Raw genomic sequence first — 110,233 nt, 5'->3', positions numbered from 1 at the left:
GGTACACGGGCTCGGTCCATATCGCCCGCGCGGCCGGCCTACAGGAAGCGCTCGAAGACGGCCGTGACCTCACCGGACGGCAGTTGCTCGTCGGTTCGTACGGCAGCGGTGCACAGGCCGAGATCCACGCCGAGGCCATCCAGCCCGGCTGGGAGGACGAAATCAGTCAGCTGAATATCGACGAACAGGTCGAGAACCGCCGGGACATCACGTTCGACGAGTACGAGCAGATTCACGACGTACACAACCACGACGAGTCAATCGAGATGGACCCCCTGACGACGCCCGACGGCGAATTCGTCTTCGACGGCTGGGGTCGAATGGGCGAACGCAAATACAGCTACGTCGAGTAACGCCCCTCAGTCGGCGGTGGTTTTCCAGGTCGACCGCTCATCACACGGCCTCTTCGACTGGTCGGCATCGTCGCTGGTCCCTATGCAGCCTAAGCCCCACTTGACGAGTTTGAGGCCGGCGACACCGACCACCATGCCGAAGACGATTTCCGGTGTGGCCATGAGCGCGACCAGGGCTGGCACTCCAAGTACGGTCACGAGCAACGCACCACGCACCCAGTTCTCGCGGTCGTCTATCTGTCTGTTCGCAGTTCCAGTCACTGGTGGTAGCTGTCTCATTGTATCTAAACAAACGGGGTGTATACGGATAAGTATAATCTGAATTATAGTTTTGTAAGACCGGTTACTGAAATATTTTTTAGTCTGTTAGCGTCGATAAGCGGCCGCATATAACGACTTTCGGCTAAGACAGAGCACGGCTACTCGTGCCAGAATGTACAATCAATCCGATACTCACCGAGGGCCAGCGTCTCGTCTCCGTCGAGGCCGACACGACAGGGGGTAACTGTACTGGTCACGGGTGGCTGTTCAGTTGCCAGACGGAAGCTGTGGCTCGTACTGGTCGTGCTGTCCTCTCGTTCGCCGCCTTTTCGTGGCGAAACTGACCACGTGGGGGTACAGTCCTTCACAGAGTTTGAGAGCGACAACGCCGACCGTCCCACCAGTCATAACCGCAGGTGCGACCATGAACGCGACCAGCAGCGGCAGGGTTAGCACCGCCGCAACGAGGCTTTTCATCGTCTCACAGTACTCTCTCGTCCCGACTGCCGTCTCGGCTGATTGTGGTTGTCTCATCGTATCTGTACCGATGGACCATATGCACATAAGTGTAATCAGAATGAACTTTCTGTAATGAACGTTACTGAAGAGCGCTTCTGTTCGAGGGTCGGCGACCGGTGACTGTTTTTATCCCGCACTCGAACGGCCTGTGATGGCAGCACACAACGGGAGCGACACGTTCGATATCGGCGGAGAGCTGACTGTCCACCGGTTGGGGTACGGTGCCATGCGTATCACCGGCGACGACGTTATTGGCACGCCCGACGACGAGGCCGGGGCAGTCGACATCGTCAGGGAAGCCGTCGAGATGGGCGTCGATTTCATCGATACGGCGGACTCGTACGGTCCTGGCGTGAGCGAGCGACTGCTGGGCGAGGCGCTTTCGCCTGCCGATGATGTCGTCGTCGCGACGAAGGCGGGGCTGCTCCGCAACAGTGAGGGTGAGTGGCTTCCCCATGGCGACCCCGACTACATCCGCAATCAGGTGCTCGTCAGCCGCGACCGCCTCGGGGTCGATACTATCGACCTCTACCAGTTCCATCGGCCCGACCCCGACACGCCGTTTGAAGACTCTGTGATGGCGTTTGCGGAGCTGAAAGACGATGGCTTTGTCGATCACGTCGGCCTCTCGAATGTCTCCGTCGAGCAACTCGAAACTGCCCGCGACCACGTCGAAGTTGCCACCGTCCAAAACCGCTACAACGTCGCCCACCGCGACGACGAGGACGTACTTCAGGCCTGTGAGGAGTACGGTATCGGGTTTATTCCGTGGTATCCGATGGCTGCCGGTGACCTGGGCGAAGTTGGTGACGACCTGCGTGCCGTTGCCGACAGCCACGACGCGACCCGCCACCAGATTGCCCTCGCCTGGTTATTAGAACACTCCGACGTGACGCTGCCGATTCCCGGCACGTCGAGTCTCGACCACCTCGAAGAGAACGTCGCTGCCGCGGGTATCGAACTCACCGACCAGGAGTACGAACGCCTCTGTTAACGCGACCGCGACGGGACTTTGTAGCTGGCGCGCTAACAGGGTGTATGAGTCACCAAGCCACTGCTGAGCTTACCGTCTACGCCGACTACGTCTGCCCGTTCTGTTATCTCGGATACGTCTCGCTCGATAGCTATCGAACGGAGCGCGACGGGCCGTTGGCTGTCCATTGGCAGCCTTTCGACCTCCGGGCGAGCCAGCGCCGACCCGACGGCACCATCGACCACGACGTCGATACCGGCAAAGACGAGGAGTACTACGAGGAAGCACGCAAGAACGTCGAGCGACTGGCCGACCAGTACGGGGTCGACATGGTACAGAACCTCTCGAAGGACATCGACTCATACGACGCACAGCGTGTCGGGCTCCGGGCTTCGGAACAGTACCCCGACAGGTTCGATACGTTCCACCGCGGCGTGTTCGATGCGCTCTGGGAGGACGGGCGTGATATCGGCGAACAGTCGGTACTCGCCTCGGTCGCCGAACAGGCAGACCTCCCCGACGGCTTCGTCGCCGAAACGCTCGCCGACGACGCGAGCGCGGATCAACTCGATGAGGCCTTTGCCGCCGCACAGAGCCGTCGTATTACGGGGGTGCCGACGTTCGTCTTCGGTGAGCATGCCGCCCGCGGTGCGGTCCCGCCAGAACACCTCCGCAGGCTCGTCGAAGGGGCCTGAACGGACGCCGGAACCTATAGTCGGGGGGTACGTTGGTCCGGGCAGGGATGGGGGACGTTTTACTCGTCGACGATGCGACGTTCATGTAGAATCTCTATCGCGCACTCCTCGACGAGACCGCTGGGACTGTCGTCCCAGAGGCGACAAACGGCGTCGAGGGCATCGAGGCATACAAGGAATACGACCCAGATGTCGTCGTGATGAACGTGCGGATGCCAGTGCTCGACGGCATCGGCGCGAGTGAGGACATCATCGAGTACGACGCAGATGCGACGACCGTCATCTGCTCGGGCAACAGGCAAGACGAGAAACTGAAAGCCGCGGTGGCTGCTGGCGCCGTCGATTATCTGACCAAGCCGTTCCAGCGAGCGGGATTTCTCGAAGTGGTTACCAGTCACCTGAAGTGAACTGACTGTCTCGCCCGCGACCCCGCTCTGGCGGAAACGAAACCACAATGTGGCGGGAGTTGATTAATTCGACAATGAACCCGGTCAAAGACAGCGTCCACGACTATATCAGACTCGACCCTGTGGCCGCTGAGTTGGTCGATACACCCACCTTTCAGCGTCTGCGCCACATCAAACAGCTCTCGACAGTCCGGCTCGTCTACCCCGCGGCGAACCACACCCGATTCGAACACAGTCTCGGTGTCTACCACCTCGCCAGCAACGCCGTCGACCACCTCGGCGTCGACGCCGATACGGCCAAACACACCCGCGCTGCAGCGCTGTTACACGACATCGGCCACGGGCCTTACGGACACCAGACAGAAGACCTCATCCGCCGGCGGACGGGCACCGACCACGACGAGGTCGGCTGGCTACTCACGGACGCCGACCGAGAGGTCTGTCATGTGCTCGAATCACACGGTCTCGACCCCGAGCGCGTTACTGACCTCATCGCCGGGAAGGGACGGCTCGGCCCGCTCGTCGCCGGCGAACTCGACGTCGACCGGATGGATTACCTTGTCAGAGACGCCCACCACACGGGAGTTCCGTACGGAACTGTCGACCACGGGCGACTCATCCGCGAACTCCGGCTGGAGGGAGACCGGCTCACCCTCGCGGCGGGGAACGTCCCGACCGCGGAGTCGCTGTTACTGGCCCGCTCGCTGATGAACACCGTCGTTTACCGCCACCACGTGTCGCGAATCGCCGGCGCGATGCTCGACCGAGCCTGTGAACGATACCTGGCGGCGACGGAGACACCCGTTGCCGAGTTCCGCCGGATGGCCGACCACGACCTGCTGGTCGCGCTCCAGGAGACCGAGCTTGGTCGGCGAATCGAGCGGCGAAATCTCTACAAACGGGCAGTCTGGGCGGGACTGGACCGCGTTCCCTCCGAGATTCTTGACGTGACATACGCAGATGCCCGTGACGCCGAGCACGAGATTGCAACGGCCGCCGGCGTCGACCCCGAGGCAGTCATCGTCGACGTACCGAGCAGACCGGGGCTCAAAGAACTTGGCACAAACGTCGTCGTCGACGGAATCGTCCGACGGCTCGAAGATACGTCCGAACTCGCAGCCAGCATCCGCGCGGCCGAGCGAACGCGCTGGCGGCTGGGCGTCTACTGTCCGGACCAACACATCGAACAGGTGAGCGGGGCTGCCCGCGAGATTCTCGGACTCCGCCCAACGGCGTGACCGATTACTTCAGCTCGAGATAGTCTCGAACACCCTGTGTCGTCCCCGGCACTGCCTCTGGCTCGGTCCCTGCCTCGACGGCGGCTTCGGGGTCTTTGAGGAGATGTCCAGTAGTGAGGCAGACGACCTGCTCGTCGGCAGTCACGACGCCCTCCTCGCGAAGTGAACGAAGGCCTGCAATCGACGCTGCAGATGCCGGCTCGACGCCGACGCCTTCTCTGGCAAGCTCGCGCTGTGCGGCTTTAATCTCGCCGTCGGTGACCGCGACGGCAGTCCCGCCGGTTTCGCGGATACCGGGGAGTGCCTTCGGGGCGTTGACGGGGTTGCCGATGCGGATTGCCGTCGCACTCGTCTCGACAGAGTCCCAGCGACGCGTCTCCGCTCTCCCGTCTTCGATTGCCTCGACCATCGGAGCGGCCCCCTCTGCCTGGACACCGGTCAGCTTCGGCATATCGGCGTCTCCGAGTGCACTGCTTGCCACGAGTTCACGAAGGCACTTGTAGAGTGCGGCGGTGTTGCCAGCGTTGCCGACCGGAAGCACGATTCGGTCCGGATAGGATTCCTCTTCGTCCCGGAACTGTTCGAGTATCTCCAGCCCGATTGTCTTCTGTCCCTCCAGCCGGAACGGATTGAGCGAGTTCAACAGATAGACATCGCCACGCTCAGCGAGGTCGCCGACGATATCGAGACAGGTATCGAAGTTGCCGTCGACTTCCAAGATGCGTGCACCATGAAGACTCGCCTGCGCGACCTTGCCGGCGGCGACTTTTCCCTGTGGAAGAAGCACGAGCGTTTCGAGGCCGGCACGCGAGCCATACGCCGAGAGCGCAGCGCTCGTGTTCCCCGTTGAGGCACACGCCAACCGCTCGACTCCCATCTGTTCTGCGACGCGGACGCCGACGGTCATCCCTCTATCTTTGAAGCTTCCGGTCGGGTTCATACCCTCGTGTTTGACTCGCAACCGGTCGACGCCAATCGAGGACTCCAGACGTGGCACGTCGTGTAGTGGCGTCGCCCCTTCTGGAAGCGAGACGCCCGTCTCGAAGGGGAGGGCCGCGTCGTACCGCCAGACGCCACGGCCGTCGAAGTCCTCCCAGGTTGGCAGGTCGGCGTATCTGACTTCGAGCAGTCCGTCGCAGTCGTCACAGACGTACCGGACCGTCTCGAAGGGCGCGAACTCCTCGCCGCAGGCGATACACGAAAGCCAGACTCCCTCAGTCGCGCAGGTGGGTTCCTCGCCGCTCAGGTCGAAGTGGGACTGACTGGTCATTACCGACACGTCGGTCGGGACCGATAAAAATCAGGTGCCTCTCAGTCGTCCCCGAACTCCTCGATGCGGTCGTGGACGTAGCCCGCCCACGCGTCAAGCGTCTCGTGCATCAACTCTCGGGCGTCCGGGAGCGGCGTCGGGCTGTACTGGTAGACGTGACCGCCGCCGTCGAGGAGCCGGCGCTCGCGGTCTGCTAGTTCTTTCTCCCGCAACGTCGACAGTGAACGGTTGACGTTGCTCCGGTCGCGGTCGAGTTCAGTTGCGAGCTCCTCGACGGTGCTGCCCGGATTGTCGAGTAATGCCTCGTAGGTGCGGGCTTCGTGGCGCTGAATCCCAAACACGCAGGTCAACACTTCTTCGAGACCCGGCTCCTCTTCGAGCATGAGGTCGCGGAAATCCTGGGGCGAAGGGTCGGCTTCCATACCCTGGATACGGAGCGCCGACAGAATAAATCCCCTCGTTTGGCACGACAGGCGCTGTCTGTTGGTCTGAGTCACACCTGGCAACCCGTCCACGCTGCGGTGGCCGCACCGCTTTGCCGTCTGGCCCGCCGGGTGCTACTTGCTGTCGTTGACGACGGCCGTCTCGAACCCGTCGTCGGTTACCTCGACACCTGCTGCACACACAGCGTGTTCGAACTCGTGGCCATACAGCTCTCGGGCAGCGCCGGCGGCGCTGTCGGCCGTCAGGTCGAACGATTCCGGGCTGTCGCGTTCGTAGGTGGCAACCAGGGTCGGTTCGTCGACTGCTTCAACGACGAGGCCATCCCGGCGGACTATCCCGACGTAGCCGGCCGGAACTTCTGTCGCCGTCGGGTCGTCGCTCACGCCGACGATACCCGCTACTCGCGGTGTGTCGTAGTCGTCTTTCTCGAAATCGAGAGCGAGCAGTGGCTCAGCCAGCGCATCACGCGCGGGATAGCCAAGCGCGAGCTTCTCGGCGATTGGGTCGACGTGGGACCCGTTTCCGATAACTGCGCCCCGGTCGGTGACCTGAACGCAGTTGTACGCGATATAGGGATTGTCGGTTTCTGGCGCGTCCGGTGTGGGGCCAACGGTGATGGTGTCGTCCCGCTTTGTTGCCGCTCTGTTCGGGAACGACCGCGACGAGACACGGTACGCGCCGACAGTCGGGCCGACGACGACGAATCGTCCAACGTACATGCTCTATCGTTCTCTAGCCCCGGAGCATGTAGGTGTCGATATGTTGTGACGCCACGCGGCCTCACAGTACTGTTCCGTCGTCCGGATGGCGAACAGCCGACACGACCTACAGACGCGAAGCGATGTGTCGGACTCCCGCGTGTCGCTTCGCGGTGCGGACTCAGAGCATGGGGTTCGTGGTTGTGTTCTGGCATATAAATCTCGGTCTGGACCCGCCGCTGGTGGTACGAGAAACCGGGACAATCGCTCGGCTGCTTCGACACGCATAAATACACCCGTGAATTATCCAAAGTTGGAGTCCCGTGGGGTAGTGGCCAATCCTGTCAGCTTCTGGGGCTGACGACGGAAGTTCGAATCTTCCCGGGACTACTTCTCTGCGTAATACGTGCGACAGTACCGTGTCTATTCGGCGTGCCAGCCCACCCACTGGCGTTCGCTTCACCGACGGCAAACGTCTCTGCTCAACTGTGAGGCTCGGTCGCGGGGACCGGTCGCACCGACTTGACATTCTCGTCGTCACCCAGCGCCACGAGAGAATCGACCGCGACCCAGGCCGTGACTGATCCCTCGAGTTCGGTTATCACCGTACTGATGTTATCTTCGGGAAGCTCGCCACCGGGTTCGAGCTGTACCAGAACGCGAACCTCACCGTCTCGATACTCGATGTCGTGTGCGTCGGCGACCGCTTCCGGATTGTCAGCGGCAGCTACCTGTGCGACACCGTTCGAGAGTGGACTTCGCTCTGGCATACTGTCTGTCGGGTCAGCCTCGCCTGTGTTGCCGTCGGCTGCGGTCGATTCGGTCTTGTTTTCTGACGACGAACCGTCCGTACCGCCGTCAGCGGCGCTCGAACTCCTGTTTGCCGCGTCCTCCGGCTGGTCGTCGACACAGCCTCCAAAGAGGACGAGACTCACACACCCACAGCCCGCCCGAAGCACTCCCCGTCTGTCTCGGGCCACGTCCACAGTTTCGTCCATGACAGATATAGGCGTTCCGTGCACTGCAACGGCTGTTTCAGTGATGCGACGCTGCTTGTGGCGAGTCAATCCGCGGTCAGACCGTCGTATGCGGCGCTGGCGTCGACTTGTCCGAACCCGATTTTCGTGTTGGCCGGCTCGCCGACGTCGTCGTCTGCGATAGCAGTCCCCGTCTCGAAGAGGCTACTCCGCACATCGCCTCGGCTCCTGTCTCTGGATATGTCGAACGTGACACCGAACGCCGCCGGACGACGACCTGTGTTCGTCACAGTCACCGCCATGTCGAACGGGTCGCCCGGGTTGACGACGGCGGCGGGGCCCTGACCGTCGATGTCTAACTCAGAGAGGAGTGCGACTGCGTCTCCGGCCTCTGTGTCGACGTCGGCGACAATCGTGACCTCGCCGTCGACGAGCGGTCCGCTCTGGTTGGCGTCGACCGTCTGTGCGTTCGTGTAGTCACTACCAGCACCTGTATCGACGAGTAATCCGACGTTAATACACTCGCCCAACTCGAGGGCCGCAGGCGCGAACCCACTGACGCCGTCTGCGTCGGTGATGGAACTGATTGTGTCGTCGCCGCCATCGAGGGCCGACCCGACGTAGAAGACGACCTCGGCACCGCCGGTTTCGAGTCCGTCGGCGTCGATGAAAAACGCAGCGTCCTCTGTGCCCTGGTTGCAGACCGTGAGGAGATTATCGAAAAACGTCAGGGAGTCCGAATTGACACCCGAACCGCCGATTGGGTTTTCGGCTTCGGGAATCTCCCCGATGTCGATTTCGATGTGGCCGCTTTCGTCTTCCGCGACGTAGTTGTCTCCGTTCAGGGAGCCTCCCGGCTGGAGACCGAGGTACGCGTTTGCGTCGTTCGTGACCTGCACGCTCACGTCTCTGTGCGATTCGACGCGGCTAAACGCGCCCGAACTCACGAGCGCGGCGCCGCCGATAGCTGTACTGCCAGCGCCTATCAGGAAGGTACGTCGTTTCATTGGTGGGTCCCGGCGTCGCTGACCGCTGACACCTGTATCACTCACAAAGGGGAGGCCCCGTTTCTGTAATCGCCGACTGCAAACCGACAACGAGAGCCTACGCTTGGACAACGGGTCTATACGACGCTGGCGGCGCGTTATCTGACCTGCCGTCGACGAAGTTGCGCCGTACTGTATCTCAGTCAGCTATCAGCACTCACTGACGGTGATATCGGAGAAACGACCCGCAGTAATCAGTATGAACCGGTATCTGTGCAAAGCGACGCGGAGACAATACGGCACATACCGGCCGCACCCGTCTCTGAATGCACGGATTGAATCGACACAATCGGCAGTTAGTTAACCAACTGGCAGATGTGCACTTTGGCAACGATGAGCGAAGACAATGCTCGTTCCTCGATCGGTGTTTCAGTTGAACGAAAAATACCTAGCGAAGACGCCTTCACCGTCCAGACTAGTGAGCAAATCCGTCTGCAGATTCACACAGTGCCCGGCCAACGCGACGAGGCAGTCGAGGCCGTCGAGAAGGCCGGTGGGGATGTGGTACACAGCTACGACACGCTAGTCGTCGCCGATATTGCGACCGACCGTGTTAGAGAGGTGGCGGAGTCGAGTGCGATACGGCTGGTCAACGAGTTCGTGTCCCCGGAACCACACGGCAATCCCAGACCGAACGTGAGACATCTCGACCTTCCCGACGGCATCGAGGTACCGCGAGAACCGGTCGAGGACTGGCAGGACGTTCTGGCCGAGTACGGGATTACCGAGGCCGACCTCCCGGACCCAATCGACCTCCCCAGCGAGGCAGACGACACAGAGACGGCCAACACCACAGCCCTCCCGAAGACAGAGGGGCGAGAGATACTCGGTGCAGACGACCTACACGCCCAGGGAATCACCGCAGAGGACACGACAGTCGCGGTACTCGACGTCGCCCCGTTCGATGTCGACAACGAACAGTACGCCGACCAGGTTATCGCAACGCTCGGAGCCGACCCCGAGGACAGCGACTTCGACACATTCTACCGGGAATCGGGCGGCCACGGGGACGCATGCGCGGACATCGTCTCGGTCATCGCGCCCGACGCGGACCTCGTTCTCGGCGACCTCAGGGCCCTAGACCCGCCCAACCTGCCCACCGCTCTTGACACACTCGAAGCAAAGTTCCCAGAGGTAGACGTTGTGAGTTTCTCGGTTGGCTTTCTTCCGGACTTTCGTATCGATGGGTTCGACCCGATAAGTCTCCGTATCGCAGAGTTCACAGAGAACACGGACTCCGTTTTCGTCAACTCCGCTGGCAACTCCGCCGCGGTCGAGGTGGCCTGGATGTTCGACGAGACGCTTGGTGCGATTCCGCTCCCACAGGAAAACGGCGATGCGTACGACTCGCAAGGAGACGGCGTCTTCGACGGGGACGGCCTGCTGAATTTCGACGCGAACTTCGACGCGGACCTGCCGGTATCCACGCGACTCCCAATCCAGACCCCGGTCGACGTGACGGCATACGCGTGGGACGGGATGTTTAGCCCGCTCTCGAACGACATCGGCTGGACGGTAACACACTGGGATGCTGACCCGGTCGTCGACGACCAGGTGTACGAGGCCCGACTGTATCCAACCCCCGAGGCCGACGACCCGGTCGAAGCGTCCGAGACCAACAACCCCTGGGAGACAATCGTCGTGCTCGCGGAGTGGTTCGAAGGTGAGACGACGGTCACGGTGGACGTTGCAAACGGCGCGTGGGTCGTTAACGACGTTACGGGAGACGCCGAGGGGAGCGTCGTGGCGTCTTCTGGTCCCAATCCCGACCTTCAGTTCCCAGAGGGGCAACGCATTACGATTGAGAACGAGGCCTGGGACGCCAACCCAATCGAGTTCCGGGCCGATGACGGCACGCCGCTGTTGAGTCAGGACCCCAACGTCGACGGAGAGTGGGAGACGAATCCTGTCGTCGACTGGAAGCAAAATGGGAGCGAGGTGACGTTCAACGTCACGAACGACCCGGGAGCCGTGGCTGTCGGCGTCCCCGGGTTTTCGGACCTGCTTTCGAGCTACGTCTCCACGGCAGACGAGACCGTCACAGGAGCCGTTCAGTCCACGCAGGCGCTTCCAATCTACCTCGAAGTCGAGGAGATAGACGCCGACGACGACCACCACTTCGATGTCTGGGGACAGTTCGGCGATGTCAACATCCCTACTCCGTGGGCGACGGACGCACGGTCTATCGGGATTCCGGCGCTGAGCCGCGACTCGAACCTGCTGTCGGTCGCCGCGGTCCAGGCGGTCGACCTCGGTGGCGGCGACGGTGAGACGGGACTGGCATTCGAGCGAAACAAGGGCGATCTGAAAGGCTACTCCTCGCAGGGCCCGACCCAGGACGGACGACGGGGCATCGACATCGCCGGACCGTCACACGTCTCGACGGCTGCCCGCGGTCCAATCGAAGACGTGTTCGGGTTCAACGGCACCTCCGCCGCTGCACCCCACGTCGCGGGGGCCGTCGCACTCATGTATCAGGCCGCCTCCGAGACGCTGTTCGAACAGCAGCAATCGAGCGAGTCACTCGCCCCAAGCGAGGAGGACCGGGTGACGGCGACGGTCAGTGACGACGAGGTGCCAGCTCTGGGCGAGTACGTCGTCAGCGCAATCACCGACGACGGCGATATTCAAGGGACGCTGACTGTCGACGACTAATCGGCCACGATTTCGGTTGCCGCGACGCGCTCGGTCACTGCGTGGCAACCTCGGCACACAGTCGCTGCTGTCGCTTGGTGTTGTGAGTGTGTGAAAATGCCCGGGGAGGGCTCCGAACCCTCGATCTCCGCATGTCCCAGGTACGAGGCAAGCCCCGCGGGAATGCCGGAGTGTGCCGCGTCGATTGAAACCCTATGAGTGCGGCGCTATGACCAGCTAAGCCACCCGGGCGCACTCGGTGATAATGGGGTGGTCGTCTTTAACGTTCTCATCCGCAGTCGCCATCGGCAACAATCCCCACGGCGTCATTGCGGCGATTCGGGTATCGATATCGGTGTGTCATGAGACGAGACACATCTCAGAGAGCGCTGGCGGTAACGACTCGGTATCAGGCAAGCACGAGCGGCAGGCCGAAAATGACCGCAAGCCCGACGACCGAGACGAGACATCCAATCGTGACCTGAGTTCCGGTGAACGCGCTCTGTGGTGCTGTCTGTCTGTACGGCGGTTCGCGCTCTGGGGGCGTCGGTTCGCTCGGGTCGTACGCCGGCCGGTCGTCGTGGTCGTCTGCCATACGCCGCCTTTCGAGGGCCGGTTATTTCGTTGTGTCGGAGTCGGTTCCGCTGGCGTGGCTGTGGCCGCTACAGACCCGACGGCGACCGTACGGTGGGCGAACGTTTTAACACTGAGAGGGATAACCGTCTGGTATGCAACTGCTGGCGGAGGTGTCAGGGCGATGAGCGAGGACGGGGCCTCCGACGACGAGGACTGGTTCGAGCAGGGCCTCCGTGACTCGGACGAGGACAGCACCGACAGCGAGGACTGGGGCTCGGCAGACGACAGCGACACAGCGGCGACAGATGCCGAGGCAGGCTGGACTGATGAGGCTGGCACAGACGACGGCGAGGCGGAGTCGTCAGCCGACTGGACACAGTCGGTCGGTTCCGACGATGACAGTCAGTCCTTCGGCGACGATTTCGGCGCAGATGACGGCGCGGGCGGTGCCTTCGGCGGCGCCGAAAATGCTGGCAGTAGTGAAGACGACGGCCTGTTCGACGAGGGGTTCGGTGACGCGTTCGGTGGTGCCGGCGACGACGGCGATTTCGCCGAAGAGGACTTCGAGTCGGAGATTCCACGCCTCGATTTGGGTATCGAGGGGCTCGACCAGATGATACAGGGCGGGGTTCCGGAGAAACACCTCATCGTCGTCATCGGCAGTGCCGGGACCGGCAAGACGACCTTCGGGCTCCAGTTCCTGAACCACGGTCTCAAGAACGGTGAGAATGCGGTGTTCATGACACTCGAACAGAGCCGCGAGGCTATCACTGCCACTGCAAACGAGTGGGGCTGGGACTTCGAGCGATACGAGCGAGAGGGCCAACTCGCCGTCGTCGACCTCGACCCCGTCGAGATGGCAAACAGCCTGGACAACATCCAGGCGGAGCTCCCAGAACTCATCAAGGATTTCGGCGCGGACAGACTCGTTCTCGACTCCGTCTCGCTGCTCGAGATGATGTACGACGACCAGGCAAAACGGCGCACCGAGGTGTTCGACTTCACCCGGTCGCTGAAAAAGGCCGGCGTGACGACGTTTCTCACGAGCGAAGCCAGCGAGTCGAACGCGTATGCCTCTCGACACGGCATCATCGAGTATCTCACCGATGCGGTGTTCGTCCTCCAGTACGTCCGCGGCGAGACACAGGAGACGCGACTGGCGGTCGAAATCCAGAAGATTCGGAACGCCAACCACTCCCGCGAGCAGAAACCCTACGAGATGACCGACGAGGGAATCTCGGTCTATCAGCAGGCGAATATCTTCTGACTACCGGTCGGGGTAGCCTTCGAGGGCGTGTTCGAGGGTCTCGCGCTCCGTGCGTGCCGCCGACAGTTCCGCTTCGATATCGTCGCTTCGGATGCGCTCGCGTTCCTCCTCGCTGAGGTCTTCGCGGACAACCGCGGCGTCGCGAATCCGCTCGTAGTCGGTCGTCCGGGGGAGGGCTGCAACCTCGCGAAGCTGCTCGACCACGTCCGGTGCGAAGCGGTTGACTGCGGCGGTCAGCTCGCGACAGCGATACTGGAGTTCCTCGGCCGCTGGCGGCGGCCACGAGACTGTCAGCGGCCCACCGTCCAGCCCGTCGAGATACGTCTGTTTCCGGCCGACGACGCGGGTGAGCGTGTTCGGCTCGTCGACGTAGTGTGAGAGCTTCGACTCCGAGTAGTCTGCGTACTCGAGCAGCGTCGGAATCGACTCCTCGCCCGGGGGATGTTCTCGGACGTATTCGAGAAGCTCCGCGTCGGGCTTCTCGAAAGGGACCAGCGGGTAGTCGGTCATCGCGTCCAGAAAGTCGAACACCTCCCGCGTCGACGCCTCTCGCGTGAACGAGTCGAAGGCGTCGGTGACGGCGTCGTTGTACGTCTCGATTGGCTCGCGTAACGTCTCTGTGGGCGCATCGAGGTCCGCGTCGGCGAGGCGGGCCAGCCGTTCGAGGTCTGTGATGTGCTCGTCGAGTTCGCGAATCCGATACCGGATGTCCCGCCGCGTCTTGCGGTAGGAGTCGAGTATCTCGTCGCGCTCTTCGAGGCGTGAGACGAGGTCTGCGACCGGTTCGAGCTGTTCGCGCACCTCCCTGATGTCGGACTCGTGGAACCACCGCTGCTGGAGCATCTCGTCGCACTCCTCGAAGACCTCGGCGAGCAGCATCTCCTCCGAGACCTCTTCGACGACCTCGGCGATGGCGCTCTGGAACTGGATGTTCGTCTCGATGTCTCCGCCGTCGTCGGTGACGTCCTCCTCGAACCGGTCGAGTACGTCGGTAAACTGCCCGTAGACATCCGCCAGCTCTCGCAGGTCGGCCTCACCGAACTCCTCGACGCGCTCGACGGCCTGCTCGTACCGGCTGTCGAGGTCGTCGAGCTCTGCGACGAGGTCGGGCTCTGTCGGGCGGTTACTCGTAGACATCGTCCGGGTCGAAGAGACGGTCGGCGACGACATCACCGTCGAGTGTCCGGTAGAAACACGATTCATAGCCCGTGTGGCAGGCGCCACCGTCCTGGTCGACGAGATAGAGGAGTGCATCGCCGTCGCAGTCGACCCGGACCTCCTCGACGTGCTGGACGTTCCCACTCGTCTCGCCTTTCTGCCAGAGTTCGTCACGGCTCCGGGAGTAGTAGTGTGCCAGCCCGGTTTCGGTGGTCCGTTCGAGCGCCTCCTGGGAGACGTACGCGAGCATCAACACTTCACCGGAGTCGGCGTCCTGGGCGATAGCCGGCAGTAACTCCTGCTCGTCGAAGGCAGGGTCCGGCGGTTTGGTACTCATACACGAGAGGTAGATGCTCATCTGCATAGGTCTTGGGATGGCTCTCCCGACTGGAGACGGCTCCGTCGAAATACACAAGCCACCGCCGCGAGTGTGTCCGGTATGCCACGATTTCTCCAGAGCGGCCGCCGCCGAGATATCTGTGTGTTGCTCGCCGACGAGCCACGGCAGGCACAGGCGCTCAAATCTCGACTTGAATCGCTGTACGACACACGCATCGACCCGAAGTCGTTTTACGGCGCTCTCGATGCCCTCGAAGATGCCGGCTTCGTCGAGACACGTACAGAGGGCATCCACGACGTGTACGCGCTGACGACAGCGGGAGAGCAGCGCCTCCACGACCACGTCGAGTGGATGCTCGACCACGTCGACGTGACACCGGAATAGACGACTGCATGGACCACCCCCGGGTCTCGCCTAGTCCTCGAGTGTGAGTTCGTGCTCAGAGATAGTCGCTTCCGGCCGCAGGAACTCCCGATAATCGAACTCGGTCAGTTCGTCGCCGTCGGCGACTCGCTGTGGCCAGTCGGGGTTTGCGAGTGCGCCCGTCGCGAGCGTCAGGAGGTCTGCACCGTCTTCGAGTGCACTGCGCGCGGCCGCCGGGGTTCCCAGTCCACCGTTTGCGATGACGACCGTGTCGTCGGTGACGTACTCGACAGCCGCTTTTGCGAGCGTGAGGCCGTCCTCGCCGAACGAGGCGACCGTCGCGTCCGGCTCTGTCGTGTGGATAAACTCCGCCCCGGCGGCCGACAGTTCCTCGAAGAACACTGCCGCGGCGTCTTCGCCCTCGTCCCACTGGTGGTCGGTGTCGGTCACCATCGTCTGTGAGACCCGGATGCCGACGACGAAATCCTCGGGGACGGCCTCGGCGATTGCGGAGACGACTTCGGCCGGATACCGGACGCGCGCCTCCGGGTCACCGCCGTACTCGTCGTCACGCTGGTTCATCGTCGAGGAGAGGAACTCGTTGAGGAAGTAGCCGTTTGCGCCGTGTATCTCGACGCCGTCGAAGCCGGCCTCGGCGGCATTCGTGGCCGCCGAGACGAACCCCTCACGCGCCGTTTCGAGGTCGTCGTGGGTGGCCTGCTCGGGCACGGGATAGGACCCACTCCCGCCGTAGGCCTCGGACTTCTCGGCCTCCGGCTGGACTGGTGACGGCGCGATAGTCTCCTGGGGTTCTGACGGCGGCATCCCCTGGTTCTGTGCGCCACAGTGCATCAGCTGTGCGAAGATGGGCGAGCCGGCGTCGTGGACGGCGTCGACAACCTGTTCCCACGCGTCGACTTGGTCGTCTGTGACCAGCCCCGGCTGGTTCAGATAGCCCTTGCTGTAGGCGCTGTCGGTGTAGACTCCCTCTGTGACGAGAAACGCGAACCCGCCGTCGGCGAACTTCGCGTAGTACTGCGCCATCTCGTCGGTCGCACATCCGTCGGCCGTCGCACTTACCCGCGTCATCGGCGCCAGACCGACACGGTTGTCGAGCGTCAACCCCTGCAGCGACGTTGAATCGAACAACATTTCGAGGGGAGGTATGTGTTTCAGCGGAATAGGCCACTCGTTCTGTCTCCGGCAAAAGGGTTAGAACCCAGTCGGCCGAACAGCGGATATGTCAGCACCTGCAGACCTGTCGACGGAGCTGCCAGCCAGCGAGTACGACGACCGCCTGAAGGCGGTTCGGGAACGACTCGCCGAGACCGACGCCGACGCCGCCGGTTGGTTCGGCGCGACGAGTATTGGCTACCTGACCGGATTCGGTCACATCCAGACCGAACGGCCCGCCATGCTGGCGGTGACCGAGGAGACAGTCGCTATCACCGTTCCCCGACTCGAACGCGAGCGCATCGCCGACAACGACCACATCGACCGAGTCCACACCTACTTCGATTATCCACAGGGGCGTCCAATCGAGACGATAGCGGGGATGCTCTCGGAACTGGACGTGACGACGGTCCTCGCCGACGGCGAGGGCGCACCTGGCGTCATGGGGTACGAGGGACCGCCGTTGACAGAGTACGTCGACGTAGACACGCAGTCGTGGGTCGACCGGATGCGCTGGGCCAAATCCGACGCCGAAATCGACCTCATCCGCGAGTCAGCGCGCTGGGGGAACCTCGCCCACCGGTATCTGGCCGACGAGACAGAACCGGGCACACACCCGGCGACAGTCAGTCAGCGGGCCTCGCTGCGTGCCTCGCGGGCTATACTCGATACGCTCGGAGACCGGTACGTGGCGACGGTCCGCGGCGACGGACCTGCCCACGCTGGGTTCATCTCCGGGCCACAGACGCGTCTCCCCCACGGCCACACCGCAAATCGGCGTCTGGAGCAAGGCGACGTGCTGATTACCGGTGCCTCGGCGAACGTCGACGGCTACTTCTCGGAACTCGAACGGACGATGTTCGTCGGTGAGGTCAGCGACGAGGACGAACACTACTTCGAACTGATGCTCGAAGCCCAGCGCATCGCTATCGAGGAGATGGGGCCGGGAGTCGAACTCGCCGCCGTCGACGACGCCGTCTGGTCGTACTTCGAGGAACAGGGCATCACCGACCTCGCACAGCACCACGTCGGCCACAACATCGGGATGGGTGCCCACGAACCGCCCTATATCGACCGCGGGTGGGGAACCCACTGCGAGGAACGCGACAGCCGAGACGCGGCCGACGCCGTCATGGAGCCCGGCCACGTCTACACCATCGAGCCCGGCATCTACACCGACAACGCGGGGTATCGTCACTCCGATACGGTCGCAGTGACCGAGGACGGCACCGAGCAGTTGACCTATTTCCCACGAAATCTGGAGGCGAACGTCATTCGGTAGCCGGCGCTACTGGTCCTGTGATATCTCCTCGTACTCTGGCTCCTGTATCGGCTCGATGTCGAAGACGTTCGTCTGGAGCGTAGAGAGCCCATAGACCAGCCCGACAACCATCCCGATACCGAGAAGCAAGAGTAGCCACGGCGTCACTCCGGTAAAGCCCCAGATGAGCATCAGCACGATGACGACCAGCGCCACGGTGACGGCGTAGTACAGCTGTGTCCTAACGTGGTCGATGAGGTCGGCCCCGCTGAACGTCGCAGAGAGGACAGTCGTATCCGAAATCGGCGAGCTGTGGTCACCGAAGATTGCGCCGGAGAATATCATCCCGACCATCACCGCAACGAGTTCGTGACTGGCCGCGATATCCCAGGCAACCGGTATCGCAATCGGCGTAAGAATCGACATCGTGCCCCACGAGGAGCCAGTCGAGAAGGCCGTGAACGCGGCTGCGAGGAAGACGATTACCGGCAACAGATTCTCGCCGACGAGGCCGTCGATTTGCTCGGAGACGAACCGTCCCGTCTCGAGGGCAGAGACCGTCTCGCCCAGCGACCACGCCAACACCAGAATCGTCACTGCCGTCAGCATGATGCCGAAGCCGTCGATGGTCGTGTCGACGCTCTCGCCCAGCGAGAGGATGCCGTAGGCGTACCCGAGGACGTACGACGAGGCGACCATGCCGAACGAGCCGAGCAACAACGCGAGCGTGAAGTCGGCGTTGTCGCTGAACTCCTCGACCCCAGCGCCCTGGAAGACGTTCCCGGTCCAGGCCGCGACGCCGAGTACGCCGACGACGAGGACGAGTATCGGGACGACGAACGTCGCGATTTTCGGGTCGTCGACGTTCGGCTTCCCGAGGTCACCCTCCACGTCCTGCATCGGCCGCGCGCCGTCGCGGTTGACTTTCCCGGTGGTCGCCGAGCGACGCTCGGCAAACAGCATTTCGCCGAAATCCCGCTGTGTGACGACGATGACGAAGACCATCACAATCGCCAGAATCGAGTACATGTTGAACGGCCACGCCTCGAGAAAGACGCTGAATCCGCCAGGAATCTCTTCTTCGGGCAGGCCGGTCTCCTCGTAGCCCAGCTCGATCATCGATATCTGGAAGGCGACCCACGAGGAGATGCCGAGTGTCGCCGCCGGCGCTGCGGTCGAGTCGATGAGATAGGAGAGTTTTTCCCGCGAGATACGGAGGTTGTCGGAAATCTCTTTCATCGTGCTCCCGACGATAGCTGTGTTGGCGTAGTCGTCGAAAAAGAAGCCGGTCCCGAGACCCCAGGCCATCAGCCCGGCCGTGCGCTGGGAGTCAATTCGGGTCATCGCCCAGTTTCGTATCGCAACTGCACCACCGAGGCGCCATATCATCGCGACGCCAGACCCGAGCAACAGCGTAAAGAGGATAATACGGACGTGGAACCCCTCGTCTGCGAGTATCGCGGCGACTATCCAGTCGAACGTCTGAATAATACCGACGTTACCGGTGTACAGAACTGCGCCAGACCAGATGCCGAGGAACAGCGACAGTATTGCCTTCCGCGTGATGATTGCCAGCCCAATCGCAACAAGCGGCGGCACGACCGACCAGACCGTTGCTTCAACCATATTGTAGACGCACAGCAGTATTCGATATAAAAGTGTGTGTATTTATATAAGCAAAGCGGGTATTTCTCTGAATGTGTGGTGTTATGTCACGAATACTGGTTCCGTTCGATGGGTCTGACAACGCTCGCGACGCGCTGTCGTTTGCCTGCGAGACGTTCGCCGACGAGGAGTTGCTCGTCTTGTTCGTGGTCGATACGTCGGTCACGTACCAGCCCGAGCGGACGGTCGGAATGAAGTTGGGTGATATCTACGAGAAGCGCGAAGAGGAGGGCCGAACACATCTGTCCGAGGCCGAGGAGTTGGCGGCCGAACACGGCACCGAGGTGGTGACTACTCTCGAACACGGGAAACCATCGCGGGTGATTCTCGAACAGATTGACGACGATATCGACCACGTGGTCCTCGGGAGTCACAGCCAGTCCGCTTTGGAGCGGTTCTTTCTGGGAAGTGTCGCCGAGCGAGTGGTCGAACGCTCACCCGCGTCTGTCACGGTTATCCGGTGACTTGCCACGGCCGCGAAACAGGGCAACATCGTTTTCTACGAGGGCCGCCTCACCGGAGACAAGCGCCGTCGGAGGTCTATACACGCGATGAATCCGACCACCTCGTACTGTCCGAACTGCGGCAGGGATGTCGACGAGAGCGACCGCTACTGCGGCCAGTGCGGTCACGACCTCACCGGTTCGTCACGGGCAGACCGGAGCCACCAGCAGTTTCGGGCGCGGGTCAGCGACCACCTCGCCAACGGTTGGGCCGTGCAGTACGACGGCGGCGACGAGGTCGCGCTCGTGAACCGCACCTACGGCTCAGTGCCCGTCCACATCCTCCTGTTGCTGTTTACCGGTGGTGTTGGTAACCTCCTGTATGGCTGGTATCACTACGAACACACCGCCGAGCGGAAAGTACTCCGCGCTCACGGCGAAGACAGTCGACCGGGTCAGCCTGCACGGACAGCGGCGACTGGGGGCAAAAACCGGGACACCGACGACCAGGACGGCACCGTCTCGGGCTACGCGAAAGGGCTGCTGTCGGTGGCTCTCGGAATCGCTATCCTCACCTCCTTTGGCACGTCGCCGGTCGGCATCACACTCGCAGTGACCTGCCTGATTCTGGCGACGCTTCTGTTACCGCCGACCCGCCGACGCATCGAGAACCGTCATCCGCCGACGACGTTCGGCCCGACGACCACCGTCGACGAGCAGTTCGTCAGGAACACCGACAAGCCGTGTTCGGTCTGTTTCGACCGCGTCGACCGTGGCCTCAAACGAGAGTACGAGCAGTCCTACGTCGTCGCGGGCGTCCCGCTGTACACCATCGAACGCGGCGAGAACTGGTACTGTGAGGAGTGTCGGACGGCACGCGTCGGCGAGACCGACACGCTCGATGCTGAGCTGGCGGCGATGGACGAACAGACAGCCCCCGGTGTCTCCGGAGCGACCGAGGGACCGACACAGGACACCGACGAGGAGTCGACGCTGACAGAAGACACCTAGAGGACGCCCATCTCGGTCAGGCGCTCGGGGAGGTAGGTGTCGGTCACGAAATCCAGGCCGCGAGCCGCGAGTGACTGCTGTTCTGATTTCTTCTCGATGTCGAGCTGGAGTTCTATCTGCTCGGTCCAGAACTCGGTCTGGAAGCGGGGGTCTTCGAGCTCGGATTCGAGGGCGTTCACGTCAGAGTCAGACAGCGGGTCCGTCGGCAGGTCGTACTCGACGATGTCCTCGGGCCGGATGCCGACGTATTGCGCCTCCGGGGTCGCGAGGTACTCAGAGAGGTGTGCGCTCTTGATAGAGCCGTACGCGACCGAGCCGTAGATGCGGTAACTCCAGGGGTCACCGTCAGTGAAGACCACGACCGGCAAGTCGAGTTCGTCGTGCAGGCGCTTGGTGAGCCGACGGGTCGCCCGCGCGGGCTGGCCCTTCAGGTGGACGACCAGGGCGTTGTACTCCTCGTCGAAGCCGTTCTCGACAAGGCGGTCGCGCATGCCGCCGGTCTCGACGGCCAGCACGAAGTCGGCGTCGTTGTCGAGAAACTCGATGGTATCGGGGTTGTTCGGAATCTGGTAGCCGCCCTCGCCCACGTCTTCCTGGCAGTGAATCTCACGCTCGCCACGGCGTGTCTGTTCGCGAATCTCCAGTGGTCCCATCACCGTCGCGCCCGACTCCTCGGGACGCATGTGGAAGTCCTCGCGGGTGACTCCCGAGACGATTTCTAAGTCCTCGATGAGCTGGTTCGACTCGTCCTGGCTGGAGAACTGGGCCTCGTCGAGGTCCCACGACTCGGAGAGGTAGTAGAGTTCACGCAGTGTCGAGGAGCGGCCCTCTTCGAGTTGGCGGGCGAGGAAGTCGATGGCGTAGGTCGCCTTCAGGAGCTTCTGGGCACCGCGCACGGAGTTGGCACTCCGGGTCGACGTTCGGTCGCCGTAGACCCAGACACCGCTGTCTTCGTCGTACTCGATGTTGGTCTTCGTCCGGGTCGGTACCTCCATGCTGGGGACGGTCCCGTCCTCGAACTGCTCGTAGAACTGGTTAGCGAGACTCAGCAACTGTTCGCGGGCGTCGGATGTATCGTCAGTGCTCATGGGTTCAGGCGTCCACTGTCAGTTTCTCGTCCTCGATACCGTCGACTGCGACCTCGGGGTCGGCGTCTGTAGCGAGCGTGTATTCGAGCGTGGCCTGTTCGCCCGCCGAGACGGTCGGGCTCCACTTGAGGAACCACTCGCCGTCCATCTCGACGACGTTCGCGCCGTTTACCTCGGCCGGCTCCGCGTCGACGATTTCGGTAATTTCCGGGTCGGCATTGGTGTCGTCGTTGTTCTCGACGACGAGTCGGACTGTCTCGCCGTCGCGCTCGCGGGCCACTAACACGTCGTTCATGATGCGAGCCATCGTGTTGTCTATCTCCAAGTCCTCGCGCTCGGTCACGCCGGACAGCTTCTGTGCCATTTCGGGGAGGATGGTCGCCAGCTTGTTTTGTTTCTCGCGGCGCTGGCGCATCGACCGTCGCTTGTTGAGAAAGCTCTTCAATTCGCGGGCGGCCTCCCGGATTGCGAGTTCGATTTCGTCTTCGATTTCTGGAACGTTGGCGATGGCGTCTTTGGACTCGCTAGTGAAGGGGACGTTCGTGGAGGCAACGTGGACCATGATGACCGCCGGCCCGTTCGGGACGCCGCTCCCACCCGGCTGGTCGAGGCCGTAGTTGCGCCAGTTGATGTTCTTGACCACGTCGGTCGTCGCACAGGCCCCGCGCTGGTAGACCAGCGGGACTCGGTTGGCAAACCGGAGCACCTCCGCCGAGCCGTCGGACTCGACGTCGCCGCCGTAGGCGATGCCGGCCTCGACGATGAAGGGGTCACCGCCGTGAACCGAGGCGTCTCGGGTCGCCGCTGCGAAGAAGTCGGCGTCGTACTCCTTGCCGAGACCCTTCTCGACGAGGTCTTCGGTGATTGGGGCCAGACAGCCCGTCGGTGGGGACATGATGTCGACCGCGCGCATCGCGTCGAGTAGCTCCGAGGCGGTGTCGCGCTCGGCGGCCACGTCGTGAATCTTCGGCGGGTCGTCCGGAACGAGGGCGGCAGTCTCCCAGAGCGCGTCGACGATGTTCTCACGGGCGGTGTCGCCGAACGTGGCGTCGTCGCGTTCTTCGGTCATGTCGGCCGCACGGTCGACAAACGACCGGAGGTCGTCCCGGGTGACTCGGTGGCGCTCGCCCTGTTCGAACTTGGCCGCCAGGCGCTCGGTAATCGCCTCGACGACGGCGTCGTCTTTGCGTGTCGTCGTCGCCTCGTCGACCAGCGCGTAGATGTCCGACTCGCGTGTGGCAGTAATCGCCCCCCAGGCGGCCTCGACGGCGTTCTCTCGCACCGTCGAGCCGAAGGTGGTACCGTACTCCGCCTGGACCTCGTCGCCGACGGCTTCGACCGCTTCGAGGACCTGGTGGTGCGCGACCCGGTCGTGGCTGGTCAGCGTATCAGCAACGCCGTCGGCGAAGTCTGCCGTCGCCTCCTGGCCTTTGTTCACGACGGCTTCGGTGACTGTCTCCTCGATGGCGACGTCTTCGTGAGCCTGGGGGGTCTGCCATGTCATCTCCCGGCCGAAGTGGCGGTCACGGAAGCTGTCGATGATTGCGTCGGCGGTCTTCTGGCCGACCCTGGTGAACTCCTCTTGAACGAATCCCGAAATGGAGTACGAGTCGGTCTCTTCTCCCATCTTGATGAGGGTCCCAAGTTCGACGCCGTGAGGATGTGGCCGAATCTCCTCGGTCTCGGCCGGAAGCTGGTCGGTCGCCCGCTCGTATTTGAACTCCGCTTTCGGCTCTTTGAGCTCGATTCGGGCGTGGGGATTGACGACCGCCGTATGGGTGATGTAGTCGTGGAGCTGCTGGCGGGCGCGCATGTTCGCCTCCATCTCCAGTTCGATGCGCGTGCCGTGTGGCCGCTCCCAGGTCGTCGTCTCCTCGACGCTGATTTCGGGTTCGTTTTCTTCGGTGTCGACGATAACCTCGAAGTACTGTGCCTCGTCTCTTGACTGGGTTCGGGAGGTGACTTTCGCGGGCTTGCCGGAGGTGAGCTGGGAGTAAAGAACTGCCGCAGAAATCCCGATTCCCTGCTGACCTCGGGCCTGTTCGCGCTTGTGGAACCGGGAGCCATAGAGCAACTTCCCGAAGATTTTGGGAATCTGCTCTTTCGTGATGCCGGGACCGTTGTCCTCGACGATGAGGCGGTAGTAATCGCCCTCGTCCTGGAGTTCGACGTAGATATCCGGCAGGATACCGGCCTCCTCGCAGGCGTCGAGGCTGTTGTCGACAGCCTCTTTGACGGCGGTCACGAGGCCCCGGGCTCCGGAGTCGAACCCGAGCATATGCTTGTTCTTCTCGAAGAACTCCGCAATCGAGATGGCGCGCTGGCCCTCGGCCAGCTCCTCGGCAATCCCGTCCCCGCTGCCGAGACGCGACTGATACGATGTCATCGTGTACCCGTATGTATCACACCCGGGGTTAAATGTTGTCGGCAACCAGAGCGAAAGTAAACGCCCGACGAGCGACCGATAAACCGCCCGACATAGAGACCGAACTCACGCGCACGCGTGCGTGACCTTTAAGAACCGTGGCTGATTACCTACGGGTACGATTTTATGTCCCAGGATAGTGAGTACGGTGCAGACCAGATTCAGGTGCTCGAGGGGTTGCAGGCCGTCCGGAAACGGCCCGCGATGTATATCGGCTCGACAGACGCCAGAGGGCTCCATCACCTGGTGTATGAGGTCGTCGACAACTCTATCGACGAGGCGCTCGCCGGATACTGCGACGAGATTACGGTCACGATTCACGAAGACAACTCTGTCTCTGTGAGTGACGACGGGCGTGGGATTCCCGTCGACACGAACGAGAAACACGACCGCCCGGCGGTGGAGGTCATCATGACCGTCCTGCACGCCGGCGGGAAGTTCGATAACAAGTCCTACCAGGTCTCTGGGGGACTCCACGGCGTCGGCGTCTCGGTGGTGAACGCGCTGTCGGTCTCGCTCGAGGTCGAGGTCAAACGCGACGGCGCGGTCTGGCAACAGTCGTTCACCAAGGGGGCACCGGACCAGGAACTCGAACGTGTCCGTGACCTGGGCCCCGACGAGGACACCGGGACGACGATTCGCTTCTGGCCGGACAGCGACATCTTCGAGACCGCTGATTTCTCGTTTTCGACGCTCGAATCGCGACTCCGCGAACTCGCATTCCTCAACAGCGGCGTCGAAATCGTCCTCGCCGACGAACGAGACGGCGAAGAGACGACCTTCGTCTACGAGGGTGGCATCAAGGAGTTCGTCGAGTTCCTCGACGAGACAAAGACCGTCATCCACGACGAGGTCATCTACTTCGAGGCCGAGGGCGACATCGACGAGCACGGCGACGGCGTCGTCCACGTCGAGGTGGCAATGCAGGCGACCGACGAACTCCAGGGGTCGCTGCACGCTTTCGCCAACAACATCAACACACGCGAGGGCGGCACCCACATGACCGGATTCAAGACCGCCCTCACCCGCGTGGTCAACGACTACGCGAGCGAACACGGCCTACTCAAAGACCTAGACGAGAACCTCAAAGGCGAGGACATCCGCGAGGGGCTGACGGCGGTGCTCTCGGTCAAACACCCGGACCCGCAGTTCGAGGGCCAGACGAAGACGAAACTCGGCAACAGCGAGGTCCGTGGCATCGTCGAGTCGGCGATGCACGAGCATCTGGGCACCTTCTTCGAGGAGAACCCGGACACGGCCGAGACAATCGTCACGAAGGCCGTCGAGGCAGCCAAAGCCCGCAAGGCTGCACAGAAAGCAGAGGAGCTGACCCGGCGCAAGAGCGCGCTCGATTCGACGGCGCTGCCGGGCAAGCTCGCGGACTGCCAGACGCGTGACCCGACCGAGGCAGAGCTGTTCATCGCGGAGGGTGACTCTGCCGGCGGCAGCGCCAAACAGGCCAGAAATCCCGAGTTCCAGGCCGTGTTGCCGATTCGTGGCAAGGTGTTGAACGTCGAGAAACACCGGCTCGACCGGATTCTCGAAAACGACCAGATTCGCAACATCATCACGGCCATCGGCGCTGGTATCGGCGACGAGTTCGACCTCGAGGACGTGCGCTACGAGAAGATTATCATGGCGACCGACGCCGACGTCGACGGCGCACACATCCGGACGCTGTTGTTGACCTTTTTCTACCGGCATATGCGGCCACTGCTGGAAAACGGCTACGTCTACGCGACCCAGCCGCCGCTGTACCGGATTCGGTACCGCGGCGAGACCTACGACGCGATGACCGACGCCGAGCGCGACGAGATTGTGGCCGAGAAATGCGACGGCAACCCGAGCCAGGTCCAGCGGTTCAAGGGCCTGGGCGAGATGAACCCCCAGCAGCTCTGGGACACGACGATGAACCCCGAGAACCGCATCCTGAAACGCATCTCTATCGAGGACGCCGCCGCGGCCGACCGGATGTTCTCGGTGCTGATGGGCGACGCAGTCGAACCGCGCAAGGAGTTCATCAAAGAACACGCTCCCGAGGCGGAGTGGGTCGACATCTGAGGTGAGAGAGTATGAGTTCAGACACGCCTGAAGACGTGGAGGTACCGGCAGCGAACGTCGAGCGCGTTCGCATCGAAGACGAGATGGAACAGAGCTACATCGATTACGCGATGAGCGTCATCGCGGGTCGAGCCCTGCCCGACGTGCGCGACGGGCTCAAACCCGTCCACCGGCGCGTCCTCTATGCCATGCACGAGATGGGCGTCACGTCGGGGTCGGGACACCGCAAGTGCTCCTCGATTGTCGGGGAGACGATGGGTGACTACCATCCCCACGGTGACAAGGCCATCTACGACACGCTCGTGCGGATGGCACAGGATTTCTCGCTTCGCTATCCGCTCGTCGACGGTCAGGGGAATTTCGGCTCGATGGACGGCGACCCGCCCGCCGCGATGCGGTACACCGAGGCCCGGATGGCCACGGTCGCCGAGGAACTGCTCGAAGACTTAGAGAAAGACACCGTCGACTTCCAGTCGAACTACGACGACCGGCTCCAGGAGCCCGCGGTGTTGCCCGCAAAGTTGCCGAACCTGCTGCTCAACGGCTCCTCGGGTATCGCCGTCGGGATGTCGACGAACATCCCGCCGCACAACCTGAACGAGGTGGTCGACGCGACGATACACCTCATCGACAACCCCGACTGCGAGGTCGAGGACCTGATGGACCACATCAAGGGGCCGGACTTCCCGACCGGCGGCAACATCGTCGGCAAAGACGCAATCTACTCGGCGTATGCGACCGGCCGCGGCCGGCTCCGGATGCGCGCCGAGTACGACATCCAGCGCAACGAGACCGGCGGCGACCGCATCGTCATCACCGAACTCCCCTACCAGGAGAACAAAGCGCGGATGGTCGAGCGCATCGCCGACGACGTGAACGAGGGCGTCATCGAGGGCGTCTCTGACCTGCGCGACGAGTCCGACCGCGACGGCGTCCGGGTCGTCATCGACCTCAAGCGCGGCGCGAACGTCGACGTCGTCGAGAACCAACTGCTCGATCATCACCTCGAATCGACATTCGGCGTCATCAACCTCGCGCTGGTCGACGACCAGCCCCAGGTGTTGACCCTGAAGGAGACGCTCGAACACTATCTCGACCACCGCAAAGAGGTCGTCCGGCGACGTGCCCGACACGACCTCGACGAGGCCAAAGACCGCGCGCATATCCTCGAAGGTCGGCTCGAAGCTGTCGACACCGCGGAGGCCATCGTCAACCTCGTCACCGAGTCCGCCGACCGCGACGAGGCCCAGGCAGTCCTCGAAGGCGAGGTTGACCCGACGACACTCGATGTCGAGCTCGAATACCCCGACGTGCAGTCGGACTTTGCGTTCTCCAAAGAGCAGGCAGAACACATCCTGCGGATGCAGATCGGCTCGCTGACCTCGATGGAGGCCGGCGAAATCGAGGCCGAGTACGCCGAGATTCAGGAGGAAATCGAGTACCTCGAACGCGTCCTCGCGAGCGAGGAGAAACTCCTCTCGGTCATCAAAGACGAACTCCGCGAAGTCGCCGAGGAGTACGGCGACGAACGGAAAACGTCGATTCTCGAAGACGAGGGGCAGGTCACCCACGAGGACCTCATCCCCGAGGAGGACTCGCTCGTGGTCATCACCGAACAGGACTACATCAAGCGGATGCCGGTCGACGCCTTCGACCCGCAGGGCCGTGGCGGGAAGGGCATCATCGGCGCAGACCCCAAGGAGGGTGACCGAGTCTCGAAGGTGTTCCGGGCGAACACCCACGACTACCTCTGTTGTTTCACCAACCAGGGGCAGGTCTACCGGCTCAAGACCTACGAGATACCCGAGATGTCCCGAACCGCTCGCGGGAAGTCTGCGGTCAACCTCATCGACCTCGACGACGGCGAGGAGTTGACCGCGGTCGTCTGCACCGACGACTTCGGCGAGGACGAGTGTATCACGATGGTGACCCGTGACGGCTACGTCAAACGTACCTGTGTGACGGAGTTCGAGAACATCCTCTCGACCGGTATCATCGCCGCCTCTCTGGAGGACGGCGACGAACTGGTCGACGTGGAGGTGACCGACGGCACGGGCGATCTAGTGGTCGCAACCGAGCAGGGAATGACAATCCGATTCGCCGAGGACGAGGTCAGACAGATGGGCCGGAATGCCCGCGGCGTCCGCGGTATCGACCTCCAGGACGGCGACCACGTCGCCGGCATGGTCGCGACCGACGACGCCGACGAACGCGCACTGTTGACGGTCACGCACAACGGCTACGGCAAACGGACGCTCCTCTCGGAGTACCGACGCCAGTCTCGCTACGGGAAAGGCCTCGTTGACATCAAAACCGACGAGCGAAACGGCCAGGTGGCGACAGTCAAGGCCGTCGCCGCCGAGGACGACATCGTCGCCATGACCGACCGGGGCCAGATTATGCGCTGTCCGGTCGACGAGATATCGACCCAGGGGCGGAACACGATGGGCGTCACCGTGATGACGACCGAGAATGGCGACCAGGTGTCGACGGTCACCGTGGTTCCGGGCGAGGAATAGCGGCCTGTAACGCTTTTCCCGATTACACTCGTCGCTGTCGAGACGCCGAAGATGCGTCTCCAATCAGAGAGAAACGCTGGTGTGCGCGACAGCTCATACGCCACGCGCATAGATGATTCCGCGTACGTCTGCCCGTTTTTCGATACGACGGACGTTCATTGGACGCTGAGCTTGGTGGGAGCGAACCAGCCGATGTACCAGTACCAGCCGACGGTGACAGCGGTGATAGCGACACACGCGACACCAACGGGCAAAACGCCGAGCCCTTCGATGACGACCAGATACGCCGCTGCGAGGCTGTTGAGCGCGAGGCCGGTGGCCACGCTCGTCCACGAGTACCGCTGTGTCTGCATCTGTAGGTCTGCACCCGAGGCGTACCGGACGCTGATTGTCCCTGCGGTCAGGACCGCCCACGTCAACACCGGCAGCCCGAACACCGTCGAGACCGATGCATCCAGCCACGCGAGACCGTCGACGACAGTCGCCCAGCCGACCAGTCCCAGCCCAATCCACGCGACACTCCGCAGGAGTTCTTCCCGAAGGATACGGTCTAACCGCGCGTTCATACTCGATAATTAGGCTGTCACGACGTAATACTGATTGCCAGTTTCAGAGCCAGCAACGCTGGGGGAGACACAGCTGCCACCGGACAGCGGCGATTGGACACGACCTTCGCCTGCTCGGGGCCAGCCTGACAGAATAAACCATTTAGTCGTCGCCGAGATGGATTCACGTATGCGCGCCGTTTACGCCGACGGCTGGCGGTCGCTGTGGGAGAGTCGACTCGGCAGGCTCGCGTGCGTGACCGGTGCCGTCGCGCTGGCGCTGGTACTCGGCGAAGCGGTCGTCTGGCTCGTCGGCCGGGTTGTCGCTGTCGGCGACGCCGGAACGCTCTCGAACCTGCTCGTCGGCGTGGCTGCGCTTCAGGTGGTCGGCTTCGGCGGGGTCGTCGCTCTCGCAGTCCGGCGACACCGGGAGTCGTGGCGGTCTGTCCTCGGGGTCGAGGCCGTAACCGAGTGGACGGTGTTCTACGGGACGGCAACTGGCCTCGCCATGATGGTCGTCGCCTCGCTCGCGACCGGCGTGTTCGCGGTACTCGACGTAGAGGCTGCCGAATCGAGCGCCGGAGCTGCCGACGACCCGCTGTTTTATATGGTTCTCTTTGTGGTCTCGACGCTCGTGGTCGTGCCACTCGAAGAGGCGTTCTTTCGTGGGTTCGTTCAGGGCCAACTCGAAGAACAGTTTCACAGCGCCGTCGCCATCGTCGTCGCGAGTGGCTGTTTCGTCGTCGTCCACGCGAACGTCTCCGTCGGCTCTGGTGGCGAGCCCGTCGTCGTTGGGCTGTTTTTCTCACTGGGGGTCGTTCTCGGCGTCAGCTACACGATGACGAAGCATTTGGCGGTCCCGATTATCGGCCATGCCGTGTTCAACGGCGCACAGATTCTCGTCCAGACGCTCGAGGTTCTCGTGTAACCCGGCTCACTCGGACAACTGGGCGTCTATCTCGTCGGTGATGCTCGAAACGGTGTTCTCGACGTGGGTATCGCCCACGAACACCGCAGGGGTCGCCTGGACGCCCCAGTCTCGCCCCATCTCGCGGTCGCTCTCGACGGTGTCGCGGTACTCGTCTGCCTGTGCGGCGTTTCGCGCAGCCGCGCCGACGCCGGCAACGTCGTTGGCGACGGTCTCGATAGCGTCGTAAGAGTACCGGCCCTGTTGTCGGTAGATGTTCGACGCGAACGACCAGAAGGCGTCGTGGCCAGCCTCCTCGAAGACTGCTCGGGCCGCACTGGCGACGGGGTACGACCACGTTTCGCTGACCGGAATCGGGAAATCAGCGTGGAAGTACGCCACATCACCCGTGGCGACGTACTCTTCGACAATTTCGGGGGCCGCCTGCAGGGCGAACCGCGCACAGTGTGGACAGGAGAAATCCGAGAAGACGACCATCCGGACGGACGCGTCCTCGTCGCCCCGTACCGGCCGGTCGTCGCCCGAAAGCGAACCGATATCCGACGATCCACCGCTGCCGATACAGCCCGCAAGCGCAGTTGTCAGTCCGCCACCAGCGGCCGCGAGAAACCGCCGGCGACTCGTAAATGTCATACACAGACTAACGGCCACGAACAGTAAGAATCCACCGCTCGATGCCGACGCCTACAGCAGGTCTTCGACGCTGTCGGCGACTTCTTCGGGCGTGTCACCGACTGGCACGCCAGCGGCTTCGAGCGCGGAAATTTTGCTCTCCGCGGTGCCGGTGCCGGAGCCAGAGACGATTGCGCCGGCGTGGCCCATGCGCTTGCCCGGCGGGGCGGTCCGGCCGGCGATGAAGCCAGCCACGGGCGTGTCCATGTGCTCGCCGATGTAGGCGGCGGCCTCCTCCTCGTCTTCGCCGCCGATTTCGCCGCACATGACGACAGCGTCGGTGTCGTCGTCTGCCTCGAACAGCGAGAGTGCGTCGATGAAGTCGGTCCCGATGATGGGGTCGCCGCCGATACCGACGGCCGTCGACTGGCCGAGTCCGCGGTTCGTGAGGTTGTCGACAATCTGGTAGGTGAGCGTTCCGGACCGGGAGATGAGCCCGACGTTGCCGGAGCTGAAGATGTTACCCGGCAGGATGCCGAGTTTCGCCTCGCCCGGCGTGATGATACCCGGACAGTTCGGACCGATGAGGTGGGTGTCCGTCTCCTGAAGGCGGCGGTAGACGCGGCTCATATCCTGGGTGGGAATGCCTTCGGTAATCGCAACCACGAGGTCAAGCGGGGCGTCGAGCGCCTCGAACAGCGCGTCACCGGCAAAGGCCGGCGGGACGAAGACGACCGACGCGTCGGCGTCTTCCTCGCGGGCGGCCTGCGTGACGGTATCGTAGACGGGGACGCCAGCGACCTCCTGGCCGCCCTTACCGGGGACGGCACCGGCAACGACGTTCGTGCCGTAATCGAGCATCTGTTCGGTGTGGAATTTGCCCTCGCCGCCGGTGATACCCTGCACGACGACGCGGGTGTCGTCGTCGACGAGGACACTCATGCTTTCACCTCCTCGGCCGCGTCGACAGCAGCCTGAACGGCGTCTTCGAGGGTCGATTCCACCTGCACGAGGTCAGTGTTGAGTATCTCCATGCCTTCCTCTGCGTTCGTGCCCGCGAGGCGGACGATGACCGGAACCGGAATCTCGTCGAACTCGTCGAGTGCTTCGTTGATACCGTTTGCCACCTCGTCGCCGCGGGTGATACCGCCGAAAATGTTGAACACGACGGAGTCGACATCTTCATCGGAGAAGACCAAATCGAGCGCGTTCGCCACCCGTTCGGCCTTTGCGCCGCCCCCGATATCGAGGAAGTTGGCGGGCGAGCCACCGTAGTAATCGACGAGGTCGAGCGTTCCCATCACGAGGCCAGCGCCGTTGCCGATGATGCCGACGTTGCCATCGAGTTGCACGTAGTTCGACCCCTCGAAGCCGTACTCCTGTGCCTTGGCTTCGAGTTCGTTGTCGGCTGCCTTCTCCTCCATCTCGGCGAGTTCGGGCTGGCGGAACAGCGCGTCGCCATCGACGTTGAAAACGGCGTCGGCGGCGATGACATCGTCGTCTTCAGTTACCATCAGCGGGTTGATTTCGATGTCAGAACCGTCGCGCTCGTCCCACATCTCGTACAGCGTCGTCAGAATCGAGGCGACCTCTCCGGCAACTGCACCGTCGATGCCGGCGTCGTAGACGACCTTGCGCGCCTGGAACGGGTGCATGCCGAAGGCGGGGTCGATGTGCTCGCGGGCGATGGCCTCGGGCTCTTCCTCGGCGACTTCCTCGATGTTGACGCCGCCGCGTTTCGAGACCATCGCGACGGGACGGCCCTCGCCGCGGTCCATCGTGACGCCGACGTAGAGTTCGTTGGTGAAGTCGACGGCCTCTTCGACCAGTACCGTCTCGACGTCGTACCCCTTGAGGTCCATCCCGATGATATCCTCGGCTGCCTCGCGGGCCTCCTCGGCGTCGTCGACCAGCTTGATACCGCCGGCCTTGCCGCGGCCGCCGACGTGTACCTGTGCCTTGATAGCGACCGGGTAGCCAATCTCCTCGGCGGCCTCGACCGCCTCGTCGACGGTCCGGGCCAGCTCCGATGCCGGAGTCGGGATGCCGGCCTCCGCGAAGACGCCTTTCGCCTGATATTCGTGCAGTCTCATGTAGTTCACGAGCTATTTTCACCGTCGGCGTGTTAGGAGTATCGAAACAACCCCGGCTCGGCACGGTTCGGTACGTTTAAGCGCTCGTCGGCACCCGGTAGACGTATGAGCGAGACCGGGAACCGACCGCTTGACGTGCTGGAAGCGTCTGTCGGGGACGACGTGACCGTCCGACTCAAAGATGGTGAGGAATTCACTGGCGTTCTCACGGGCTACGACCAGCACATGAATCTGGTGGTCGAAGCGGGCCAAGACACAACGATTATACGCGGCGATAACGTCGTTTCGATACAACCATGACCAAAGGAACGTCCACGCAGGGTGAGCGAAACCAGAAGGTCCACGTTACGTGTCGACGCTGCGGTGAAGCGTCCTATCACGTAAAAAAGAAAGTATGTTCGTCCTGTGGCTTCGGCAAATCGTCGAAACGCCGAGACTATGCCTGGCAAAGCAAAGCTGGCGAATAAGCTCCGAGAGAAGTGCGGGGTTGTCGGTATCTCGTTGAGCGACCGCGACGCAGCGCGTCCGCTCTACTACTCGCTGTACGCGCTCCAGCACCGCGGCCAAGAGTCGGCCGGTATCGTCACCCACGACGGGTTCCAGCAACACGAACACGTCGAGATGGGGTTAGTCGGAGACGCCTTCGACGAAGACGATATCGCCCAGCTTCCGGGACCACAGGGAATCGGTCACGTCCGGTATCCGACCGCTGGCGGCGTCAACGAGTGCTGTGCCCAGCCGTTTTCTGTTTCCTTCCAGAGCGGCTCGCTCGGGCTTGCCCACAACGGCAACCTCGTCAACGCCGACGAGGTCCGCACCCAGCTCGAAGCACAGGGCCATGCCTTCACCTCGAACGGCGACACCGAGGTCATCGCACACGACCTCGCGCGCAATCTGCTCGATGATGGCCTCGTCAGCGCCGTCCGCGAGACCGTCGAGCGAATCCATGGCTCGTACTCGCTGACCATTACCTACGGCGGGAAGGTGCTTGGCCTCCGTGACCCGCAGGGTAACCGCCCGCTCGTTCTCGGTGAAATCGACGACGGCTACATCCTCGCCTCCGAGTCGTCGGCTATCGACACGCTCGGTGGCGAGCGGATTCGCGACGTCGAGCCCGGCGAACTCGTCATCCTCGAACCGGACGGCGAGGGGTACGAGAGCTATCACGTTGCCGACGCTCCACAGACGGCACACTGTTTCTTCGAGCACGTCTACTTCGCCAGACCGGACTCGGTGCTCGACGACCGGCTGGTCTACGAGGTGCGGCGCGAACTCGGCAGACAGCTCTGGGAGGAGTCCGGCATCGAGACGGACGTGGTGATGCCCGTCCCCGACTCGGGACGGGCCTTCGCGACGGGTTATGCAGAGGCCGCCGGCGAAGACGGCGCGAAGACCGAGTTCGCCGAGGGGCTGATGAAAAACCGCTACGTCGGCCGCACCTTCATCATGCCCACGCAGGGCGAACGCGAGCAGGCGGTTCGGCTGAAGCTCAACCCCATCAAATCGACCATCGACGGCAAGACTGTCACGCTCATCGACGACTCCATCGTCCGTGGCACTACCTCGACACAGCTCATCGAGTTGCTCTACGAGGCCGGTGCCGAGGAGGTTCACGTCCGTATCGGGTCGCCGCCTATCATCGCTCCCTGTTACATGGGTATCGACATGAAAACCCGTGAGGAACTCATCGCGGCAGACCAATCTATCGCAGATATCCGCGACGAGATTGGGGCAGACTCGCTACAGTACATCTCTATCGACGCCATCACCGAGGCGCTGGGTCGCTCAGAGACAGACCTCTGTCTGGGCTGTGTCACCGGGGAGTACCCCTACGACATCGAGGGCGAGGAGCGCGACCGCGACATCTCGCGTCCCGACCTCGACGTGCCCGAAGGAGCTGCTGACTGACCGGCCGTCGCGTTCGTGTCTTGTTCTCGAAACCCGGAGCTTTGAGTCCCCCCGCCGCGAAGGTGACGGTGATGACACTGGTGGCCTTCGACTTCGACGGGACGCTTTCAGACTCCGAGATGACGGTCCTGCTCGGCGAGCAGTGCGGGGCTGCCGACCGGATGGACGAGATAACGAGGGAGGCAATGAACGACGAAATCGAGTACGCTGAGAGCCTACGACGGCGGTGTGAACTGCTCGCGGGCCTGCCCGATACGCGGGCAGTCGATGCCTTCGAGCAGGTCCGACTCAGAGCGGGCACGAGCGACTTGCTCGGCGCGCTCGACCAGGCGGGTGTCGACACGGCGATTCTGACCGGCGGCTTCGAGCGCGGGGTCGAGGCTGCCCTCGAAACGGCCGACACAGCCATCGACACCGTCGTGGCGAACCGCCTGCCGGTCGCCGACGGCGAACTCACCGGCGAGGTGGAGGGACCACTCATCGAGGGGACCAAAGACGACGCGCTCGACGTGTTGTGTGCCGCCCTCGGTGTCGACCGGGCCGAGACGGTCGCCGTCGGTGACGGGGCAAACGACCTCCCGATGCTGACGGCGGCGGACCTCGCCGTTGGCTTCTCGCCAAAGCCCGCCGTCGAGCCGGCGTGTGATGTCGTCGTCGACTCGATGGCGGAACTCCGCGACGTCTTCGAGAGCGAAGGGATTGTTTAAACCAATCGCGCTCGTCGCACCGGAAAATGAGCGAGCACACGGACGAGAACCAGACTGTCGACCGTAAAGACGACCACATCCGGATTGTCGAAGAGGAAGACGTCGAGACCGGTGGCACCGGATTCCAGGACGTTCGGCTGATTCACGAGGCACTGCCGGAACTCGATTACGCCGACATCGACACGAGCGTCGACGTTTTCGGTAGAGAGCTTGCGGCCCCAATCGTCATCGAGAGCATGACCGGCGGCCACCCCAACACGACGAAACTGAACCGTGCGCTGGCGGCCGCGGCCGAAGAGACTGGCATCGCGATGGGCGTCGGCAGCCAGCGCGCCGCTCTCGACGACCCAGACGAGGGAGTCGCCGAGTCCTATACGGTGACCCGCGAGGTCGCACCGAACGCATTTCTCTATGGCAACATCGGCGCGGCACAGCTCGCGGAGTACGGTGTCGGCGGCGTTGAGCGTGCCGTCGAGATGATAGACGCGGACGCGATGGCGATTCACCTCAACTTCCTGCAAGAGGCCGCCCAGCCGGAGGGTGATGTCGACGCAAGAAGCTGTCTCTCTGCCATCGAAACCGTCGCCGACGAGCTCTCGGTGCCGGTCATCGTCAAGGAGACGGGTAACGGCATCTCACGAGAGACGGCGACGCGACTCGCCGACGCGGGCGTCGACTGCATCGACGTGGCTGGCAAGGGCGGAACGACCTGGTCGGGCGTCGAGGCTCACCGGGCCGCCGCCGCCAACGACCGCCGACACGAGAAGGTGGGGACTAGGTTCCGAAACTGGGGACTGCCGACGGCGGTGAGTACGCTCGAAGCCAGCGAGGTTCACGACTGTGTCTTCGCAAGCGGCGGCGTGCGCTCGGGGCTCGATATCGCGAAAGCGGTCGCCCTCGGCGCGCGTGCGGGCGGGCTAGCGAAGCCGTTCCTGACACCCGCGGGCCAGGGAACTGACGCCGTGGTTGAACTCGTCGAAGACCTAGTCGCAGAACTCAAAACAGCGATGTTCGTCACTGGCTCTGGGACTATCGCTGCGCTTCGGGACGCCGACCACGTCGTCCTCGGCCAAACACAGACGTTTCTCGACCAGCGATAGCCCGTCGGTGCTGGTCGCTGGTGGACTGAAACAGCAAAGAGAACAGCGGCCGCGTCTGCGTCGTTACGCGCTCGCGGCTTCGCCGAACATGTCGTCGTACTCGCCGTCGTCGATTTTCGCCTTGAACTCGCGCGGATTCTCGCCTTCGATGGTGACACCGAGCGAGGTACAGGTGCCGACGACTTCCTTTGCGGCGTTTTTCAGGTCGTAGGCGAGCAGGTCCGGGTGTTTCTGCTCGGCAATCTGTTTGACTTGGTCGACCGAGAGGTCGGCGACGAACTCCTCGTGGGGTTCGCCGCTGCCGGTGTCGAACCCAGCCTCGTCTTTGATGAGTTCCGCCGTCGGCGGCACACCGACTTCGATGTCGAACGAGCCGTCCTCCTCGTAGGAGATGGTGACGGGAACCTCAGTCCCGTCGAAGGCGGCGGTCTGGTCGTTGATTTCCTGAACGACAGCCTGCACGTCGACCGGGGTCGGGCCGAGTTCGGGGCCGAGCGGCGGCCCAGGGTCGGCCTGACCTCCGGGAACGAGTGCCTCGATAGTGTCAGCCATATCCGATACTCTGTCGGCACAGGTTTAAGAATTCCTTTTCCACCCCGCGAGTGAGAAGCGGTCCCAGGCTACGCGACGGTGACGCCGTTGCGAGCGAGAAAGTCGCTGACGCTTTTTATCTCGACTGGACTGCCGATGATACGGACGTTGCCGCCCTCACACCGGACTGTGACGGTAAATTCCGCTTCGATGTCCGCACGGAGGTCGGCGAGTGCATCCCGCGGCAGGAGAATCTGCGTGCTATCACGCAATCGGGCGGCCTCGCTCATTATATGCTAGTCCTGTCGCTCATCATATTAGGTTGTCGAAATGTCGCCTGTATCGTTGTCCACGGGGCTCAGGCGATACCGATGGCGCCAAGCAGCGTAAACAGCAGGTCACCGTAGGTGAACGCGACCACCAGGCCGAAAAACATCGGCACGATAAACGGAATTCCGGGTGAAATCCAGACGACATCTTCCTCTGCCAGCGTCTCCAGCCCGTCACGGAGCATCTCGGGCGTGGTCCCGTAGGCGTTGCCATCGATGTCGTCGAGAAAGGCCTCGGCTCCCCACGGGTCGTCGTACTCTTTTGGCTCCGAAGTCAGCGTGCCGCCGTCAGTCTCCACGGCGGTGTCTGTGGGTGCAACGTCGCTGTCGGCTACCGACCCCGAACCAGGCGAGTTCGACTCCTCGGGCAGCGACTCCGGGTCACGGTAGCGCCCAGGGTCGGCCCGGACCGACGCGAGGTCGAGCCCGCGCCATTGGAGGTACATCCGAAGCGCATCCAGGTCGAGACGCCGCCAGGAGAAATGCGAGCGCAGCGCCGACGGCGAGCGTGCGTCACGCAGTCGCCCCTCGGCGAACTCGAGCAAGACGCCGTACCTCTGGGTCGCCGCCGCGGCGTCGATAGGTGTCGCGACAAACATCGCCGGCGATACATAGCCCGTCACGGCGTTTTTGCCCGCGAGCGCGACCGGATACAGCGCCCCCACCAACACCGTGTTCGCCAGTATCGTCATCGAGAAGACGCCTACGTCTGTCGCGACGAGCGGGAGCGTCGCAAACTCGCCCTCGATACCGACCGCCCAGAGGTGATAGTCGGGATATGTCGGGAACAGCAACGCGATGAGCATGAACGCCTTGGTGTCGGCACCGCCGAACCCGCCCAGCAGCCAGAACCCGTAGGCAAGCGGCACGAGCACGAGCACCGAGATGCTTACGCGCGTGAGAAAGAGCCGCTGGTCGAGTGCGGCCGCGTCGCCGGTAAAGACCATGTAGCCGTCCCAGACGAGCAAGACGAGCGCGAGCGCCCCGAGCGGGTACCAGGTCCGGTGTGGAATCCGCCTCGTCTTGATGTCGCGCCAGGCGAGATAGCCAAAGACCGGCAGGACGACCAGACGGAGGATATCGGGAATGGTGGCGAAATCGAACACAGTACTCGGTGTGTCGCCATCGTAATTAAGCGTTTGTGACGAGTCGACGGCAGCGAGCGCGATAGAGCCGCCGAGCACACCGGCCTGACGCGAGTTACGCGTCCAGTTCTGCTGTGACCTCTTCGGGGTCGAACAGCGCGGGGTCGAGTATCAGGTCCGTCTGTGGGAGCGCGAAGTCAGACAGCGACTCCTCGGTGTAGACGACGACCTTCAGCTCCGGATTGAGGTCTTTTGCGACCGGAATCGACGTGGCCTGTGCGGCTTCGGTCAGGACGTAGATGTCGGCCTCGGCGATGTCGACCGATTCGAGCGCCGACCGGTTGCCAACGTCGACGACGCTGAGGGCAAAGCCAGCGTCCTCGATTGGCCCGGCGATGTCGTGTGTGTCTGTGCCTGCGACGACGACGCGTGTCTCAGTCATGTTACTCGTACTCGATTGTTGCGGGGGGCTTGTGGGTCACGTCGTAGACCACCCGTGCGACGCTCTCGTTCTCGCCGGTGATGCGAGACTGGATGCGCTGGAGTGTTTCCCAGTCGATTTCCTGTGCGCGGGCGGTCATGCCGTCGCGTGATTCGACGGAGCGGACGGCGACGACCCAGCCGTGGACGCGGTTGTCGCCTTTGACGCCGGTGGCCTTTCCGATGACCGCAGCGAGCGCTTGCCAGGGGTCGTACTCTTCGAGTTCTTCCTCGACGACGTGGTTGGCCTCGCGGGCCACGTCGAGTTTCTCTTCGGTCACCTCGCCAAGGATTCGCACCGCCAGCCCCGGACCCGGGAAGGGCATGCGCTCGGAGACGACTTCTTCGAGGTCGAGCGCGCGAGCGACTTCGCGGACCTCGTCTTTGTAGAGGTCTCGCATCGGCTCGACGATTTCATCGAAGTCGATGCGTTCGGGGAGCCCTCCGACGTTGTGGTGGGATTTGATTGTCCCCTCGCTCTCGATGCGGTCGGGGTAGATGGTCCCTTGGACGAGCGAGTCGGCGTCGGTCTCTTCGGCGACGCGCTCGAACTCGCGGATGAACTGCTCGCCGATTGCGTGGCGCTTTTCCTCGGGGTCTGTGACTCCCTCCAGTACGTCGAGAAAGCGGTCTTTCGCGTCGACGACGCGAAGCGAGTCCATATACGAGAACGTCTCCCGGATGCCCTCGGTCTCGCCTTTACGCATCAGCCCCGTATCGACGTAGACAGGCGTGAGCTGGTCGCCGACGGCCTCGTAGGCGAGCGCGGCGGCCGTCGACGAGTCGACGCCGCCAGAGAGCGCGATAATCGCGTTCGAGTCGCCGATTTCCGTGCCGATTTCCTCGATTTTCTCCTCGATGAACGCGTCAACGTCGACCATCAGTACGCACCTCCGTCGGCCGCACTGATAGCGTCGACGAATCCGACAAAGGGTGGACTCGCTCGCGTCGGCCGCGACCGGAACTCCGGATGGAACTGCGTCCCCAAGAAGTAGGGGTGGTCTGGCAGCTCCAGAATCTCCATCCGCCGTCCAGAGGCACCCGAAAACACGAGACCGTTGTCTTCGAGGTCATCGATATACTCGGGGTTGACCTCGTAGCGGTGGCGGTGTCGCTCCTGACAGGTCGTGTCATCGTAGAGGTCTGCCGCGAGCGTCCCCGCTGTGATTTCGGTGACGTGTGTTCCCAGGCGCATCGTCCCACCCATGTCGTCGAAGTCCTCCTGTTCGGGCAACAGGTCGATGACCGGGTACGGCGTTTCCTCTTCGAGTTCTGCCGAGTGTGCGCCCTCCAGTCCGAGGACGTTTCGGGCGAACTCGACGACGGCCATCTGGAAGCCGAGACAGAGCCCGAGGAAGGGCACGTCGTTCTCGCGGGCATAACGGATTGCTTCGATTTTGCCCTCTGTGCCACGCGAACCAAAGCCGCCCGGCACGACGATGCCGTCGATACCGTCGAGTTCGCTGTCCTCGCCGTCGGCGAGGTTCTCCGAGTGAATCCACTCGCGCTCGACCTCGACGTTACACTCTAGACCGGCGTGTTTGAGTGCCTCGTGAATCGAGATATATGCGTCTTCGAGGCCGTACTTGCCGACCAGTGCGACCTTGACGGTCTCCTCGGTCGCCCGGGTCACGCGGTCACGCCACTCGGTGTCTCGCTGGCCGACTGGGGCCGCCTCGTCTTCGAGGCCGAGGTAGTCCATGACGTAGTCGTCGAGTTCCTCTTCCTGGAGGCGAAGCGGAACGTGATAGATGTCTTCGACATCCGGGTTCGAGAACACCGCCTCGTGGGGTACGTCACAGAACAGCGCAATCTTCTCGCGGGTCTGTGCATCGAGTGGGTCCGGACACCGGCCGACGAGAACGTCCGGCTGGAGGCCGATGCTCCGGAGTTCCTTGACGCTGTGTTGTGTGGGTTTGGTCTTCTGTTCGCCGTTTTTCGAGTAGGGGACGAGTGTCACGTGTGCAAAGAGGATATCGTCGTCGTCTTCCTCGTGGGCGAACTGTCGAAGCGCCTCCAGATACGGCATCCCCTCGATGTCGCCGACGGTCCCGCCGACCTCGATGATACACACGTCGCTGCCGGCCGCGGCCTCGCGGACCCGGCGCTTGATGTCGTCGGTGATGTGTGGGATAATCTGGACGGTCTTGCCGAGGTAGTCCCCGGCTCGCTCCTTTTCGATGACCTGGCGGTAGACCTTCCCGGTGGTGACGTTGTGGTCCGAGGTCATATCGATATCGAGGAATCGCTCGTAGTTCCCCAAATCGAGGTCGACCTCGCCGCCGTCTTTCAAGACGTACACCTCGCCGTGTTGGAACGGGTTCATCGTCCCCGCATCGACGTTGAGATACGGGTCAATCTTGACGGCGGTCACGTCGAAGCCGGCATTTGCCAGCAGTCGCCCGGTACTCGCCGCGGTAATGCCCTTGCCGAGTCCGGACATGACCCCGCCTGTGACAAAAATGAACTTCCGACCCAGACTCGGATCGTACTCTGTATCTGTCGGCATATCGACCGTGTGCTGGCAACGGGCAAAACCGTTTCGGACCGCGTCCCCCGCGTGAGCTGTTCACTCGGGCCGGGTGGGACTCGTCTATGCGCTTTTTACGTGTTCGAGGATACGCTCGGCCAGGCGGGCGTACTGTTCGGTCGAGCCGCGTTTTCGGACGTGACCGTCGAGCTGTTCGGCGTCGATGTCGGTCATCTCGGGAGACGCTTTCTGTGTAAACAACACGAACGGGACAGTCTCGTCGACCCGCCGGACCGCGGTAAAGAACGCTGGGCCGTTCATCTCTGGCATCTCGTAGTCGCTGAGGACACAGTCGACCCGTTGCTGTTCGATAGCCTCGAGAGCGGCCGCTGGCTCTGCCTCAGAGCGTACCGTAATCCGGTCGTCTTCGTCCTCGAGTAACGTCGCCGTTAGCGAGAGCATGTCCGGATTGTCATCGACGTGAAGGACACAAATGTCTGCCCCGGTGTCGGCTGTCCTGCTGTGAGTGACTCCCATTTGTTCACTCGCGGACGTTCTTGACCTGCGTTTCCACGTCGTCGACTATCGTGCCGAACATCTCGTTCGACGCCGCGATGGTGTCCATCTCTTCGGCGATTTCGGTGATGTTTTTCGACACCTCGTCGATTGTCGAAGCAATCTCTTCGCTCCCGGAGGCCAGGTCTTCGGTCGCCATAGCAACCTCGTCGATGCCGGTCGACACCTCCTCGTTTGCCTCGCTAATCTCGCCCAGCGCGTTCATCATCTCCTCGACCTGGTCGTTTGCGGCCTCGATTTCTTCGCTTACCTCGTTCAGACTCGAAATCGTATCTGTCGTCTCGGACTTTATCTCGCCGACCTGCTCCTCGATGTTCTCGACTTCGGTCTTTGACTCCTCGGCGAGTGCCTTCACTTCGTTTGCGACGACGGCGAACCCTTCACCCGCTTCGCCGGCGCGAGCGGCCTCGATAGAGGCGTTCAACGCCAGCATGTTAATCTGGTCTGCGATGTCGGTGATGGCTTCGACAATCTCGTCGATGCGCTCGATTTTCTCGGCCAACACCTCGAAGTCGTCCTCGACCTGTGACCGGGCCTGCTCGACGTCTTCCATCCGCTGGTTCGTCGCTTCGCCTGTTTCGTACCCCTCGGACGCGAGCGTCTCCGCGCGCGTACTCGTCTTGTTGACCTGTTCCGAGTTCGCGGCAACCTCCTCGATTGTGGCGCTGAAGGTGCTGATTTCCTCGGAAATCTGTCTAACCTGGCGCTGCTGGCCGTCGAGCAGGTCGTTTACCGTGTTCGTCCGGTCGGAGACATCTTCGCTCGACAGCCGCAGGTCATCGACTGCCTGCTGGACGTCGTCGAGGCGCTCTTCGTTTTCGGCAGATAGGTCGTCGTCGTGCGACTCTTGGCTCGCGCCTGCAGCGGCGATGTCACTCAGCGCACCCCGAACGAGCGCCGTCACCTGGTCTGCGGTCTCCTCGTTGTCGCCTTCGGCCAGGAGTTCGCCGATAGACTCCTCCAGAAATGACGCATAGAGGTCGACGAACTCCGGGAACGAGCTCCCGGTCTCTTGGTGGACCTCCCAGCCGTCGGTGCGCACAGCCCCGTCCGACGATAGCACGCCCTCGAACTGGGTTCGTAACTCCGACTGTACCTGCTCCGGTGCCCTCCCGTTGAAGTCCGTCCGTTGTACGTACTGTTCGAGCGCACGGTCGCCGCTGTCGACGACGATACGCTCCAGTTCGGGGTCGGAGTCGAACTCGGCCGGTCGAATCTGCTCGATTGTCTTTCGTGTCGATTCATCGGCTTCGGATACAGATGCCATGTCAGTCATCTCAGTTCACTCTACGGGTGTCGCTCGGAATGCAATAGTGCCCCAGAACTGCGATTCGGCACCGAAACTGCCCCTTCTCTGAGGCCGATAGGTCTGTCAACACGCCTACGGGTTATTCACATTGCGGTGTTCGATTATAGTTTATGCATGAATATTCAACCAAATCGAGCGGACCGCCCGTCGGTTCGTCGCTGAGATGACCTAACAGTCAGCCCCTCACCACTCGAGAACCCAGGCGGCCTGTTCGTCGAGATTCGGTTCAGTATCCTCTAGTCTGGTTCGATTGCTCGTGTCGCTGAGCTCCTGTACAATCCCTTTCGAACAACCCTTGGCGAACTCGGCACTGAGGTTGTACCCTTCGGTGATACCGATACGTACCTTGCGGTCGCCGAGGTGCTCGACAGTGTATCTGCCCGCGGGGAAATCGAGGTCGCTGTCGCGGTAGGCGGCCTCGTGGAACGTGTTCCAGATGTTGAAGCCGTCCATGACCGTCTCGACCTCGTTGGGCCAGTCGATTGCCTTGCCGCTTTCGACGCCGCCTTCCATCATGGTCTTCTCGCCGACCTCCTCGAGCACCTCGTCGAAGGCCTTCTCGACGTTTGCGTTGAGATACCAGGAGTCCTCTTCGAGGGTGCCCATGTGATTCTCGAAAATCTCGCGGACCTTTCGCTCGAAGACGGGGGAGACTTTCCCTGCGCTCTCGATGAACGCAACCATATACTTTCCAGTCGCTTCCGCGTCCGGGTCGTAATCAGACATACTCTGAGAAAGGCCGGACGCGGTAAAGTGGCTACTGCGTGAATATACATGCATACATGAGTGTTTCCATTACCTATCCCTGCCAGAGTGGTCAGTTCGGAGTCACTCGAAGTAATCGGTGACTCCGTTTTCGGCGAGTGTCTTCATTCCCCGACGGATGCGTTCCGAAGCCGCCTGGTCGCTGATGCCGACACGGTCGGAGACATCCGACAGCGAGGCCCGGCGCGGGACCTCGAAGTAGCCCGACTTGATGGCCTCGGCGAGGACTTCCTGTTGTTTCCTGGTCAGTCCGAACGCCTCCTCCGAGAGGAAGAACTGGCGGTCCCGGACGACCGTTGGCTGGATGTCCATGCCGTACTCCTCAGAGCGAGACTGAAATGCCCGGAACGCGTGTTTGTCGGGAAAGTTCATCTTGACGTACCAGCCGTGGTCAGTGTTGCGGGCGTTGAGGTACAGGCCGTCGAGTTCGACCGCCGTCTCGTAGACTTTCTGGTCGACTGTCTCCGGGACCAGCGTCAGGCGGACGAGGCCGCCGTTTCCCTCGTCAGAGAGCGTGACAACCTTTTCGACCATCTTGTCGTGGGCCGCCGTTTCGACGAAATCTGCCAGATTCGTCCCTCTGACGACACAGATGAGTCTGAGGCTCGTGTTCGCGCTCGTCGCCAGGTCTCGGATATCGACTCGCGTCTCTGGAAACGACTTGAGTGTTTCCTGCAAAACATCACTAGTGTTGTAAAACTCGACGTACATGTGGTTACCCCGTACGGTGGAATCGCTGCCTGCCTAACCGTGGACGTGTCCCGGGTCCGCGTCGCCGCCTGTCGTCGGCCGTAACTCCCGGGTCAGCCCGCATCGTCGCTACCGACTGGTTTGTGTCCGTGAATAAATGTTATTCGGTCTATCTGTTGGCCAAGTACAATATAGCGTGAGACGGATTCAGTTACCGAGAGCGTCGGTAAGGAAGTCGACAATCGTCTCCGCGACCTTGGATTGTTGGCCGACGAAGAAGTGGTCGGCGGGGAACGACGCGACCTCGAACCCTCGTTCACGCGCGCGCTCGATGACCGGTTCCCAGCGCGCGGTGTCGTCGCGTTCGCCGTAGACGACCTGTGCCGGGCAGTTGACACCGTCGACCGCCCCGACCACGTCGTCGTCTGACGTGACCTGTGCGGCAGGAGCCAGCACGGACAGTACGTCTGGCGTGGCGGCTTCGTTGCTCGCACTGGCGAGCAGCGACATCGACGCGCCGAAACTGAACCCAAAGAGCCCGACGCCGTCGTAGCGCTCGCGCGCCCAGGAGAGGGCCTGACTCACGTCTCGTCGCTCGGCGTGCCCGTCGTCCCAGGGGCCGTAATCGAATCGGAGGCAGTCGATATCTTCTGCCAGCAGGCCGTCGCTGACGGCAGTCAGGCGGCTATCGTGTCTGTCGCCGCCGAACTGGGGGTGTGGCGGGCACGCGACGACAACGGTGTCACTGTCGGTCGTGTCGAGTGTTGCATCGAGCGAACGCGGGCCGGGAATCGAGAGGCGTTTGTTCATGTGTTGCGTACAGATGTAAGAATTTTAAGTTTCGCGGGTTCGTGTTGTATGGCATGGGGATACTATCGCGCACGTCGTATATCATCCGCTCGAAGGTCAACTCCCTGCTCAACAGGGCGGAGGACCCGGGCGAAACCCTGGATTACTCCTACGAGCAACTGCAGGACGAACTCCAGAACGTCAAACAGGGTATCGCGGACCTGACGACCCAGAAAAAGCGCCTGGAGATACAGAAACGCCGGCTCGAAGAGAACGTCGAGAAACACAACGAACAGGCGAGACAGGCCGTCGAGCAGGACCGCGACGACCTCGCCCGCCGTGCCCTCGAGAAGAAAAAGCAGAAGATGAACCAAATCGAGGGGCTCGAACAGCAGATTGCCGACCTCGAAAAGAAACAGGACGGCCTCATCGAGCAGAAAAACCAGCTCCAACAGCAGATAGAGGAGTTCCGCACGCGCAAGGAGACGATGAAAGCCCGCTACGAGGCCGCCGAAGCCAGCGCCCGCGTCAACGAGGCGATGACCGGTGCCGGCGAGGAGATGGAAGACATCAGCCGGACCATCGAGCGCGCCGAGGAACAGACCGAGGAGATGGAGGCCCGTGCCTCGGCACTCGACGAACTCCGCGAAAGCGGCGCACTCGACAACGCCGTCTCCGACCAGAGCGACCTCGACCGCGAACTCGAGCAGCTCTCGACCGACAGCGCCGTCGACCGCGAACTCGACACGCTCAAATCCGAGATGGGCGACGGAGAGTCCGAAGAGACGACAGAGTCGACTGACTCTGTTGACGAACCAGCCGACGGAGACATGAGCCTCGACGACCTCGAAGCCGAGGTTGCCGAGTCCGAGGTCGACTCAGAACTCGAAGAACTCAAAGAAGAAGACAACTGAGCCCACCTGAGCGCTCGCCAGAGGTTGGGTCACACCTTGTCTGTTGATTGGCTGCTGTCGCTGATTTCTTCGACGACGACCGGCGAATCGTTGCCCGGGTCGTTGACCGCTGTCGAGACGGGGTACGCACGCATCTTTTCGGCAGAACAGGGCTCCAGTAACTCAGAGGCCTCGGGGACCGACTCCTCGAGCCAGCGTCGTTCGGAGCCGTCGGGAAGGATGACAGCCATCCGGTGGTGCAGGTCGGCCACGAGGTCGTTCGGTTCGGTGGTGACGACGGTGAACGTCTCGACGACATCCGGGTCGTCGTCGGGTGTGCCGTCAGCGAAGGCGTCGAGCCCGGTCTGTGTCGTCGGCGGTTCCCAGCGCGCCCACAGCCCCGCCATCGCGAAGGGTGCGTCGTCGGTCCGGGTGACGCGGTAGGGCTGTTTCCCGCCGTCGGTCTCGACCCACTCGTAGAAGCCGTCGGCGGGGACCAGACACCGCCCGGCGTCGACGGTCTCGGCGGCGAACGCGTTCCGGAAGGTCGGCGCTTCGGTCAGTCGCTCGGACCGGGCGTTGATGTGTCCGCCGTCGTCTCTGCTGTCGGCCCACGGCGGCACGAATCCCCACTCCAGTGAGCGGAGGCGCTCGCTGTTCTCGTCAGTGATTACCGGAAGTGACTGTCCCGGCGCAGCGTTGTACCGCGGCTCGTAGGCCGCGGTGTCGACCTCGAACCGGTCGGCCAGCTCCGCGGGCGGGACGAACAGGCTGTATCGGCCACACATACCTGATTACAAGGACGAGAACGCAATAAACCCACAGCTGCCGGCAGACCGAGACCGTAGACAATTAACTACCGGCCGACCGTTAGAGCATCTATGAGCGACAAAACAGTACTCATCACGGGCTGTTCGTCTGGTATCGGCCGGGCGACCGCCGAGCAGTTTCTCGACGAGGGCTGGACGGTGTACGCGACCAGCCGAGACGACACAGACGTTGCCGACCTCGCCGAACAGGGCTGTCGAACCGACACGCTCGATGTGACCGAGAACGAGGATGTGGCGCGCGTCGCCGACCGCATCGACGACGAACAGGGCGAACTCGACTGCCTCGTCAACAACGCGGGATACGGGCTGTATGGCCCTCTCGAAGACATTCCGGCCGAGAAACTCCACGACCAGTTCGACGTGAACGTTTACGGCCCCCACCGTCTCACGCGTGCCGCGTTGCCGCTGTTGCGCGAGGCCGAGGGCACTATCTGTAACGTCTCCAGTGTCCAAGGGCGACTCTCAGTGCCTGGTGGCGGTGCCTACAGCGCCTCGAAGTTCGCACTGGAGGCGATGAGCGACGCGCTCCGGGCAGAGGTCGACCCCTTCGACGTCGAGGTCGTTCTGGTCGAACCCGGTCCGGTCGAGACGAACTTCCAGGACCGTGCGGCCGCTGAGTCGGACTCGCTCGTCCCCGGAACGGAGTACGATTGGGTGTACGACTCGATAGCGGACGCGACCACAGTGTCTGGTTCGCTCCCGATTGCCGTGACTCCTGAGGAGGTCGCCACGACCATTCACGACGCCGCGTCGGTTGCCGAGCCCGACTCCCGGTATCCAGTCGAGCGATTCGCAAAGCTCGCAGTTGCGACGCGGTTTCTCCCCGACAGCGTCCGAGACGGCATCTTCCGGCTCGTGCGACGCTTTGCCTGACAGTCACCGGTGGTGCGTTTCCGGTCAGTGCCGGCTTTCGAGTTGGTCGCTCTCATCTGCGTGACTTCGGTCAGTATCGACCGTCTCGGGGTCGACTTTACGCTCCGAGTCTGACAGCGCGTCGAGTTCTTTTTCGAACTCGGCGTCACCGAGTTCTCCGGCAGCGTATCCCGCCGTGAGCGTCTCGTGTTGGTCCGCCTCCCGCCGGTACTCCGCAGTCGGCGCCAGCGTCTCCAGGCCCACGCACTGCAACATCCAAACACCAGAGCCGAGATGACGGCTGCAAAGCCCCACGAGACGACCCCTTCTGCAGAGAGCGCCACAACGAGTACCATCAAATCGGGGCCAAATGCGACGACGGCACCGACCATCCGTGCCGTGATGACAGACTGCTCTTTGGGTTCTTGTGAAGGCAGCGCGGTTGTCTTCCTTGTCGTGTCGACGGCTTAAATGTAGCTCCTACAGTTCGAGGCGGTAGCGAGTCGTCGCCTCACCTTCGAAGCGCGGACCAGGACCGACCTCTTCGAACCCGGCTTCGAGTGCCGCCTCGCGGAGGTCTGCCTCGCTGTCGAGCGCAAACAACTCGATATCCATCCCCTCGGCACGGGCGAACCGGAGCGGCTCTTCGAGCAGTTCGGGATACACGTCGGGAGTCCCCTCTATCTGTGTGACGTACACCGTTTGCTGGCGGGCGTCGAAGCTGACGAATCCCGTGATGTCCTCGTCCCCGGCGACGCGAACTGTCCGGTCGTGGACGAGGTTACGCATCACGTCCTGTGGCGCGTCTGTCAGCGACGCCAGCCGCTCGGCGTCTGCCTCGACGGCGTCCCGTAGTTCCATACTGTGTGATTCCTTCCCAGCCACATTAAATCCTCGTGTGGCCGTGGCCCACACGTATACCTCTCGACGCCCAAGACGGGGTATGGTGCGACGCGCTGTCGCTGGCCTCGTTGTACTCTGTGGGGGTGCTGTCGCCCTCGTGCTCGCTGGCGACACGGTGCCTGCCCGACTCGTCGACGTGTTCTGGACGGTGGTCTTCTGGCTGCTCGTTGCTGCTGTCCTCGTTGCTCTCGCCTGGTCGGTATTTCCGACACGCTCTCGCTGACACGGAAGAACCATTTTGCCCCTGCCGGTCGGACTTGCCGTATGGTCCGTGTTACTGTCTGTGAACTTCCCGACTTCGAGTCGCCTGGCTTCGAGACAGCATTCGAAAATCTGGTCGAACACACAGCGGCTCACGACAGCGACCTCGCCGTGGTGCCGGAGATGCCGTTTTCGCGCTGGCTCGCCGCGAGTGAACCCGGCGACGACGTAGCGACAGCCTGGGAGGACGCTGTTGCGAGCCACGAAACGTGGCTGGGGAGACTCGACGCTATCGACGCAACTGTCGTCGGCTCTCGACCCACAGTCGACGGTGAGCGACGGCTGAACGAGGGGTTTCTCCACGCCGGCGAGGAGACACGTGGCGTCCATCACAAACAGTACCTTCCCGACGAACCGGGCTTCTGGGAGTCCTCGTGGTACACGGCGGGCGAAAGACCGTTCGAACCGGTCGAGTGCGCTGGCCTCGACACTGGGATGCTCGTCTGTACGGACCTCTGGGCGAGCCACGAAGTCCGCGCATACGGCCACAGAGGGGTCGACCTGTTAATCAATCCGCGCGTGACCGAACGGCGAACGACCGAGAAGTGGCTCGCCGGCAGCCGGACGATGGGCGTTCTGGCCGGCGCGTATCTTGCATCCTCGAACCGCGCCGGTGAGGGCGGTGATGTCGTCTTCGGCGGGAGCGGCTGGATACTCGGTCCCGACGGCCAGGTCCTCGCTCGGACCGACAGCGACCACCCGTTTGCGACGGTCGATATCGACCCGACCGTTGCCGCCGACGCCAAGTCGACGTACCCCCGTGACGCCCTCGGTAGGGCCGAAGAGTAACCGACTTTACCGCTAGTCACCAAGTGAAAGTATGCAGAAAACGTTCACCGTCACAGGCATGTCGTGTGGAGGCTGCGAATCGAACGTCGAAGACAGCGTCGGCGCGCTCGAGGGTGTCGAGTCGGTCGATGCCGACCACGAGAAAGACAGCGTCGCGGTCGAGGCCGATGGTATCTCGACGGACGACGTTACCGCTGCAATCGAAGACGCTGGCTACCAGGTCGACGGCTAACTCACTCGTTTTCGGTGGCATCTGTGACCTCGACACCCGCGTCGTGGCGAGTCGAGAGCGTCTGCTGTGGATACGGAATCTGGATGTTCGCGTCTGTACAGGCGGCTTTGAGCGCCCGAATCAGGTCGTCCTCGACGCGCATGACACGTCGCGCGGTCGGACTGTCGACCCAGACTGCGACTTCGAGCACGACAGCCGAATCGTCGAGTCCCTGTGCCAGCACCTCCGGGGCGGGTGTCTCGCGCGCGAACTCGTACCGTGAGACGACTGTCTCGGCCGTCTCGGTCATGACATCCTGTGCGCGCTCGATGTCCGTCTCGTAATCGACACCCACCTCTACCGGCACCCGGTACTGTCCCTGGCGCGAGCGGTTTGAGACTGTCTTGTTCGTCACCACGTCGTTTGGGACGACGATGTACTCGCCGTCGAACCCCTGAATGCGGGTACTCATCAGTGTAATGTCAGAGACGACGCCGCTCTGTTTGTCGATGAAAATCCAATCGCCAACCTCGAAGGGCCGCGAGAACATGAGGACAAATCCGCCAAGCAGCGAGCCCAGCGTCTTTCGCGCGGCGAAGCCCACGACGATACCCAGGAAGCCAGCACCGACCAACAACCCGGTGAGGTCGACGCTCCAGACGCCCAAGACGACGATACCGGCGAGACTCCAGAGCGTAATCTGTGTCACCCGAAGGCCGACCTCTCCCTGATGTTGTGTGAGTGCGTTCTGTTTTGTCGCCAAGTCGTTGAGCAACCGCGCGGCGATACCTGACAGAACCTGGGTCACGACCACGACACACAGCGAAACGATTATCTCTGGGGCACGCTCGTCGAGGCGGAACACACCGACCTCTTCGAGTATCGTCGACCTGTGGCCCCAGAGGTCCGCGAGTGCGAGCGTCGCGGCCACCAGTGTTCCTACCACGAGCAGTGAGCTGACGAGGTCGACCAGTGTCGGGGCGTATCGTTCGGCGAGTTGTCGGCGAAGCCGCCGGACGAGTACGACCGTCACGAAGGCAACTCCGGCCAGCACGGCCGACCCCAGCAGTTGTACCTCGACTGTCGGCGCGAACCCCTCCAGTCCGAGCAGGCCCAGCATCGCTATCTCTCTCCCGTTTGCCCTGTTAGTGGCAAAAAAGAACCGCTGTTCGGACAACGTGTATCGGCGACCCGCCCGGTTTCTGGCGGTATGAGCGTCTTGAGCCCCGTCTCTTCGTTATTCTTTTAATGTGTTAGTTGTTAGCACATGTCTTATATTTCGCCATCTCCAAGCCACTGCATGCACGAAGAAACTGAAAGACGAGAAGTACAGTCCGGCAAAACAGTGTACGACGAAGATGGGAATACGCTCGGAGTAGTGCGAGGGTTCGACCAACACGGCTTCTACGTGACAGCTGACGCCGACGTCGACGTACTCCCGGAGAGTCCGAGTCAGAGCGAGCGGACCGACGCGGTGATGTGGCGGTGCTGGGAGTGTGGAGAGATGGGGCGGATTGCTGACATCCCGGAGTCGTGTCCGTCGTGTGGCGCGCCGCGAGAAGATATCTATTACTGGCAGGAAGACTGACCGTCCGGTAATGGATATCTGCGTGTTCGGTGCGGGTAGCCTCGGCAGTCTCATCGGCGGCCTGCTCGCCGACACCCACGAGGTGACCCTCGTCGGGCGTGACCCCCACGTCGGAGTTGTCGATACCAAAGGGCTCTGTCTCTCCGGCGCGGTCGACAGACACGTCAGCCCCACCGGGCGGACGGCTGTGCCACAGGCGGCCGACCTCGGCGTCGTGACCGTCAAGAGTTTTGACACCTCTGTCGCGGCCAGAGAGTTGGCGACCGCCGACCTGGACGCCGTACTGTCGCTCCAAAACGGCATGGGTAACGAGGCGGCACTTGCCACACGACTGGACTCGCCGGTACTCGCGGGGACGTGCACGTACGGGGCTCGCCTCCGTGACCCAGGCCACGTCGAGTGTAGCGGTCTGGGAGAGGTCGTCTTGGGCGCTCGCGAGGGTGGGGAGTCAGCCCTCGCCGACCGGGTGGGAACGGCGTTCGACGACGGCGGACTGGCAACGACTGTGAGCACCGAGATGCCACGCCGTCTCTGGGAAAAGCTGACCGTCAACGCCGGTATCAACGCGGCGACTGCACTCGCGCGCGTTCCCAACGGCGCACTCACAGACGACCCCGGCGCGAGCGTGACACGCCGGGCTGCTCGCGAGGCTGCTCGCGTCGCACGCACGCAGGGAGTGTCCGTTGACGCCGACGAGGCGGCCAAACAGGCCGTTGCTGTCGCGGACGCGACGGCCCGCAACCGCTCGTCGATGCTACAGGATATCGAGGCCGGACGACGCACCGAGATTGCCGCAATCAACGGCTACGTCGTCGAACACGCATCTCAGCCGGTCCCGGTCAACGAGACGCTGACCGCGCTGGTCCGGACGTGGGAGGCCGAACACGGGCATCTAGAGTCGTGACTACGCCGGGGAGAAACGAGAGGCCCCGAAAGAACTAGAAGGGGGCCTGTGGACCTTCGTCTTCCTCGCTGTCCTCGGTGGTGTCACCGGGGAAGGAAGGACTCATGCCGCTGTCACCGCCAGCACCGCCGGCCATTCCCTCTTGGCCGCCCATGCCTGTCGAGGCGTGAACGGTCTCGATTTCGGGAATCTCTTTCGTCATGCGGGTCTTGATTGCCTGAATCGTCATCGGCGAAATACCACAGCCGGAACAGGCACCGCCGAGCTGGACGGTGACCGACCCCTCTTCGAGGTTGAGATTCTGGATGGCTGCGCTTCCACCGTGCATCTGAATCTGCGGGAAGTTTCGCCGCAGGAAGTTCGTGATGCGCTCACGAAGCTCGTCCTCTGGACTCTGTTCGTTGGTGTCCGTGCTCATCACCTGCCTGTACGCGGTCAGCGTGCTTAGGCTTTGGGTATTTGCCGGTATTGTAGCGTATTGTCATACCTAAGGAGACGAGGGCGGCACTGCTGTTGGCGTGGGATGCAGGCAGCAGCGAGTACATCTGTGAAAATGCCGGTTACCGACAGCGGGGAGATAGTGTGTGGAATGGTGCGACCCACTGGCGGTTGTGTGCTCTGTGCAAGAGCGTACCCGGCATCGGTGGTACTACAGTCCCCAATATAAATCTTCTGAGGATCTTTGGCAACTGACACTGGTGGCTGTAAATACCTGAAGATTCGATACGAGAGTCGAGTGTCTGTAATTCAGTCTCTCGAATACCTGCGAGTGAAAAAATCACAGCCATTAGACGGGTGAGCATCTCGCTCCGCACCGAAAGACTCCGTAGTGTCTGTCTGTAGACACGCTCTTGGCGACCCGAGACAGCCACCCTCTCCTCGCGCGAACGGCAAGACGCCGCGGTCATCAGTGGGCATAACATGGCCGAGCGAAACACACAGCTATGACCTACGAGCTTCGCGAGTCGCTCCCCGACCCCGAGACGTTCGTCGCACTCCGAGACGCGGCCGGAATGACGCCGCGCTCGGTGAAGGCGGTACGCCGTGGCCTTCCGAATACTATCTATGGTGTGACGGTTGTCGAGGCTGACTCAGAGGAGACTATCGGCATGGCGCGAATCGTCGGCGACGGTGCCTGTGTCTATCACATCTCTGATATGGTCGTTCACCCCGACCACCAGCGACGGGGACTTGGGTCTCGCATGATGGATGCGTTGATGGCCTACATCGACGACAACGCCCCCGAAACGGCCTACGTAAATCTCATGGCGGATGTCGACGGCTTCTACGAACAGTGGGGCTTCGAGCGTACCGTGCCCGCGTCGAAGGGGATGTATCTTCCCCAGTAGGTTCAGCTCACTGCAGATTGCCGTTTTTCGGCCGACCGTGTGGCTCCTCTGCATCCGTAGGCTTCTCCGGCTTGAAACCACGCCGGTTTTCTGGGGTTGTGCCCAGCGGTCGACTGCTTGATGAGCCGAATGGAATAGAACGAATGGACTCGCCGGGATTTGAACCCGGGGCCTCTTCCTTGCGAAGGAAGCGATCTGCCACTGATCTACGAGCCCGCGAAGTGCCCCTGCGCGTGTGGGGCGTTCAGTCCTCGAGGACGATCTCGATGGACACGTCGTTGGGTACCTGAATGCGCATCAGCTGTCGAAGCGCCCGTTCGTCCGCATCGATGTCGATGAGGCGCTTGTGAACGCGCATCTCCCAGTGCTCCCAGGTCGCCGTCCCCTCACCGTCGGGGGACTTGCGCGAGGGAACTTCCAGCGTCTTCGTCGGTAGCGGAACCGGCCCCGAGAGCTTAACACCAGTCTTGTCGGCGATGTCTTTGACCTCGCCGCAGATACTGTCGAGGTCTTCGGGGCTGGTACCGGCCAGCCGAACGCGTGCTTGCTGCATGTTATCGCTCGTTGACCGACAGGACCTGTCCGGCGGCGACCGTCTGGCCCATGTCGCGGATTGCGAACGAGCCGAGCTCGCTGATTTCCGAGGACGGCTCGAGGCTCAGGGGCTTTTGCGGTCGGACGGTCACTTTCGCGGCGTCACCGGACTGGATGAAGTCGGGGTCTTCCTCGGCAACTTCGCCGGTCGACGGGTCGATTTTCGCGTCGATGGACTCGATGGTACAGGCGACCTGTGCCGTGTGAGCGTGGAAGACCGGCGTGTAGCCAGCCGTGATGACGCTCGGGTGCTGCATCACGACGATCTGCGCTTCGAAGGTCTCGGCGACCGACGGCGGTTCGTCGGCGGGACCACAGACGTCGCCACGGCGGATGTCGTCTTTGCCGATGCCGCGGACGTTGAATCCGACGTTGTCACCGGGCTCTGCTTTGGGCACCTCTTCGTGGTGCATCTCGATGGTCTTGACCTCGCCACCGACGTCACTGGGCTGGAAGACGACATCGTCGCCCGTGTTCATCGTCCCGGTCTCGATACGTCCAACAGGGACGGTACCGATACCGGAGATGGTGTACACGTCCTGAATCGGAAGGCGCAGCGGCGCGTCCGTCGGCGGCGCTGGCTCCGGCAGGGCGTTGAGTGCCTCGAGCAGGGTCTCGCCGTCGTACCAGGGCGTGTTGTCCGAGTGCTCGGCGACGTTGTCGCCTTCGAACGCCGAGGTCGGGATGAACTTCGCCTTGTCGCCGTCGAAGGCGACCTGCTTGAGGAGCTGTTTGACCTCTTCGATGACCTGATTGTAGTCGGTCTCGTCGTAGTCGACCAGGTCCATCTTGTTGACAGCGACGATGAGCTCGTCGATACCCAGCGTCTTCGAGAGGAAGACGTGCTCTTGGGTCTGTGGCTGCACACCGTCGTCGGCGGCAACGACCAGAACCGCGTTGTCGGCCTGGCTCGCGCCGGTAATCATATTCTTGACGAAGTCGCGGTGGCCCGGACAGTCGACGATAGTGAAGTAGTATTCGTCGGTGTCGAACTCCTTGTGGGCAATGTCGATGGTGACACCGCGCTCACGCTCTTCGGCGAGGTTGTCCATCACGTAGGCGAACTCGAATCCGCCCTTGCCTTTCTCTTCGGCTTCTTCCTTGTGCTGTTCGATGACGTGCTCCGGTACGTTCTCTGTCTCGTACAGGAGTCGTCCAACCATCGTACTCTTCCCGTGGTCTACGTGGCCGATGACGGCCAAGTTCTGGTGTGGTTTGTCTTCGCTCATGATGTCTCACGCGCAGAGGCGCTCTATCGGTGATGTAACCCTGTGACTCATAAAACCATTTCGATACAGTCTGTAGAACGTCCGGGTGCCGTCTTGCGATTCTGTGAGGTAATACCACGACAACGGGACTCAGTATTCGAGTTGCCGGAGGTCGCTCATGATCGCGGTCGCAGTCTCGTGGCCGCCTGCCCCTCGGCCGGAGATGTTAACTCGGCCGGCGTGGGTCGTCTCGACCTGGACGATGTTTTGTGTGCCACTCACCGCGAGCGTCCCGTGTTCGTCGACGAGCCGTGGGCGGACGCGGACACCACTCTCGTCTACCTCACCGATGAGACGAATCGTCGACCCGCCCTGCTGTGCTAGCTCCAGTGCACTCGCAGGAATGTCTCGTATCCCCATCATCTCGACAGCGTCAAGCGTATAGGTCGTGTCTGTAAGGACGTTTGCGAGGATAGCACACTTCAGTGCGGCGTCGGTTCCATCTACGTCGAAGGTCGGGTCTGCCTCGGCGACGCCGATATCCTGTGCCTCGGCCAAGGCGTGCTCGTAGGCGACGCCTTCGGCTGTCATCCGCGAGAGGATGAAGTTCGCAGTCCCGTTCAACACGCCACGGACGGCGGTGACGTTCTCTGCTCCGATGTCTTCTATCGTCGAGAACACCGGGATTGCGCCGCCGACGGTAGCCTCAAACCGGACTGCCCCGTCGCTGTCGCGTTCCATCCCACGCACGTCATCGTATCGCTGCGCGACCGGCCCCTTGTTCGCGAGAACGACGTCCCGGTCGCGCCCGAGCGCTGTCCGGACGTGCTCGAAGGCCGGCTGTGCGTCTCCGACCGTCGTCGGCGTCGCCTCGACGAGAGCGTCGTACTCGCTGTCGAGAACTGCATCGAGCGTCTGTGGTCCGACTGTTCCTTCTGTGCGCTTGCGGTCGAGCACCGCCTCGGCGTCGAGCCCGTCGGCGTCGACGACGCCTGCGCTCGAATCTGCCACTGCAGTCACGGTGTGGCCGTAGGGCTCGGCTAGCTCGACGACGGCCTGTCCCACCGCACCTGCGCCGACGACTGCAATTCTCATGAACCCTCACCCGCGGCCAGCGGTTCGACGACAGCAAGCCCTCGTTGGGACGCAATCTCTCGTAGCGTCGCGAGCGTCTCCGTGGTCGTGTCCGGCTCTGTCGCGAGGTGGATCCGGGCACTCGCCGTGCCGCCGGCCCCCTCTGTCGCGGCCAGTGTCACGTCCCGGACGGTCGCCGCCGTCGACGCCTCGATGCTCGACAGCGTCTCCGAGAGGTCGGTGTCCAGGCCCTGCCCGAACAGAATCGCTGTCAGCTCTTCTGTGTAGCGCTGTGTGCCGGCTTTGATGACGGTGATATCGTCCGCACGCAGGGCCGACACGATTGCATCGAGCTGTTCCGAGCTGGCTGCTACGTCGACCTCGACGGGGATGTCGCCACGCGGTGTCCGGTTTCCTCGCTCGTGAAACACCGACCGGAGGTTACCGCCGTGGGTCGCTATCGGCTCGAGCGCCCGGCGCAACTCCCCGGGTCTGTCTCGCAGTTCCAGACGGACGGTGTATATCTGTTTGTCGACGGACTCAGTCATCGGTGTGCCAGCCCCCGTAGTCGTTCGAGTGCGCTCTCGTCCGCATGCACGTTCGGTACGACCATGGCAACCAATAAGTCTCCGGTCGTCGCGGTGGGTATTGACCGGGACGAAAGGGCTTTTTGCCTGTCTCCATGGGACACAAGCCACAATACCCTGGCCGCCGAACTCTGACCGTGGCCGGGCCCATCCGCTTTCGTCACTCGCAGTCGTCTTGGAGTCACAGCCGAGTCGACACAGCGCTTTACTCACCGCTCGACGAGAAATTCGGTGCGACCAAGCGCGAGCCGCTGGTCGAGCCGCCCCCAGAGTACGACGCCTGTCGCTTCGAGATGGACAACGGCGATTTGGCGCTGTTTGCCTGGACCGACTCCGATGCCTACTGGCTCGGGAACACGGAGACGCCGCAGGCGCTGTGGCGAACAGAGAAGTACACGTTCGACGAAGTTACCTACCCGCTCGCGCGCTGGGCCCAGCGCGAGCTGCTGGAGGACCTTGCAGATAGCGACCCTTGGCTCGCCGCCTACGACCACGTGACCTGGTTCTTTCTGCCGGTGTTTTTCTCGAAAGACGGTCGCGAGACGACCCGCACGTTCTTCCGCGACCACGCGGCTGGCTTCCCGGATGCCGACCGCGAGGCCGGGCTGGCCTTCTACGAAGACCTGCTCTCGACGGGCATACTCGACGACTACCGGTACACGATGGCGACGAAACTCGGCACCAGCGAGCAACTCGACCTCGTCAGGATGCGGGCGGCGATGGCGGAACTCCACGCCGCAAAGCTGCTCGACGATACCGGCCACGGGTTTACCCCAGAGGTCCCGCTCGATTCGGGGTACGCCCTCGATTTTCGGGCCGACTCCGGCACCCTCATCGAGGTGACGCGGCCGGAGCCACCGGCACGACGACGCGCCGGGACGCCGGCGAGCGCGCTCCGTGAGACCGTCGACGGCAAGACTGGGACACAGCTCGACGCGCATCCGGGGACGGTGTTGTTCGTCGACTGCACCTCGTTCCGTGACGACGAGTGGTTCACAGTCCGTGATGCACAGCCTGGCGTCGGCTACACTCCTGCCGTGGTGTACCGGATGCGCCCCGACAAGCCGCCGGCTGGATACGTCGTCGGTGACCCCGGCCTCGGCGTGGCGAGACACCTCGACTAGAAACCGGACACCTAGACCCGTGTCTGTGGGCATCAACCGTACCAGGGAACGGTTCTTGCTCAGAAACTAATCATCAACGTTATGTAGCATTCGGCGGCTTAGTTAACCAATCAGAGACACAATGAGTGGGGGCCAGAACGGGGCAAACGAGACTGTCCGACGCCGGGCAGTACTTACGTCTTTCGCTGCCGGGGCCGTCGGGGCTGCGGGCTGTCTCGGACGATTTCGGACGGCGCGCAGCCAGAAACTCCCGGGCCAACTCGCGCTCGAAGTCGTCACGCTGCCAGGCGACGCCGACCCCGTCGCGACACAGATTGGCCGGCGACTCGCGGAGAACCTCGAAACCGTCGGTGTCGAGGTCGACCTGACGCTCTATCCCGAAGACGAACTTCGGCGGACGGTTCTCATCGACCAGGAGTACGATCTGTTCGTCTGTGCACACCCGAACATCGAGAGTCCAGACGCCCTCCGACCGCTGTTGCACTCCGAGTTCGTCCGCGAGCCCGGGTGGCAAAATCCCTTCGAGATGACCGACATCACCATCGACGAACTGCTCGAAGCCCAGCGCTCACAGACTGGCCCACAGCGACGGGAGACCGTCACTGAACTCCAGCGTGAGATCGTCAAAAACCAGCCGTTCGTTCCGGTCGCCGTCCCCGATGCGATTCAGGTCTCACGCGGCGAGCGATTCACCGGGTGGGAAACGATGACTACCGACCTGGCGCGGACACTCGCGACTCTCGAACGGACCGACGCGTCGGGGGACACGCTCGGACTGGTTTCGACGGACGGCCGCCTCACACAGAACCTGAATCCCATCGCTATCGAGTACCCGAGCGGACACCAGATAATCGACCTCCTCTATGACTCGCTGGGACGGTACGACAGACAGACGGTGCGGCCGTGGGCGGCCGCAAACTGGGATGTCTCGACGGCCAACGGCGACACCGTTATCACTGCGTCCCTGCGACCCGGCGTCGAGTTCCACGACGGGACGCCGCTCACGGCCGAGGATGTTGTGTTCGCCGTCGAGTTCCTCTCGGATACGAGCCTCAGCGAGTTCGAGGTCCCGGTCCCCGCTCCCCGGTTCCGCGGTCGAACGTCTCTCATCGAGGACGTGACCGCGATAGACGACCGGACCGTCGAGTTGCGGTTCTCCGATGCGAACCCTCAGACGGCCGTTCGAGCCCTCACACTGCCGATACTCCCGAGACAGGAGTGGGAGTCGGCGTCGAAAGCAGTCGATATCGCGGGCGTCGACATCTCTGAGTCGGTCACCGACGCGCTGGTTCGAGAGAACCTCGACCCGGTCGGGAGTGGGCCGCTCCAGTTCGATTCTCTCGCCGAGGACGAGGAACTCGTTTTGACACGAAACGACAGCCATCCCGTACACCAGACCCCAGAGGCGTTTCCCGATGCCTTCGGCGCCTTCGACTTCGAACGGGTGCGGATACGGATTGTCCGCTCAGACGACGCTGCGCTCGGACTCTTGACCGACCGCGAGGTCGACGCCACGTTGTCGAATCTGAACCCATCGGTCGTCCCCCGTGCAGGGCGCGAGCCTGCGGTCGACCTCAACGTCGAACAGTCCTCGGCGCTGTATATGGTCGGCTGTAACACGGCCCGCTCGCCGCTTGGAAACCCACACTTCAGGCGGCTCGTTGCGCGACTCATCGACAAAGAGGCCGTTCGAAGCGAGATACTCGGCGGGTTCGCTCGTCCGGCGGTGAGTCCACTGGCGGGGACCGGCTGGGTCCCCTCGGACCTGCAGTGGGACGACGGCGACCCTGAGGTCCCCTTCTTTGGGACCGACGGCGACCTCGATACGGCGGCCATCCAGACGTACCTGCGAGACGCCGGCTTCGAGTTCTCTGACAGCGGCGAGTTACTCGAACAATGAGCCTCCTCGTTCACTACCTCCAACTTGCGGCGGTCGTCACTGTCTGTCTCGGTATCGGCATCTACACTGTCGTGGGGCGAGAGCGCGTCCAGCGCGTCCGCGAGGAGTACCGCAGCCGCGTTCGGGATAGCCTGCCACATCTGATGGTTCTCGGCTTCGTGTTCGGATTCGGCATGTATTGGCGACCTATCGGCGGTGAACTCTCTTGGACCGTCGGCTACAACATCACACACACGCTCTACAGTATCGAGGGCACGCTCGTTCCGACGATACAGACGCTCGCGACGACGGAGCTAACCTGGATTCTCTCGCTCGTGTACGTCTTCGGGTACGTGTTCCTGCTGTTGTTCCCGCTCGTCGCGTACGCGTTTCTGGATACACTTCGCCCGTTGCGCGTTGCGGTGCTCGCGTACGTTATCAACTACACTACCGGCCTCTGTAGCTACACGCTCTTTGTCGCCTACGGGCCGCGAAACTACATGCCGGGACAGGTCCGAGGGCTCATGTACGAGGTCTGGCCGGAGATAGAACAGTTGACGACACACATCAATACGAACGCGAACGTCTTCCCGTCGCTTCACACGTCGCTTGCGGTTACGGTCGCGCTACTCGCGTGGTACACCCGCGATAGCTACCCCCGCTGGTTCTACGTGGCCGCGACCATGGCCGTGACTATTGCCTTCTCGACGATGTATCTCGGACTTCACTGGGGTGTCGACGTGTTCGCGGGGACACTCCTCGGCATCGGGAGCGTCTGGACTGGGGCATACCTCGCCCCAGAGTCCGACGAGCAGAGCCTGATAACACAGAAAGGCAGAGCACTCTTTGCCGCTGCCGGTCGGTACACTGACCGCCTCTCCTCATGAACCTGTGCGGCCACGAGACGGCCTGAGACAACTATCCGTGTCAGATATGGTTTTTAACCAGCAGCCAATGGCATGGTATTTACTACAGCAGAGAATACGGCCGATATGGTATTTGACGCAGGCGACTACAGGGACCACGAACAGGTAACGTTTTTCAGCGACGACGAAACCGGCTTAGAGGCCATTATCTCGATTCACGACACCACACTCGGCCCGAGCCTTGGCGGGACGCGCATCCTGGATTACGACACAGAAGCGGATGCACTGACAGACGTACTCCGACTCTCGCGAGCGATGACATACAAGTCGGCGGCGGCCGACCTCAATCTGGGCGGTGGCAAAGCAGTCATCATCGGTGACCCCGACGATATCAAGACCGAAGACCTGATGCGGGCGTACGCCCGGGCTGTCGACTGCCTCGACGGCCGATACATCACCTCGGTCGACGTGAACTCCGGCGTCGAGGACATGGAAATCATCAGCGAGCACACCGATTACGTCGTGGGCACGCGCGACGGGCTGGGAGACCCCTCGCCCGTGACCGCACACGGCGTCCTCCACGGCCTCAAGGCCTGTGTCGAGCACGTCTACGGGACGGATACGGTCTCGGATGTCGACGTGGCGGTCCAGGGGCTCGGCAAGGTCGGCCACGGACTCGCCGAGCGACTGGCCGAACGCGGGGCCTCCGTGACGGTCACCGACATCGACGAGGAGAAAGTCGAGGCGTTCACCGACGAACACGACGCCGACTCGGTCGCGCCGGACGACATCTACGACGTCGACTGTGACGTGTTCGCGCCCTGTGCCTTCGGCGGCGCTATCAACGACGAGACGATTCCCCACCTCTCGTGTGACATCGTGGCCGGTGCCGCGAACAATATCCTCGAAGACGAACAGCGCCACGCCGGGATGCTCGACGACGAGGACATCCTCTATGCACCCGACTACGTCATCAACGCTGGCGGCATCATCACGGTCTATCACGAGTACCACGACGGAACCGAACAGCAGGCCTTCGAGGACGCCGAAGCTATCGGTGACCGTCTCCTGACGATGATAGAACGCGCCGAAGACGAAGGGACGACCGTCCTGGACGCAGCCAACGCCTACGCGGAGGAGCGCATCGAAAACGAGGACCGGACGACGCCGGCCCGGTCCTGGTAGCGACTCGTCTCTCGCTCACCTTTTTATTTGCCGCCTCGAAAGAGGGGGTATGACACTCGACCCCGTCCACGTGGACGGCATCGCGCAACTGGCCCGCCGGGTCACACAGCAGGTCGACGACAGCGACCACACCGACCTCGCCGAACGGGCGTTCGCAGAGTTCCTCGATCCACTCCGAGACGCCGAAGGGAACGTGATTCTGGAGCCACTGGACGAACCGCGACGCCGCGAGGTGGCTGTCGACGATGTCGCGCTCACGGAGTCGCCGTTTCCGACCCAGCACGGCCTCGACGCCGGGACTATCAACCCGACGACGTTCAAAAACGGCCTCGTCATTGACGTTTCACAAGCCGCGATGGCCGCAGTCCCCTCCGATATCGAACTCCATCGCGCTCGGACTATCGTGATGACCGTCCATACGAACGACGACACGGTCGACGTACAGGACCCCGACTGGCGGGTCGACGACGAAGGGTACGCCCAGCGCCGGGTGTTACACGCCCCGCGGGTCGACCGGTACGAACAGACGGTCGTCCACGCCCTGGCGCTGTACCGTGCCGAGAGCGAGCACGCGCTCACACAGGCCGAATCGGTCGAGGACCTGCTGATTCTCGACGGCCCCATCTATCCGACGGGACTGTTGAAGTGGGTGGAACGGGACCCCGAACTCAAACGCCTCGTCATCGAGCGCTCGGAGTTCACCGAAGTCATCGAGAACTACCTCGAACTCGTCGAGACCTTCGCCGAGCGAGAGATTCCACTCGTCGGTTTCGTCAAAAACAGCGCGTCGAAGGCGTTGACCCGCCAGCTTCGGCGCAACCTTGGCGCTCCCTGGGTCGACGACGACGCCTTCTTCCGGCGCGTTCTCGAACGGACCGACGAGAACGGCGAGACCCGGACAGACGCGCTCACGTTCACCAACTGGTTCCGGTCACACGCTGGTACCGACGGCGTCCTCGTCGACGGGACACTCCCACTCGACCACGAGCGAGCACTCGAGCCGTCGGCCTACGAGGTGACGTTTTTCGTCGTCTACGACCCGCGGGAAGACCTCGTCTACCGGGCCGAAGCTCCCTACTGTGTGACCCGTGACGAGGACCGACGCGAGCAGGTGACGACACAGATACTCGCCGACGTTGCCCGCGAGCGCGGCCCGCCGCTGGCGGTCGGCAAAGCCGACGACCTCGCCAGTATCGATCGCGAGGGAAAGCGGACGCTCCGCCAGCGCATCGAGACGACATTCGAGACGAGCCGCCAACGCAGCTACAACGACAAACGCTGGGGCGTCGCGTGGGCCGCCTCGGAGTGAGTCAGGACTCGAACGCCGCGGTGACGAGTGCCGTCTCGGCGTTACGAAGCCGCTGTGAGACCGCCGACTTCGAGACACCGAGCCGGTCGGCGAGTGTCCCAAGCGCGACCTCGCGGGGCTGTTCGTAGTACCCTTTTGCGAGGGCGAGTTCGACCGTCGTGCGTTGTTTTTCTGTGAGGACACTGAGGTCGATGTTCACTGTTGGCTGTCTGGCCGGCGCGACAGTGACAGCTCTCGCTCCGACATCTGCGTCCTGTACCGTCCGGAGCAACGTCGTCCACGAGTCGTGGTCGGCGACCTCGAAGGTAGCCTGGAACGGCTGTTCGCGTTCGTCTGTGGAAGGTGTTGTCATGGGTCTGGAGGACGGTAGCTGGTTGTCTGTGGCCGCCGGACCCGACCTGCGAGGGGAGTCACCCGAGCAGGAGCCACAGCCAGGAACTGTTCTGGACGATGTCTGTCTCCTCGAGCCTGGCGTCGAGCCCGACGACCCGGCCGGCACCCCACGCGCCGAGACCGAACAACAGGAGGAGGTAGACGAACGTGCTGTCGACGACGTAGCCGTGTTCGACGGGCAGGCCGGCCAGCAGACCATCCTGCCAGGCTGCCGTCCAGAAAAACAGCATCTGGAGGCCGCCCATGAGCGCGGCGAACCGGACGAGGACGCCACACAGCAACGCTATCCCGATGAGTATCTGGCCGGTGACCACCAGTGGGTCGACGATTCCCGGATAGTTCGCGAACCACGTGAACAGCCCGTGTAACGGGTTTGCACCCGCCACGGCGTTTTCCAGAAAGCCCTGCGATGACCACGCGAACGGGTCACCCCAGCCGCCCTCTGACCACTTTTCGAGTCCTGCCTGCAGGAACACCCACGCCATCACGATTCGTAGACTGAGCAGGGAGTACCCTACCCAGGTCTCCGAGTAGTTGAACGAGATGTTCCGTCCGAGCAGTTCCGCATCGAGCTGTTTTTCTGCTGGTCTGGTTGCCATTGTGGTTCACCCACTAGCTAGGTACACCAGAAACTATATATAATAATTTACCTGTATATTTTTGGCATTTAATTCACCAGTGATAGGAACAGCGTCGACGCAGTAGCCCACCAGCGCCGAGATACCGGGTCAAATGCGTTGTGACCGCTGTTACACCGTGGGAACGGTGATGAGATTTTTGACTGTGTACGCGAACAGTTACGTATGAGCTACATTGTTGCGGCCGACGGGTCCGAGGAGAGCAACGATGCAGTGCGATACGCGGCGACCCACGCGGCAACGTTCGGGGAGTCACTGGAGATTGTCCACGTCATCACGCTCGACACGGAACTGGTCGACGGCGACGTTGTCATGCAGGGCCGTGAGACCGCCACCGACGAGGGCCACGACACGCTGGAAGACGCACAGGCGGTCGCGAGAGACGCCGTCCCGTCGGCGGACCTCGATATCGAGACACAGCTGTTGACCGGCCGGCCGGCGACGGCAGTCGCCGACCGCGCGACCGCGGCCGACGCGGAGGCCATCTTCGTTGGTCACAGGGGACTGTCGACCGAACAGGAAGCTGTCGTCGGCAGCGTCGCGAAAGAGATTGTCAGCAAGGCGACTGTCCCGGTCACTGTCGTCCGCTAGGACGGCCCGGTCCCCTGTTATCGGTTTACCGTGTGGCCGTGTCGTCCGTCGCGACACCGACTTTCTGACTCGATTCCGTTCGCCTGATACTTCCGGAGCAGCGATGGCCCTGTCACCACGGCGACACTCTCCTATGTAACTACGCGAGTGGCAACTCGACGACGAACGCCGCGCCACAGAGTTCGTGTGACGCGTCGCCGGCCTCGACGACGCCGTCGGCATCTTCGACCCAGACGTCGCCGTCGACGCTGTCGACCAGTGACTCGACCAGATAGAGGCCGATACCGGTGCCGTCGCTGTCGAGACCGCTCTCGCCGCGCCCGAATATCTCGGATTTCCGGCTGTCAGGGACACCGGGACCGTTGTCGGCGACGCGGACGGTGACGGTATCCCCGTCTGTCTGCCCTGAGACGGCGACGGCAGGAACTTCTTTGTCGTTGTGCTGGATGGCGTTTTTCAGCAGGTTTCGGAACACGGAGTCGAGCATGTCGTTGCCAACGACCTCGACCGACGGAACACCACCGCGGACGGTCACGACGGCGTCGGAGTAGGACTCTCGAATCTCTTCGAGTTGCGGGATGAGGACGGCGTCGAGGCGGACGTGCTGGTGGTCGACCGTCGTCGAGAGCATCACTTCCGCGAGTTCGCGGGCAGTCGTCGTCAGGTCGACCGCGTTCTCGACGCCCTCCTTGAGCTTCTGGAGGTGAGAGCGGCCGTCGTCGTCGACGTGGTCTTCGAGCAGGTCCGCGTAGAGGTCGACCAGCTGGAGGTCGTTGCGGATGTCGTGGCGAACGACCTGATTCAACGTCTCAAGGTTGTCACGCTGGGTTTCGAGGCGGTCCTCGTACTGTCGTCGTTCGGTGTCGTCCCGTGCGATGGCGACAAACCGCTCTTGTCCGCCAGCCTCGACCCTGTTGACCCACGTCTCGACAGGGTGAGCCGTTCCGTCGGCGTGTCTGTGCTCGCCTTCGATAGTTATCGTCTCGTCCGGCGGTAGCGAGTCGAGACGCCCCAGCAGGTCGTCGGGGTCGACGCCGACCTGGATATCACTGACGTGCATCGATGTCAGTTCCTCGCGCGTGTACCCCAGCTTCTTGACCGCGGTCCCGTTCGCGTTGAGTATCTTCCCCGTCTCGTCGTGGACGAGAATCGAGTCGGGCGCCTCTTCGAAGAGACGCGCGAGGTGGGTCTCGTCGTCGCCCGTCTCGTCTGCCCGGGAAATGGTGAACGTCTGCTGTGTTGCCGTCACTGTTTTGAGACACTGTGCAGCGAGCGCCGGGCGCTCGGTCAGGTCGGCCTGATACAGGAAATCCGACACCGACGCGTGGTTGGCGACGGTCGCGTCCCGGTCTGCAAACACCACGACGATGGGTGGGGCCGACTCGCCGACGTGGTCGGCGATGTAGTCGTCGAAGGCGGCCACAGAGACGAGCAGACAGTCCTCGTCCCAGTGGGTCCCCCGTTTCAGGACGGCCTCTGGGTCACGACCGTGTTTGACGGCGATACCCGACTCGCGAAACGTCTCAATCCCCTCCCGAGAGAGTGACACGTCAACAGCAAGAACGGTACACTGGCACCCCGAGCCAGCCTCTGTCTCCCCTACCGAGTTCATTGGCAACCGTTATCGGAGACTAGACAATAAAGTATTCGCTTGCTCGTTCGGGTGTGAAATGGCCCTCTGTCGCCGTTTACCGCCCGACGACGGCCCTGTGGTTACGCTTCGACGTTGACTGTCAGCACCGGCGCGGGACAGTTCGTCACCACTTTCTGGGCCGTGCTCCCGAGCATGTTCTCGGTGTAGTCGTCGCCGCGGGTCCCCATCGTGACGAGGTCGATACCCGCTTCCTCGACGTAGGCGATAATCTCGTCTGCGGGCTTGCCTTCGCGAATCGCGGTCGAGACGTCGAAACCCGTCTCCTCGGCTGACTCGCGTGCGTCGTGGACGGCCGTCGACCCCTCTTCGCGCAGGTCAACGAGCACGTCGTCTTTCATCTCGTCGGCGAGAGTGAGAAACACCTGGTCGTCGACGACATAGAGCACGTGGACGGTCCCATCCTTCCCTGTCACTTCGGCGGTGTGGTCGAGAACTGTCTCCATGGCCTCGCTTCCGTCTGTCGGAACCAGCACGTCGCTGTACATCGTATGTCAGCTATCACTGGTACCTACACACTCCTTTCGGTTTCCCGGCGTCGGACCGCCCCGCGAGCGTTACTCGAACTCGGAGGTCGTATCGGTCGAGGAGACCATTCCGACGTAATCGCTCTGATTGTCGACGACTGGCAGGTGTTTGATGCCGTAGGTCGTCATCATCTCCGCGGCCTCGTTCAGTTCGACCTCGGTGGTGACCCGCTCGACGGGTGCGGTCATCACGTCCCCGACAGTGACTTTGGCAGGGTCGTCTCCGGCCGCGACCACGTCGACGATGTCGGTCGTGGTGACGATACCGGCATCTGGCCCCGGGACGAAGAGACCGCTGATGTCGTGGTCGCGCATCCGTTCTGCGGCCGTCTGCACGGATTCGGTCGCTGGAATCGTCTCTAACGGCGTGGACATGACCTCTCTGACGAGGACTGTCTCATCTGGTGCCATACCACCTATTGTGGCCCCGACAGTATGGGCTTTCCTCTCGGTTCAGCGCTCGTCGTCTGTCTCGTGGCCGGGGTCGTGCTCCCGGAACCACTCGGTGAGCGATTCGAGCCGGTGAATCGCCCGGTCGGGGGTGCTGATGTTGTGGTGTTCGTCGGGGTAGATGACGAGCTTCGCGGGCACGTCTTGCTTGCGGACGCTCACGTAGAGCTGTTCGGCCTGTGTCGGGGGACAGCGCCAGTCGTTCTCGCCGGCGCTGACCAGAAGCGGCGTCTCTATCTGGTCTACGTCGGTTATCGAGGAGATGTCCTCGTACAGCTCCGGCTCCTCCCACGGGAGGCCGAACTCCCACTCGTGCCAGAGGTGGTTGTCGTCGGTGCCAAACGTCGACCGGAAGTCATAGACTCCGTGTTCGGCCGCCCCGGCGGCGAAGCGGTCGCTTCGGGTGACGACGTTTGCGGTCGTGATGCCGCCGTAGGAAAAGCCGGTCACCAGGCTTCGCTCGTCGTCGACCCAGCCCCGCTCGGTGAGTTCCTCCAGCACCGAGAGGACGTCGTCGGTTTCGAGGTCGCCCCGGGTCCCCATGAGCGACTCCGCGAACTCCTGTCCGTAGGAGGTCGACCCGCGGTAGTTCGGCCGATAGACCACGTAGCCCTGACTCGCCCAGTAAGCGAAGCCAAACCGGAAGACCGGGGCGTCGTAGGACATCGGGCCCCCGTGGATGGAAGCGATGACCGGCCGTGGCTCGTCTTCCTCGGGGTCGAAATCCGGCGGCAGATAGGCTATCGCCTCGATGTCGACGCCGTCGCCGTTCTCGGCGGTCACGCGCCGACAGTCGGGCATCGCCGCGCCGTCGAGCAGGTCGGCGTTCAGGTCACTCAGCCGGGTCAGCGACTCGGGCGCCTCGTCGTCGAGGTCTGTCGCGTCGAGCGCGAACACGTCGCTCCCCTCCTGTGGGTCCGAGACGACAGCCGCGACGGTCCCGCCAGCCCCAGCAGCGAAGCCGAGGGACCGGTCGCGCGTCAGTGCCGGGAAGGTCCGCTCTGGGTCGTCCTCGTCGGCATGGGCACGCACTAACCGGGTGTGGCCCTCGTCTCCGACGGCGGTGACGAGAGTGTCGTCGTCGAGCCACGACGGAGTGGCCACCATCGCGACCGTCCGGTCTAGCGAGGCCGTCACCGAGCGCATCGGCGGGTCGTCGGTGCCGTCGGGCTCTGTGACCCAGATTTCCGACGGCTCGTACCAGTTCTCGGGGTCACCGGAGACGAACGCGAGGCGCTCGCCGTCGGGACTCCACTCGTAGGCCGAACTCCGCCGCGTCGAATCGGTCAGCTTCCGCAGGTCGCTCCCGTCGGGAGCAATTGTATAGAGGTCCATCACGCCCGAATCGTCGGGAGTTTCGGTTCGGTTGCTGGCGAACGCGATGCGGCCGCTCGGCCCCCACGCGGGCTGAAGCCCAAAGAGTGGCTCGCGGGCTCCCTGCCCGAAGGCGTCGTCCAGTCTGGTCTCGTCGCCGCTCTCGATGTCGACGACAAAGAGGTAGCTGGTCACGTCGTCGAGCCAGCCCTGGCCGTCGGCCTTGTGCTGGAGGCGCTCGATTTCGATTGGGCCGTCGTCGCGGCGCTGGTCGAGGTACTCCTGTTGGTCTTCCGTGGGGTCTCGGGCCGAGACGACCAGCCGGTCGCCCTCGGGTCCCCAGTCGAACTCTCTGACGCCCTCCTCGCGGTCGGTGAGCTGGACGGCGTCGCCGCCCAGTTCCATGTCGAACGCCCAGACCTGGGGTTTCGGGCCGTCGTCGGTTCCTGTTGGCTCCTCGGCATCGTCCTCTTCGTCTGTGTCACCTCCCTCGTCGTCTTCGTCGCGGCCGACGCGTCGCTCTATGTCCGGGTCGCGTGCGGCGATAAAGCCGAGATAGCGACCGTCTGGCGACCAGGCGGGGGCTCCGGCATCTGAGGCGCGGGTCAGCCGGTGTGGGTCGCGCGAGCCATCTGCGGGGGCGACAAACAGCGAGGTTCGACGTTCGTCTTCCTCGGGGTCGAACTCCTGTGTGAGAAACGCAACGCGGGTTCCGTCGGGCGAGACGGCGACCTGCTGTGGCGTCGACAGGTCGTAGAGGTCGTCGAGTTCTAGCTGTGACATACGGGGACGTAAGGCAGGATTTTGATAGTGTCTTCGGTTCGCAACCGCGGACGGAACTCCGAAAAGGAATTACGGCCGAGCGCCGACTCCCACGTAATGACAGTGCTCTCGATTGCCCGGCAGGCGCTCGCGTCCGGGCCGGTCTGTAACAATTGTCTCGGCCGGCTCGTTGCCGACCGGAGCTTCGGACTGGGCAACGACGAGCGCGGACGCGGCCTGCGGGTCGCGCTCGCGCTGGAAGACGACGCGGATTTCGAGGCGTACGACGGCGGCTGTTGGGTCTGTGAACAGGAGTGTGAACGGTTCGACTGGTGGGCCGAACAGGCCGCTACCGCGACCCGTGGCTACGAGTTCGACACCTACCAGGTAGGGACGAAGGTGCCGCCGTTGCTCGAAGAGAACGACCGACTCCTGCGAGAGGACGCCGGTCTGGACCCCGAGGCCGGCGAGCCGATGAAAAAGGAATTCAACCGCGAGGTCGGCAAGCGAGTCGGCGACATGACTGGGACGGAAGTCGACCTCGGGCGGCCAGACGTCCAGATTCTCTGTGACCTGGCGACCGACGAGGTCGAGGTGACGGTCCACTCGGCGTTTGTCTACGGCCGCTACCGGAAGCTCGAACGAGATATCCCACAGACGCGCTGGCCCTGTACCGACTGCAACGGGACTGGCCGCGTCCAGGGCAAACCCTGTGACGGCTGTGACGGCACGGGGTATCGGTACGACGAGAGCGTCGAACAACTCACCGCGCCGGTCGTGCGGGAGGCGATGGACGGCGAGTCGGCCACCTTCCACGGCGCGGGCCGCGAGGACGTGGACGCCCTGATGCTCGACTCCGGCCGCCCCTTCGTCATCGAGGTCGACACGCCCCGAATCCGCCGGGTCGACACCGACGCCCTCGAAGCTGAGATTAACGAGTTTGCCGACGGCAAGGCCGAGGTCGAGGGGGTCCGACTGGCCACCTACGACATGGTCGAGCGCGTCAAGGAACTCGACGCGAGCAAGACCTACCGGATGACCGTCGAGTTCGCAGAGACCGTCACCGAGGGCGACTTTCAGACCGCACTCGATGCACTCGACGGCGCGACGATTGCACAGGAGACGCCCCAGCGCGTCTCCCACCGCCGAGCGGCGAAAACGCGGACTCGCGAGGTGTACGGCATCTCGGGCACGCTCGACGACGAGTGTCACGCCACCGTCGAAATCGACGGTGAGGGTGGTCTCTACGTCAAGGAACTCATCAGTAGCGATGGCGGCCGCACAGAGCCGAGCCTCGCGGGTGAACTCGGCGTCGAGGCGACGGTGACCGCGCTCGACGTACTCGACGTGACGGGCGAAGACGAGCCCTTCGAGGACCCTGAGTTCTTCCTCGAGTAATCAGTACGGGCCTGGCCCGTCTCCGAAACCGTCCTCGCGGGACTGACACTCGCCGTTCTTGTCGATGACGATACGACCTGTGTAGCCACACTGGCCGTTGTTGTTGTATTTACAGCGCGTACAGCGACATTCGACTTGTTTACTGGCTCCACCTGCTGCCATACCTGTCTTTCTCGCTCCACGTCCTTGTATCTGTATGCGAGTTGTCGCCGTTTCCCACCGGCAACGACGCGCTCGTACTCCGGGCGTTGTCACGACGATGACCTACGTGGACTGTGGTCCCGGTGACTGTGTTGGCTCGCTGTTGATGGCTGTGTCTCTGTCCGACGAGAGGTCGGCGGCCAGTGTACGCAGTTCTCGCGCGACGGTTCCGAGTTGGTCAGCCCGGTCGGTGACATCGTCGATGGGTTCGGCCTGGTCGGTCGCAATCGTGGCGACGGTGTCTGTCTTCGTCGCTGTCTCCTGGCTGATTGTCGCGACACGGTCGACGATATCGTCAACATCTCGGACTGCCGAGGCCTGCTGGTCGACGCGCTGGCTGATTTGTTGCACACCGGTGTCGGTCTCCTCGACGCTTTGTTGAATCGCCGCGAGCGTCTCGACGGTCTCCTCGACCGTCGACGTGCCGGCCGCGATGTCTGACTGCATCTGTTGCATCGTCGAACCGACAGTCTCGGACTGTGCGGTCACCCGGTCGACCACGTCTCGAATCTCGTCTGTCGACTCCTTGGTCTCGGCAGCCAGTTGTTTGACCTCGTCGGCGACGACAGCGAACCCGTCGCCGCTCGCGTCGGCCCGGGCAGCCTCGATAGAGGCGTTCAGCGCCAGCATGTTCGTCTCTTGTGCGATACCGTCGATGACATCGACAATCTCGACGATGTCCTCGATTTCTCCTCGAAGGCTCTCTATCTCTCCGACGAGGGTGTCGACTTGCGCCCTGATATCCTCCATCGAGTCGACCGCTGTCTGGGCGCGGCGATTCCCCTTCTCGGCGAGGTCTCGACTCTCCTGTGACTGGTCGGCCACGTCGTCAGCCAACGCTGCGATTTGACCGACAACATCGAGTAGCGTCTCTGTCTCTTCGGTCGCGTCCTGTAACAGGGCGCTCTGTTCGTCCGCACCGGCCGAAATATCGTCAGCGGCATCGACGACGCGCTCGTTTGCCTCCGCGACATCGGTGACGGCGCTGTGAACTGCCTCGCTCGTCTCGACGACCTGTGTGGCGAACGCGTCGATTTCTGTGAGCGTCGTCGAGAGCTGTTCTTTCTGTGTGGCCTCGTCGAAGGCGACGCGTGCGTTGTTGGCAAGAATCTCCGCAAACTTGATATCCAGTGTCGAGAGCGTCCCCTCGGTCAGGCCGATGCTGATTGTGCCGTACTCTCCGATTGGAACGTACATACACTGCGTGAACACCTCCCGGTCGAACGCGTCATCCTCGACGCCCCGGAGGTCGTCGATGACCGGTTCACCTCGTCTGAACGCCTTCCCGTGTGGCGAGTCGTCGACCGGATACGGCGGCCGGTCGGTCTCCTCGCCCACCTGTGCGCCAATCTGGATGACTTCGAGGGCGTGGTTCTCCGGATTGTACCGCCGAACCGATGTCGCCGGGAATCCGAGCACGTCATTTGCGTACTCGTTTGTGACGACAGCAACCTCGTGAGTGGTATCCGCCGCGATGAGTTCGCGGGTCACCTCGTTCAGTGCCTCAAGCGTTGCTTCGGTGTCGTCGTGAAACCCAGTGGCGCGCTCTGTGGCCGCCTCGATGCGGTCCGGAAGCACCGAGAGCCACCTACCTTCGTCGTCTCGCGGGACGAAATCCGTCACCCCGTGTTCGAGCGCCGTCACGCCGAGGTCGGTCTGTCCGCCTACAAAAACCGACGCACATCCCGGATGCGTCTCGCCGAGTACCGACTGCAACGCCAGTGTGTCGATGCCGTCGTCGGGTCGTGTGACGCACACGAGACAGTCCAGTGACCCGGTCGTCCGGAGTTGCTCTCGTGACTGTTCGAACCCGCTCACGGCCTCGGCCTCTGCGCCGTCGATTTGCTCGGTAATCTCTCCGGCGACGCTCTCGGCCCCACCCGTGTCGGCGTCGACCACGAGCACCTTCATCGCTTTACACCCGTGGACGCTTGTCCGGGCCTCCGCGTCCGACGGCATGCCCGACACCGGGACACTCGGCGCATCCTTTCTGCTGTGTGCGTCCGTTCGATAGCGTCCGAAACACCTCTTTTCTCTACGCGACTGACTCGGGTGGGCTGAATCAACACGGTACTTTCTGGGATAGTAACGCGACCACCGGAGAACATTGATATATACATTCGAGAAGAAATATTTAAAATCGGCGATTATATTGTCTGGATGCGCGGTTTTTCGACTGTCGATGCCCACCGGTCGCTGTGGGAGTGTTTCGTCAGTCGAACTCCTGCCAGTCCGTCACGGCCACTGCACCGGCGAGGAAGACAACCGCGAGCGCAGCGAGCATCGCAGCCGTCGCCGCCACGCCCGTCGTCGAGTCGAGAATCATCAGCTCCCGGAGGCTCCGGTGGAAGTGTGTCACCGGGCTGAACTCGGCGACTCGCTGGAGCGTCGGCGGCATGAGGTCGAGTTCCCAGAAGACTCCCGAGATAAACAGCAGCGGGAGCGCGATGGCACCGCCGAGGCTGACCGCCGAGCCCGGGTCCCGGATTGTGCCGCCGACAACCATGCCAAGCGCCGTGAACGCGACCGCGCCGAGCACGAGCAGACAGAGCGCGAGCGGGCCGGGGACTGCCGTCACCCCGAACAACAGCCACGCGACGGCGACCATCACCAGCGCAATCGCCACCGCGAGGATGGACTGCTGGATGACGTTCGCCAGAATCCACTCCCGCTTTCTGAGCGGGGTCGCCGCCAGCCGCTTGAGCGTGCCGTCGCGCTTGAAATCTGCGACCGCCGAGGGGACCGTCATCACACCGTTTATCAGCACCATCGCCACGATGAACGCGGGGAGAAAGTAATCGACAGCGCCCAGTGCCGCGTCACCTCGCTCCTCGGTTGTGACGGTTGCGGTCGGCTCCTCGATGCCGATGGCGCGGTTGTTGAACGTCGCCACAACGCTATCCAGAATACTCCCGACCGCACCGGACCCCTCATCGTCGGGGACGGTCAACAGCCTGAGCCGGGCCGGACCGGCTGTTCCGTTTTCGGGACCGAGTGCGTCCAGTCCTGCAATCGCCTCTGCCTGCTGGGCCTCGGAGACGTTGAATCGGGCGAGCGTGCCACGGATGACTGTCGCTCGAACACGCCCACTCTCGTTGCGAACCCGCTGGCCAAAGCCTGCTGGAACGACGAGAACCCGTTTGTACCCCGTCACCTCCTCGATGTCTTCTCTCTCCAGGGAGACGTTCGCGTCGACATGGTGGACCGCGAGCGGGTCGACTTCCTCGACTGCGTCGACCAGCTCGGCCGACAGCGCTGTCGGTTCGCCCTCTGTGTCGATGTCGTTGTTCTGGACGGCAACGTCGAACTCCGTGGAGCCGCCGGCGAAGACGAGACTGAAGATGACAAGCAGGATGAGCGGGAACAACAGCGCAAAAAAGACCGCCTCCCTGTTGCGCGTCCAGTCTCGGAGGAGCGTGACCGTCAGCCTGTAGAGCCGCCTCACCGTAACTCACCCCCGGGAGCGAGCGACGCGCCAGCGAGTTCTAAGAACACGTCTTCCATCCCCGGACTGACGAGGTCGATAGAGTGGGTACCGATATCCTGCAGCGCGCTGTAGGCCTCCTGAGCGCGCTGTCGGTCGTCGAAGACGCCGACAAGTGCCCCCTCGCGCCGGTGGACTGCCTGTGCTCGGGACTCGAGCGTCGATTCGAGTTCGGCCTCGGGCTCGCCGCCGGCGAGGTGGACCACGACCGTCACCTCACCCGCGTAGGCGTCGACGAGTGCGGGCACTGAGTCGACCGCTTCGACGTGGCCGTCGACCAGTAGGGCCACCCGGTCCGCGAGATACTCCACCTCGTCCATGTAGTGGGTCGTCAACACGACCGTCGTGCCAAGTTCGGGCAGGCCCTCGATGTGCTCCCAGGTGGCCCGCCTGGCGGCGGGGTCGAGCCCCGCCGTTGGTTCGTCGAGAAACAGGATATCGGGCTCGCTCACCAGCGCCATGGCGATACCGGTCCGGCGCTTGTACCCTCCCGACAGCGAGCCAAAGCGCTCGCCTGCCCACTCGGTGAGGTCTAACTCTGCGAGCACCTCGCACACGTCCGAGGAAGCCGAGTGGAGGTCACCGATAAGCGCGACATTCTCGCGGACGGTCAGGCGCTCGAAGGTATGAAACGACTGGGGGACGACGCCGAGTCTGTCCTTGAGCGCCCGCAGGTGGTTCTGGAGGTCCTGCCCGAACAGCGTCACCTCTCCGCTCGTCGGCTCGCGCAACCCCTGTATCAGTTCGACTGCGGTGGTCTTGCCGGCACCGTTCGGCCCGAGCAACGCGAATATCTCCCCGTCGTAGATTTCGAGTGACACGTCGTCGACCGCGACGGTCGAGCCGTACTCCTTGCGGAGGTCGCGCGTCTGCACGACCGCCGAGCGGTCGGAAGTCATCGAGTTGCTACTACCCGCCAGGCCGAGCGCAAAAAAGGTTTCTCGCCTTATCGTTCCTCGACGTGTCGAACAGAGCTTGCGATGCCGCGGCTACTCTCGACCATCTCGGGGCCGGACATGTGCGCCCGGCCAACGGCGAACGCCTTCGGTCCCTCGATGACGATCTCGTCGCCCGGGCGAATCTCCGGCGAGGCGTCGCGCACGCCGGGAGCGAGCACGGAGCCGTGTGGAACGAAGCTGTCGATTTCGACCCGTTTGGTCGCCACGTCGCTGTCGACCCACCGACGCGCGCCCGCGAGTGTCAGCGAGAGAACGCCGTACTGGGCGACGAGCATCGCCAGCTGTTCGCCGTCCGTGCTGTTGACGCGGAGTTTGGGATACCGCGCGCCGGTCCGGAACTCGCCGAACAGCTCGTCGCCGGCACCCTCGCCGAACTGGTAGTCTGCGACCGCGCGGATGGTGTTGTGCTGACGCTCGCGTTTCGAGTACTTCAGCGCGTCCGAGACCGTCGAGGCGAGATTCGAGAGGGAGTCGGTGGCGGTCGGATGGTCGACGACGGTGTACTCGAAGTCAAGCCCAAGCGCCTCCTCGACGCGCTCACAGATGTCGCGATACCCGCCGTCGGGGACGTGGGCGACGATGCGGGGGTACTCGTTGCGGTCGAGGTAGGCTTCGAGCACGCTGGCGACGAACTCCCGTTCTGTGGGCGTCCACTCGCCGGTGACGACGGTGTCGTAATGCTGTGCCGGATAGGTGAGTTCGAGCTCCTGGGGGACGACGCCGATTGGCGAGGTCATCGAGACGGTGTGGGCCCGGAACTGGATGGCGTCGTGGAACTGGCTGTGACTCTGTGACTCGCTGTAAGGTTTCCGGGCCGAACAGGGAACCAGCACCAGCGGATTGTCGAACCGGTTCCGGTAGCGCGTGGTGACGCGTTCGGCGAAGCGCTGAATCTCGACGCGGTTGAGCGTGTCGTCGGTCGCGGCCGTCAACTCTGCCTGCCGGACGACCGGCGTTCGCTGTTCCAGATAGCCGTACTGCTGGTCGAGGCGGCGCATGACCGCGGTGTGCCACTGTTCGTGGCGGGCCTGTCCCTCGACGTAATCGCGGAGTCTCCCCTCTCGGATTCTCGCTCGGACCCGGCGCAGCTCTGTCCGGAGTGCGTGTTCGTTGTGCGCGGCACAGTCCTCGCGGTCGAACTCCTCGCGGGGACCCTGACAGGCCGGACACGAGCAGGGAAGCTCGTCCAGGTCTTCCAGAAAGCGCTCGCCGTCGGTCGTGAGGTACTTTCCTCGGGTACCTTTCACGACCGCGCGGTCGGCGTCCACGAGGTCGACGCCGGCGTAGGCCAGAATCGAGACGTTGCCCGGGGTCGCGACCCCGGAGAGATAGAGCGCGGCGTCGGCCGGAACCGCCGCGCGCGTCTCGACGAGACCGTCGACGAAGGCCGACGCGTGTTCGGTGAGTTCCTGTGCGTTCGAGAGGACGTAGGCGTCTGCCCCGTGGTCGTCGGCGGTTTCGGGCGAGACGACGGCCCCACTCGGCCCGTCGATAGTCGGATAGTCGACGGCGAACGCCTCCTGTACCTCGTCGGGAGTCCCGCCGGGGAACGCGCGATGTGGCAGGATTGTCAGCGCCGATTCGTCGCCTTTCGGAAGGTCGCGTTCGCTGGCCCAGAGGCTCCCTGCGTCCGTTCGCACGTCGTCGACGAGGGCGGGCGTCTCTCTGGACTCCGAGAGGCGCAACTCGGCGAGACGGGCGGCCCCGTCCCGCTCGTGGACTTCGAAGTATTCAGTCATCGGCTCTCCCCCGCAGAAACCTGGCTCGCAGCTACGAAGATACTCATGTACAGGTGTCTGGCTGGGGTAGATAACAGTTCGTCGGTTCTCACTCCGCCAGACGACCACCGACGTAGCCGCCGAGCGCGCCGAGCGTCGCGTTGATGCCTGTGTAAATCAACACTGCGAGCGCCATCCCGATTGCAGCGACGGCGAGTGGACCAGTCTGGCCGATATCGCGCAACCCGGCGAACAGTCCGATGAGCGTGAACACGGCGATGACCAGTGCCGGGAGCGCCGAGAGGAGGCCGGCAACTCCGCCCACGCTGACCGACTGGTCGGAGTCGCCGCCTTCGAGATAGCCCGCGAGTCCGCCCCCGAGGACCGCCGAGAAGCCGACGAACGAGAAAAACACCGTGACCACAGAGCCACGGACCGCGTTCGCGTAGTACGAACTCGTCGCCTCGCCGCGCTCGCTGCGCCGGGTGTCACGGCGGCGGACGAACACGTAGGCAAGCGCGAACAACACCAGTGCGCCGCCAGTCACCAACAACCCGACACCGACCCAGGACACGACGGCCTCACTGACATCGATAGCCTCTGCCCGCGTGAGTTCTGTCGACCCGACCGTTAGCGTGTCTCCCTCGTCGATAGCCTCTACGAGTTCGTTTCGACCGACGACTGTGGTGAGTACTGTCCCGGCAAACAGCAACAGGAGTCCGCCCAGCGCAATCAGCCCGCCCAGCAACCAGTCGACAGCTTCCGGAATCGCGTTGCTGTCTGTCGGCTCGCCGCCGGTATCAGCGGCGTCGAATTCTGTTTGACTCATTGATAGAAACAGAGACGTGGTCCCGGCTTAAGTTCTGCTCTTGGGTTCTCTCGGCGATACCGGAGAGACCGGTCCGCTCCGAAACCCATACACCAGCGGGGGTCGAATCCGTCCTGTGCTCACAGGGACATCCCGTAACGCCGTGTTGTTCGTGGTGTTATCGGCAATCTGGGGCTCGGCGTTTATGGCGATTAACCTCGGGCTGGAGTTCTTCCCGGCGGTCACGTTCGCGGCGATTCGGTACGACGTGGCGGGAGTCATCATGCTCGCCTACGCCCTGTGGGTTGCTGATAACCCAGTCCCATCCACGCGCGGCGAGTGGGGGCTGGTCGCCATCGGTGCGGTGTTTCTGATTGCGCTCTATCACGCCTTCCTGTTCGTCGGCCAGACCGACCCGGCGGTAACGAGTGCCGTCGCCGCGGTCATCGTCAGCCTCAATCCGGTGTTGACGACCGGCTTCGCCCGCGCCCTCCTGCCCGCAGAGCGGCTGACGCTGCTGGGTGTCGCCGGGCTCTGTCTCGGGTTGGTCGGCGTGGTCGTCCTCGCAGACCCCGCCCCCTCGAACCTGACCGGCGAGGGGACAGTCCCGAAACTGCTCGTCCTCGCCGCGGCGGCGGCCTTTGCCTTCGGGAGTGTCCTCACCCGGCGCGTCGAGGCGACGCTCGAAATCGAGACACTCGAGGGGTGGGCGATGCTGCTCGGTGGACTGTTGATGCACGGTATCGCGCTCGGCCTCGGCGAGTCTCCCGGCGCTATCGAGTGGACGACCGAGGCGGTGCTGGCGCTCGTCTATCTCTCGGTCGTGGCGAGTGCGTTTGGCTTTCTCATCTACTTCGACCTGCTCGAACGCCTCGGCCCAATCGAGATTAATCTCGTCTCGTATGTCGCGCCCGCCTTCGCGGCGATTTCGGGGTGGCTGTTCCTCTCGGAGGGCATCTCGCCGGCCACTGTCGCCGGGTTCTCGCTAATTTTCCTTGGCTTTTTGCTCATCAAGCGCCGCGCTATCCGGGACGAAATTCGCCGCCAGCGTCGCCCGCCGACCGCCGACTGAGCCGACTACTGGCGACTGTCGACGAAGTCGACGAACGCGGACGCCGGAATCTCACACCGGATAGCCGGCTTGAACCCTCCGAGGTAGGTGGTGTTCGGGTCGAGTTTCTCGGCTACCTCCTCGGCCATGTAGTAGTTGCCGCGGTCGACGGGGCCGCTGAGCCGGACCGCCCGGTCGAGTAGCCCGCCGGGTTCGCAGCCGTCGGCGAGTACGACCCGGCTGGCTCCCTGTGGCTGGTCGGGGTCGAGCGCGTAGAGTTCGCCTCGTTCTGCAAAGCGCTTTGCGTGGGCGTTTTCGTGATGTTCCTCTAACACGGCGGCCCTCGTCTCTGCCGGTGTCTCGGCGTCGAGTACGACCGGGTCTGTCGCCAGCGTAAAATAACCGAAGAGATAGCGGTGTAGCCGACCTGCTGTCTCCAGTCCCGTGTAGAAGCCGAGCACGTCGCCCGCTTCGAGGTGGTCGACGATAGCGTTGATATTGCTGTCTTTGCCGCCCTCGCCGTAGGTCAGCGCCTCGAAGTTCGGGTCGTGATGGACCGGATGGGTCCGGATTCGCTCCTCGTCCCGAATCCATTCCCCCTCACTGCCCGGCCTGATGCCGTCGACTAACGCCGACAGCGGGCCGTCGCCGTGTCGCTGTTGCATCGACCCCAGCGTCTTCGTTTCGGTCGTCTCCGTTGATTTCTCTGGGATGGGGACATACTCGAAGCGTCGTCCGTCGAGCAACGCTGGCACGGGGTCGACGTTTCCGCTGTCTGCCCCGACACCGACGAGAACGACTGCCATACGCTGCTGTTTGGGGCTCGCGGTGTTAGTCCTGTTCTTCCTGTGGCGTGTACCCCTCGACGGCAACGCGGTCGGGGACCACATCGAGTGCCGACTCCGGCCAGCCGTCGTGGACGACCGTGAACGTCGTCTCGGGGTTTGCTTCGACCAGTCGGGCGATGCCGTCGGCGGCCGCCACGTACGCCGACCGGTCAAGGCGGTCGGGCGTCTCTGCGGTCAGGGGATACACGTCCGAGAGGCTTCGTGGCACCGGACCGAAGGGGACGACCAGTCGCCAGCTCTCCTCGTAACGGTCACTCGGCTGGCCGGTCGTCAACAGGACTTCCTCGGGGGCATCGAGGCGAGCGAGGCGGTCGTGGTGACGTGTCACCTCGGGACGGCGGGCACTGTCGGCAGAGAGATAGAAAAACGACTCCTTGGCGACGGGGTCCGTGGTTTCGAGCTGTTCGACGCAATCGAGCAACGCCCGGTAGCCGTCGACCAGCGTCGGATGGCCGCGAACCCGCGTCTCGACGAGTTCGAACAGCGTCCCGCGGCGGATGGCTTCCTTGATTCGGCGAATCTCGCCGAACGAGACCGCGAGATTGTGCTCGGCGAGCAGCCGATGGCGGTCGTCGTCGTCCATCTCGGCCACCTCGTCTGGAGTGTGTTCTGAACAGACCGGACATTCACAGGGGAAATAGGACAGTTCGCCGAGATGCTCGGTCCCCCGAACCGTGAGATAGCGGTCGTCGCGGGCGTACAGCGCATACGCCGCAGAGTCAAACAGGTCACAGCCAAGCGCCGCCGCGAGCGCGAACATCATCGGGTGGCCCGCCCCGAACAGGTGGACGGGGACGTTCGCAGGGAGGCCACGCTTTGTCGCCGCGACGACTTCGACCAGGTCACCGAACCGGTACTCGTTCATCAGTGGGACGACCGCACCGACCGGAGCGAGGTCAAGACCTGTCGCAGCGGCCTCTTCGGCCGCCCGTTCGCGCAGGTCTGGGTGTGTCGACCCCTGGACCGGGGCAGTGACGAGCATCTCACCCGTGTCGACCGATTCGGCGACGCCGAGACGTTCGAGCGTCGTCTCCCACTCCTCACGGGCCTGTTCTCTGGAGACGTCCGGCGGGGTCGGAATGTCGACAGGCGTCCCGATGTCGGACCCGATTTGCTGTTGAAACTCCAGGATTTCCGGCGTCGTCACGTCGATATCGCCGTACTCTGCGAGCTGGAAAGAGCCCGAATCGGTCATGATGGCACCCGAGAAGTCGAGTACCTCGTGCAAGCCGTCTGCCAGCGCAGGCTCGCGCAGCGTGTCACTGCCGTAGATAATGTAGCTGTTCGTGATGAGAATCTCCGCGCCGAACTGGGATTCGAGCTGTGCGGGAGAGATGGTCTGGACGTGGGGGTTGACGACCGGTAACAGCGCCGGCGTCTCGACGGTGACAGACGACCGCGGTACCGTCAGCTTGCCGAGCCGTCCTGCCCCGTCGTATCTCCGGACTTCGAAGTTGTCCCGCATTACATCGGCTTCTGACGGCGGTGGCGGTAAGGATTGCGTTCCACAGCGATACGTCAGTCTGACACACGACCGTGCCTCTCGAACTCCGGATATGTGCGAAAGAGGCAGACATACTTTGAGAGCACATCTCGACGGCTTAGAGGAAATAACCGCGACCGAAAAAGGGGCGGCATATATCTCTATAACTTATCTGAAAATCACAAAAAATTACGAACGTAGGTATACGTCCATTCAGATAACGTCACTGAGAAAAATTTTATATTGGATCGTAATCTATTATCCAATAGGAGGGGTACAGAGATGGCAGTTAGTGACAACACACGGAATCGGCAGGAACAGGCACGAAACCGACTGCTAAGTCAGTTGTCTAGATACGACCTGCTACTAGCTGTCATCCCGGTTCTTTTCATGGCCGCCGTACTCGCCTATCTGTTCACCCCACTCTCGTTGCATCTGGCGATGGGCGCGAGCGCGGTCACGAGCGGACTGCTCGTCGCCGACGCGGTGTACTTCCATCCGCCGACAGACGCACGCGACGTGGCCGACGCGGAATCAGTCGTCGAGCGGTCTGCTCACGACGGGGAGTGACAGCTTACTTTTCTTGTGCGTCCACGACGGCGACGCCGGCGAGGTTGACAATATCCTTGACCTCGTCGCCGCGCTGGAGGACGTGGACTGGCTTGTCCATCCCGACGAGCATCGGGCCGATAGCCTCTGCGCCGCCGAGGCGCTGGAGGAGCTTGTAGCCGATGTTGCCGGCTTCGAGGTTGGGGAAGACTAGCACGTTCGCCGGCTCGTCGAGCTGTGAGAAGTCGTAGGTCCCGGTGAGCGTCTCCTCGACGACTGCGGTGTCGGCCTGCATCTCGCCGTCGACGGGGAAATCGACCGTCGGGTCGCTTCGCAGCTCCGAGGCGGCCTGTCGAACTTTCTGCGTGCCCTCGTTGTCGACGCTGCCGAAATCAGAGTAGGACAACAGCGCGGCCCGCGGCTCGACGTTGAACCGGCGGGCGAGGTCGGCCGTGTGACGCGTGACCTCCGCGAGTACGTCTTCGTCGGGGTCTTGATTGACCGTGGTGTCGGCACAGAAGACGACCCGGTTTTTGAACGTCAGCATGTAGACGCCGGCCGCGTAGTTGGCGTCGTCGGCTGTTCCGATAAGCCGAAGCGGCGGCCGGAGCGCCTCGGGGTAATGATGCATCAGGCCCGTCAGCATGGCGTCGGCGTCGCCCACCTCGACCATCACGCTGCCGAGGTAGTTGCCGTCGGTGATGAGTTCCTCTGCCTCCCGACGGGTAACTCCCTCTCGCTGCCGGAGTTCGTAGAGCCGCTCGGCATACGAGTCGAGGTTGTCCTGACTCGGGTCGACAATTTCTGGCTCGAAGCTCAGGCCCAGGTCCTCCATCGTCGCCCAGATGCTCTGGCGGTCGCCGATGAGAACCGGCTCACCGATGCCCTGCTCGGCAATCTGGTAGGCTGCCCGAACCATCTTCTCGTCGTTGCCCTCGGCCAAGACGAGCCGCTTGGGGTCGCTCTTTGCCTTGTTCAAGACGACACGCATCATCTCGCGGGATTTGCCCAGCCGCGCTTCGAGCCGTTCGCGGTGCTCCGCTGGGTCGAGGTCGATACGGGCACAGCCGCTGTCGGTCGCCGCCTGCGCGACGGCCGGTGCCACTTCGAACAGGACACGCGGGTCCAGCGGTTTCGGGATGATGTAGTCTGGACCGAACTGGAGGGGTTCGTCGCCGTAGGCTTTGACGACCGCGTCGGGCACGTCCTCGCGCGCCAGGTCGGCCAGCGCCCGCGCGGCGGCGACTTTCATCTCCTCGTTTATCTCGGTGGCCCGGGCGTCGAGTGCGCCACGGAAGATAAACGGGAATCCGAGTACGTTGTTCACCTGATTCGGGTAATCCGAGCGGCCGGTGGCGACGATGACGGTGTCCTCGCGCGCCTCCTTGGCCTCGGTGTAGCCAATTTCCGGGTCGGGATTGGCCATCGCGAAGATAATCGGATTGTCGGCCATCGACCGGACCATCTCCTCGTCGACGATACCACCGATGGAGAGACCGACGAACACGTCGGCGTCTTCCATCGCATCGGCCAAATCGCCCTCGGGCACGTCGCGGGCGAACTCGCGTTTGTACTCGTTGACGCCGTCGGCTTCGGCGCGTTCTTCGGTTATAATGCCACTTGAGTCACACATCGTGATGCGGTCTCTGCTCGCGCCCAGCGAGACGTAGAACTCTGCGGTCGCGATGGCGCTTGCGCCTGCGCCGGAGAAGACGATATCGAGCTCCGAGAAGTCCTTGTCGACGATGTCGACGGCGTTCAGCAGTGCAGCACCGGAGATGATGGCTGTCCCGTGCTGGTCGTCGTGAAACACCGGAATATCCGTCTCCTCACGCAGAGCCTCCTCGATTTCGAAGCAGGCCGGTGCGGCGATGTCTTCGAGGTTGATACCCCCAAAGGTAGGCTCCATCGCCCGGATTGACGCAATCATATCCTCGGTCGATTCGTGGTCGAGTTCCACGTCGAAGACATCGATGTCGGCAAACCGCTTGAAGAGGACACCTTTGCCCTCCATGACGGGCTTACAGGCCTGCGGGCCGATGTCACCCAGGCCGAGGGTGGCGCTGCCGTCGGAGACGACGCCGACCAGATTCCCTTTGGCGGTGTAGCTGTAGGCGTCGGCGGAGTCCTCGTCTATCGCGCGACAGGGCGCGGCAACGCCCGGCGAGTACGCCAGACTCAGGTCCCGCTGTGTGTTCGTCGGCTTTGTCGTCGACATCTCCAGTTTCCCGGGTGGCTCCGAACTATGATAGTCGAGTGCGTCCTCGTCAAGTCCCATGCTCGGAAGCCACCGAGGCTGTGACAAAAAGTGCATCGAATACTCGTTCGTCAACTGTCGAATTCTGGTCTCCGCCGCCAGAACGGAGCCAACCGGGGACTATCGACGAGGCCTGGCTTCTCAGCCAGCGGGAAGAATGAAGGCTTTGAAATAGATGCACACCAAAACCCACGTATGCGCGTACCCCTTCGACACTACCTGGCGACCACGACCGCTGGAACCTTCTTCCTGATACTGCTGGGCGTGTACACAGGCAAAATCGGCGCGGGCCTGTCGTGTGAAGCGCGCTGGCCGCTCTGTGACGGCTGGATGGGGCTGTTTCCGGCGAACTGGCCGAGTTTCGTCGAATGGTTCCACCGTCTGGTCGCGTTCGTCGTCGGGTTCATGATTCTCGGCGCGGCAATCATGGCGTGGCGGCGCAACCGCGGCAAGTCGCTCAGATACACGACCGGTCTTGCGGTCGTGATGCTCCCCGTCCAGATTTTCTTCGGGGCGAACACCGTGCTCAACTTCGGCGTCACAGCGTCGATGATGCACCAGTTCGCCGCGCAGGCAATCTTCGGGTCGCTGGTCGTCGCGACGACCGTCGCCTACGTCACGGCTAACATCGGTTCGGGCCAGCACTCCTCGACTCCGAACATGCAACACGCGGACGACTAACCCGGTGCCTTCCTTTAGGGCGCGACACCGACAGTCAGCAGCGTGCCCTGGGTGCGATATCGGTCGACCATCGCCTCGCGACTCTCCCAGTTCTCTGTCGGAAACGCGTCGGCAGGTGGAATCTCTATCTCGCGGTCCGGGATGGTATCCTGTGCTGCGACGACCAGTCCCGCCTCACGGAACGCCTCGCGGTACTGTTCGCGGCTCCATAGCTGCATGTCGATGTCGATACGCTCTTGCCACTCGTGGGTGTGTATCGACTCCTCGAAGAAGTTCACGGCACAGTAGAAGGTTCCCCCAGAGCGGAGCACGCGCCGAATCTCTTCTAACACCTCGACTGGCCGCTGGCTGTAGTAAAATGCCTCCATCGACCAGACGTGGTCGACGGCATCCTCGGCCAGTGGCAGATGGTGGAAGTCGCCGCCGACGAACCCGACGTTCTCGTCGTCGGTGTACTCACGGGCGTTGTTGACCATCTCGATAGAGCCATCGAGGCCAAGACATGGCCCGGCCTCGCGGGTGTCCCGGAGCGCACGCAGGGCGTATCCCGACCCCGTGCCGAGGTCAAGCACCGTGTCGCCGGGTTCGACTGGCATCCGCGCGAGCGCGTGCTTGGCAGTGTGCCAGTGTCGCTCTTCCATTCCTCTGTCTTTCCCTGCCTTGGCCCACTGGTCGAACTCCTGTTGGACGCTCATTGTCGGACACAGCGACCGCGCGCTGTTAAATCACTCCGTTCTCACCTGGGCACCGAAAAATAGAACGTTGTTCCGTCGTCGGCCGATTCTACCCAGATGTTGCCGCCGTGTCGCGAGAGGATGCGGTCACAGATTGCGAGTCCCATGCCTGTCCCGTCGCCGTCGCGGTGGCCGCGCTCGAAGAGGTCGAAGATTCGGTCCTGTTGTGACTCCGGGATGCCGGGACCGTCGTCGCTGACCGAGAAGACGACCTCGTTGTCGCGCTCCTCACAGTCGATGTGGATTGTCGGCTGGTCGACGTGGTCGATTGCGTTCTCGATGAGGTTCTGGAAGACCTGTCCGAGTTGATTCCGGTCCGCCTCGACGGTCGGCAGCTCCGCCGCGGTAACCGTCGCGTCGACCTCCTCGATGCGGAGTTCGAGGCTCTGTCGCGTCTCTTCGAGTACCGCCGTCGCATCGGCTTCGGTGAATTCCTTTCCCTCGGTCTCGACACGGGAGTACGCGAGCAGTTCGTCGACCATCTTCTGCATCCGGTCGGCACCGTTTGCCGCGAAGTCGATGTACTCCTTGGCCTCCTCGTCGAGCTCGTCTCTGTACTCGTCTTCGAGCAGGCTCATGTAACTGGAGACCATCCGGAGTGGCTCCTGAAGGTCGTGTGAGGCGATGTAGGCGAACTGCTGGAGGCGGTCGTTCGACTCGGCGAGTTGTTCCATCTGTGCTTCGAGTTGCTCCTGTGTCTGGCGCAGCTCGGTGACATCAGTGTAGATGGCGAAAGCACGCCGGGCGTCGGTCCCGATGCCGTACGGCACGACCCGGAGCTTGAGGAACAGTCGACTGTCACCGACCCTCGACACGACCGCCGTGCTGTACACCTCTCGCTCCCGGATTGCCTTGCCGATCGCGTCCTCGACGGCCTCGTCGTCGTGGTCGACGACGGCTACGAGAGCTTCTCCCTCCGCCGAGTCGTCGACGAACAGGTCACGGAACTCCTCGTTTGCCCGCTCGATGGTGAGTTCACCACCGTCGTATCGGAGGTCGGCAATTCCGGCGGGGTCGTTCTCAAATAGCGACTCCCAGCGGTCTCTCTCGGTCGCTATCTCGTCACGAGACTGGTGGAGGCGCGCCGAGACGTAGCCGATGCCGGCACCGGCGACCGTCCCGCCGATAGCCGTGTGGGCACCCATAATCACCGGTTTGAACGTCTCCTGGTAGCTCTGGGAGCCGATTACCCACAGGAGAATGAACATGATTCCAATCAGCCCGAAAACGGCCCACCGCAACACGAGGGCCAGATACTGCCGCTCTCTGTTGTGATACAGCCAGTAACTGAAGCCGACAAATACCACCAGCAACGCGAGCGGGACGCTGTTTTCGAGCAGCGTCAGCCACAGCGCTTCACCCTGTTGGGTTGCATCCTCGTAGACATCGAACACGACGACCGCAGCCAGCGCGGCTGCGAGCGCGACGGCCAGCGCGAGGTGACTCCGCTCGGCTCCCGGCAACGTCTGGCGTCCTGTCTCGTCCAGCGACATATCTCACCCGATGTGCTGGTGTGCATATAAGTGACACGCCACAAAACATTCTAATACCGACAGAAAATATTAAGAAGCCATATTCACAATCAGCAGAAAGTACAATGTCCCCAGAGGAAGGGAAACCAATCGAAATACTGCTCGCCGAGGACAACCCCGGCGACGTGAAACTCACGGAGAAAGCGCTCGAACACGGGGACATACTCAATAATCTCCACGCCGTCGAGAACGGCGTCGAGGCGATGAAATTCCTCGAACAGGAGGGAGAATACAGCGACGCGCCGATGCCGGACCTGTTTCTGTTAGACCTGAACATGCCGAAAAAAGACGGGAGAGACGTGCTCGCGGAGATGGACGACGACCCGGAGCTGCGGCGCATTCCGGTGGTCGTCTTGACCAGTTCGGACGCAGAGGAGGACGTGGTCAAATCCTACGAGCTAAGCGCGAACGCCTATCTCACGAAGCCGGTCGACTTCGACGGCTTCGTCGATATCGTCAATCGGCTCGAGGACTTCTGGTTCAAGGTCGTCAAGATGCCACCGAAGTGAGATGACAGACGACACCGAGACGCTCGAAGTGTTACTCATCGAAGACAACCCGGGAGACGCGCGGCTCATCGAACACCACCTCCGCGGAGAGTCGGCCCAGGCGTTCGCCGAGGCGGTCGAACTCACCCACGTCGAGTCGCTCGAAGCCGGCCTAGAAGCCCTCGACGAGGGGACCTATTCGCTGCTCTTTCTCGACCTCGGACTGCCGGAATCGAGCGGCATCGAGACGCTCGAACGGGTCGATGACGCGGTGGATGCGACGCCGATTGTGGTGTTGACGGGACTCGACGACACCGAGACGGCGCTCGCGGCCATTCAGCACGGCGCACAGGACTACCTCCCGAAAGACGAGGTCGACTCCCGGCGGCTGTGGCGCTCGCTGCGGTACGCCGTCGAGCGCCACCGTCAAGAGCAGGCGCTCCGTCGCCGGACCGAACAGCTCGAGTTTTTCAGTGGTATCCTCCGCCACGACGTCAACAACGGCATCGACGTTATCGGGCGAAACGCCTCGCTGCTCGAAGCAGAACTGACCGGCGAACACGCCGACCGTGCCGACACCATTCTCGACTGGAGTGACAACATCGCGGACCTGACTGCGAAGGTTCAGGGGATGATTCAGGGAATTACCCGCGGCGAACAGCGCGACCTCGAATCAGTCGACATCTCTGGGGTGATTGCCGACCAGGTCGACACTGTCGAAGGGATGGACGAAGGCGTAACCATCGACACCTCGGTCCCGTTCGGTCTGTTGGTCCAGGCTGACGAGATGCTCACGGAGGTCATCCACAACCTCCTCACCAACGCCGTCGAACACAACGATGCCGACGAACCACGGGTTTCAGTCGAAGTGACTGCAGACGGCGGCACCGTCCGCGTCGATATCCGCGACAACGGACCGGGACTTCCCGAAACCGAGCGTGACTACCTCTGTGGCCGGGACCAACAGACAGAGGAGTCCAGTGGCTTCGGGCTCCATTTTGTCCGGACGATGGTGAGCGGTTACGGCGGGAGTATCTCGGTTGCTGATAACGACCCCAGAGGGACGGTCATCACGCTCGAACTCCTCGAGGCGTGAGCTAACTATCGTCGTCCCACTCGTCGTCGATATCTTCCTCCGGTGAACGTGCCAGCGGCGTGTCGTCGGCCCGGGACTTGTGAATCTGAAACGGCCCGTCGACGAACATCTCCTCGCGGTCCCTGGCGTCTGTCGTTCGGTCGTCGCGCTCGAATATGTATGCGAAAAAGCCGAAAAACGGGACCAGCGCCGCCAGCGCCGCCCACTTACGCGGACTCATGCCGTGTTTCGGCGCATCTCGGTAGACGTACCAGCCGGCACCGAGCAACGCGAGTACCGGAAAGCCCACGAGGATGCTAACTAGCAGCCACTCCATACCCGACATAACGGCCGGAACGACCTAAACGTGATGCTGTCGCTGGCCGGACGATGAGAAACTGAAAAGCGCAAGCCCGATTAGACGTCGAGTTCGTCGAGTCCGTAGTCGGCGATGTCGACGCCGTCAGAGGTGACCGTCGCCACGTAGATACCGTTGCCGGAGCCGGTGTCACGCTCGGCGGCCGCTTTGATGCCTGCGCCGGCCGCTTTCTGTGCCTCCTCGATGGACATGTCGGGCTCGTAGCGGTCTTCGAGGGTCCCGTATGCGACGGTGAGCCCGGAGCCGGTAATCGTGTAATCGTCTTTCATGACGCCACCGGCCGGGTCGATGCTGTAGACGTGACTGCCCTCGTCGTCGACGCCGCCGAGGATGGGATTGATAGCCAGGAACGGACCGCCGCGGGCGAAGTTGCCCGCGAGCGTCGAGAGCGCCTGCATGCTCATGTGTTCGCCGCGACGCGCTTCGTAGAGCTTTACTTCTGAGCGCAGCGTTCGGATGAACGACTGAGCACCGCCGACGCTTCCGACCAGCGTCAGGGCGGCCGTCGGGTGGATCTGTTCGACCTTCTGGACGTTCTTGTTCGAGACGAATCGGCCGCCGAGGCTGGCGCGCATGTCTGTGGCGATGACGACGCCGTCCTCAGTCGAGATGCCGATTGTCGTCGTACCGGTCTTGTTGACCGCCTCCTCGTCGCGCTCGCCGTTGGGGAGCGTTCCGAGTTCCGGCTCGTACGGGTCGGTCCCGTAGCGACCGGCCTGGTGCTGGTGGGGTTCGATGTTCGAACCGAACGAGTTGTCCTGCATATCCCGTGATAACGGCCGGTCACGTAATAAGGTTCTCGTTCGGGAAAATGCGACTGGAACCGGGCGGTCAGTTGCCTGTACTGCGACGCATCTCGTATGCCTCCTTGATGCCGAGGACTGCACGGTCGACCGGCAGCCGGACGCCAACCCGCCGAGTGAGCAACGCGAGTGGCAATAGCGCGATACCGCACAGCAGCGTCACCTGGTACAGGGCAAACAGCGTAGCGTGGTACAGACGTTCCATCGTGATGTACTCGACAACCAGCGATTTCACACGTATATACTTTGGGGCAAAATAGCCGACGATTGTTCATGCACAAAATCGACTGACCCCGCTCACGTATTGGGGTTTTCTCTAACTCGACGTGAAACGGGCGGCGTATGGGCCTTCGTGTCGGTATGCAGGTATAGACGTGCTTGGAGTGGTGCCAATTCGTCATAAGTTATGCAAATAGTAGCCGTGACGTGCGCCCGTTCGCGTGAGCGACCGAAATCAAAAAGGACGAGTATGTGCCCCGATATAGTTGTAATATGAACTATCGTGTTGTGTTGGAAGCGGCTTGGCTGGTTCACGATGTCGACGACATCGACGACGCCATCGGTGTGGCGGTGAGCGAAGCGGGGAAACGGCTCAATCAGGAGGATATGGACTACGTTGAAGTCGAGGTCGGCTTCACCGAGTGTCCGGCCTGTGGCGAACCCTTCGACTCGGCGTTTATCGCCGCCGACACCTCGCTGGTCGGTCTCATGCTCGAAATGAAAGTGTTCAACGCCGAAAGCGACGAACACGCACAGCGCATCGCGAAAAGCGACATCGGCGGCGCGTTGCGGGATGTCCCGCTGAAGGTGGTCAACACCTTCGAAATCGAGGACGAAGACGAGGAGTCGGCCTGAAACGGACCGACAGCCGATAGCTTTATATATTACTCCAAGTTATCACGGAGTATGGAGCTTCCGACGCCGGAAGAGTTGCGCGAGCGTCGGCTCGAACTCGGGCTGACCCAGAGCGAACTGGCCGAAAACGCAGAGGTGTCACAGCCACTTATCGCTCGCATCGAGGGCGGCGATGTCGACCCGCGACTCTCGACGCTCAGACGTATCGTCAATGCACTGGAAGAGGTAGAGGGAAGTCTGCTTCGAGCTCGTGACCTGATGCACACACCGGTGACGAGTGTCGCGCCCGACGAGAGCGTTCACGAGACCACGCAGCTGATGAACGAGCGCGGCTTCTCACAGGTCCCCGTGGTCCGCGAGGGAACCCCAGAGGGCTTGATAGGGATGTCTGATATCCGTCAGCGCTCTGTCGAAAACGTCGGCGAGCTACCGGTAGCCGAGGTGATGCACGAGTCGATAAGTACCGTCGAGCCCGACGCCCTGCTCGATACGGTCGACGCCCATCTCGACCACAACGACGCTGTGCTCGTCGTCGAGGGCGGTGAGACGGTCGGTATCATCACCGAGGCGGATATCGCTCGCCAACTCTCCTGATACTTACTCCCGGAGTACGGGCAACGAGAAGACGTGTTCGTCGACGCCGCCGTCTGGTGTCCTGCCAACGGCGCGTATCGAGTCCGGCGTCTCGACGACGACGGCCTCGCCGCCGTCACTCCGGCGGTTCTCCCGGATGACGTTCTCACAGAGGACGTTTCCGCGCCGGGTCGGCGCGTCCTGCCGGCTGTGTCCGACGACCTGTGGCGGTGCGTCCTCGGGCATGTGTTCGAAATCGAGCCAGGTGATACCGGCACCCGGGCCGCGACTGCTCTCGTTGCCGTAGCCGAACACCTGTGGGTACTCGTCGACGATGGCGGCCTCTCTGTCGATTGCATCGGGCTCACCGAGCCCTTCGAAGAGCGCGGTTGCGCCCTCGACGAGGGTCTCGTTCACCGTTGACACCTCGTAGGGGTCGGGCTGCCCGGCGTGTGCGTAGGTGACGTTGTAGCCCTCGTAGGCCGCGACGACGTGACCGTCTCGAATCTGCTCGATGAACGACCGCCGCTCGCGCTCGCTGCGCGTACCCGCATACCAGTTCGACCAGCCGTACAGCGCCGGCGTCAACACGCCCATCTCGTGGTTGCCGACAGTGACACGGACGTGACCGGGCGGTGCCTCGTCGACGAGTCGGTCGACCATCTCGACGACCCGGTGGCTCTGTGGGCCGCGGTCGATGAGGTCGCCGTTGAACACCAAGACGTACTCATCACCACCGGCCCAGTGGAGTCGCCGCGCGGCGTCTGACTCGACGACGGGGTCGTACTCCGGGTGGTCTGTGAGTGTGAGAAGCGCACTGCGCGCTTCACCGAGGAACCCGTGGATATCGCTGATACTGACGACAGTCGGCCTCTGAGAGAGGGCAGCGACGCTGTCGCGGACGGGCGGGGAAATCGGGCCGGTTTCGTGGGCAGCAAACACGCTAGTTCACCTGTTCGTCAGTAGCTACAGGACGCCACGGTACAAGAAGCATCTGCTTTGCACCGATTGGGGGTCGGTACCGTTGTTCACTCTATATGGAGGCCGCGGATGTCGACACCGCTCGTATCGTCGGTGACAGTGCCGATAATTCGGCCGTCGGTGGCCGCGACGACGCGCTCGGCGTCGGCTTCGGGCATGGCCGCGACGAATCCGGTGCCCATGTTGAACGTCCGGTGCATCTCCTCGTCGTCGACGCCACCTTCCTGTTGGACAAACGAGAAGACCGGCTGCGCGTCGAAGGGGTCGGTGATTTCGTAGCGAAACTCTCCCATCCGCGTGAGGTTCGTCCAGCCCCCACCGGTCACGTGGGCGGCCGCGTGTGTCTCGTTTTTCCGGAGGGCTCCCACTAGGTCCGTGTACAGCCGGGTCGGTTCGAGCAGTTCCTCGGCTATTGTCCGGTCGGGCGCAGGCGGGAACGGGTCCGTGTACGCGTGCTCGCGGGTGATTGCCTCTCGTGCCAGCGTTAGCCCGTTCGAGTGGATGCCACTGGACGGCCAGCCGACGACGACGTCGCCTGGTTCTGCCTCGCCGGGAAACAGCGCTCCCTTCGGGGCGAGGCCGGCACACGCGCCGGCGATATCGAGACCCTTGATAACGTCAGGCATGACAGCCGTCTCGCCGCCGACCAGCGCGACAGACGCCTGCTCGGCTCCGTGCCGGAGCCCTTCACCGATGGCCTCTGCGGTGTCGTCGTCTGGCTGTTCGACCGCGAGATAGTCGACGAACGCGACCGGCTCGACGCCCTGTGCGACGAGGTCGTTCGCGTTCATCGCGATGCAGTCGATGCCAATCGTCGAGTAGTCGTCGACGGCCTCGGCGACGAGGAGCTTCGTGCCGACGCCGTCAGTCGCCAGCGCGAGATACTGGTCGCCGATGTCGACCAGACCCGCGTAATCGCCCTCGAACTCGCCGGCCGCGCCGATGAGCGCGCTCGTCGCCGCCTCGCTCGCGTCGATATCGACGCCCGTCTCGGCGTAGGTGAGCCCTTCTTCGTCTGTCTCTCCGGAGTCCGTGTCCTCGCTCATGGTCGTGAGAGCGGCGGGCGCGGGCAAAAGCCCACCGCTTGCCGGTGCCAGGCACCGGACCGACGTCATCCGTGAGGACGGTCCTGCTGTGTCACAGGATGAACACGACCACGAACCCGACGAGTGACATCACTGCGAGAGCAAAGACGGCAGCGAAGACGCCTCTGTGCCACTGAGCGACGGTCTTGCCGTCGAGGGGACCGGCAGGGACCATATTGAATGCGGCCAGGAAGATGTTGATGAGTACGCCCATCTGGCCAACTTCGGCGACGAACCCGCCTCCGAGGCTGAACGGGACGAAAAACGCCGCCGCCAACACGAGATTTATCACGGGACCGGCGACTGCGACCAGGCCGTTCTGTCGTGTCGTAATCGCACCGCGGTGATAGACCGCGCCGGGTGCGGCAAAGAGAAAGCCGGCGACACCCGAGGCGACCGTGATAGCGAGCATGTTGTACTCCGCACGGAAAGCCGCTATCTGCCCGAACTGGACGGCGACAATCTTGTGTGCAAGCTCGTGCAGGAGAAAGCCCGCCCCGACGGTCGCCATGCTCAACAGGAAGACCCGGAACAGCTCTGTGACGTTCGGGGCGTAAATCGGCTGTCCTCTGAGAAAGTCACCTTCGAGAAAGAACGTAAAGGCGACGCTGAGCGCGAGCCAGGCGACCGCGAGGTCGCGCAGTTCTTCCCGGTAGAATCGAATGTCGGCGATTTCGTACATTATGTTACTGTCTCCCAGATGAGGCGTGCGCTCTCGCTCGCGCCGTCGAGCATCTGCTGGCCTAACTCGGTCACGCCGCCGATATCCGAGGCGAGATACGGCAACAGCACCGCCGCGAAGAAGACGCTGGCGAGGAAGCTCCCGATGTTAGTCATCGCGACGATGAGGATGAGCCGGAACGTCGGCACCTCGTCGCGCATGTCCTTGACGAGGCTGAGCATCGGCCGCTCATCGTCGCTGAGCATATCGTTGAGCTTACTGATATCTGCGACGTTGACGCTGGTATAGCGTAATTCGACATAGCCCGCGAACCACCCCGGCGCGAGCAGGGGATTGACGCTCGTGAGCCAGGCCACCGCGCCGCCGACGGTCGCACTACTCCAGTGTGCGCCGGCCAGCTTCGCCAGCGCGCCAGCCGCGAGGCCGTTGACGACGAACCAGACGACGAACACCCGCAGCAGAAACGTGCCCCGGACACCAGCCACCGCCAGCAACACGAAAAAGGCCAGAAAGCCGAGCGTGAACGCGTAGCCGATTGTCTTGTACGCGACAGTCCGGAGCCGACTCGTGCTCGGCTCCCCGACCAGTGACTCGCCCGGCGGCAGCTCCTCGGGGTGGTCGAGATACCGCTCGATGCCAGCCCGGTGTCCCGCGCCGACGACGGCGACGACATCGTATCCTGCCTCGCGCAGGGCGACGAGTCGGTGCGCGATGTAGGCGTCGCGCTCGTCGATGAGCGCCTCTGCGCCGCCCGGAGAGAACCGCCGGAACTCCTCTATCATCGCAGTCACCACGTCGGCGTCGGTCAGCCTGTCGAGGTCGATTTCGGCCTCGTCCATCCCGCGTGTCGACCGGACGAGCAACAGCGCGATGGGCGTCCCGACCGCGACGGCGACGGCGGTCGCAACGGCGAGCCCATCCAGTAACCCCAGCACCGAGCTGAGGAGACCCCCGACAAGGGGCACTCCAACGTCAATACCAGACGGAACGAGATACGGCCCGCCGAGTGCGCTCGCGACGATAGCGACGAGCGTCCCAAGGAAAAAACCGACCGTCAGGCCGGCGGTCCACGCGCCACCCATCTCGACGAGGAGGGCGGCGACGATAGCGAGCTTCTCTCGCAAGCGCATGCGCGACCAGAGCCGACGCACGGTCAGTTGGATGTCGCGGTCGACCAAGGCGACGCCGCTGCCGTGTTCCTCTGCGGCGTCGATTGCGGCCATCATGTCTGCGCCGGGTTCGATATCGAACCGGTCGCCGAGCCGCGCCTGAACGTATGAGAGCATCCAGTAGGCGAGAAACTGATAGACAGTCTTTCCCGAAATAACGTCTCCGGCGTCGATGTCGTCGGGGGCCTCACCCTGCATCCGCTTGTACCGCGTCTCGTCGAGTTCGACTGCGACGACATCTGGCTGTTGCTCTGCAATCGTCTGTTCGACTTCTTCGACGCTGTCGTGAGAGACGTGCGCCGTTCCGACGACAGTCACCGACCCGCCACCGCGTGACTGCGGGGCGACTGCCGTCTCGTCGGCGTCCAGCACGTCGCCGGACCCTCCATCGGTCATCATTCGGGCTTGTGGGTCACGTGGTTTACCATTGACGACTTTCGCCGGTGGGTCACTCTGTGACACCGGCAAAGCCCTGTGCCCGTACCCGGTCGAGTACGTCCGTTGCAGTATCTGACACCTCGCCGTCGTCGGGCGCCGGCTCGTAGCCGTCGAACACCTCATGAACCATGCCAACGCTGCTCGACAGCGTATCGAGACCGTACCCGCCTTCGAGGACGAACCCAAGACCGGCACCGATATCCTCCGAGAGCGCGCGTATCTGCTGGGCGAGCAGTCCGTACCCCTCCGTCGAGACCCGCATGCGAGAGATAGGGTCGTGCTCGTGAGCGTCGAAGCCGGCACTGACGAGTATCAAACCCGGGTCGAAGGCCTCGAAGGCGGGACCGATGACCGCAGAGAGCGCGGCGAGGTAGCCGCTCTGGGTCGTCCCGGGTGGAAACGGAATGTTCATCGTCGTCCCTTCAGCCTCGCCCGCTCCCGTCTCGTCGATGCTCCCCGTCGCGGGGTACAGGCCGTCCTCGTGAATCGAGACGTAGAAGATATCCTCGTTGTCGTAGCAGATGTCCTGAATCCCGTTGCCGTGATGGACATCCCAGTCGAAAATGGCAACGCGGTCGACGAGGCCCCGGTCGATGACCGACTGCGCCGCGACCGAAGCGTTGTTGAAAAAACAAAACCCCATGGCGTCGTCTTCGACCGCGTGGTGGCCCGGCGGCCGTCCGAGCGCAAACGGCGTATCTCGGCCGTCTGCGCCGTCGAGTGCGGCCGTAGCGGCCCACTCGGCGATACCGGCACTGGTGAGGGCAGCGTCCCAGGTGTCTTCACTGGCGACGGTGTCTGCGTCCCAGTCGCCGCCCCCGTCCTGGCAGAACTCCTCGAACTCGTCGACGTACGTTTCGTCGTGGACTGCGAGGACTCGCTCGATATCGATCGGGTCGGCAACGGCGTACTCCACGCTGTGTTTCTCCGCGAGCGCCTGCCGAATCGCACGGAGTCGGTCGGGACTCTCCGGGTGCCGCGGGCCGGTGTCGTGGTCGAGACAGCGCTCGCAGTAGCCAAATTTCATTCGAAGTACTGCTTGAGTTCGAAGTACATCTCGATGTCTTCGCCCTTGACTGTTCGCCTGTCGGCGTGGCGTGCAAGCATCGCCGCCGCGGTGGCGATCTCGTCTGCCCAGTCTTCGAGTTCGGCGGTCAGGGCAATTCGGGCGTCCATCGAGACCCGGAACCGGTCGTCGATGTCGAGCCGTGCAACCCGGTCGACCGGCGCAATCGGCAGCGCCAGCGCATCTTTGTCTGGAACCGTGTCGACGGCGAAATCCGCTGCCATCAGTGTTTTTCGCTCGTCGTCGTCGGCACGTTCTGCCGCGACGGTCGCTCGTTCGGTCCCCTCCCCCTGGATTCGGTGGGCGAGTTCCTCTGCCGCGCCGGCACTGACACGGAGGCCGCCTGCGTTCCGCCGGATGATAGTGTCAACCGGGGCGAACGGTAGCTCGACGCTCATACGCCAAATCGAGAGTGTGGCAATCTTAAGCGTTGTGTAACGCTCGGGGCGCGAGCGCCATCAGAGTATCTCGTTGGCGTCGAGTACCTCCTCGTCGACCGTTCCTCTGGCTGTTATTTCCTCGCCGAGTCGCAGTGTCTCCGTCGTGTCGACACTCATCGTCTCCGTTCCGTCATCCAGAATGACTGGGTTGCCGGTCTGAACGACTGTCCCCGTGAACTCGACGGTCTCGCCGTCGGTTTCCTCGCTCGTCGCCTCGGGCGTCTCGCCGTCAGCGAACGCATCGAGGCCGGTGTCTCCGCCGTCCGAAACTGCTGTGTCACCGTCACTGGCACCGCTCGACGGCGACGCACCAACTTCTGTCGTGGCGTCTTCGAGGACGACAACTGTCGACTGCCACCCTGCTGAGGCTTCGAGGTCGTCCTGCCAGCCGTCCTGTATCTCCGCATCGGCCACCAGCAGTTCGTCTCCCGGCCCAATGTCGATATCAGCCGTTTCGCCCCACAGTGCGACTCGAATATCCCCGGAGTCGTCTTGCAGCCGGACGTTTCGGACTTGCCCCTCCGAGCCGTCGTCGCGGTCGAAGGTCCGCTTTGGGTCCGTCGAGCGCACCACGCCCGCGATATCGACCGTCTGGTCTATTTCGACGCCGTCTATGGGCGTCGTATCTGGCTCGTAGTCGACGGGCTCGTCGACTTCGTCGACGGCTCCCCTGTCGCCCACGTGGAGTTCGAGGTCGCCCTCTCGTTCTCTGACGTAGCCGTCGACGACCTCGACTGCGGTCCCAGGGTCGAGTTCTTCGGCGCGGTCGGCGCGGTCGTCCCACAGTGTCACCCGAATTCGACCGGTCTCGTCGCCGAGCGTGAGATTCGCGACGCGGCCTTCCGAGCCGTCGTCGCGGTCGAAGGTTCGTACGGCGTCGGTCCCAAGCACCAGCCCTCGCAGTGTCACGTCGGACTGGCCGAGCGTGAGCGCGTCGATGCTGTCGCTCTCTAGTGCGACCTCGATATCGACCTCGTCGTCGGGCTCGGCTTCGGTGACGCTCACTTCGAGTCCGTTGTACCCCTCTTTGGGCCGCCCCTTGACGCGCAGTACGTCTCCGGGTTCGAGTTGGCCAGAGTCGACGGCCTCGGCTTGTTCGTCCCAGAATGCGAGCCGGACGCTGCCGGTCTCGTCGGCCGCCTCGGCGTTGATCACCATTCCTTCACCTTCCTCGTCGCGCTCGAAGGTCCGCAACTCGCCGATAGTGCGGACCTTGGCGAGGAACTTCACCTCGTCCATCGCGGGGTCGATATCCGCGACGGTGTCCACTTCGCCGTCTGCAAGCTCGTGTGCGAGTAGCTGGGCGGCCGTCTCCTCGTCGACCAGGCCGTCCATCTGTGATACTTTCTCCTCGACTGCCTCCCGGAACTCCTCCTCGGAGACCTCCGTCTCGAGATCGGCGTAGATATCCTCAATCGCACCCATTACTGTACGGAACACACGGCTGGTCGCCGCTTAAGCGTTGTCGTTGGGGCTGTGTCCCTCTGCCCTCGTGCATTTGTCTCTGTCGGTTCTGGTGGCTCTGCCATCGCGCCTGGCTGGCGCCTGTTGGTATATAAATACTGGGTCAGGTCTGGACTGACCAGTTACCGTCCTCGTCGACCTCGACGACGGCATCGAACAGCCCCTTGAGTGTAGCGAGCGTCTGCCGGTCGTGGGCGTCGGGGTCGAGGCGGTAGTAGCCGACACCGTCGACGGTCTTCACCCGGCCGGTGACGACGTGGAGGAAGCGAAACGCCCGCTGCAGGTCGGCGTACTGCAGCAGCGACGTAACCGAGTCGAAACAGATTGCAATCTCCTCGCTGTCGTCGGCCGCTTTCGCCATCGTCGAAAGCAACTCGCTGAGCTGGATACCGATACCAGTCAGGTCCGAGGGGTTCTCGACCGACTTGACCGCCCACGAGGGGTCGTCGACATCGGTCTCGCCCTGTCCGATTGGGACGATTCCACCGCGGACGGGCGGCGTGCCGACGTTGTCGCTCCAGAGGTCGACCCAGTCCGGTGCCGTGTCTGTGTAGGTGACTGTGAGGACGTTCGTCTCGCTTGGCGGTGTCCGAGAGAGGAGCGTTAGGCAGGCCTGTCGACCCTGGTTTCCGAGCGATGGAACCAGTAGTAACACGTTAGAGACAGCATCGAGCCCCGAGAGGTCCAGCGTATCGTCTCCCTGTCCTGCCCGCTCAGCCATATACTACTGTCAGGCTCGGGTCCCTATAAGAATGCTGATTGTGACAGCAGTAGCGCCGACGAATCGTAACCCCTTTAGCCAGTAGCCCGCTACGGATGAGTGAGTCCTGGTAGGGTAGTGGACTATCCTCTTGGCTTGCGGAGCCAGGGACCGGAGTTCAAATCTCCGCCAGGACGTTCTCAGCGGCAAACGACGGCGAGCGGAGCGAGCCGTCCGTGCCGCTGGAATCGACGCCGCGGAGATTTGGGCAAGCAAGTCACAGCCCGCACAGGAGCGAAGCGACGAGCAGGAACGTCTTGCCCAGTTCAAATCTCCGCCAGGACGTTCATTCCTTACGACTGTACCGCGGTAGCGGCCGCTGTGTCATTCGCGTCTTGGCTTGCCCTGCGCTTGCGTCACTCGCGCAGGACGCCGTCAGGACTGTTCGGATTCATCGAAGTTCTATTCGGCTTTGTTCCATCTACAGGCGGTTTGAGGCGAGTGCCTCGGGGTGGGTTCACATGTCCGCTGTCAGGGCGACGGCCAGAGAGACTGGCCGCAGGCCTCAGAGTCCTCGTGAGAGATACCCGCCGATGCCACCGAAGACGACGCTGTAGATGATGCCCCACAGCAGCAGTGTGACGCCGATTTCAGGGCCGGCCGTTGCGCCCAGTTCCTCGGTCGTAAACAGGAACGTGCCGGCTGCGAGCAAGGGAAGATACCCGACGACGACACTCGCCCCGGCGACAGCCCCCTCTGGACCGGTCAGCGGGTCTGTGACGCGAGACGCCACCGAGTACCCCGAAATAAACAGCATGAGGGCTATCATCCCGTAGAACACTACGCCGTTGAGCTTGTCGATTCGGTCGAGATAGTTGATAACTTCCACCGACGCACCGCCGGCACTCACGGTGATGTCCACCATGTTCGCGTTGTAAAACGCCCAGCCAAAGGCCTGTATCTCGTCTGGCAACACGGCGTCGATGTTGCCGTCGGTAATCTCGTTGAGCCGATAGAAGAAGTATATCGTCGTGAAGGTAAACGAGAGGATGAACCCGAGCAACCCGTAGAGAAATCCACCGACGGGACGGAACCCGGACGAGAGCATAGCTGCGGGGTTGGCGTTTGAGTGCCCCTCTCTTGACATCTGTCCGCGGGGCTGGCTCGCTTGTCCTCGTGGCGGTCGTTGCCCGCTATCGACACCCGGCGACTGTTGGGGCGGTGACTGGCCGCCGTCAACACCCGGGGACTGCTGTTGGGGCGGTTGCTGTCGGCCGCGACTCTGTGTCTGTCGTTGCTGTCCGGCCCCACCCGTCGACTGGTAGCTGTCAGGGTCCTCGACGGAAATGTTGTACTGGTCTGCGCGTTGCCGTGCCTGGTCGGTGACTGTTCCGGCTGCCGTCACCTCGACGATGTCCGCTCCGGCACTCTCGGCGTCGTCGACGAGCCACTCGATGTCCTCGACGGTCACGGCGGCCGTCACTGCCGGAACGACCAACACCAGCCGTCGTCGCGACGTCTCCGGGTCGAGCCCAATTACGCGGTACATGCCGCGGGCGACCTCTTCCCGGTCGGCGTCCCATCCTGTTCCTGCGAGATGTTGCTCGACAATCTCTTCTAACCCCCGTGTGTCTTTGCCAGCCATCGAGCACAACAAGCAGTGGTGGTCATTTATAATTTTATTACACAGCAGGGTATTCAGATGTCGCAGTCTCTCGTGTTCGGACCGCTCAGAGAGTGAGTATCACCGCGCCTGCACCCCCGAGAAACACGGCGACGACTAGCGGCAACACCGCGGCCTTCAGCCGGGCCAGTGCGAAGCCTGTCGGGGACTTATCGGTGATAACGAGCGACCCGGTGAGCGCCGGTGTTCCCTGCTGTCGTTCTATCCGGCCGGCGACGGTGTACTCCTCATCGGATTCGACTCGGCGCTCGACGTACTGCCGTGTCCCCATCCCGGGTATCGTCGCGAGCCAGTCGGCGACCGGTGAGAGCGCGTCACGACCGTCGACGAAACTCGCGATTCGGTCTGGTGGTGTCTCGCGTGCGCCCACGGTCACGACCGTCGACGCGGTATCAAGCGAGAATCGACGGGGTGATGGCTCCACTCGCAGCGACCCCCGCTCGCCTGTGAGTCGGAAGGGGAGCGTTGCGACCCCATCGTCGAGGTGAGCAAACCCCCAGGGGATGCCGATGCCAGATGGCTGGCGTTCGCTCACCGCGAACTCGAAGCCGAGACAGCGTGTCCCCGTGAACGGACCGGCGACGGTCTTGTCTGCCGGCGCTGTCGTTCCGCGACAGACTACGAACGCACCGTCGGTGCCGGATTCGATAACGCTCGACGGGTCGACCGGCGCTGTCCGTACTACCTTTGGCACGACGACGAGCTGTCGGAGGCTGTACCACACTATTGCGAGACTGACGGCGACAAGCGACGCTCCGAAAAGAGACAGAACGACCATTCATCTTGTCGGTCGAGTCGCCGGCCGTTATAGCTGGCGACGAGTTGCAGACCGAGAAAAACGAGACAGATTACGCGACGAGCTCCTCTTCGCCGCGTTCGACCTTGATGCGGCAGGGCGGCGTAATCTTGTTGTAGGCACGTCGGTAGGCCTCCTTGACCTCGGCGGCCTGGTCGACGGTACAGTAGGCGGTGAACAGTCGTTCGCCGGCCTGGATTCGGGCCGCGGTACCGACGATTTTACCGAACGCCTGGCGCATTCCGTCGGAGACACGGTCGGCACCCGCACCGGTCGCCTGTTTGTTCTCTCGGATGACTTGATGGGGGAACTTCCGGAGAATCATCCGGTAGTTACCCTCACCGAACTCTTTGATGAGGTGACGGTTGGCCGAGAGTCGTGCGGATTCGAGCGAGCCGTGGCGAATCTGGACGGACTCTTCGACGACGAGCGAAATCTGGACGGGATAGTCCTCGGGTTCGCTCTGTTTGTCACCCATCTCGTACTGTGCAATCTTGGACCCGGGGATGCCCGTGATGTATTCGCGTCGCGTGTAGGCGGGCTTGTCGATATCCCGGTACATCGAAGCTGGTTTGTCCGACATAGGTTGTTCTTGTCCGATGAAAGATGAGCCCGTAATTAAGGGCTTCGAACCACGAGCGTCCTCAGCGCGTCGCCCACCTGTCGTGGACCGACAGACGGTCTGGTTTCGAAGTAATTATACCGATTCGCCCTCTCATCATCGAGTAATTCCGATGTCCACTCCCATCGGCCGTGGCTGGCGCTGGCGTCTGTTCTCGGGAGTGGACAGTATCGCGTTCTGAGGCGACGGGCTTCACCCGCCTGCCGACGGCGCGGTGCTCACTCGCTTCCGTCGTGTGTCGGTTATAAAGTGAGCACCAGCGAGACAGACTATGACAACACAGGACGACTTCACCGTGACACCGCACAGCGTCGACGGCGACGTCGACTACGACCAACTCCTCGACCAGTTCGGCGCCGACGAGGTGACGCCCGACCAGTGCGGGCGTTTCCCTGGCCCCGGACATCCACTCGTCCGACGCGGCGTGTTTTACGCACACCGTGACCTCGACCGGTTTCTCGACGCCGCGACGGCCGGCGGAGACCACGCCCTCGTCACCGGAGTCGGGCCCTCTGGCCCGATGCATATCGGCCACGTCTTTCCATTCTACTTCGCCAAGTACCTTCAGGAAACGGCGGGGACAACGGTGTATATCCCGTTCTCGGACGACGAGAAGTATCTCACCAAAGACCAGTCACTCGACGAAATCGGCAGGCATACGCTGGACAATCTACGTGATATCCTTGCCGTCGGGTTCGACCCCGAACGAACACGCCTGATTGTCGATAGTGCCGACGCCGACGTGGTCTATCCGCTCGCGTCGGCTCTGAGCAACGAACTCACCCAGGCAACGGTCGATGCGACATACGGCGAGCCCGAGAACGTCGGCCTCTCGTTTTATCCGGCGGTGCAGGCGACACACCTTCTGCTTCCGCAACTCGTCGAGGGGCGACAGCCGACCCTCGTTCCAATCGGGGCCGACCAGGACCCTCACGTCCGGGTCTGTCGAGACGTGGCCGGCAAGGAACGGTACGACATCGAGAAACCGAGCGCGCTCCTCTCGAAGTTCCTCCCGAGCCTCGACGGGCCGGGCAAGATGAGCGCCTCTGACGACGCGCCGAACATCCTCCTCACCGACGACCGCGAGACGATTCGCGAGAAGATACTGACCTACGCCTACTCCGGCGGCCAGTCGAGTGTCGCGGACCACCGCGAACAGGGGGGCGACCCCGAGGTCGACATCTCCTTCCTGCTCCTGTATTATTTCTTCGAGGACGACGACGAAGAAGTCGAGCGGCTGGCTCGGGAGTACCGGGAGGGGTCGCTGCTGAGCGGCGAACTCAAGGAAATCGCCGCCGAGAAGATTGCTAACTTCTTCGAAGGCCACCAGCAACGCCGCGACCAACTGGGTTCGCTTGGCGAAGAACTCGAACCCTATCGGCTGACCGAGGCCGAACGACGGCGGGCGCTTGGGGCGGTCGGCTACCCCGACGACGCGCTCGTCAGACAGCAGCGCTAAGTAAGGGGATGGTGGCGTCTTGTCCGCCACTCCGCAACCGTCGCGAGTCTCGGCCCGACTACTGCAGCGCGTCCAGCCGGAACTCGGCGGCAACCACGGGAACCTCGATGTCGTGGCCGACGATAACCTCGGGGTGAACTTCACCGACGACGCCGACCGACTCGCCGTCGATGACGACCGCGGCACAGCGGCCGGGGATGAACGACGGATGCTCGGTCGCTGGCGTCTCCAGCTCAGCATCGAACCGTCCGGTGAGCGCCTGCAGGCGGGCGCGAACGTCCTCGTAGGACGCCTCGGGGTCGGCCATTGCGAGGGAAACTGTCCGGTGTTCGGCGACGTTGGTGTTTTCGCTCTCGTCGACACAGGCCGCGAGGCCGATTTCGGCGAGATGCTGGGGATAGGACCGGTGGGTGTTGTTTTCGAGCACCTGCATCACCGAGGGGAGCGCCCAGGTCCGTAACATCGTGTAGGCCTCGCTGTATGGCTCGATGATGGTGACCGGCTCGCCGCCGCCGACCACGTCGGTCCCGGGTTCGACGCCCAGCCGCTCGAAGTTCTCGCGTTCGTTCGTCATATAGAAGTTGAGCAGGTCCTCGAAGCCGAGTCCGACCAGCGTCTCGCGGACGGCGTCTTCCAGCCGGGAGCGCTCGTGGCGCGTTCCGACGGTTGCCACGTCGGGGTAGCGCGGCCCCAGTTCGTTGAAGCCGTAGACTCGACCGATATCGTCGATAACGTCGACCGGGTGGAGCACGTCGACACGGTAGGGTGGAATCTCGAACTCGTAGTTCTCCTCGACACGTACGTCGAGTCCGGAGCGTTCGGCGCAGTCGACAATCGTCTCCTCGTCGAAGCCGACGCCGAGTACCGTCTCGATGCGGTCGTGGGTGACTGTCTTGGTCTTCGTCGCGAGGTCCGGCCTATCGAGCGTGTGGCCAGCGTACTCGCCGGGTGCATCCTCGTCGTAGCTGATTTCGACGCGTTCGAGGCGGCCGCCGCGGGCCGACAGCGCATAACAGACGATGTTCAGCATGTGGTCGACGGTCCACTGGTCGGTCCCCGTCATCTCGATGAGCAGGTCCCGGGAGTCCTCGGTAACTTCGGTCCGTCGGCCGTTGATGACCGGCGGGAACGAGAACAGCCCGATGTCGTCGTAGATAGCGGGATACCGGTCCATCCCGGCAACGAGGTCAGCGTAGTCCGACCCCATGTGGTGGGCGTCGAGTACCTCGGCAGGTGTCATCTCCTCGTCGCTTTCCAGCGGGACGAACCGCTCGTCGGGCGACATCGAGGTGTACCGAATCGACTTCTCTGCGCCGTCTTTGGCCGGCGCGCCCTTCAGCATCGTCATGTCGTGGATGCCGATGGCCCCTTTGGCCCGGCCGCGTCCCATCGTCGCATGGAGTTTCTCTTGGAGCTGGAGAATCGATTCGAGCACCCCATCAGAGAGGTCGACGTCGCGGACGACTGCACCAGTCACGTAGGGGCGCTGTTCCGGTGTCTCTTCGACTTCGATTGTCCACTCGGGGTCGTTCGTCGAGGGGATGGCGACGCCGCGGTCCTCGCCGTAGTAGTACCGCAGGGCGCGGGCAATCCCCTCTATTGAGAGCCAGTCCAGACGGTCCGGCTCGAACTCGACTTTCAGGTCGCCGTCTTCGGTTTCGCCCTCGAATTCGAGGCCGAGGCCGAACATATCGTCGAGCAGGTCGTCTTCGCTCTTGTCGCGCTGGTCTGTGAGTTCTCGGAGTTCGTCGGGGTCGACGTTGACGACTGGCATCAGTAAATCACCTCCTCTGTTCGCAGGTACTCAAGATCGACGAGCGTTCCGTGCACGTCTCGGATGTCTTCGGCACCGGTCGCGAGCATCATCAGCCGTTCGAGCGCGAGCCCCCAGGCCATCACGTCGCAGTCGACCTCGAGCGGTTCGAGCATCTCCGGTCGGAAGATGCCCGAGTTCCCGATTTCGATGAGTTCGCCGGTCTCGGGGTGGCGACCGAACAGCTCGAAGCTCGGCTCCGTGTACGGGTTATAGGTCGGCTTGAACTCCAGGTCGGTGATGCCAAACTGCTCGTAGAACTCGGTGAACGTCCCCATCAGGTCACGCACCGACAGCTCCTCGGCCATCACCCAGCCTTCGATTTGGAAGAACTCGAGCAGATGAGTCGCGTCGAGTTCGTCGTTGCGGTAGGCCTTCTCGACGCTGAAAAACCGCTGGGGCGGTTCGAGGTCGCCGAGGGCCTCTCCGGCCAGGTGGCGGGCGGTCAGCGACGTGGTGTGTCCCCGGAGCGCGAGCTGGCGAGCGAAGTCCTCGTCCCACGGCGAGTGGTATCCCTCGCCGTCCTCGCCGACGCCGTCGCTATGTGCGGTTTTGACGCGGTCGACGATGTCGTCGGGGACGTCGTCGATTTTCCCCGGATTCTCGATGGCGAAGCGGTCCCAGTGGGTGCGTGCGGGGTGGTCCTGGGGCATGAACAGACAGTCGTGAATCCAGAAGTCGGCGTCGACGGTCGGCCCCTGCATCTCCTGAAAGCCCATGCCGACGAGCACGTCTTTGACCCGGTCGGCCATCTCCCGCAGTGCGTGTTTGCGCCCTGGTTCGATATCGTCGGCGTCGGCCTCGACGTTGTAATCGGTGAACTCGACGGTTTCCCATTCGCCGCTCGTCAACAATTCGGGCGTGAGTCGGTCGACGGTTTCGGCGGCCTCGACGCCCTCCATCAGTGCCGTCACACCATCGCCGGTCAAGGTGACCGACCGGACCGTTCGTTCGTCACGGTCGATTAATCCGCGGCGGTCGAGCTGGTCGAGTACGGCCTCGTCGTCGACAGCATCACCCGCCGCGAGCGTTTCGAGCGCCTGCAACTCGGCGTCGCTCTCGAGGTCGGCGTCGGCGTCGACTGTTACGTCGCCGCTGTCCACGGTTCCGTATCCCTTTCTGGCGAAGTTTGCCAGAGCGATATCGACCGCGTCACCGTCGAGCCCTGCCTCACCGATAAGTCGTCCAAGCGAGACTGGCTCCTCGGCCGCGCCAGCCGCGAGTGCCGCCTCGTACAGCGCGAGTTCCGGCAGGCCGTCGGCGGCGTAGTCCTCGCCTTCGCCGGTCAGCGTGACCTCTGCCTCGGTGCGTTCACCGAGGTCGACGAGACCGCGTTCTTCGAGCTCGAACGCCGCTCGCGCCACGGCCTGTGGCTGTTCGCCAACCTCGCTGGCAATGTCGGTTACGTCCCGTTGCGACTGTGCGTCCGCGGCCCTGAGGACCGCGACCTGTGTTTCTGGCAGTTGCATCGATTGTTGGTGGATACACCGGGGGTCGGTTAGTTAACGGTTCCCGTTCCGACTGACGAGTTTCACCGGCTCACACCGCGAGCGGCTCCACACGCCACGATTCAGAAAGCGAAAAATCCGAATCCCAGTGCGCTCGCTGACTCGCGTGCCGTACGCCGACGGTGGGAGTCGGACCTCATACCACAAACGAGACGAGGTGACAACTAAAGCGTTCTGGAACGGGCGACCGTCGGAGGGAGAAACATTCAACAGTCTCGGCTGGGTTGGTCGGCTATGTCCATCGACGACACCGCCCGAGTTGTCGACTCGACGGTCGGCGACTCACAGCTCCGTGAACACGTGACCGTCCACGACTCCGACATCGGCGACGACTGCAGGCTCTACGAGCGCGTCTCGGTCAAGAAATCGACGCTCGGCGACTCCATCGACATCAACGCCGGCAGTTACGTCGAGAACGCAACGGTCGAGTCCGGCGTCCAGATTGGCCCCAACAGCACCGTCGCCGGCGTGACACACGACCTCGACGAGAGCGGCATGACCTTTCGAAACGACAGCTTCGAGCCGATACACCTCCGTGAAGGCGTCTTCCTCGGCGGGGGCGCGGTCGTCGGGCCGGGGGTCGAACTCGGCGAGAACGCCGTCGTCGCTGCGGGCGCAACCGTGACCGATGATGTCGACTCGGAGATGATTGTGCTCGGCTCGCCGCCGGACCAGCAGGTCGTCTCGCTGTCTGAGTGGGTCTAAGAGACACTCCAGTGAGACGCCAGCCTATCGATACCGCCCTCCGATTGCGTGGCCGCCGTCGCTCGTTTCTCCAAGACCAGTTCCTTCTTGTAGCGAAATAACGTAGAGAGACTGATGATTGGACTGGAACGCGGCCGTGTCGAGTTGGTCCCTCACGACGAGAGGTGGGCACGGCTGTTCGAACGGGAGGCAGACCGCCTTCGCTCGGTACTGACAGACGGTGTGGTGACTATCGAGCACGTCGGCAGTACCGCAATCGCGGGCGTCCCCGCAAAGCCGATCATCGACATCCTCGTCGTCGCCGAGACTGTCGGGGACCGCGAGACCTGGAGCCGCGACCTCGATGCACTCGGCTATACGTTCCGTCCGAACGACGCAGTCGAGGACAGGCACTTCTTCGCAAAGGGTCCAGAGGACGACCGGACACACTACCTTTCGATAACAGAAGCAGGGAGCAAAACCCACACCGAACAGCTCGCCTTCCGCGATTACCTCCGTGAACACCCGCGTGAGGCCAGACGATACGCCAGAGTGAAAGCGGAACTGGCCGAGCGATTCGCCGAGGACCGCGCGACCTACACCGAGTCCAAGTCCGGATTCGTCAGAGCGATTCTCGAACAGGCCACCGAGTGAACGGTGCCTACACCAGTGCTATCGCGGTTCACACGTATCTCGCGCCCGTCACGCTCGGAGCCGCTGGCGCATCGTTCGGTATGTCACTCCCCGTCTGGGTTGCACTCGTCTGGGCCGCGCACATCGGCGCCGACCGTGCTGTTGGCTACGGACTCAAATACCCGACCGAGTTCAAACACACCCACCTCTCGGGTCAAGGCGACCACAACACAGCAGGACTCGCTGCGGTAGCCCCCGCTGACGAGTAAAACAGAATAAACTGCTCTATTGAAAATGCGGGACGGGAGTCGGATCATAGCGTTTTGGCGAGTTTCTTGAGATTGTTGAGCGCGAACAGGAGGACGATCTCACGGAACTGGCGGTACCAGAACCGCGAACGCAGGGCGGAGTCCTGCGTTCGCTTGACCGTCGAGTAGGACGTTTCTGCCATCCATCGCTGCGTGTAGCTTTTCTCCCGGATGAGCGCGTTATTCGCAGTTGCCATCAGCGACGATCCGCGGTAGTGAACAAGGTACTCGACGTCGTGTGCAGCGATTTCGTATTCCGTGTGCCAGTCCTGGAACCCATTGTCAGCAGCCACGGCCCGCAGGTCGTCCGC

115 protein-coding genes, 4 tRNA genes and 2 pseudogenes (1 of these 121 cut by a window edge) are annotated in these 110,233 nt (G+C 62.8%); 47 read left to right on the top strand and 74 right to left on the bottom strand.

From position 1 onward, the window contains the following. A protein-coding gene (gene hmgB, locus BLR34_RS12175) for a hydroxymethylglutaryl-CoA synthase (protein WP_092703403.1) crosses the window boundary here: on the top strand, positions 1-353 show its end. It extends 985 nt beyond the left edge of the window; 353 of the gene's 1,338 nt are visible here — the last part of the coding sequence; the start codon falls outside the window, past its left edge; its stop codon occupies positions 351-353. A gap of 6 nt (positions 354-359) precedes the next feature. Here the strand turns inward: hmgB and BLR34_RS12170 are convergent, their stop codons facing one another. Both BLR34_RS12170 and BLR34_RS12165 read right to left on the bottom strand, forming a co-directional pair. Then, complete coding sequence (locus BLR34_RS12170) at positions 360-632, bottom strand: hypothetical protein (RefSeq protein ID WP_143414160.1); 273 nt, start codon at positions 630-632, stop codon at positions 360-362. Between the two features lie 249 nt (positions 633-881). Next, complete coding sequence (locus BLR34_RS12165) at positions 882-1,148, bottom strand: hypothetical protein (RefSeq protein ID WP_092703399.1); 267 nt, start codon at positions 1,146-1,148, stop codon at positions 882-884. Between the two features lie 136 nt (positions 1,149-1,284). Between BLR34_RS12165 and BLR34_RS12160 the strand changes: the two genes are divergently transcribed. The 4 genes and pseudogenes from BLR34_RS12160 to BLR34_RS12145 all read left to right on the top strand — a co-directional run bounded on the left by BLR34_RS12160 (position 1,285) and on the right by BLR34_RS12145 (position 4,446). Further along, positions 1,285-2,127, top strand: coding sequence for an aldo/keto reductase (locus BLR34_RS12160; RefSeq protein ID WP_092703397.1), 843 nt, complete (start codon positions 1,285-1,287; stop codon positions 2,125-2,127). Positions 2,128-2,171: 44 nt separating this feature from the next. Then, positions 2,172-2,801 (top strand): DsbA family oxidoreductase, encoded by a 630-nt coding sequence (locus tag BLR34_RS12155; protein WP_092703394.1) that lies wholly within the window; start codon positions 2,172-2,174, stop codon positions 2,799-2,801. A 107-nt stretch (positions 2,802-2,908) separates the two neighbouring features. After that, positions 2,909-3,208 (top strand): annotated as a pseudogene (locus BLR34_RS12150) (response regulator); the annotation flags it as partial. A gap of 74 nt (positions 3,209-3,282) precedes the next feature. Further along, the gene (locus BLR34_RS12145; protein WP_092703392.1) at positions 3,283-4,446 is read left to right on the top strand and encodes an HD domain-containing protein; all 1,164 of its coding nucleotides are present in this window, start codon (positions 3,283-3,285) and stop codon (positions 4,444-4,446) included. A 4-nt stretch (positions 4,447-4,450) separates the two neighbouring features. On the opposite strand, the gene thrC is transcribed toward BLR34_RS12145, so the two are convergent. The 3 genes from thrC to BLR34_RS12130 all read right to left on the bottom strand — a co-directional run bounded on the left by thrC (position 4,451) and on the right by BLR34_RS12130 (position 6,879). Beyond that, positions 4,451-5,716: a threonine synthase gene (gene thrC / locus BLR34_RS12140; RefSeq protein WP_092703390.1), complete on the bottom strand. Its 1,266-nt coding sequence runs from the start codon at positions 5,714-5,716 to the stop codon at positions 4,451-4,453. Positions 5,717-5,757: 41 nt separating this feature from the next. Beyond that, positions 5,758-6,138 (bottom strand): helix-turn-helix domain-containing protein, encoded by a 381-nt coding sequence (locus tag BLR34_RS12135; RefSeq protein WP_092703387.1) that lies wholly within the window; start codon positions 6,136-6,138, stop codon positions 5,758-5,760. 135 nt (positions 6,139-6,273) lie between these two features. Beyond that, positions 6,274-6,879, bottom strand: coding sequence for an IMP cyclohydrolase (locus BLR34_RS12130; protein WP_092703385.1), 606 nt, complete (start codon positions 6,877-6,879; stop codon positions 6,274-6,276). Between the two features lie 296 nt (positions 6,880-7,175). Here BLR34_RS12130 and BLR34_RS12125 point away from each other — a divergent pair. Beyond that, positions 7,176-7,248, top strand: a tRNA-Gln gene (locus BLR34_RS12125). Positions 7,249-7,340: 92 nt separating this feature from the next. Here the strand turns inward: BLR34_RS12125 and BLR34_RS12120 are convergent. Both BLR34_RS12120 and BLR34_RS12115 read right to left on the bottom strand, forming a co-directional pair. After that, positions 7,341-7,856, bottom strand: coding sequence for a hypothetical protein (locus tag BLR34_RS12120; RefSeq protein ID WP_092703383.1), 516 nt, complete (start codon positions 7,854-7,856; stop codon positions 7,341-7,343). 65 nt (positions 7,857-7,921) lie between these two features. Next, on the bottom strand, positions 7,922-8,842 hold the full coding sequence (locus BLR34_RS12115) for a hypothetical protein (protein WP_092703381.1): 921 nt from the start codon (positions 8,840-8,842) through the stop codon (positions 7,922-7,924). A gap of 486 nt (positions 8,843-9,328) precedes the next feature. On the opposite strand from BLR34_RS12115, the gene BLR34_RS12110 reads away from it, so the two are divergent. Beyond that, the gene (locus tag BLR34_RS12110; RefSeq protein WP_176765313.1) at positions 9,329-11,536 is read left to right on the top strand and encodes a S8 family serine peptidase; all 2,208 of its coding nucleotides are present in this window, start codon (positions 9,329-9,331) and stop codon (positions 11,534-11,536) included. Positions 11,537-11,633: 97 nt separating this feature from the next. On the opposite strand, the gene BLR34_RS12105 is transcribed toward BLR34_RS12110, so the two are convergent. Both BLR34_RS12105 and BLR34_RS12100 read right to left on the bottom strand, forming a co-directional pair. Continuing rightward, positions 11,634-11,767, bottom strand: a tRNA-Met gene (locus tag BLR34_RS12105). 157 nt (positions 11,768-11,924) lie between these two features. Continuing rightward, positions 11,925-12,110 carry a DUF7550 family protein gene (locus BLR34_RS12100; protein WP_092703377.1) on the bottom strand — a complete coding sequence of 62 codons (186 nt, stop codon included), beginning with the start codon at positions 12,108-12,110 and terminating at the stop codon, positions 11,925-11,927. Positions 12,111-12,272: 162 nt separating this feature from the next. Between BLR34_RS12100 and BLR34_RS12095 the strand changes: the two genes are divergently transcribed. Further along, entirely contained in the window at positions 12,273-13,358 is a 1,086-nt protein-coding gene (locus BLR34_RS12095) for a KaiC domain-containing protein (RefSeq protein WP_092703375.1), read from the top strand. On the opposite strand, the gene BLR34_RS12090 is transcribed toward BLR34_RS12095, so the two are convergent. Beyond that, the gene (locus tag BLR34_RS12090) at positions 13,359-14,495 is read right to left on the bottom strand and encodes a DUF7118 family protein (RefSeq protein WP_092703373.1); all 1,137 of its coding nucleotides are present in this window, start codon (positions 14,493-14,495) and stop codon (positions 13,359-13,361) included. Next, positions 14,482-14,853 (bottom strand): phosphoribosyl-AMP cyclohydrolase, encoded by a 372-nt coding sequence (gene hisI / locus BLR34_RS12085; protein ID WP_092703447.1) that lies wholly within the window; start codon positions 14,851-14,853, stop codon positions 14,482-14,484. The genes BLR34_RS12090 and hisI overlap by 14 nt, the downstream gene beginning before the upstream one ends. Before the next feature lie 102 nt (positions 14,854-14,955). Between hisI and BLR34_RS12080 the strand changes: the two genes are divergently transcribed. Then, the gene (locus BLR34_RS12080; protein WP_092703371.1) at positions 14,956-15,240 is read left to right on the top strand and encodes a PadR family transcriptional regulator; all 285 of its coding nucleotides are present in this window, start codon (positions 14,956-14,958) and stop codon (positions 15,238-15,240) included. A 30-nt stretch (positions 15,241-15,270) separates the two neighbouring features. On the opposite strand, the gene BLR34_RS12075 is transcribed toward BLR34_RS12080, so the two are convergent. Continuing rightward, entirely contained in the window at positions 15,271-16,371 is a 1,101-nt protein-coding gene (locus BLR34_RS12075) for an oxidoreductase (protein ID WP_092703369.1), read from the bottom strand. A 106-nt stretch (positions 16,372-16,477) separates the two neighbouring features. Between BLR34_RS12075 and BLR34_RS12070 the strand changes: the two genes are divergently transcribed. Then, positions 16,478-17,674, top strand: a complete 1,197-nt coding sequence (locus BLR34_RS12070) for a M24 family metallopeptidase (RefSeq protein ID WP_092703445.1) — start codon at positions 16,478-16,480, stop codon at positions 17,672-17,674. A 6-nt stretch (positions 17,675-17,680) separates the two neighbouring features. Here BLR34_RS12070 and BLR34_RS12065 read toward each other — a convergent pair whose 3' ends face one another. After that, complete coding sequence (locus BLR34_RS12065) at positions 17,681-19,279, bottom strand: Na+/H+ antiporter NhaC family protein (protein WP_092703367.1); 1,599 nt, start codon at positions 19,277-19,279, stop codon at positions 17,681-17,683. 83 nt (positions 19,280-19,362) lie between these two features. Here BLR34_RS12065 and BLR34_RS12060 point away from each other — a divergent pair, with 83 nt between their 5' ends. Together BLR34_RS12060 and BLR34_RS12055 are read left to right on the top strand one after the other, a co-directional pair. Continuing rightward, positions 19,363-19,782 carry a universal stress protein gene (locus tag BLR34_RS12060; RefSeq protein ID WP_176765312.1) on the top strand — a complete coding sequence of 140 codons (420 nt, stop codon included), beginning with the start codon at positions 19,363-19,365 and terminating at the stop codon, positions 19,780-19,782. Between the two features lie 87 nt (positions 19,783-19,869). Beyond that, complete coding sequence (locus BLR34_RS12055) at positions 19,870-20,772, top strand: zinc ribbon domain-containing protein (protein WP_092703363.1); 903 nt, start codon at positions 19,870-19,872, stop codon at positions 20,770-20,772. On the opposite strand, the gene BLR34_RS12050 is transcribed toward BLR34_RS12055, so the two are convergent. Together BLR34_RS12050 and BLR34_RS12045 are read right to left on the bottom strand one after the other, a co-directional pair. Continuing rightward, the gene (locus BLR34_RS12050; RefSeq protein ID WP_092703361.1) at positions 20,769-21,860 is read right to left on the bottom strand and encodes a DNA topoisomerase IV subunit A; all 1,092 of its coding nucleotides are present in this window, start codon (positions 21,858-21,860) and stop codon (positions 20,769-20,771) included. The two genes, BLR34_RS12055 and BLR34_RS12050, sit on opposite strands and share 4 nt — an antisense overlap. Positions 21,861-21,864: 4 nt before the next feature. Then, on the bottom strand, positions 21,865-24,246 hold the full coding sequence (locus BLR34_RS12045) for a DNA topoisomerase VI subunit B (protein ID WP_092703359.1): 2,382 nt from the start codon (positions 24,244-24,246) through the stop codon (positions 21,865-21,867). A 165-nt stretch (positions 24,247-24,411) separates the two neighbouring features. Here BLR34_RS12045 and gyrB point away from each other — a divergent pair, with 165 nt between their 5' ends. Next, on the top strand, positions 24,412-26,346 hold the full coding sequence (gene gyrB / locus BLR34_RS12040; protein ID WP_092703357.1) for a DNA topoisomerase (ATP-hydrolyzing) subunit B: 1,935 nt from the start codon (positions 24,412-24,414) through the stop codon (positions 26,344-26,346). Between the two features lie 11 nt (positions 26,347-26,357). Then, complete coding sequence (gene gyrA, locus BLR34_RS12035) at positions 26,358-28,865, top strand: DNA gyrase subunit A (protein ID WP_092703355.1); 2,508 nt, start codon at positions 26,358-26,360, stop codon at positions 28,863-28,865. A 155-nt stretch (positions 28,866-29,020) separates the two neighbouring features. On the opposite strand, the gene BLR34_RS12030 is transcribed toward gyrA, so the two are convergent. Continuing rightward, a complete protein-coding gene (locus BLR34_RS12030) occupies positions 29,021-29,431 on the bottom strand; it encodes a hypothetical protein (RefSeq protein WP_092703353.1) in 411 nt (136 codons plus the stop codon). Between the two features lie 169 nt (positions 29,432-29,600). Here BLR34_RS12030 and BLR34_RS12025 point away from each other — a divergent pair, with 169 nt between their 5' ends. Next, positions 29,601-30,338 (top strand): CPBP family intramembrane glutamic endopeptidase, encoded by a 738-nt coding sequence (locus tag BLR34_RS12025; protein ID WP_143414159.1) that lies wholly within the window; start codon positions 29,601-29,603, stop codon positions 30,336-30,338. Positions 30,339-30,344: 6 nt separating this feature from the next. Here BLR34_RS12025 and BLR34_RS12020 read toward each other — a convergent pair whose 3' ends face one another. Genes BLR34_RS12020 through sucC form a run of 3 tightly spaced genes read right to left on the bottom strand, consistent with a single transcriptional unit; the run spans position 30,345 to position 33,043 of the window. After that, a complete protein-coding gene (locus BLR34_RS12020; RefSeq protein ID WP_092703349.1) occupies positions 30,345-30,971 on the bottom strand; it encodes a thioredoxin domain-containing protein in 627 nt (208 codons plus the stop codon). Between the two features lie 51 nt (positions 30,972-31,022). Then, entirely contained in the window at positions 31,023-31,892 is an 870-nt protein-coding gene (sucD, locus tag BLR34_RS12015; RefSeq protein ID WP_092703347.1) for a succinate--CoA ligase subunit alpha, read from the bottom strand. Beyond that, the gene (gene sucC, locus BLR34_RS12010; RefSeq protein WP_092703443.1) at positions 31,889-33,043 is read right to left on the bottom strand and encodes an ADP-forming succinate--CoA ligase subunit beta; all 1,155 of its coding nucleotides are present in this window, start codon (positions 33,041-33,043) and stop codon (positions 31,889-31,891) included. Before sucC ends, sucD begins: the two co-directional genes overlap by 4 nt. 105 nt (positions 33,044-33,148) lie before the next feature. Between sucC and BLR34_RS12005 the strand changes: the two genes are divergently transcribed. The 5 genes from BLR34_RS12005 to fni all read left to right on the top strand — a co-directional run bounded on the left by BLR34_RS12005 (position 33,149) and on the right by fni (position 36,758). Continuing rightward, entirely contained in the window at positions 33,149-33,343 is a 195-nt protein-coding gene (locus tag BLR34_RS12005; protein WP_092703345.1) for an LSM domain-containing protein, read from the top strand. Continuing rightward, entirely contained in the window at positions 33,340-33,510 is a 171-nt protein-coding gene (locus tag BLR34_RS12000; protein WP_092703343.1) for a 50S ribosomal protein L37e, read from the top strand. The genes BLR34_RS12005 and BLR34_RS12000 overlap by 4 nt, the downstream gene beginning before the upstream one ends. Further along, on the top strand, positions 33,482-34,951 hold the full coding sequence (gene purF, locus BLR34_RS11995) for an amidophosphoribosyltransferase (protein ID WP_092703341.1): 1,470 nt from the start codon (positions 33,482-33,484) through the stop codon (positions 34,949-34,951). The genes BLR34_RS12000 and purF overlap by 29 nt, the downstream gene beginning before the upstream one ends. Positions 34,952-35,022: 71 nt before the next feature. Continuing rightward, on the top strand, positions 35,023-35,658 hold the full coding sequence (gene serB, locus BLR34_RS11990) for a phosphoserine phosphatase SerB (protein ID WP_092703339.1): 636 nt from the start codon (positions 35,023-35,025) through the stop codon (positions 35,656-35,658). Positions 35,659-35,684: 26 nt separating this feature from the next. Continuing rightward, positions 35,685-36,758: a type 2 isopentenyl-diphosphate Delta-isomerase gene (gene fni / locus BLR34_RS11985; protein ID WP_092703337.1), complete on the top strand. Its 1,074-nt coding sequence runs from the start codon at positions 35,685-35,687 to the stop codon at positions 36,756-36,758. Positions 36,759-36,821: 63 nt separating this feature from the next. On the opposite strand, the gene BLR34_RS11980 is transcribed toward fni, so the two are convergent. The 11 genes from BLR34_RS11980 to BLR34_RS11930 form a co-directional block, all read right to left on the bottom strand. Continuing rightward, complete coding sequence (locus tag BLR34_RS11980; RefSeq protein ID WP_092703335.1) at positions 36,822-37,310, bottom strand: 50S ribosomal protein L11; 489 nt, start codon at positions 37,308-37,310, stop codon at positions 36,822-36,824. A 68-nt stretch (positions 37,311-37,378) separates the two neighbouring features. Beyond that, the gene (locus BLR34_RS11975; protein WP_092703333.1) at positions 37,379-37,579 is read right to left on the bottom strand and encodes a VNG_1110C family protein; all 201 of its coding nucleotides are present in this window, start codon (positions 37,577-37,579) and stop codon (positions 37,379-37,381) included. Between the two features lie 68 nt (positions 37,580-37,647). Beyond that, positions 37,648-38,724 carry an A24 family peptidase C-terminal domain-containing protein gene (locus tag BLR34_RS11970; protein ID WP_092703441.1) on the bottom strand — a complete coding sequence of 359 codons (1,077 nt, stop codon included), beginning with the start codon at positions 38,722-38,724 and terminating at the stop codon, positions 37,648-37,650. A gap of 94 nt (positions 38,725-38,818) precedes the next feature. Continuing rightward, positions 38,819-39,145 (bottom strand): DUF7126 family protein, encoded by a 327-nt coding sequence (locus BLR34_RS11965; protein WP_092703331.1) that lies wholly within the window; start codon positions 39,143-39,145, stop codon positions 38,819-38,821. A gap of 1 nt (position 39,146) precedes the next feature. Further along, positions 39,147-40,064 carry a glutamine-hydrolyzing GMP synthase gene (gene guaA / locus BLR34_RS11960; RefSeq protein ID WP_092703329.1) on the bottom strand — a complete coding sequence of 306 codons (918 nt, stop codon included), beginning with the start codon at positions 40,062-40,064 and terminating at the stop codon, positions 39,147-39,149. Continuing rightward, positions 40,064-41,692 (bottom strand): glutamine hydrolyzing CTP synthase, encoded by a 1,629-nt coding sequence (gene pyrG / locus BLR34_RS11955; protein WP_092703327.1) that lies wholly within the window; start codon positions 41,690-41,692, stop codon positions 40,064-40,066. The genes guaA and pyrG overlap by 1 nt, the downstream gene beginning before the upstream one ends. 84 nt (positions 41,693-41,776) lie before the next feature. Then, positions 41,777-42,190 carry a response regulator gene (locus BLR34_RS11950; RefSeq protein WP_092703325.1) on the bottom strand — a complete coding sequence of 138 codons (414 nt, stop codon included), beginning with the start codon at positions 42,188-42,190 and terminating at the stop codon, positions 41,777-41,779. 4 nt (positions 42,191-42,194) lie between these two features. Further along, entirely contained in the window at positions 42,195-43,496 is a 1,302-nt protein-coding gene (locus BLR34_RS11945) for a methyl-accepting chemotaxis protein (RefSeq protein ID WP_176765311.1), read from the bottom strand. Between the two features lie 225 nt (positions 43,497-43,721). Continuing rightward, a complete protein-coding gene (locus tag BLR34_RS11940; protein WP_092703321.1) occupies positions 43,722-44,264 on the bottom strand; it encodes a hypothetical protein in 543 nt (180 codons plus the stop codon). 102 nt (positions 44,265-44,366) lie between these two features. Beyond that, positions 44,367-45,014, bottom strand: a complete 648-nt coding sequence (locus BLR34_RS11935; protein ID WP_092703319.1) for a helix-turn-helix domain-containing protein — start codon at positions 45,012-45,014, stop codon at positions 44,367-44,369. A 186-nt stretch (positions 45,015-45,200) separates the two neighbouring features. Next, a complete protein-coding gene (locus tag BLR34_RS11930) occupies positions 45,201-45,803 on the bottom strand; it encodes an alpha/beta hydrolase (protein ID WP_092703317.1) in 603 nt (200 codons plus the stop codon). 53 nt (positions 45,804-45,856) lie between these two features. Here BLR34_RS11930 and BLR34_RS11925 point away from each other — a divergent pair, with 53 nt between their 5' ends. Then, positions 45,857-46,696 carry a PspA/IM30 family protein gene (locus BLR34_RS11925; protein WP_092703315.1) on the top strand — a complete coding sequence of 280 codons (840 nt, stop codon included), beginning with the start codon at positions 45,857-45,859 and terminating at the stop codon, positions 46,694-46,696. Between the two features lie 29 nt (positions 46,697-46,725). Here the strand turns inward: BLR34_RS11925 and BLR34_RS11920 are convergent, their stop codons facing one another. Then, a complete protein-coding gene (locus BLR34_RS11920) occupies positions 46,726-47,463 on the bottom strand; it encodes an SOS response-associated peptidase (RefSeq protein ID WP_092703313.1) in 738 nt (245 codons plus the stop codon). A gap of 93 nt (positions 47,464-47,556) precedes the next feature. Here BLR34_RS11920 and BLR34_RS11915 point away from each other — a divergent pair, with 93 nt between their 5' ends. Next, positions 47,557-48,378, top strand: coding sequence for an SDR family oxidoreductase (locus tag BLR34_RS11915; RefSeq protein WP_092703311.1), 822 nt, complete (start codon positions 47,557-47,559; stop codon positions 48,376-48,378). A gap of 24 nt (positions 48,379-48,402) precedes the next feature. Here BLR34_RS11915 and BLR34_RS11910 read toward each other — a convergent pair whose 3' ends face one another. Both BLR34_RS11910 and BLR34_RS11905 read right to left on the bottom strand, forming a co-directional pair. Further along, positions 48,403-48,633, bottom strand: a complete 231-nt coding sequence (locus BLR34_RS11910) for a hypothetical protein (protein WP_143414158.1) — start codon at positions 48,631-48,633, stop codon at positions 48,403-48,405. A 204-nt stretch (positions 48,634-48,837) separates the two neighbouring features. Continuing rightward, entirely contained in the window at positions 48,838-49,218 is a 381-nt protein-coding gene (locus BLR34_RS11905; protein ID WP_092703307.1) for a hypothetical protein, read from the bottom strand. Positions 49,219-49,300: 82 nt separating this feature from the next. On the opposite strand from BLR34_RS11905, the gene BLR34_RS11900 reads away from it, so the two are divergent. Genes BLR34_RS11900 through BLR34_RS11890 form a run of 3 tightly spaced genes read left to right on the top strand, consistent with a single transcriptional unit; the run spans position 49,301 to position 50,542 of the window. Beyond that, positions 49,301-49,483, top strand: a complete 183-nt coding sequence (locus BLR34_RS11900; protein WP_092703305.1) for a hypothetical protein — start codon at positions 49,301-49,303, stop codon at positions 49,481-49,483. Positions 49,484-49,524: 41 nt separating this feature from the next. Beyond that, positions 49,525-50,310 carry a carbon-nitrogen hydrolase family protein gene (locus tag BLR34_RS11895; RefSeq protein ID WP_092703303.1) on the top strand — a complete coding sequence of 262 codons (786 nt, stop codon included), beginning with the start codon at positions 49,525-49,527 and terminating at the stop codon, positions 50,308-50,310. A gap of 31 nt (positions 50,311-50,341) precedes the next feature. Beyond that, the gene (locus tag BLR34_RS11890; RefSeq protein ID WP_092703301.1) at positions 50,342-50,542 is read left to right on the top strand and encodes a heavy-metal-associated domain-containing protein; all 201 of its coding nucleotides are present in this window, start codon (positions 50,342-50,344) and stop codon (positions 50,540-50,542) included. 1 nt (position 50,543) lies between these two features. On the opposite strand, the gene BLR34_RS11885 is transcribed toward BLR34_RS11890, so the two are convergent. Beyond that, positions 50,544-51,641, bottom strand: a complete 1,098-nt coding sequence (locus tag BLR34_RS11885) for a mechanosensitive ion channel family protein (protein WP_092703299.1) — start codon at positions 51,639-51,641, stop codon at positions 50,544-50,546. Positions 51,642-51,821: 180 nt separating this feature from the next. Here BLR34_RS11885 and BLR34_RS11880 point away from each other — a divergent pair, with 180 nt between their 5' ends. Both BLR34_RS11880 and BLR34_RS11875 read left to right on the top strand, forming a co-directional pair. Further along, complete coding sequence (locus BLR34_RS11880) at positions 51,822-52,109, top strand: DUF7130 family rubredoxin-like protein (RefSeq protein ID WP_092703297.1); 288 nt, start codon at positions 51,822-51,824, stop codon at positions 52,107-52,109. A gap of 10 nt (positions 52,110-52,119) precedes the next feature. Continuing rightward, complete coding sequence (locus BLR34_RS11875) at positions 52,120-53,013, top strand: ketopantoate reductase family protein (RefSeq protein WP_092703295.1); 894 nt, start codon at positions 52,120-52,122, stop codon at positions 53,011-53,013. A gap of 34 nt (positions 53,014-53,047) precedes the next feature. Here BLR34_RS11875 and BLR34_RS11870 read toward each other — a convergent pair whose 3' ends face one another. Beyond that, entirely contained in the window at positions 53,048-53,431 is a 384-nt protein-coding gene (locus tag BLR34_RS11870) for a NifU family protein (RefSeq protein ID WP_092703293.1), read from the bottom strand. Between the two features lie 526 nt (positions 53,432-53,957). On the opposite strand from BLR34_RS11870, the gene BLR34_RS11865 reads away from it, so the two are divergent. Next, a complete protein-coding gene (locus BLR34_RS11865; protein ID WP_092703291.1) occupies positions 53,958-54,362 on the top strand; it encodes a GNAT family N-acetyltransferase in 405 nt (134 codons plus the stop codon). A gap of 144 nt (positions 54,363-54,506) precedes the next feature. Here BLR34_RS11865 and BLR34_RS11860 read toward each other — a convergent pair. The 5 genes from BLR34_RS11860 to BLR34_RS11840 form a co-directional block, all read right to left on the bottom strand. Continuing rightward, positions 54,507-54,578: transfer RNA gene (locus tag BLR34_RS11860), tRNA-Ala, on the bottom strand. 28 nt (positions 54,579-54,606) lie between these two features. Continuing rightward, positions 54,607-54,915 (bottom strand): 30S ribosomal protein S10, encoded by a 309-nt coding sequence (gene rpsJ, locus BLR34_RS11855; protein ID WP_092703289.1) that lies wholly within the window; start codon positions 54,913-54,915, stop codon positions 54,607-54,609. Position 54,916: 1 nt separating this feature from the next. Further along, a complete protein-coding gene (gene tuf / locus BLR34_RS11850) occupies positions 54,917-56,185 on the bottom strand; it encodes a translation elongation factor EF-1 subunit alpha (protein ID WP_092703287.1) in 1,269 nt (422 codons plus the stop codon). 129 nt (positions 56,186-56,314) lie between these two features. Next, positions 56,315-57,259: a homoserine dehydrogenase gene (locus tag BLR34_RS11845; protein WP_092703285.1), complete on the bottom strand. Its 945-nt coding sequence runs from the start codon at positions 57,257-57,259 to the stop codon at positions 56,315-56,317. Continuing rightward, positions 57,256-57,786 (bottom strand): amino acid-binding protein, encoded by a 531-nt coding sequence (locus BLR34_RS11840; protein WP_092703283.1) that lies wholly within the window; start codon positions 57,784-57,786, stop codon positions 57,256-57,258. Before BLR34_RS11840 ends, BLR34_RS11845 begins: the two co-directional genes overlap by 4 nt. A 176-nt stretch (positions 57,787-57,962) precedes the next feature. Between BLR34_RS11840 and BLR34_RS11835 the strand changes: the two genes are divergently transcribed. The 5 genes from BLR34_RS11835 (at position 57,963) to BLR34_RS11815 (ending at position 64,188) form a co-directional block, all read left to right on the top strand. Next, positions 57,963-58,949, top strand: coding sequence for a DUF5784 family protein (locus BLR34_RS11835; RefSeq protein ID WP_092703439.1), 987 nt, complete (start codon positions 57,963-57,965; stop codon positions 58,947-58,949). 121 nt (positions 58,950-59,070) lie between these two features. Further along, positions 59,071-60,849 (top strand): ABC transporter substrate-binding protein, encoded by a 1,779-nt coding sequence (locus BLR34_RS11830; protein WP_092703281.1) that lies wholly within the window; start codon positions 59,071-59,073, stop codon positions 60,847-60,849. Further along, complete coding sequence (locus BLR34_RS11825) at positions 60,846-61,715, top strand: phosphatase PAP2 family protein (protein ID WP_092703279.1); 870 nt, start codon at positions 60,846-60,848, stop codon at positions 61,713-61,715. The genes BLR34_RS11830 and BLR34_RS11825 overlap by 4 nt, the downstream gene beginning before the upstream one ends. A 105-nt stretch (positions 61,716-61,820) precedes the next feature. After that, positions 61,821-62,879 (top strand): Leu/Phe/Val dehydrogenase, encoded by a 1,059-nt coding sequence (locus BLR34_RS11820; RefSeq protein ID WP_092703437.1) that lies wholly within the window; start codon positions 61,821-61,823, stop codon positions 62,877-62,879. A gap of 49 nt (positions 62,880-62,928) precedes the next feature. After that, positions 62,929-64,188 (top strand): DNA double-strand break repair nuclease NurA, encoded by a 1,260-nt coding sequence (locus tag BLR34_RS11815; RefSeq protein WP_092703277.1) that lies wholly within the window; start codon positions 62,929-62,931, stop codon positions 64,186-64,188. Position 64,189: 1 nt separating this feature from the next. Here the strand turns inward: BLR34_RS11815 and BLR34_RS11810 are convergent, their stop codons facing one another. Together BLR34_RS11810 and BLR34_RS11805 are read right to left on the bottom strand one after the other, a co-directional pair. After that, positions 64,190-64,540, bottom strand: coding sequence for a helix-turn-helix domain-containing protein (locus BLR34_RS11810; RefSeq protein ID WP_092703275.1), 351 nt, complete (start codon positions 64,538-64,540; stop codon positions 64,190-64,192). Positions 64,541-64,598: 58 nt separating this feature from the next. Further along, positions 64,599-65,180 (bottom strand): DoxX family protein, encoded by a 582-nt coding sequence (locus tag BLR34_RS11805; protein WP_092703273.1) that lies wholly within the window; start codon positions 65,178-65,180, stop codon positions 64,599-64,601. A 204-nt stretch (positions 65,181-65,384) separates the two neighbouring features. On the opposite strand from BLR34_RS11805, the gene BLR34_RS11800 reads away from it, so the two are divergent. Then, a complete protein-coding gene (locus BLR34_RS11800) occupies positions 65,385-65,810 on the top strand; it encodes a universal stress protein (protein WP_092703271.1) in 426 nt (141 codons plus the stop codon). A gap of 139 nt (positions 65,811-65,949) precedes the next feature. Here BLR34_RS11800 and BLR34_RS11795 read toward each other — a convergent pair whose 3' ends face one another. The 4 genes from BLR34_RS11795 to BLR34_RS11780 all read right to left on the bottom strand — a co-directional run bounded on the left by BLR34_RS11795 (position 65,950) and on the right by BLR34_RS11780 (position 70,535). Continuing rightward, positions 65,950-67,422, bottom strand: a complete 1,473-nt coding sequence (locus BLR34_RS11795) for a sensor histidine kinase (protein ID WP_092703269.1) — start codon at positions 67,420-67,422, stop codon at positions 65,950-65,952. Between the two features lie 101 nt (positions 67,423-67,523). After that, positions 67,524-67,949: a universal stress protein gene (locus BLR34_RS11790; protein WP_092703267.1), complete on the bottom strand. Its 426-nt coding sequence runs from the start codon at positions 67,947-67,949 to the stop codon at positions 67,524-67,526. Positions 67,950-68,018: 69 nt separating this feature from the next. Next, positions 68,019-68,399: a CBS domain-containing protein gene (locus BLR34_RS11785; RefSeq protein ID WP_092703265.1), complete on the bottom strand. Its 381-nt coding sequence runs from the start codon at positions 68,397-68,399 to the stop codon at positions 68,019-68,021. 42 nt (positions 68,400-68,441) lie between these two features. Next, positions 68,442-70,535 (bottom strand): S9 family peptidase, encoded by a 2,094-nt coding sequence (locus BLR34_RS11780; RefSeq protein WP_092703263.1) that lies wholly within the window; start codon positions 70,533-70,535, stop codon positions 68,442-68,444. 96 nt (positions 70,536-70,631) lie between these two features. Between BLR34_RS11780 and BLR34_RS11775 the strand changes: the two genes are divergently transcribed. After that, the gene (locus BLR34_RS11775; RefSeq protein ID WP_092703261.1) at positions 70,632-71,912 is read left to right on the top strand and encodes a tRNA pseudouridine(54/55) synthase Pus10; all 1,281 of its coding nucleotides are present in this window, start codon (positions 70,632-70,634) and stop codon (positions 71,910-71,912) included. On the opposite strand, the gene BLR34_RS17035 is transcribed toward BLR34_RS11775, so the two are convergent. The 6 genes from BLR34_RS17035 to BLR34_RS11750 form a co-directional block, all read right to left on the bottom strand. Continuing rightward, positions 71,913-72,074, bottom strand: coding sequence for a hypothetical protein (locus BLR34_RS17035; RefSeq protein ID WP_176765310.1), 162 nt, complete (start codon positions 72,072-72,074; stop codon positions 71,913-71,915). Between the two features lie 102 nt (positions 72,075-72,176). Next, positions 72,177-74,072, bottom strand: a complete 1,896-nt coding sequence (locus BLR34_RS11770; protein ID WP_092703259.1) for a methyl-accepting chemotaxis protein — start codon at positions 74,070-74,072, stop codon at positions 72,177-72,179. A gap of 253 nt (positions 74,073-74,325) precedes the next feature. Next, positions 74,326-75,558 carry an ABC transporter permease gene (locus BLR34_RS11765; protein WP_092703257.1) on the bottom strand — a complete coding sequence of 411 codons (1,233 nt, stop codon included), beginning with the start codon at positions 75,556-75,558 and terminating at the stop codon, positions 74,326-74,328. Beyond that, on the bottom strand, positions 75,555-76,496 hold the full coding sequence (locus BLR34_RS11760) for an ABC transporter ATP-binding protein (protein WP_092703255.1): 942 nt from the start codon (positions 76,494-76,496) through the stop codon (positions 75,555-75,557). The genes BLR34_RS11765 and BLR34_RS11760 overlap by 4 nt, the downstream gene beginning before the upstream one ends. Positions 76,497-76,543: 47 nt before the next feature. Continuing rightward, the gene (gene arcS / locus BLR34_RS11755) at positions 76,544-78,295 is read right to left on the bottom strand and encodes an archaeosine synthase subunit alpha (RefSeq protein ID WP_092703253.1); all 1,752 of its coding nucleotides are present in this window, start codon (positions 78,293-78,295) and stop codon (positions 76,544-76,546) included. Positions 78,296-78,383: 88 nt separating this feature from the next. Then, positions 78,384-79,103 carry a DUF5518 domain-containing protein gene (locus BLR34_RS11750; RefSeq protein ID WP_092703251.1) on the bottom strand — a complete coding sequence of 240 codons (720 nt, stop codon included), beginning with the start codon at positions 79,101-79,103 and terminating at the stop codon, positions 78,384-78,386. A gap of 115 nt (positions 79,104-79,218) precedes the next feature. Between BLR34_RS11750 and BLR34_RS11745 the strand changes: the two genes are divergently transcribed. Beyond that, positions 79,219-80,154: a DMT family transporter gene (locus BLR34_RS11745; protein WP_281240905.1), complete on the top strand. Its 936-nt coding sequence runs from the start codon at positions 79,219-79,221 to the stop codon at positions 80,152-80,154. A 5-nt stretch (positions 80,155-80,159) separates the two neighbouring features. Here BLR34_RS11745 and BLR34_RS11740 read toward each other — a convergent pair whose 3' ends face one another. Then, positions 80,160-80,939, bottom strand: coding sequence for an Nmad3 family putative nucleotide modification protein (locus tag BLR34_RS11740; RefSeq protein WP_092703247.1), 780 nt, complete (start codon positions 80,937-80,939; stop codon positions 80,160-80,162). A 25-nt stretch (positions 80,940-80,964) separates the two neighbouring features. Next, the gene (gene tgtA / locus BLR34_RS11735) at positions 80,965-82,446 is read right to left on the bottom strand and encodes a tRNA guanosine(15) transglycosylase TgtA (RefSeq protein WP_092703245.1); all 1,482 of its coding nucleotides are present in this window, start codon (positions 82,444-82,446) and stop codon (positions 80,965-80,967) included. A 408-nt stretch (positions 82,447-82,854) separates the two neighbouring features. Here tgtA and BLR34_RS11730 point away from each other — a divergent pair, with 408 nt between their 5' ends. Then, positions 82,855-83,034 carry a DUF8015 family protein gene (locus BLR34_RS11730; RefSeq protein WP_092703243.1) on the top strand — a complete coding sequence of 60 codons (180 nt, stop codon included), beginning with the start codon at positions 82,855-82,857 and terminating at the stop codon, positions 83,032-83,034. 4 nt (positions 83,035-83,038) lie between these two features. On the opposite strand, the gene BLR34_RS11725 is transcribed toward BLR34_RS11730, so the two are convergent. Further along, the gene (locus tag BLR34_RS11725; RefSeq protein WP_092703241.1) at positions 83,039-85,291 is read right to left on the bottom strand and encodes an NADP-dependent malic enzyme; all 2,253 of its coding nucleotides are present in this window, start codon (positions 85,289-85,291) and stop codon (positions 83,039-83,041) included. Between the two features lie 174 nt (positions 85,292-85,465). On the opposite strand from BLR34_RS11725, the gene BLR34_RS11720 reads away from it, so the two are divergent. Continuing rightward, entirely contained in the window at positions 85,466-85,951 is a 486-nt protein-coding gene (locus BLR34_RS11720) for a COX15/CtaA family protein (protein ID WP_092703239.1), read from the top strand. A 14-nt stretch (positions 85,952-85,965) separates the two neighbouring features. Here BLR34_RS11720 and BLR34_RS11715 read toward each other — a convergent pair whose 3' ends face one another. Further along, on the bottom strand, positions 85,966-86,646 hold the full coding sequence (locus BLR34_RS11715) for a class I SAM-dependent methyltransferase (RefSeq protein WP_092703237.1): 681 nt from the start codon (positions 86,644-86,646) through the stop codon (positions 85,966-85,968). A gap of 41 nt (positions 86,647-86,687) precedes the next feature. Next, entirely contained in the window at positions 86,688-88,178 is a 1,491-nt protein-coding gene (locus BLR34_RS11710; protein ID WP_092703235.1) for a sensor histidine kinase, read from the bottom strand. 104 nt (positions 88,179-88,282) lie between these two features. Here BLR34_RS11710 and BLR34_RS11705 point away from each other — a divergent pair, with 104 nt between their 5' ends. Both BLR34_RS11705 and BLR34_RS11700 read left to right on the top strand, forming a co-directional pair. After that, entirely contained in the window at positions 88,283-88,726 is a 444-nt protein-coding gene (locus BLR34_RS11705) for a response regulator (protein ID WP_092703233.1), read from the top strand. 1 nt (position 88,727) lies between these two features. After that, complete coding sequence (locus BLR34_RS11700) at positions 88,728-89,801, top strand: hybrid sensor histidine kinase/response regulator (RefSeq protein WP_092703231.1); 1,074 nt, start codon at positions 88,728-88,730, stop codon at positions 89,799-89,801. Position 89,802: 1 nt separating this feature from the next. Here the strand turns inward: BLR34_RS11700 and BLR34_RS11695 are convergent, their stop codons facing one another. The 3 genes from BLR34_RS11695 to BLR34_RS11685 all read right to left on the bottom strand — a co-directional run bounded on the left by BLR34_RS11695 (position 89,803) and on the right by BLR34_RS11685 (position 91,197). Beyond that, entirely contained in the window at positions 89,803-90,117 is a 315-nt protein-coding gene (locus BLR34_RS11695) for a hypothetical protein (RefSeq protein ID WP_092703229.1), read from the bottom strand. 80 nt (positions 90,118-90,197) lie between these two features. Next, the gene (gene psmB / locus BLR34_RS11690) at positions 90,198-90,923 is read right to left on the bottom strand and encodes an archaeal proteasome endopeptidase complex subunit beta (RefSeq protein WP_092703227.1); all 726 of its coding nucleotides are present in this window, start codon (positions 90,921-90,923) and stop codon (positions 90,198-90,200) included. Between the two features lie 67 nt (positions 90,924-90,990). Continuing rightward, positions 90,991-91,197, bottom strand: a complete 207-nt coding sequence (locus tag BLR34_RS11685) for a hypothetical protein (protein ID WP_092703225.1) — start codon at positions 91,195-91,197, stop codon at positions 90,991-90,993. 257 nt (positions 91,198-91,454) lie between these two features. Between BLR34_RS11685 and BLR34_RS11680 the strand changes: the two genes are divergently transcribed. Then, positions 91,455-91,817, top strand: coding sequence for a DUF555 domain-containing protein (locus tag BLR34_RS11680; RefSeq protein ID WP_092703223.1), 363 nt, complete (start codon positions 91,455-91,457; stop codon positions 91,815-91,817). Between the two features lie 51 nt (positions 91,818-91,868). Then, positions 91,869-92,411, top strand: coding sequence for a CBS domain-containing protein (locus tag BLR34_RS11675; RefSeq protein WP_092703221.1), 543 nt, complete (start codon positions 91,869-91,871; stop codon positions 92,409-92,411). Between the two features lie 3 nt (positions 92,412-92,414). Here the strand turns inward: BLR34_RS11675 and BLR34_RS11670 are convergent, their stop codons facing one another. The 8 genes from BLR34_RS11670 to BLR34_RS11635 form a co-directional block, all read right to left on the bottom strand. Then, positions 92,415-93,332, bottom strand: a complete 918-nt coding sequence (locus BLR34_RS11670) for a metallophosphoesterase (protein WP_092703219.1) — start codon at positions 93,330-93,332, stop codon at positions 92,415-92,417. An 86-nt stretch (positions 93,333-93,418) separates the two neighbouring features. Further along, positions 93,419-94,417, bottom strand: a complete 999-nt coding sequence (gene purM / locus BLR34_RS11665) for a phosphoribosylformylglycinamidine cyclo-ligase (RefSeq protein ID WP_092703217.1) — start codon at positions 94,415-94,417, stop codon at positions 93,419-93,421. A gap of 91 nt (positions 94,418-94,508) precedes the next feature. Continuing rightward, positions 94,509-95,138, bottom strand: coding sequence for a zinc metalloprotease (locus BLR34_RS11660; RefSeq protein ID WP_092703215.1), 630 nt, complete (start codon positions 95,136-95,138; stop codon positions 94,509-94,511). Further along, positions 95,138-96,706 (bottom strand): TraB/GumN family protein, encoded by a 1,569-nt coding sequence (locus tag BLR34_RS11655; RefSeq protein WP_394327691.1) that lies wholly within the window; start codon positions 96,704-96,706, stop codon positions 95,138-95,140. The genes BLR34_RS11660 and BLR34_RS11655 overlap by 1 nt, the downstream gene beginning before the upstream one ends. Before the next feature lie 49 nt (positions 96,707-96,755). Beyond that, positions 96,756-97,772, bottom strand: coding sequence for a histone deacetylase family protein (locus BLR34_RS11650; RefSeq protein WP_092703213.1), 1,017 nt, complete (start codon positions 97,770-97,772; stop codon positions 96,756-96,758). Continuing rightward, complete coding sequence (locus tag BLR34_RS11645; RefSeq protein ID WP_092703211.1) at positions 97,769-98,209, bottom strand: histone; 441 nt, start codon at positions 98,207-98,209, stop codon at positions 97,769-97,771. Before BLR34_RS11645 ends, BLR34_RS11650 begins: the two co-directional genes overlap by 4 nt. A gap of 60 nt (positions 98,210-98,269) precedes the next feature. Then, complete coding sequence (locus tag BLR34_RS11640; protein WP_092703209.1) at positions 98,270-99,676, bottom strand: single-stranded DNA binding protein; 1,407 nt, start codon at positions 99,674-99,676, stop codon at positions 98,270-98,272. Positions 99,677-99,818: 142 nt separating this feature from the next. Beyond that, positions 99,819-100,436, bottom strand: coding sequence for a DUF7504 family protein (locus BLR34_RS11635; RefSeq protein ID WP_092703207.1), 618 nt, complete (start codon positions 100,434-100,436; stop codon positions 99,819-99,821). Between the two features lie 103 nt (positions 100,437-100,539). Here BLR34_RS11635 and BLR34_RS11630 point away from each other — a divergent pair. Further along, positions 100,540-100,612 (top strand) — tRNA-Arg (locus BLR34_RS11630). 368 nt (positions 100,613-100,980) lie between these two features. Here BLR34_RS11630 and BLR34_RS11625 read toward each other — a convergent pair. The 3 genes from BLR34_RS11625 to BLR34_RS11615 form a co-directional block, all read right to left on the bottom strand. Then, positions 100,981-102,060 carry a DUF7978 family protein gene (locus BLR34_RS11625; RefSeq protein ID WP_092703205.1) on the bottom strand — a complete coding sequence of 360 codons (1,080 nt, stop codon included), beginning with the start codon at positions 102,058-102,060 and terminating at the stop codon, positions 100,981-100,983. An 85-nt stretch (positions 102,061-102,145) separates the two neighbouring features. Further along, positions 102,146-102,877, bottom strand: coding sequence for a hypothetical protein (locus tag BLR34_RS11620; RefSeq protein WP_092703200.1), 732 nt, complete (start codon positions 102,875-102,877; stop codon positions 102,146-102,148). Positions 102,878-102,947: 70 nt separating this feature from the next. Next, positions 102,948-103,478: a 50S ribosomal protein L16 gene (locus BLR34_RS11615; RefSeq protein ID WP_092703198.1), complete on the bottom strand. Its 531-nt coding sequence runs from the start codon at positions 103,476-103,478 to the stop codon at positions 102,948-102,950. Between the two features lie 310 nt (positions 103,479-103,788). Between BLR34_RS11615 and BLR34_RS11610 the strand changes: the two genes are divergently transcribed. Then, positions 103,789-104,976, top strand: a complete 1,188-nt coding sequence (locus BLR34_RS11610; RefSeq protein WP_092703196.1) for a tryptophan--tRNA ligase — start codon at positions 103,789-103,791, stop codon at positions 104,974-104,976. Between the two features lie 58 nt (positions 104,977-105,034). On the opposite strand, the gene pheT is transcribed toward BLR34_RS11610, so the two are convergent. Both pheT and pheS read right to left on the bottom strand, forming a co-directional pair. Beyond that, a complete protein-coding gene (pheT, locus tag BLR34_RS11605; RefSeq protein ID WP_092703194.1) occupies positions 105,035-106,750 on the bottom strand; it encodes a phenylalanine--tRNA ligase subunit beta in 1,716 nt (571 codons plus the stop codon). Next, the gene (gene pheS / locus BLR34_RS11600; RefSeq protein WP_092703192.1) at positions 106,750-108,258 is read right to left on the bottom strand and encodes a phenylalanine--tRNA ligase subunit alpha; all 1,509 of its coding nucleotides are present in this window, start codon (positions 108,256-108,258) and stop codon (positions 106,750-106,752) included. Before pheS ends, pheT begins: the two co-directional genes overlap by 1 nt. Positions 108,259-108,531: 273 nt before the next feature. On the opposite strand from pheS, the gene BLR34_RS11595 reads away from it, so the two are divergent. From BLR34_RS11595 to BLR34_RS11585, 3 genes are all read left to right on the top strand, one after another. Beyond that, positions 108,532-109,002 (top strand): acyltransferase, encoded by a 471-nt coding sequence (locus BLR34_RS11595; RefSeq protein WP_092703190.1) that lies wholly within the window; start codon positions 108,532-108,534, stop codon positions 109,000-109,002. Positions 109,003-109,116: 114 nt separating this feature from the next. After that, on the top strand, positions 109,117-109,635 hold the full coding sequence (locus BLR34_RS11590; RefSeq protein ID WP_092703188.1) for a GrpB family protein: 519 nt from the start codon (positions 109,117-109,119) through the stop codon (positions 109,633-109,635). After that, positions 109,632-109,883, top strand: a complete 252-nt coding sequence (locus BLR34_RS11585) for a DUF4260 family protein (RefSeq protein ID WP_218120884.1) — start codon at positions 109,632-109,634, stop codon at positions 109,881-109,883. The genes BLR34_RS11590 and BLR34_RS11585 overlap by 4 nt, the downstream gene beginning before the upstream one ends. Positions 109,884-109,927: 44 nt before the next feature. On the opposite strand, the pseudogene BLR34_RS11580 reads toward BLR34_RS11585, so the two are convergent. After that, positions 109,928-110,233 (bottom strand): annotated as a pseudogene (locus BLR34_RS11580) (IS5/IS1182 family transposase); the annotation flags it as partial.

Origin of the sequence: Halovenus aranensis, assembly GCF_900100385.1 — an archaeon.
Taxonomy (GTDB): Archaea; Halobacteriota; Halobacteria; order Halobacteriales; family Haloarculaceae; genus Halovenus; species Halovenus aranensis.
This window is presented reverse-complemented; position numbering and strand designations above follow the sequence as displayed.

What these genes read in the sequence shown, in the direction of transcription:
- BLR34_RS12170 (WP_143414160.1), bottom strand. Translation starts at nt 632, where the DNA reads ATGAGACAGCTACCACCAGTGACTGGAACTGCGAACAGACAGATAGAC.
- BLR34_RS12165 (WP_092703399.1), bottom strand. Translation starts at nt 1,148, where the DNA reads ATGAGACAACCACAATCAGCCGAGACGGCAGTCGGGACGAGAGAGTAC.
- BLR34_RS12160 (WP_092703397.1), top strand. Translation starts at nt 1,285, where the DNA reads ATGGCAGCACACAACGGGAGCGACACGTTCGATATCGGCGGAGAGCTG.
- BLR34_RS12155 (WP_092703394.1), top strand. Translation starts at nt 2,172, where the DNA reads ATGAGTCACCAAGCCACTGCTGAGCTTACCGTCTACGCCGACTACGTC.
- BLR34_RS12145 (WP_092703392.1), top strand. Translation starts at nt 3,283, where the DNA reads ATGAACCCGGTCAAAGACAGCGTCCACGACTATATCAGACTCGACCCT.
- thrC (WP_092703390.1), bottom strand. Translation starts at nt 5,716, where the DNA reads ATGACCAGTCAGTCCCACTTCGACCTGAGCGGCGAGGAACCCACCTGC.
- BLR34_RS12135 (WP_092703387.1), bottom strand. Translation starts at nt 6,138, where the DNA reads ATGGAAGCCGACCCTTCGCCCCAGGATTTCCGCGACCTCATGCTCGAA.
- BLR34_RS12130 (WP_092703385.1), bottom strand. Translation starts at nt 6,879, where the DNA reads ATGTACGTTGGACGATTCGTCGTCGTCGGCCCGACTGTCGGCGCGTAC.
- BLR34_RS12120 (WP_092703383.1), bottom strand. Translation starts at nt 7,856, where the DNA reads ATGGACGAAACTGTGGACGTGGCCCGAGACAGACGGGGAGTGCTTCGG.
- BLR34_RS12115 (WP_092703381.1), bottom strand. Translation starts at nt 8,842, where the DNA reads ATGAAACGACGTACCTTCCTGATAGGCGCTGGCAGTACAGCTATCGGC.
- BLR34_RS12100 (WP_092703377.1), bottom strand. Translation starts at nt 12,110, where the DNA reads ATGGCAGACGACCACGACGACCGGCCGGCGTACGACCCGAGCGAACCG.
- BLR34_RS12095 (WP_092703375.1), top strand. Translation starts at nt 12,273, where the DNA reads ATGAGCGAGGACGGGGCCTCCGACGACGAGGACTGGTTCGAGCAGGGC.
- BLR34_RS12090 (WP_092703373.1), bottom strand. Translation starts at nt 14,495, where the DNA reads ATGTCTACGAGTAACCGCCCGACAGAGCCCGACCTCGTCGCAGAGCTC.
- hisI (WP_092703447.1), bottom strand. Translation starts at nt 14,853, where the DNA reads ATGAGTACCAAACCGCCGGACCCTGCCTTCGACGAGCAGGAGTTACTG.
- BLR34_RS12080 (WP_092703371.1), top strand. Translation starts at nt 14,956, where the DNA reads ATGCCACGATTTCTCCAGAGCGGCCGCCGCCGAGATATCTGTGTGTTG.
- BLR34_RS12075 (WP_092703369.1), bottom strand. Translation starts at nt 16,371, where the DNA reads ATGTTGTTCGATTCAACGTCGCTGCAGGGGTTGACGCTCGACAACCGT.
- BLR34_RS12065 (WP_092703367.1), bottom strand. Translation starts at nt 19,279, where the DNA reads ATGGTTGAAGCAACGGTCTGGTCGGTCGTGCCGCCGCTTGTTGCGATT.
- BLR34_RS12060 (WP_176765312.1), top strand. Translation starts at nt 19,363, where the DNA reads ATGTCACGAATACTGGTTCCGTTCGATGGGTCTGACAACGCTCGCGAC.
- BLR34_RS12055 (WP_092703363.1), top strand. Translation starts at nt 19,870, where the DNA reads ATGAATCCGACCACCTCGTACTGTCCGAACTGCGGCAGGGATGTCGAC.
- BLR34_RS12050 (WP_092703361.1), bottom strand. Translation starts at nt 21,860, where the DNA reads ATGAGCACTGACGATACATCCGACGCCCGCGAACAGTTGCTGAGTCTC.
- BLR34_RS12045 (WP_092703359.1), bottom strand. Translation starts at nt 24,246, where the DNA reads ATGACATCGTATCAGTCGCGTCTCGGCAGCGGGGACGGGATTGCCGAG.
- gyrB (WP_092703357.1), top strand. Translation starts at nt 24,412, where the DNA reads ATGTCCCAGGATAGTGAGTACGGTGCAGACCAGATTCAGGTGCTCGAG.
- gyrA (WP_092703355.1), top strand. Translation starts at nt 26,358, where the DNA reads ATGAGTTCAGACACGCCTGAAGACGTGGAGGTACCGGCAGCGAACGTC.
- BLR34_RS12030 (WP_092703353.1), bottom strand. Translation starts at nt 29,431, where the DNA reads ATGAACGCGCGGTTAGACCGTATCCTTCGGGAAGAACTCCTGCGGAGT.
- BLR34_RS12025 (WP_143414159.1), top strand. Translation starts at nt 29,601, where the DNA reads ATGCGCGCCGTTTACGCCGACGGCTGGCGGTCGCTGTGGGAGAGTCGA.
- BLR34_RS12020 (WP_092703349.1), bottom strand. Translation starts at nt 30,971, where the DNA reads ATGACATTTACGAGTCGCCGGCGGTTTCTCGCGGCCGCTGGTGGCGGA.
- sucD (WP_092703347.1), bottom strand. Translation starts at nt 31,892, where the DNA reads ATGAGTGTCCTCGTCGACGACGACACCCGCGTCGTCGTGCAGGGTATC.
- sucC (WP_092703443.1), bottom strand. Translation starts at nt 33,043, where the DNA reads ATGAGACTGCACGAATATCAGGCGAAAGGCGTCTTCGCGGAGGCCGGC.
- BLR34_RS12005 (WP_092703345.1), top strand. Translation starts at nt 33,149, where the DNA reads ATGAGCGAGACCGGGAACCGACCGCTTGACGTGCTGGAAGCGTCTGTC.
- BLR34_RS12000 (WP_092703343.1), top strand. Translation starts at nt 33,340, where the DNA reads ATGACCAAAGGAACGTCCACGCAGGGTGAGCGAAACCAGAAGGTCCAC.
- purF (WP_092703341.1), top strand. Translation starts at nt 33,482, where the DNA reads ATGCCTGGCAAAGCAAAGCTGGCGAATAAGCTCCGAGAGAAGTGCGGG.
- serB (WP_092703339.1), top strand. Translation starts at nt 35,023, where the DNA reads ATGACACTGGTGGCCTTCGACTTCGACGGGACGCTTTCAGACTCCGAG.
- fni (WP_092703337.1), top strand. Translation starts at nt 35,685, where the DNA reads ATGAGCGAGCACACGGACGAGAACCAGACTGTCGACCGTAAAGACGAC.
- BLR34_RS11980 (WP_092703335.1), bottom strand. Translation starts at nt 37,310, where the DNA reads ATGGCTGACACTATCGAGGCACTCGTTCCCGGAGGTCAGGCCGACCCT.
- BLR34_RS11975 (WP_092703333.1), bottom strand. Translation starts at nt 37,579, where the DNA reads ATGAGCGAGGCCGCCCGATTGCGTGATAGCACGCAGATTCTCCTGCCG.
- BLR34_RS11965 (WP_092703331.1), bottom strand. Translation starts at nt 39,145, where the DNA reads ATGACTGAGACACGCGTCGTCGTCGCAGGCACAGACACACACGACATC.
- guaA (WP_092703329.1), bottom strand. Translation starts at nt 40,064, where the DNA reads ATGGTCGACGTTGACGCGTTCATCGAGGAGAAAATCGAGGAAATCGGC.
- pyrG (WP_092703327.1), bottom strand. Translation starts at nt 41,692, where the DNA reads ATGCCGACAGATACAGAGTACGATCCGAGTCTGGGTCGGAAGTTCATT.
- BLR34_RS11950 (WP_092703325.1), bottom strand. Translation starts at nt 42,190, where the DNA reads ATGGGAGTCACTCACAGCAGGACAGCCGACACCGGGGCAGACATTTGT.
- BLR34_RS11945 (WP_176765311.1), bottom strand. Translation starts at nt 43,496, where the DNA reads ATGGCATCTGTATCCGAAGCCGATGAATCGACACGAAAGACAATCGAG.
- BLR34_RS11940 (WP_092703321.1), bottom strand. Translation starts at nt 44,264, where the DNA reads ATGTCTGATTACGACCCGGACGCGGAAGCGACTGGAAAGTATATGGTT.
- BLR34_RS11935 (WP_092703319.1), bottom strand. Translation starts at nt 45,014, where the DNA reads ATGTACGTCGAGTTTTACAACACTAGTGATGTTTTGCAGGAAACACTC.
- BLR34_RS11930 (WP_092703317.1), bottom strand. Translation starts at nt 45,803, where the DNA reads ATGAACAAACGCCTCTCGATTCCCGGCCCGCGTTCGCTCGATGCAACA.
- BLR34_RS11925 (WP_092703315.1), top strand. Translation starts at nt 45,857, where the DNA reads ATGGGGATACTATCGCGCACGTCGTATATCATCCGCTCGAAGGTCAAC.
- BLR34_RS11920 (WP_092703313.1), bottom strand. Translation starts at nt 47,463, where the DNA reads ATGTGTGGCCGATACAGCCTGTTCGTCCCGCCCGCGGAGCTGGCCGAC.
- BLR34_RS11915 (WP_092703311.1), top strand. Translation starts at nt 47,557, where the DNA reads ATGAGCGACAAAACAGTACTCATCACGGGCTGTTCGTCTGGTATCGGC.
- BLR34_RS11910 (WP_143414158.1), bottom strand. Translation starts at nt 48,633, where the DNA reads ATGTTGCAGTGCGTGGGCCTGGAGACGCTGGCGCCGACTGCGGAGTAC.
- BLR34_RS11905 (WP_092703307.1), bottom strand. Translation starts at nt 49,218, where the DNA reads ATGGAACTACGGGACGCCGTCGAGGCAGACGCCGAGCGGCTGGCGTCG.
- BLR34_RS11900 (WP_092703305.1), top strand. Translation starts at nt 49,301, where the DNA reads ATGGTGCGACGCGCTGTCGCTGGCCTCGTTGTACTCTGTGGGGGTGCT.
- BLR34_RS11895 (WP_092703303.1), top strand. Translation starts at nt 49,525, where the DNA reads ATGGTCCGTGTTACTGTCTGTGAACTTCCCGACTTCGAGTCGCCTGGC.
- BLR34_RS11890 (WP_092703301.1), top strand. Translation starts at nt 50,342, where the DNA reads ATGCAGAAAACGTTCACCGTCACAGGCATGTCGTGTGGAGGCTGCGAA.
- BLR34_RS11885 (WP_092703299.1), bottom strand. Translation starts at nt 51,641, where the DNA reads ATGCTGGGCCTGCTCGGACTGGAGGGGTTCGCGCCGACAGTCGAGGTA.
- BLR34_RS11880 (WP_092703297.1), top strand. Translation starts at nt 51,822, where the DNA reads ATGCACGAAGAAACTGAAAGACGAGAAGTACAGTCCGGCAAAACAGTG.
- BLR34_RS11875 (WP_092703295.1), top strand. Translation starts at nt 52,120, where the DNA reads ATGGATATCTGCGTGTTCGGTGCGGGTAGCCTCGGCAGTCTCATCGGC.
- BLR34_RS11870 (WP_092703293.1), bottom strand. Translation starts at nt 53,431, where the DNA reads ATGAGCACGGACACCAACGAACAGAGTCCAGAGGACGAGCTTCGTGAG.
- BLR34_RS11865 (WP_092703291.1), top strand. Translation starts at nt 53,958, where the DNA reads ATGACCTACGAGCTTCGCGAGTCGCTCCCCGACCCCGAGACGTTCGTC.
- rpsJ (WP_092703289.1), bottom strand. Translation starts at nt 54,915, where the DNA reads ATGCAGCAAGCACGCGTTCGGCTGGCCGGTACCAGCCCCGAAGACCTC.
- tuf (WP_092703287.1), bottom strand. Translation starts at nt 56,185, where the DNA reads ATGAGCGAAGACAAACCACACCAGAACTTGGCCGTCATCGGCCACGTA.
- BLR34_RS11845 (WP_092703285.1), bottom strand. Translation starts at nt 57,259, where the DNA reads ATGAGAATTGCAGTCGTCGGCGCAGGTGCGGTGGGACAGGCCGTCGTC.
- BLR34_RS11840 (WP_092703283.1), bottom strand. Translation starts at nt 57,786, where the DNA reads ATGACTGAGTCCGTCGACAAACAGATATACACCGTCCGTCTGGAACTG.
- BLR34_RS11830 (WP_092703281.1), top strand. Translation starts at nt 59,071, where the DNA reads ATGAGTGGGGGCCAGAACGGGGCAAACGAGACTGTCCGACGCCGGGCA.
- BLR34_RS11825 (WP_092703279.1), top strand. Translation starts at nt 60,846, where the DNA reads ATGAGCCTCCTCGTTCACTACCTCCAACTTGCGGCGGTCGTCACTGTC.
- BLR34_RS11820 (WP_092703437.1), top strand. Translation starts at nt 61,821, where the DNA reads ATGGTATTTGACGCAGGCGACTACAGGGACCACGAACAGGTAACGTTT.
- BLR34_RS11815 (WP_092703277.1), top strand. Translation starts at nt 62,929, where the DNA reads ATGACACTCGACCCCGTCCACGTGGACGGCATCGCGCAACTGGCCCGC.
- BLR34_RS11810 (WP_092703275.1), bottom strand. Translation starts at nt 64,540, where the DNA reads ATGACAACACCTTCCACAGACGAACGCGAACAGCCGTTCCAGGCTACC.
- BLR34_RS11805 (WP_092703273.1), bottom strand. Translation starts at nt 65,180, where the DNA reads ATGGCAACCAGACCAGCAGAAAAACAGCTCGATGCGGAACTGCTCGGA.
- BLR34_RS11800 (WP_092703271.1), top strand. Translation starts at nt 65,385, where the DNA reads ATGAGCTACATTGTTGCGGCCGACGGGTCCGAGGAGAGCAACGATGCA.
- BLR34_RS11795 (WP_092703269.1), bottom strand. Translation starts at nt 67,422, where the DNA reads ATGAACTCGGTAGGGGAGACAGAGGCTGGCTCGGGGTGCCAGTGTACC.
- BLR34_RS11790 (WP_092703267.1), bottom strand. Translation starts at nt 67,949, where the DNA reads ATGTACAGCGACGTGCTGGTTCCGACAGACGGAAGCGAGGCCATGGAG.
- BLR34_RS11785 (WP_092703265.1), bottom strand. Translation starts at nt 68,399, where the DNA reads ATGGCACCAGATGAGACAGTCCTCGTCAGAGAGGTCATGTCCACGCCG.
- BLR34_RS11780 (WP_092703263.1), bottom strand. Translation starts at nt 70,535, where the DNA reads ATGTCACAGCTAGAACTCGACGACCTCTACGACCTGTCGACGCCACAG.
- BLR34_RS11775 (WP_092703261.1), top strand. Translation starts at nt 70,632, where the DNA reads ATGACAGTGCTCTCGATTGCCCGGCAGGCGCTCGCGTCCGGGCCGGTC.
- BLR34_RS17035 (WP_176765310.1), bottom strand. Translation starts at nt 72,074, where the DNA reads ATGGCAGCAGGTGGAGCCAGTAAACAAGTCGAATGTCGCTGTACGCGC.
- BLR34_RS11770 (WP_092703259.1), bottom strand. Translation starts at nt 74,072, where the DNA reads ATGCCGTCGGACGCGGAGGCCCGGACAAGCGTCCACGGGTGTAAAGCG.
- BLR34_RS11760 (WP_092703255.1), bottom strand. Translation starts at nt 76,496, where the DNA reads ATGACTTCCGACCGCTCGGCGGTCGTGCAGACGCGCGACCTCCGCAAG.
- arcS (WP_092703253.1), bottom strand. Translation starts at nt 78,295, where the DNA reads ATGACTGAATACTTCGAAGTCCACGAGCGGGACGGGGCCGCCCGTCTC.
- BLR34_RS11750 (WP_092703251.1), bottom strand. Translation starts at nt 79,103, where the DNA reads ATGAGTCAAACAGAATTCGACGCCGCTGATACCGGCGGCGAGCCGACA.
- BLR34_RS11740 (WP_092703247.1), bottom strand. Translation starts at nt 80,939, where the DNA reads ATGGCAGTCGTTCTCGTCGGTGTCGGGGCAGACAGCGGAAACGTCGAC.
- tgtA (WP_092703245.1), bottom strand. Translation starts at nt 82,446, where the DNA reads ATGCGGGACAACTTCGAAGTCCGGAGATACGACGGGGCAGGACGGCTC.
- BLR34_RS11730 (WP_092703243.1), top strand. Translation starts at nt 82,855, where the DNA reads ATGGCCGCCGTACTCGCCTATCTGTTCACCCCACTCTCGTTGCATCTG.
- BLR34_RS11725 (WP_092703241.1), bottom strand. Translation starts at nt 85,291, where the DNA reads ATGGGACTTGACGAGGACGCACTCGACTATCATAGTTCGGAGCCACCC.
- BLR34_RS11720 (WP_092703239.1), top strand. Translation starts at nt 85,466, where the DNA reads ATGCGCGTACCCCTTCGACACTACCTGGCGACCACGACCGCTGGAACC.
- BLR34_RS11715 (WP_092703237.1), bottom strand. Translation starts at nt 86,646, where the DNA reads ATGAGCGTCCAACAGGAGTTCGACCAGTGGGCCAAGGCAGGGAAAGAC.
- BLR34_RS11710 (WP_092703235.1), bottom strand. Translation starts at nt 88,178, where the DNA reads ATGTCGCTGGACGAGACAGGACGCCAGACGTTGCCGGGAGCCGAGCGG.
- BLR34_RS11705 (WP_092703233.1), top strand. Translation starts at nt 88,283, where the DNA reads ATGTCCCCAGAGGAAGGGAAACCAATCGAAATACTGCTCGCCGAGGAC.
- BLR34_RS11700 (WP_092703231.1), top strand. Translation starts at nt 88,728, where the DNA reads ATGACAGACGACACCGAGACGCTCGAAGTGTTACTCATCGAAGACAAC.
- BLR34_RS11695 (WP_092703229.1), bottom strand. Translation starts at nt 90,117, where the DNA reads ATGGAGTGGCTGCTAGTTAGCATCCTCGTGGGCTTTCCGGTACTCGCG.
- psmB (WP_092703227.1), bottom strand. Translation starts at nt 90,923, where the DNA reads ATGCAGGACAACTCGTTCGGTTCGAACATCGAACCCCACCAGCACCAG.
- BLR34_RS11680 (WP_092703223.1), top strand. Translation starts at nt 91,455, where the DNA reads ATGAACTATCGTGTTGTGTTGGAAGCGGCTTGGCTGGTTCACGATGTC.
- BLR34_RS11675 (WP_092703221.1), top strand. Translation starts at nt 91,869, where the DNA reads ATGGAGCTTCCGACGCCGGAAGAGTTGCGCGAGCGTCGGCTCGAACTC.
- purM (WP_092703217.1), bottom strand. Translation starts at nt 94,417, where the DNA reads ATGAGCGAGGACACGGACTCCGGAGAGACAGACGAAGAAGGGCTCACC.
- BLR34_RS11660 (WP_092703215.1), bottom strand. Translation starts at nt 95,138, where the DNA reads ATGTACGAAATCGCCGACATTCGATTCTACCGGGAAGAACTGCGCGAC.
- BLR34_RS11655 (WP_394327691.1), bottom strand. Translation starts at nt 96,706, where the DNA reads ATGATGACCGATGGAGGGTCCGGCGACGTGCTGGACGCCGACGAGACG.
- BLR34_RS11650 (WP_092703213.1), bottom strand. Translation starts at nt 97,772, where the DNA reads ATGAAATTTGGCTACTGCGAGCGCTGTCTCGACCACGACACCGGCCCG.
- BLR34_RS11645 (WP_092703211.1), bottom strand. Translation starts at nt 98,209, where the DNA reads ATGAGCGTCGAGCTACCGTTCGCCCCGGTTGACACTATCATCCGGCGG.
- BLR34_RS11640 (WP_092703209.1), bottom strand. Translation starts at nt 99,676, where the DNA reads ATGGGTGCGATTGAGGATATCTACGCCGATCTCGAGACGGAGGTCTCC.
- BLR34_RS11635 (WP_092703207.1), bottom strand. Translation starts at nt 100,436, where the DNA reads ATGGCTGAGCGGGCAGGACAGGGAGACGATACGCTGGACCTCTCGGGG.
- BLR34_RS11625 (WP_092703205.1), bottom strand. Translation starts at nt 102,060, where the DNA reads ATGGCTGGCAAAGACACACGGGGGTTAGAAGAGATTGTCGAGCAACAT.
- BLR34_RS11620 (WP_092703200.1), bottom strand. Translation starts at nt 102,877, where the DNA reads ATGGTCGTTCTGTCTCTTTTCGGAGCGTCGCTTGTCGCCGTCAGTCTC.
- BLR34_RS11615 (WP_092703198.1), bottom strand. Translation starts at nt 103,478, where the DNA reads ATGTCGGACAAACCAGCTTCGATGTACCGGGATATCGACAAGCCCGCC.
- BLR34_RS11610 (WP_092703196.1), top strand. Translation starts at nt 103,789, where the DNA reads ATGACAACACAGGACGACTTCACCGTGACACCGCACAGCGTCGACGGC.
- pheT (WP_092703194.1), bottom strand. Translation starts at nt 106,750, where the DNA reads ATGCCAGTCGTCAACGTCGACCCCGACGAACTCCGAGAACTCACAGAC.
- pheS (WP_092703192.1), bottom strand. Translation starts at nt 108,258, where the DNA reads ATGCAACTGCCAGAAACACAGGTCGCGGTCCTCAGGGCCGCGGACGCA.
- BLR34_RS11595 (WP_092703190.1), top strand. Translation starts at nt 108,532, where the DNA reads ATGTCCATCGACGACACCGCCCGAGTTGTCGACTCGACGGTCGGCGAC.
- BLR34_RS11590 (WP_092703188.1), top strand. Translation starts at nt 109,117, where the DNA reads ATGATTGGACTGGAACGCGGCCGTGTCGAGTTGGTCCCTCACGACGAG.